This is a genomic window from Herbaspirillum sp. 1173 (assembly GCF_031455335.1).
GTDB classification, from domain to species: domain Bacteria; phylum Pseudomonadota; class Gammaproteobacteria; order Burkholderiales; family Burkholderiaceae_D; genus Herbaspirillum; species Herbaspirillum huttiense.
In genome coordinates this window covers 112,443-207,969 of the sequence record NZ_JAVDSP010000008.1, presented here as the reverse complement: position 1 = coordinate 207,969, position 95,527 = coordinate 112,443, and the positions used below count along the sequence as shown (strand labels likewise).

Below are 95,527 nucleotides of genomic sequence, written 5' to 3'. Positions count from 1 at the left end.
GGCCTTTTGTATTTTGGGGTCCACGAGCAAAGCGCCTGCGCGCTTTGCGGGAGGGACGAGAAAGTCCGGCCTTGCAAGGCCGGACGGGGTCGCGGAACGTGACCGAGGTCCTCCATGGGCAGCAAACAAAAAAGGCCGAATGATGAAAATCATTTAGCCTTTTTTGTTTTTTGGCTTCAAGAAAAATAGGGGCAAGACATCATCGCCTCCCCTCTATTTTCTTACCCCCTCAAACGGAACACGCTCACGGTCTCGCTCAGCCCTGCTGCCTGCTCCTGCATCTGCCGCGCCGCCGCGGCTGCCTGTTCCACCAGCGCCGCATTCTGCTGGGTCGCTTCGTCCATCAGGTTGATGGCCTGGTTGACCTGTTCGATCCCGTCACTCTGCTCCTGCGACGCCGAGGTGATTTCGGCCACGATGTCGGTCACGCGGCGCACGCTGGCCACCACCTCTTCCATCGTCGCACCGGCCTGCTCGACCAGCCTGCTGCCCGCCTCCACCTTGCCCACCGAGTCGCCGATGAGTTCCTTGATCTCCTTGGCCGCGCTGGCAGAGCGCTGCGCCAGCGTGCGCACTTCGGAGGCGACCACCGCAAAGCCCCGCCCTTGCTCACCCGCACGCGCGGCTTCCACGGCGGCGTTGAGCGCGAGGATATTGGTCTGGAAGGCGATGCCATCGATGACCGCAATGATGTCCACGATCTTGCGCGAGGAATCATTGATCGAGCCCATCGTGGCCACCACTTCCGAGACCACCGAACCGCCCTGTACCGCCACCTCCGATGCCGACACCGCCAACTGATTGGCCTGGCGTGCGTTGTCGGCGTTCTGCTTCACGGTCGAGGTCAGTTCTTCCATCGCCGACGCGGTCTCTTCCAGCGAGCTGGCCTGCTGCTCGGTGCGATTGGACAGGTCCAGGTTGCCATCGGCGATCTCGCTGGAAGCCGTGGCGATGGTATCCGTGCCCTGGCGTACCCGGGTGACGATGCCCACCAGGTTGTCATTCATTTCCTTGAGTGCGCGCATGAGCTGGCCGGTTTCGTCCAGGCTGCGCACCTCGATCTGGTTGTCCAGGTGGCCGTTGGCCACACGGCTGGCCACGTTGACCGCCTTGTGCAGCGGTGCCGTGATCGACCGCGTGATGGCCCATGCCAGCGCCACGCCCAGCAGCAGTGCCACTGCGCCCAGCACGATCATGAGCGTGCGCGCATTGCGGAAGAGACTGTCAATTTCCGCAGTCTGGTTCTTGATGCGGTCGGACTGCATCACGGCCAGCTTGTCAATGGCGGCCAGATAGACGCGCGTACTCGGCAGCAGCTGCTCGTCCACTGCCTTGCGAGCGCCCTCTTCGTTGCCCGCCTCCTTTTCCTTGAAGACCTGCGCATTGGCCGCCAGCACCACCTTGCGGCGTTCGTTGATCTCGGCCAGGGCAGCGCGCCCGGCGTCATCGGTGATCAACTCTTCCATGCGCTTGACCAGCTCATTGTTCTTGCTGATGGTGGCGCCGATCTCCTGCTTGTAGAACTTCTGCTGTTCGACATCCGGATTCTTGGCCGCGGCCACGATGCGGCCGACGTTGAGTTCGATGGACCGATAGAAGGTAATGACCAGCCTTTCCTTGACCAGTGCATCATTGACCATCGTGTCGTTGAGACTCCCCACCGCCTGCAGCCGCCCCACGCCAATGGCGGTAATCAACAACATCAAACCCAGAACCGCGGCAAAGCCCAGCCCCAGCCGGGCGCCGATCGTCATTTTCTTCATTGTTTCCCCATCTCCCATTGCACGAGACGCATGCGGATCGCAGCGCCCTCCCTCGTTCTCCGCATCGTATGCGGATGCGTCATTATCGGCCAGACGATAGCCCCCTTGAGATGCGACGGGTCAAATCGATGAAAATCTTTTATCATTCACACGAACGCTACCAATCAGTAGCCACCGCCGGAATGTGATCCCGCTGGCCCCGCGGGGCGAAGACCAACCCATTGAAGAAGAACACCAACGCAATGCCCCAATTCGACAAGTCCCTGGTCTGGTTCCGCCGTGACCTGCGCCACACCGATCATGCCGCCCTTTACTACGCACTCTCGCAGAGCCAGTCCGTGTGGTGCGTGTTCGTCTTCGATACCGACATTCTCGATGCGCTCAAAGCCGAGGGTGTCGAGCAGGATCGCCGCGTTGATTTCCTGCTGGCCAGCGTGGCCGAACTGGACGAGGCGCTGCGCAAGGCCGGCGGCGGGCTGATCGTGCTGCACGGAGCGGCCGCCAGGTGCATTCCGGAACTGGCTGCCGAACTGGCGGTGCAGGCGGTCTTCGTCAACACCGACTACGAGCCCGCCGCAGTGGAACGCGATGCGGCGGTCGACAAGGCCCTGAAAAAACATGGCGCGCAATTGCTGAGCTACAAGGACCAGGTGATCTTTGAAAAGGATGAGGTGCTGACCCAGTCCGCCAAGCCCTTCTCCGTTTTCACCCCTTACAAGAATGCGTGGATGGCCAAGCTGGCCGCCGCCGGTGGCGACTTCTATCTCAAACCCTATCCGGTCGAGAACTACTTCAAGGCCCTGGCCAAACCGCCGGGCAAGGCGCACCACGGATTGCCTTCGCACAAGGCACTGGGCTTCCACCCCAGCAATTTGCAGGCACTGAAGATTCCTACTGGCATGTCCGGTGCCCAGGCCCTGCTGGAGGACTTCCTGGGCCGCATCGGTGCCTACGGCACGGCGCGCGATTTTCCGGCAGTGAAGGGTCCGTCCTATCTGTCGATCCACCTGCGCTTCGGCACGGTCTCCATCCGCACGCTCGCGCGGGCTGCGATGCAGGCCATGCATGCGGGCCAAGGCGCGGCCGGTGCGGCTGTGTGGCTGTCGGAACTGACCTGGCGCGATTTCTATTTCATGATCCTGCACCACCATCCGCGCGTGACCGCCAAGGCCTTCAAGCCCGAGTACGATGCGATCAAATGGGAGCACGGCAAGCATGCCGAAGAGCTGTTCGCCGCCTGGTGCGAGGGACGCACCGGCTATCCGCTGGTGGATGCGGCCATGGCCCAGATCAACCAGACCGGCTACATGCACAACCGCCTGCGCATGGTGGTGGCCAGTTTCCTCACCAAGGACCTGGGCATCGACTGGCGCTGGGGTGAGAAATATTTCGCGATCCATCTCAACGACTTCGACCTCTCGGCCAACAATGGCGGCTGGCAGTGGGCATCGTCTTCAGGCTGTGATGCGCAGCCCTACTTCCGCATCTTCAATCCGGTCACGCAATCGGAGAAGTTTGATCCGGACGGCAAGTTCATCCGCCGCTATCTGCCGCAACTGGCCAAGCTTTCCGACAAGCGCATCCATGCGCCGTGGACGGCCACACCCGATGAGCGCATGTCGGCCGGCGTGACGCTGGGGACGAACTATCCGCGCCCTATCGTCGACCATGCCGAGGCGCGTGAACGCACGCTGGAACGCTATGCGGTGGTGAAGAAGACGGAGAAGACCGAATAAGCGCACGCTCCGCATCAAGAAAAAACGGACCCACGGGTCCGTTTTTGCATGCGGCCAGCCGCTTATTCCGACATCACCGGCTCCACCTTCTTGTCCTGGTCAAAGCGGATCGGCGGCACGCGCCTTACCATCCACAACCCCACCAGCGCGGCCACGATGGCAATGGCGATGCCCATGTGAATGGCCCCGACCAGCGCCTCGCGCGCCGCTTCCAGCAAGGCCGAACCGTCATGCCCGGCCTGCATCAGCTGGGCCAGCAGCACCGACTGGATGTCATGATTGACCAGCACTTCGGGATCGCTGAAGTCCTTGAGCCACTGCGCCGCGTGATCTCCTTCCAGGGCCTTCTGCACGCCTGCGCCATACATCTGGCTCACCAGCGTGCCGGTGATGGCCGTGCCCAGCATGCCCCCGATCATGCGCAAGGACTGCAGCAAGGCGGTAGCGATACCCAGGTGCTCGCGTGCAGCGGCCTGCTGCGCAAATACGGTGAGATTGGGCAAGACCAGTCCCAGCCCGAAACCACCGGCCAGCATCACTGTCAGCAAAAAACCATTGCCGGTGGTGCGATCACACAGCACCACGCCGAGACAGGAAGCAGCAATCAGCGCAAAGCCCAGGTTCATCATCAGGTTGGGATTGGGAATGCGCGTGATGATACGGCCATTGACGATGCTGGCCACGGTAATACAGGCCACCAGCGGCGTGATGAGCAGCCCCGCTTCACGCGGGCTCAACCCGAATCCGCCCTGGAACAGCAACGGCGCATACATCAGCAGCGAGAACATGGCAAAGCCCGCCAGCACCGACAAGACGAACAGGCTGGCCAGCGCCTTGTCGCGCATCATCTCGAAGGGCAGGATGGGCTGCGCGGCGCGCTGCTCCCACTTCCACAAGGCGTAGAAGGCCGCCACCGACACGGCCAGCAACACCAACATGCCGCCCGTGATGCCGCGCTTGGGCAGCAGTTCCACCAGCAATTGCAGGCTGCCCAGCGACAGTGAAATCAGCAGCGCGCCGGGCCAGTCCAGCCGCATCTTGCCGGCGTGTTGCATGTGGCGGATATGCGGCACGAAGCGCCAGACGAAATACAGCGACAGCACGCCGATGGGCAGGTTGCAGTAGAACACCCAGCGCCAGCCCAGCCCTTGCGTGAGGAAGCCGCCCAGCGAAGGACCGACAGCCGTGGCAATGCCGAAGGAGGCCGACAGGATGATCTGCCAGCGCAGCCGCACGCGCGGATCCGGAAACAGGTCAGCGATGGAAGCGAAACAGGTGCCCACCAGCATGCCCCCACCGATGCCCTGCAGCCCGCGCGCAAGCACCAGGAACAGCATGCTGTTGGCCATGCCGCACAAGGCGGAAGCGCCGACGAACACGACGATGGACGCAATCACGAACGGCTTCCGCCCAAAATAATCGCCGAGCCGTCCGAAGATGGGCACGGTAATGACCGAGGTCAGCAGATAGGCTGTGGCGACCCAGGCATAGAGATCGAAACCTTTCAGTTCAGCCACGATGGTCGGCAGGGCGGTGCCGACGATAGTCTGGTCCAGGGCCACCAGCATGATGACGAAGCAGATGCCCAGCGTGGCCAGCAGGGATTCGCGGAACGGCAGGACTTGGCCGCTGGAGTGGGCGGCGTCGGTGTGTAGGGCCATGTGCGGAGGATGAATATCCGAAGTTGCGCGTGTGCGCCAATCCGACATTCTAGCGCCGCATGGCATGGCTTGCCCTGCGTGCTACAGCAGCAGTTCGTAACGCTGCTCGTTGAGCTTGACGCCCCAATGCGAGCCGATGCGCTCCTCGGCCAGCACGAATCCGTGGCGCTGGTACAGGTTGTGCGCGGCGTGCAAACCTTCGAAGGTCCAGAGATAAATCGATGGAAAATCACACTCCGCGCAGAAACGGATCGCCTCGGTCAGCAGGGCATCACCCACGCCGCGACCGCGCAGTTTTTCGGAAGAGATGAACCAGCGCAGCCACGCGCCTTGCTGCTGCGCATGCTGGCCGTCGATGGTCAGCGAACCTTCGACGCGGCCGTGTACGGTGGCGGTCCAGAAGCCATCGCGGCTGTCGTCGTAGCGGCTCATGAAGGCCGCCAGTTCGGTGGCGATGCGGGCTTCGAAATACACGCCGAAGCTCCAGTTTTCGGTGTAATACGCCGCGTGCAGCTCGGCTACACGCCCGATGGCGCCTGGCAGATAGCCGCGCCGGATGTGGATGTCGTCCATGGCTTGCCTCCCCGAAATGGGCGGCGCCGGCCGTGGCACCACCCGGCTCGCCAGCGGCGGCCGGGCAGCGTGCGGCACGATCAGTCGCCAGCGATGGTCATGTTTTCCAGCAGGATGGAACCCGTTTCCTTGGTGCCGCGAATGAGCGTGTCGTTACCCACGGCCACGATCTGGCGCAGCATGTCCTTCATGTTGCCCGCGATGGTGATTTCTTCCACCGGATACTGGATCACGCCATTCTCGACCCAATAACCCGAGGCACCACGCGAATAGTCACCCGTCACGTAGTTCACGCCCTGCCCCATCAGCTCGGTCACCAGGAGGCCGGTGCCCATCTTCTTCAGCATGCCCTTGAAGGTATCGGCCTTGGTGGTCAAGTCAGAGCGCAGCGTCAGGTTGTGCGAGCCGCCGGAGTTGCCGGTGGTCTGCATGCCCAGCTTGCGGGCAGAATACGTCGACAGGAAGTAGCCCTGCACCACGCCATCCTTGATCACCTCGCGCTTTACGGTGCGCACGCCTTCTTCATCGAAGGGCGCGGAGCCCACACCGCCGACCACGTGCGGATCTTCCAGGATCTGGATGTGCTCGGGGAAAACCTGCTGACCCAGCGAATCGAGCAGGAAGGTCGACTTGCGATACAGCGCACCGCCCGACACCGCTTGTACAAAGGCCCCCAGCAGACCCGCTGCGAGCGGCGCTTCGAACAGCACCGGGCATTTGCGGGTCGTGAGCTTGCGCGCGTTCAGGCGGGCCAGCGCACGTTCGGCAGCGTAGCGGCCGATGGCTTCGGGCTTGGCGAGTTTCTTCGGATCGCGTTTGGACGAATACCAGTCATCGCGCTGCATGCCCGCGCCCTTGCCGGCGATGGGCGCGACCGAGATGGTGTGGCGCGAGAACGGATAGCCGCCCATGAAACCACGGCTGTTGGCCGCGATGAAATGCGAGTGCTGCACGTAGACGCCAGCGCCTTCGCTGTTGGTAATGCGCGGGTCGGTCTCGAGGGCTGCGGTTTCGCAGCGTTGGGCCAGCGCCACAGCTTCTTCGGCGGAAATATTCCACGGCGAAAACAGTTTCAGGTCGCGCGGGGCCATTTCCAGCATCTCGGCGTCGGGCAGGCCGGCGCAGTCATCGATGGCGGTGAAGCGTGCGATGTTGTAGGCGGCCTCGACCGTTTCCTTCAATGCCTGCTGCGAGAAATCCGAGGTGCTGGCGTTGCCGCGCCGCACCTGGCGGCCTTCTCCGAGGAACACGGTCACGCCGATGCCCTTGTCCTTGTTCTGCTCGATGGTCTCGATCTTGCCCTTGCGCACCGCTACCGACAGGCCGCTGCCCTCGCTGATATCGACGGCGGCGTCCGAGGCGCCCTTGTCCCGGGCATAACGCAGGACATCCTGCGCCAACTGCTTCAACTGGTCCTGACTGTGCGTGAATGGGGTATCGCTCATGAGCCTGTTTTCTCTGAAATGCGGGTAAAACGGTTATCATAGCAGCCGTTAAGCTTTATTTCTCGAAGTCACGATATGCCCAATGCCAATCGCGGTGCTGTCGGATTCCAATCCAGCGAATTCGAACAGGAATACGACCGCCCCTCCAAGTCCCAGCTCAAGCGCGAGATGGATGCCCTGCAAAAGCTCGGCGAATCGCTGGTCAATGAACCGCGCGACCGCGTCAAGCGCGTCCCCATGCCCGAAGACGTGCGCGACGCCATCCTCGAATGCCAGCAGATCAAGGACCACGAAGGCCGTCGCCGCCAGATGCAATACGTGGGCAAGAAGATGCGCACGCTGGAAGCCGACGAGATCGCCATCATCCAGAAGACCATCGACAGCTGGCACGGTGCCTCCAAGGCCGAAACCGCCGCCATGCACGCCCTGGAACGCCGCCGCGAAAAGCTGCTGGCCGATGACCAGGCGCTGACCGAACTGCTGAACCGCCATCCCGACGTCGACGTGCAGCACATGCGCACGCTGATCCGCAATGCCCGCAAGGAGCAGGCGGAAAACAAGCCGCCCAAGGCTTACCGCGAAATCTTCCAGATCCTCAAGCAGTTGCAGGCCCAGGCTGCGCGCGCCAAGAGCGAAGCCGCCGAGGATGAGACCGACGAGCAGGATGACGATGAGCGTTGAGGCTGTAACGCCCGTCGCCCGCGAGGTGCTGCGCGTCGGGCTGGTCTCCATCTCCGACCGCGCCTCCGGTGGCGTCTACCAGGACCAGGGCATCCCGGCCCTGCAGGAATGGCTCACCAAAGCGCTCACCAGCGCTTTTGAAGTCGAGACCCGCCTGATCCCAGATGAACGCGCACAGATCGAACAGACCCTGGTGGAACTGGTCGATGTGGCCCGCTGCGACCTGGTGCTGACCACGGGCGGCACCGGTCCGTCGCGCCGCGATGTCACGCCCGAAGCCACGCTGGCCATCGGTACCAAGGAAATGCCAGGCTTTGGCGAACAGATGCGCCAGATCAGCCTGCAGTTCGTACCGACCGCGATTCTCTCGCGCCAGGTCGCCGTCATCCGCGAGACCGACGGCCATGCCGCGCTGGTGCTGAATCTGCCCGGCCAGCCCAAGTCCATCCGCGAAACACTGGAAGGATTGAAGGATCAGGACGGCAAGGTCAAGGTGCCCGGCATCTTCGCCGCCATCCCCTACTGCATCGACCTCATCGGCGGCCCTTACATCGAAACCGACGAGAGCGTCTGCAAGGCCTTCCGTCCCAAGTCGGCAATCCGGCCCGCAAGCAAGTAACAGCATCTCAGCGGCCCGCACCACGATGCGGGCCTGCCCTCCCCTCAGTTCGGACACTTCCCCTCATCCGGCCCTCCGCACAGCGTGGCCGCATTCAGCAGATCCAAATACTGTTGCAACGCTGCCGGCGAGATCCGGTAGGGATACTGCCTGAACGCGTTTTCGGTCGGCGGACGCCAGCTGAACTGCACCACGAACAGTTGCTGCTTGCCCTGATACACCGCCAGTACAGTTCCCTCGCCATAGGGCGCAACTGGCCCGGTACGGTCGCAGAAGCCGCCGCTGACAGAGACGGGAATATTGTTGGTGCTGCCATCCTTTTGCGCCATCGCCACGAAGCGGCCCGGGCAATTGCGCTGGGCTCCCTGCATCACTTCAGTCAGGGCCACCTGTGCCACGGTCAGGTTGCGCGCCTGGATGTTGGCGACCAGTCCGGCATCGGGATAGCCACGGCGCTGCACGCCCATGTAGCCCTCGCGCCAGGAGTCGTGCGCTTCGTTGGGCGGCAGGAAATCGACCACGTAATTGCCGTCAGGATCGCCGTCCATGTAGGCCAGCCGCCAGCCCGGCGGAGGCGAGATCATCAGGTTTTCGCCGCGCGGCTGGAACAATCGGCCTTCGGCTTCAGCATGGCCGGCCAGGGGTGCCATGGCCAGCAGGAAGGCCAGCAGCGGGGCCAGCAGGCGATGCGATGGGATGCACTTCATGGGTTTTCCTTTTGCAGCGCCGCCATCGCGGCGGCGTTCATCGTATGATGTGAGCCTATTGCAGCACAGACGCTGCGCATGACCACGGGCAAGGCCGTATTGTGCTCCCGCGCCGGGACAGACACAAATGCCGCGCCCCGCCCTTTCATCCACCGACCGCAACAGGAACCGCACGCTTATGTCCGCTCCCCTCGAAACGATACAGATCGATACCGCCCCCAACCCCACTGCCTCCGTCATCTGGCTGCACGGCCTGGGTGCCGATGGTTCGGACTTCGTGCCCATCGTGCGCGAGCTGGACCTGTCTGGCTGCCCGCCCATCCGCTTCATTTTCCCGACCGCGCCGACCATGCCGGTCACCATCAACGGCGGCTACGTGATGCGCGCCTGGTACGACATCTTCGCGCCCGACCTGGTCCGCCGTGAGGACGAACCCGGCCTGCGTGCCTCGCAGGCCGCCATCGAAACACTGATCGCACAAGAGCGTGCACGCGGCATCCCCTCCGAGCGCATCGTGCTGGCGGGTTTCTCGCAAGGCTGCGCCATGACCTTGCAGACCGGCCTGCGCCACCCGGAGCGCCTGGCCGGCCTGATGTGCCTGTCCGGCTATCTGCCGCTGGCCGCCACCATCGAGGCCGAACGCCACGGTGCCAACCACGACACCCCCATCTTCATGGCCCACGGCACCATGGATCCGGTGGTGGTGCTGGAGCGCGCCGTCAAGTCGCGCGAATTGCTGACCCAGCTGGGCCACAAGGTCGAGTGGCATGACTATCCGATGCAGCATTCGGTGTGCGGCGAAGAAGTCGAGGATATCGGGGCGTGGCTGACCAAGGTCCTGGCCTGAGTCCGAGCGCTCTACACCAGCAACTGCAATCGCAATGACAACGCCCCCGCACGATGCACTCGTGCGGGGGCGTTGTCGTTTTCCCTGCGCAGTGTTACGCGCAGGGCAGCCTTGCAATTACTTGAGGCGGAACTTCAGTTCCTCGCCCGCTTGGCGCATCGCGGTCTGCACGGCAGGCACCTTGGCCAGTACGTTCAGCAGGCCGAAGTCGTGGATCATGCCGTTGTAGCGCACGCTGGTCACGGCCACGCCGGCGGCTTGCAGCTTGCGGCCATAGGCCTCGCCTTCATCACGCAGCACGTCGTTTTCGGCGGTCTGGATCAGGGTCGGCGGCAGGCCGGCCAGTTGCGCCGGGGTCGCATTCAAGGGCGAGGCGGTGATTTCCTTGCGCTTGGCGGCGTCGGTGGTGTAGCTGTCCCAGAACCACTTCATCATGTTCTTGGTGAGGAAGTAGCCATTGGCGAACTGGTTGTAGGAAGCCGTTTCGAAGTTGGCATCGGTCACCGGCCACAGCAGCACTTCCGAACGCAGGGCGGGGCCGCCCTTGTCCTTGGCCATCAGGGCCACGACCGCAGCCATGTTGCCACCGACGCTGTTGCCGGCCACGGCCAGGCGTTTGCCATCGACCTTGATTTCCTTGCCGTGCTCGGCCACCCACTTGGTGGCGGCATACGCCTGGTTGATGGCCACGCCGTAGCCGGCTTCCGGCGACGGCGTGTAGTTCACGAACACGGCCACCGCACCGGAATTGGCCACCAGGTCACGCACCAGGCGTTCGTGGGTCGGGAAGTCGCCCAGCACCCAGCCGCCGCCGTGGAAGAACATGAAGGCCGGCAAGGTCTTGGTCACGCCTGCCGGACGCACGATGGTCAGCTTGATCTGCTGGCCGTCGGCGGTGATGGTCTTTTCCGACACGTCCGCCTTGGGCAACTCCAGCTTCACGCTGGCTTGCGCACCGACCAGCACGGCGCGCGCATCCTCCGGCGAGAGCTGTTCCAGGGGCTTGCCACCGCCGGCCTCCAGCGCCTGCAAGAAGGATTGGGTGGTCGGTTCCACACCGGCATCACCGGCGGCATAGGCATTGCCAAAAACCAGGCCGATGGCGGCGACGGCGGCGAGTTGCTTGAACGAGGTCATGATCTTCTTCCTTTTCTCTAATCTCAGATGAGCGAATCGGTGGATTCACCGGGTAAGTGCTGCGAGGGAACTGCGTACTTGTTGCTGTGCTGCCTGGTACTGCGGTACTGCACCGGCCGTTGGCGGCCAGGAAAACTGTCGACACCACGATAAAACTAAAATCCTATTAAATAGCAAACTACTTAGTTGACGCTATTGGCTCTGCGTATAACGACCGCTCGGAGGGCGGGACAATGCCGCCATTCCATTCCATTCCGTCTGCCGATGCCGCTTATCTGGCATTGTTGCGAGCAATCCAGCAACTATATAAATCACTATTTGATAGTGCACTATATATTTGACTTTCAAAAAGGGACTTGGCCCGGTCGCCGCATCCCTTCAATCTGCCCTGCTCACTCGCCCGTATTCTTGTGCAAGCGCGCACGCAAGGCCATCAATTCTTCCTTCATCGCGGTCAGTTCCGCCGCCGTCGACTCGGTTGCCCGCAACACTTCACGGGGCAGTTCCACCGCCTGTTCGCGCAGCTTGTCACCTTCTGCAGTGAGCGAGATGACAACCTGCCGTTCATCGCTGGCCGCGCGTTCCCGGGTCACCAGGCCCTGCGCTTCCATGCGCTTGAGCAGCGGGGTCAGCGTGGCTGAATCCAGCACCAGGCGTTCACCGATATCGGACACCGTCAGCTGGTCCTGCTCCCACAACACCATCAGCACCAGATACTGCGAATAGGTGATGCCCATGTTGCGCAACAGCTTGCGATAGAGCTTGCTCATCGACAGCGAAGTCGAGTACAGCGCAAAACACAACTGGGCATCCAGCAGCGGGGCCGATTTGCGTTTGTCTGTTTTCGAATTCATGCAGCGCAGTTTAGCGAGGCCAAAATTAAATAGCAAGCGATTTAATCAAAATATTTACGCTTGGCCGTCGCCACTTCGCCACGCCCCTTCCGCGGGCGGACTGGGCCGCGATTGCGCACCATCGCGAAGCAGGCCTGCACTGGCACGATGAATGATGAGCGTTGCAGGCTATTTCCCTCTTTGCAGCCATCCGGCGGGAGGCCCGCCCCGCCTGCATTCCCGGCTGCTGATACCGCCTGGCCGACTGACGCGAAGCTGACGCCATGGCACGCTTCCTGCATGTCTTCTTCGTTGTATACATTGACGTATCCGTGCTTGCCTTCACCGTGTCCATCGCCTAAGCTGGCCCGATGGCCGTGGCAGGCGGGCTTGCCGTCCAGGCCGGTTGCGCTCGATCCGTGATGACTTCTGAAAGGAAAAACGAATGAACCAGCGTGTCTCCCGTTTCCTGCTGTCCGCGATGTCCTCGGCCGTGCTGGCCGCCTGTACCCTGCCCGCCTGGGCGGTGACGCTCAATATCTCGCTGGACGCCGACCCCGGCAAGCTCGACCCCACGCAGTCCTCCATGCTCAACGAGCGCATCGTCTACCAGAGCATCTTCGACAAGCTGGTGGACCTGGATGGCGAGGGCAAGATCATCCCCATGCTGGCCGAGCGCTGGACCGTGTCCGAGGATCAGAAAACCTACACGCTGTATCTGCGCAAGGGCGTCAAATTCCAGGACGGCACGCCTTTCGATGCCAAGGCGGTGGAATTCAACCTGCTGCGCGGCCAGGAGAAGACCTCCCTACGCCGCAATGAACTGAAATACGTCACCAAGATCACGGTGGTCGATGAGCACACCGTCAAGCTGGACCTGTCCACGCCTTTCGCGCCCTTCCTCTCCATCCTCACCGACCGCGCCGGCATGATGTCGTCACCGGCCGCCGTGAAGAAATACGGAGAAGACTACGTCAACCATCCGGTCGGCACCGGCCCCTTCGTCTACGAAGGCCGCCTGAAGGGTGCCACCATCACGCTCAAGAAGAACCCCGAGTACTGGCGCGCCGGCCTGCCCAAGGTGGATGAAGTGGTCTACAAGATCATGCCGGACGTCAATGTAGCCTTCAACAACCTGCGCAGCGGCCAGGTCGACATCAGCAACCGCTTCCCCTACAAGGAAATCACCAACGTCCCGGCCAACGCCAGCTACACGGTGCTCAACAAGCCGTCGCTGGGCTTCCGCGGCTTCTACATGAACACCGGCAAGCCGCCCTTCGACAAGAAGGAAGTGCGCGAAGCCGTGGACATCCTGATCGACCGCAACGCCATCGCCAAGGTGGTCTACAACAACGCGGTGGCCGCCGGCCATTCGCCCTTCTCCAAGGCGCAGTTTGCCAATGGCCCCAGCGACGTGCCGCCCAAGGTCGACGTGGCCCGCGCCAAGGCCCTGCTCAAGGCCGCCGGCAAGGAAGGCGGCTTCAGCTTCAAGCTGACCCTGCCGACCACGCCCGATGAATTGCAGGTCGGCCAGATGATCCAGGGCATGCTGCGCCCGGCCGGCATCACCGTCACGCTGGAGAAGACCGAACTGGCCACCCAGATCGAGGCCGGCAAGACCGGCAACTTCGAAGGCCTGTTCGTGGGCTGGAGCGGCCGTCCCGATCCGGACCAGAACATTTATGACTTCGTCACCACCAACGGCTCGCTGAACTATTCGCACTTCGGCGCCAAGGAAGTGGACGACCTGTTGCAGCAGGCCCGCGTGGAAGGCGACCAGGCCAAGCGCAAGGCGCTCTACGACCAGGCCATGGCGATCCTGGTCAAGGAAGTGCCCTACGTCTACACCGTGCATGACAACGTGCTGTTCGGCATCGCCAAGTCGGTCAAGGGCTTCCAGTACGTGCCCGATGGCGTGATCCGCACTGCGACTGTATCCAAGTAAGTCTCATGGCCACGACGATCAAGCTGCCCAAGCTGGCCCGGCGCCTGCTGCTGTCGGTCCCTACCTTGCTGCTGGTGAGCATGGTGGTGTTTTCCCTGCTGGCGGTGCTGCCGGGTGATCCGGTGGCCGCCATCCTCGGCATGGAAGCCACGCCGGAAGCGGCCGCCGCCCTGCGCCTGAAACTGGGGCTGGATGATCCGCTGCTGGTGCAGTACGGGCGCTGGCTGTGGGCCGTGCTGCATGGCGACCTCGGCCGCTCCTTCATCGACAACACCCCGGTCGCCGATGCCTTGTGGCAGCGCCTGCCGGTGACCATCGAACTGGCCATCGGCAGCTTCCTGGTGGCCGTCGTGATTGCGGTGCCGGCGGGCATCCTGTCGGCAGCCCGTCCGCGTGGCTGGGCCAATGCCATCGGCACCCTGATTGCGCTGTTCGGCATGTCGGTGCCGCACTTCTGGCTGGGCATGCTGTTCATCATCCTCTTTGCGGTCAAGCTGGGCTGGCTGCCGGCCTCGGGCTTCGTGCCGTTGTCGGTGGACTGGCACGCCAACCTGATCGCCATGATCATGCCCATGGTCGTGACCGGCCTGCGTGAATCGGCCATCCTCATGCGCATGGTGCGCAGCAGTTTGCTGGAAGTGCTCAACGAGGATTACATCCGCACCGCCTTCTCCAAGGGCCTGCGCGACTGGCAGGTGGTGCTGGGCCATGCGCTGCGCAATGCCATGATCCCGGTGGTTACGGCCAGCGGCCTGATGGTCTCGGGCATGCTGGGCGGACTGGTCATCACCGAAAGCATCTTCGGCATTCCCGGCATGGGCAAGATGATCGTCGACGCCATCTTCCAGCGCGACTACGTGACTGTACAGGCCGGTGTACTGGCCGCCACCGTCATGGTGGTCATCGTCAACCTGTGCGTGGACCTGCTCTACAGCGTGATCGACCCGCGCATCGCCCGCTGAAGTCTGCCCAACGCCTCCAACCATGACGTCTCCCGACATGAACTCTCCCTCCCCTGCGCAGGTCCTGCCGGCGCTGCCCCGCTGGCGTACCCTGCGCCGCTTCAGCCGCAACCGTCTGGCGGTGATCGGTGCGGTGATCATCACTGTACTGGTACTGTTGGCCATCACTGCACCGGTACTGGCCCGGTACGATCCCATCTTTGACCAGGACTACGGCAACCTGCTGTCTGGCCCCAGCGCCGAGCACTGGCTCGGTACGGATGACCTGGGCCGCGACATCTATACCCGCATGCTGTACGGTTCGCGCATCTCGCTGCAGGCCGCGCTGATCTCGGTCGGGCTGGCCTTTTCACTGGGCGTGCCCATCGGCATCGTCAGCGGCTACTATCGTGGCGCGGTCGATGCCATCGTCATGCGCGTGGTCGATGCGCTGCAGGCCTTTCCTTCGCTGATCCTGGCGCTGGCCCTGGCCGCCGCGCTGGGGGGCGGTTTCTACAATGCCATGGTGGCCGTCGGCATCGGCTTCACCTCGTCCTTCGTACGGCTGGCGCGCGGGCAGGCCATGACCATCCGCAACCTCGACTACGTGATGGCGGCACGCTCCATCGGTGCCGGGCACCTGCGCATCATGTGGCGCTATATCCTCCCCAATTCGCTGGCGCCCCTGGTGATCCAGGCCACCTTTGCCATGGGCACGGCCATCATCGCCGAAGCCGGGCTGTCCTATCTCGGCCTGGGGGCCAAGCCGGAAGATCCGAGCTGGGGTTCCATGCTGCACATCGCCCAGGGCTACCTGAACACCACGCCGATGCTGGCCATGTGGCCGGGGCTGGCGATCTTCCTGGTGGTGCTGGGTTTCAACCTGCTGGGCGATGGCATCCGTGAAGTGTTCGATCCCAAACTGAGCCGCTGAGGAACCGCCATGCTCACCATCGACAATCTCAAGATCGAATTCCTCAGCCACGGCCGCCGCGTTGCGCCCGTCGATGGCGTTTCCTTCGCACTGGGGCAAGATGAAACCGTGGGCCTGCTGGGTGAATCCGGCTGCGGCAAGAGCGTCACCGCCCTGTCCATCCTGCGCCTGTTCCCCATGGCCAGCCAGGCCAGGCTGTCGGGTGCGATCCGCTTTGGCGAGCGCGACCTGCTGCAGGCCGATGATGCCACCCTGCGCAGCATCCGCGGCAAGGAGATCGCCATGATCTTCCAGGAGCCGATGACCTCGCTGAACCCGCTGCATCGCATCGGCGAGCAATTGGGCGAGATGCTGCGCATCCACACCTCTCTGCCGCGCCAGGAGATCGACGCCAAGGTCGTCGCCATGCTGGAACGCGTGGGCCTCTCGCGCGCGGCGCAACTGGTGGACGAATATCCGCACAGCCTCTCCGGCGGCATGCGCCAGCGCGTCATGATCGCCATGGCCTTGCTGTGCCAGCCGCGCCTGCTGATCTGCGATGAACCGACGACTGCACTGGACGTGACCATCCAGGCGCAGATCCTCGACCTGATGCGCGACCTCAAGCGCGAGCAGAAGACCTCCATCCTCATGATCACCCATGACCTCGGCGTAGTGGCCGAAATGTGCCAGCGCGTAGTGGTGATGTATGCCGGCCAGGTGGTGGAGCAGAGCAGCGTGGAAGATCTTTTCGACCGCCCCGCCCATCCTTATACGCATGCACTGATGCGCGCACGACCGGCGCTGGATGCTACGCCCGGTGCGCCCCTGACCGCCATCCCTGGCAGCGTGCCGCCGCCCGGCACCGTCACGCACGGCTGCCGCTTCGCCGCTCGTTGCGCGCGCGCCCAGGACATCTGCCGCCAGGAGATGCCGGTACTGGAACATCTGGGTGATGGCCACAGCGTGCGCTGCTGGTATCCGCATTGAAGGTATAGAAGGCCCGATCATGACGACACTTCCTCCCCTGCTCGAAGTCCACGGACTGAAAAAATATTTCGCTTCCGGCAGCAGCACCGTCAAAGCCGTTGACGATGTCTCCTTCAGCCTGGCTGAAGGCCAGACCCTGGGCCTGGTCGGTGAATCCGGCTGCGGCAAGTCCACCACCGGGCGCAGCGTGCTGCGCCTGATCGAACCCAGCGAAGGCAGCGTGCGCTTCATGGGCCAGGAACTGACCCTGCTGCCCGAGGGCCAGCTGCGCACCATGCGCCGTCACATGCAGATGGTGTTCCAGGACCCGTATGCCTCGCTGAACCCGCGCATGACCATTGGCGAAGTGCTGGAAGAACCCTTGATCGTGCACAAGCTGCACGACCGCGCCACCCGCAAGCGCAAGGTGGCCGAGGCACTGGAGATGGTCGGGCTCAACCCGGCCTGCGCGGCGCGCCATCCGCATGAATTCTCCGGTGGCCAGCGCCAGCGCGTAGGCATTGCCCGCGCCATCATCACGCGGCCCAAGCTGGTGGTGGCCGATGAAGCCGTGTCGGCCCTCGATGTCTCGATCCAGGCGCAGATCCTGAATCTTCTGCGTGAGTTGCAGCAGGAGCTGGGGTTGACCTATCTTTTCGTCTCGCACGACCTGGCCGTGATCCGCCATGTCAGCGACAGCATCGGCGTGATGTATCTCGGACGCATGGTGGAATCGGGCACATGTGAAGAGGTCTACACCCGGCCGCGCCATCCCTACACGCAGGCGCTGCTGTCGGCCATTCCACGTGAACATCCGCGCCAACAGCGCGAGCGCATCATCCTGCAAGGCAGCATCCCCAACCCGGCCGCCCCGCCTTCGGGCTGTCATTTCCACCCGCGCTGCCCGTCCTGCATGGAGGTGTGCAAGACCGAAGCACCGCCTGCGGTCAAGGTCAGTGCCACCCATACCTTAGCCTGCCACCTGAGCCGGCCCGAGCTGACGCTGCGACCGACGTAATACGCAAGCCAACCGATAAAATACGCCCCTGAACCAAGAACGAGAGACCGCCATGCCCGCCTTCCCCGACTTCAGCAGCAACCACTATCCCTACTTCTCGCGCCGCAGCGCCGTCTATGCCCGGCGCGGCATGGTGGCGACCTCGCAACCGCTGGCCGCGCAGGCCGGGCTGGAAGTCCTGCAGCGCGGCGGCAATGCCATCGATGCGGCCATCGCAGCCGCTGCCGCATTGACGGTGGTGGAACCGACCGCCAACGGCATCGGTGGCGATGCCTTCGCGCTGGTCTGGCATGGCGGCAAGCTGCATGGCCTGAACGCCAGCGGCCCGGCCCCGCAATCGATCTCCGCCGACAAGCTCACCAGCGCTGGCCTGAAGGACGTACCCAAGTACGGCGCCCTGCCCGTGACCGTGCCCGGCACGCCCAGTGCCTGGGCCGCCATGGCCAAGCGCTTCGGCAAGCTGGCGCTGACTGATTCCATGGCCGGTGCCATCAGCCTGGCGCGCGAGGGCTTCCCGGTCTCCCCGATGGTGGCGCATGCCTGGCAGGTGGCGCAGCAGAACTTCAGGCGCGAGTTCAAGGAGCCGCATTTCCAATCGTGGTTCGATACCTTCTGCATCGATGGCCAGGCACCGCAAGCCGGCCAGCTGTGGCGCTCGGCGGGCCATGCTGCCACCCTGCAGGCGATTGCCGAAGACAATGCCGAGGGCTTTTATCGCGGTGCCCTCGCGGAAAAGATTGCCGCCTTCCTGCAGCAGGCCGGCGGCTACATGCAGGCCTCTGACCTGGCCGCATTCCAGCCGGAATGGGTGGACCCCATCGGCATGAATTATCGCGGATATGACGTTTGGGAAATCCCGCCCAATGGCCACGGCATGGTGGCCCTGATGGCGCTGAATCTGCTGAAGGCTTACGACTTCTCCGAACGCGACACGCTGGCGACCTACCATCGCCAGATCGAAGCCATCAAGCTGGCCTACGCCGATGGCCTGGCGCATATCGCCGATCCCGCGCACATGAAGGTGACGGTGGAGCAATTGCTCTCGGACGCCTATGCCGACGAACGCCGCAAGCTGATCGGCCCGCGCGCCACGCTGCCGGTGGCAGGCGACCCTTCGCGCGGCGGCACCGTGTACCTGTGCACGGCCGATGCCGAGGGCAACATGGTGTCCTTCATCCAGAGCAACTACATGGGCTTTGGCTCGGGCCTGGTGGTACCGGGCACCGGCATTGCGCTCCACAATCGCGGCAACAATTTCACGCTGGAAGCCGGGCATCCCAATGTGCTGGCACCGGGCAAGCGTCCGTATCACACCATCATCCCCGGCTTCATGACGCGCAATGGCCAGGCCGTCGGCCCCTTCGGTGTGATGGGCGGTTTCATGCAGCCGCAGGGCCACGTGCAGATGGTGATGAACACGGTCGACTTCGGCCTCAACCCGCAGGCCGCGCTGGATGCGCCGCGCTGGGAATGGGAGAAAGGAAACAAGGTCAGCATCGAACACAGCACGGCCGAACATCTCTTCCGTGGTCTGGGCGGGCTGGGTCATGAAGTGGCGTGGTCGGGTAACCAGCTGGGCTTCGGCCGTGGCCAGATCATCTGGCGCAATGATGAAGGCGTGCTGTGCGGCGGCACCGAACCGCGTACCGATGGCAGCGTGGCTGCCTGGTAAAGAAAGCCTATCGTGAAAAGCCTGGCTGCTCCCGCCCCCGCCGCTGACGCCGACGCGCTCGCCCCTGATCTTGAGGGCGAAGACGCGCTGGTGCGCAATGGCTCCCTGCCCGAATATGTCTATGCGCAATTGCGGCAGGACATTTTCGACATGCGCCTCTTGCCGGGCGACCAGATCACCGAAACCGAAATCGCGGCGTATTTCAAGGTCTCGCGCACGCCGGTGCGGCAGGCGCTGCAACGCCTGCAGAACGATGGCCTGATGCAGGGCTATGTACGCGGTGGCTGGGAGGTGGTGCCGATCGACTTCAAGCGTTTTTCCGATCTCTATGAAATGCGCAAGCTCATCGAGACACACGCGGTGCGCCGCCTGTGCGCGCAAGCCGGAGACCAGTCGGTGCTGGCCGGTCTGCGCGCCACCTGGTGCGTGGCTGCCGAGGCACGCGAACCGGATGGACCCAAGGCAGCCCTGCTCGATGAAGTTTTCCACCAGACGCTGGTGCGCGCGGCCGGCAACCAGGAGATGGCCGAGTCATTTGACCGTTTGACCGACCGCATCCGCATCGTGCGGCGATTGGATTTCCTGTACGGTGATTGCCTGCACTCAACCTACGAGGAACATGCCGCCATCCTCGACAGCATCGCCGCCGGCGACGCCGAGGGCGCAATGCGCCTGATGGGCGAGCACATCGATGGCAGCCATGCGGAGGTCAACCAGATCACCTTGCATCGGCTGCATAGTGCGCGGGCGACGGCGACCACCAAGCCGCCGGCTTATGTGTCGGTGCGGGTGCGGCGGTCGTTCTGACCGATGCTGACCATGCACTGAAAGCCTGGCGCTGCTGTGTTAGGCTTCCCGCCTGACTTCAATTTGCCAAGCCGGGAGACACACATGAAAGTTGCCGTGATGGGCGCAGGTGCCGTGGGATGTTATTTCGCCGGGATGCTGGCGCGGGCGGGACACGAAGTAGTACTGGTAGGCCGGCCGCAGCATGTGGAGGCATTCAATACCAAGGGCCTGCGGCTGGAAGCCAAAACCTTCGATGAGACCATCCCCGTCAAGGCCAGCACCGATCCCGCCATCGTGGCGGGTGCCGACCTGGTGCTCTTCTGCGTCAAATCCCCCGATACCGAAACGGCTGGCGCGCAACTGCTGCCGCACCTCGCCCCCGATACACTGGTGCTGACCCTGCAGAACGGCACCGACAATGCCGAGCGCCTGCGCACGGTGATCCCGCAACCGGTCTCGGCGGCGGTGGTCTACGTCGCCACCGAGATGGCCGGACCCGGCCACGTCAAGCACCACGGCCGTGGCGAGCTGGTGATCGAACCGGCCGCACGCAGCCAGCAGGCGGCCGAAGCCCTGATTGCGGCAGGCGTGCCGACCGAAATTTCCGACAACGTGCGCGGCGCGCTGTGGTTGAAACTCATCATCAACTGCGCCTACAACGCGCTTTCCGCCATCACCCAGCTGCCCTACGGCAAGCTGGTCGAAGGCGTGGGCGTGCCGGAAGTGATGGGTTACCTGGTCAGCGAATGCAAGGCCGTGGCCGCCGCCGAGGGCGTGACCCTGGCCGGGGATGTGGAGGTGGCCATCCGCAAGATCATCGAGACCATGCCCACGCAATTCTCTTCCACCGCGCAGGACGTGGCGCGCGGCAAGCCCAGCGAAATCGATCACCTCAACGGCTACATCGTGCGGCGGGGACAGGCGCATGGCATTGCCACGCCGGTCAACCTGACCGTGCATGCGCTGGTCAAGCTGATCGAGAGCAAGGCGCGCTGAAAGCAGGCAAAGGATTCAACCGAAGAGCCGGGCGTCGAAACGGAACAGCTTCTTTTCCAGCACCTTGACGCTGGCCATCTGCGCATGCAGCGGATTGAGCAAGAGATTGAAATCGGTCGGGCTCACCACCGATGGCACCTTCATCACCAGTTGCTTGCCCTGTTCGATCCAGTGCTGGCCGATGGCGGCGGTGCTGGCCGGATCGCGCGCGATGTCGGACCAGTCCGGCGGCAGGCCGGGCACATAGGCCTTGCGCACGTCGGCGTCCGGTATCTCCAGCACGATGAGGAAGTAGTTGGCGCGCGGCATCAGCCCGGCCATGTGCACGAGCGACTCCAGCAAGGCCGTCGAAGCGCTGCAGCAGGTGTACAGCACGCGCAAGCCGCGCGGATTCCAGCGGCCGCCGCTGAGTGCTGCGCCATTGCCGGACAAGTCATCGGCCGCATAGTGCCCCGGCTTGTCCTTGGCCAGCCGGTATACCTTCAAGCCGCCACCCCGAAGGCGATGCGGGCCAGGATGTCGCGCACCCGGTCATAACCCGGCTGGGTATCGAGCACTTCCAGCGGGGTCAATCCCCCCAGCGCCGCATTGCCACGGCGCATCCACTGTGCCGCCAGGTCCTCGTCCTCGAACACATCGGCGGCCTGTTCACGGATGTAGAGCACACGGGCGATGCGGTCTGACTCGGAACCGGAGAGCCGTTCCTTGCGGGAAATCTTGCGCAGGATGGTGGAACTGGGCAGCCCCAATCCGGACAGCAAGGTCTGCAAGGGAATCTGCAACAGTTCCCTGGCGACGCGCTCGGCAATGATGGCATCCATGCCGTCGCGGATAGTGCGGCCCTGGGTGATCGGATCCATGCGGGCAAACCGTTCGAAGTCGCGCGGTTTGGCACCCAATCCGGGGGAACGCTTGCTGGCGGCGGAGTCGACCGTGGCACGTGTTGCCATGTTGAACCTCTCATTTGGTCAGATGCAGACTCTCATCTTAGAAGCTTCCCAAATGAGCGTCAATCTCCCATCAAATGAGAGTTTCCTGCGATCAGCGCAACATGGCCGACATCGCCGACAAACTGTTGAGCACCCGCACCGCATATTCCGCCGTGGGCGCATCGAATTCGACGGTGACATTGTCGGTACGCTCAAGAATCGGCAACTGGCTGAAGAGATCAGTCAGCGCCACCGTCTGCGCCTGCAGGCGGCAACGCAGCGGGCCGCGCATAGGAAGCACCGGCATGGCCGCCGGGTCGGCCACCAGCGCGGTGACCGCCTGACGGGCGCGTTCTTCGAGCAGCACGCAGGACTGCTGGGGCGTGAGCGAATCGCCGCTGTTGGCACCATAGGCCTTCTTGGTCTCGGCAAAGATCGCATGCGGGAACAGCGGTTGATTCTCTTCGATGAAGGCATCATCGCCGCTGCCGAAGATCACCGGCACGCCATGTTCGGCCGCCAGTGCGCCATACAGCCCGGCCTCGCCCAGTTCCTGCCCGCCCAGCCACACGCGGGCGAAGGCAAAGCTGTTGGTGGTGTGCGCCAGGATGCCGCGCCCTTGTGCGCGCGAGTGGTAACCCACCAGCATGACCGCATCGATATCGTGATCCACGCCGCCCATCATGCCCAGCACGCGCGGCTTGCCCAGCACCATGCGCGCCTCGGGGTGCAGCAGGTCCGGCAGCAGGTTGCGGAAGCCGCCATGCGAATCGTTGACCTTGATCGCCGTTGCACCAGCCGCCAGTGCGCCACGGGTGACGGCATTGGCCTCCTCGGTCATCCAGCGCCGGGCGCGTTCATATTCGCCATTGCCGGCGCGGGTCTGCTCGGTGTGGAAAACCCCGGCCACGCCTTCGATGTCGACGGAAACCAGGATGTTGGCACGCTTGTTCATGAGGCGGTCTTTCAGGGGAAGCAATTCAGGAATTCAGGAAGCCAGGCGCTCGCGCAGGCTCACACGGACATGGCCATCACGTCCGCGCACGGTCTCGGCCGCAAAGAGCGCATGCACGATGGCTTGTTCGACGCAATCAGCGGCGGCATGGAACAGCGGGTCCAGCAGATGATCGGCCAGCAGCGCCAGGTGCAGGCAATCGGCCTCGGCCTCGATGGTCTGGGCCGTGGAGAAGGCCAGCGCAATATCGCCGCTGCCATGGCCGTAGGCGGACCCGGTGCGCGCCAGTCCGGCCCCGGCGCGGGTGGCCAGGCGTTTCAACTGCCGCGCATCCAGCGGCGCATCGGTGGCCAGGATCATGATGATGGAGCCCTTTTCGGGCGCGGTGTCGGGTGTCTCGCTGGCCGCCAATCGCGCGCCCAGCGGATCGCCCGCCAGGATCAATTCGGGCAGTCGCCCGAAGTTGGAGAGGACCAGCGCGCCGACGGTATAGGACTGCTCCGACGAATCCAAGGCAGCCACGCGCGAAGCGGTACCGATACCGCCTTTCAAACCAAAGCTGGACATGCCCCGTCCCGCCCCAACCGCGCCTTGCAGAACCTCGACCGACAAGGCTGCCATCGCTGCCTCAAAATGCTCGGGCTGCACGGCCATGGCCTGCAAGTCGTTGAGATAGCCGTCATTGCATTCCAGCACCAGCCCGTTGACCGTCGGCAGGCTGCGTCCGCATTCCGGATTGCCGCGCACCGTGTGGGCGATCTGCGCATTGAGCAGCGTCCCCACGGCAAAGGTGTTGGAAAGCGCGATGGCCGTTTCCAGCAAACCCAGTTCTTCCAGCTGCACCAGCCCCGCACTCTTGCCAAAGCCATTGATGACGGCCGCCGCCGCCGGCAGCTTGTGCGTGAAGAGATTGCCGCCATGCGGCGCAATCACGGTCACGCCGGTCTGCACCGCGCCGGCATCGAGGGTGCAGTGACCGACGCGCACACCCTCCACATCGGTGATGCTGTTGCGCGCACCGGCGGGCAAGCGGCCAATATGTGGCACCTGCGGCGGCACCTGCAGGTTCATCATCAGCGCTGGTCGATCTTGGGATCGAGCGCGTCGCGCAAGCCGTCGCCCAACAGGTTGAAGGCCAGCACGGTCAGGAAGATCGCGATGCTGGGCACCAGCGCCACGTGCGGCGAAGTGACCATGTCGGCGCGGGCTTCGTTCAGCATCAGGCCCCACTCGGGCGTGGGCGATTGCGCGCCCAGGCCGAGGAAGGACAGGCCGGCCGCCGTGATGATGGAGGTGCCGATACGCATGGTGAAATACACCACGATGGCCGAGATGGTGCCCGGGAAGATGTGCTTCCACATGATGGTGGTGTCGGACGCACCGATGCTGCGGGTGGCCTCGATGTAGGTCAGGTTTTTCAGCTGCAGCGTATTGCCGCGCACCAGGCGAGCAAAGGCCGGGATACTGAACACCGACACCGAGATGATGACGTTGATCATGCCGCCGCCCAGGATGGCGACGATACCGATGGCCAGCAGGATGCCGGGGAAGGCGAACAGCACGTCGCAGATGCGCATGACGATGCGGTCCCACCAGCCTTCATAGTAGCCGGCCAGCAAGCCGAAGACGGTACCGATCACGGCACCGATGGCCACCGAGAAGAAGCCCGAGGCCAGCGAGATGCGCGCCCCCATCAGGATGCGGCTGAAGATGTCGCGGCCCAGCGAATCGACCCCGAACCAGTGGGTCCAGGTCGGCGGCGAATTGAGGGCGTCGTAGTCGAAGAAGTTTTCGGCATCGAAGGGCACGATCCAGGGTGCCAGGATGGCGATCAGAATCAGCAGCAGGATGAACACGCCCGCATAGACGGCCAGGCGCTGCTTCTTGAACTTGCGCCAGAACTCGCGCCACGGGGTGCGGATCTTCTGGCCGGAGGCGGCGACGGCGGCCGGATCAGGCGGCGGCAGCGGCGCGCCGGTTTCGGAGGTAGTGGCCAGAGGCGAATTGGAGAGCGACATGATTCCCCTCACTTGAAACGAATGCTGGGGTTGATCACGGCATAAAGCACGTCCACCACCAGGTTGATGAAAATGAATTCCAGCGAGAACAGCAGGATCTCGGCCTGGATGATGGGGTAGTCACGCATCTCGACGGCATCGACCAGCAGGCGTCCCATGCCCGGCCAGTTGAACACCACCTCGACCAGGATGGAGCCGCCCAGCAGGAAGCCGAACTGCAGGCCCATCATCGTCACCACCGGAATGAGCGCATTGCGCAGGCAGTGCTTGATGACCACCACGGTCTCGGTCAGGCCCTTGGCACGGGCGGTCCGCACGAAGTCCTCTTGCAGGATTTCGATGAAGGAAGAACGGGTGAAGCGCGCCATCACGGCGGCCACCGCCGCGCCCAGCGTCAGCGAAGGCAGGATGTAGTGGCGCCAGGTCTCGTCGCCGACGGTGGGCAGCCAGCCCAGCTCGACCGAGAAGACCTGCATGAGCAGGATGCCCAGCGAGAACGCCGGGAAGGAAATGCCGGAGACGGCCAGCGTCATGCCCAGGCGATCCGGCCACTTGTTGCGCCACACGGCAGAGGAGATGCCGATGATGAGACCGAACAGCACCGCCCAGATCATGGCCACGATGGTCAGCCACAGCGTGGGCCAGAAGCGCGCGGCGATCTCTTCGGAGACCGGGCGCTTGCTGCGGATGGAGCGTCCAAAGTCGCCGTGGGCGGCATTGATGAAGAAGTTGACGAACTGCTCCGGCAGCGGCTTGTCCAGGCCGAGGTCGGCGCGCACCAGGGCGACCGTCTTTTCATCGGCTTCGGGACCGGCGGCCAGGCGTGCCGGGTCGCCCGGCAACAAGTGCACGAACAGGAAAACCAGCACCGCCACCAGCAACAGCGTGGGAATGAGGCCTAACAGGCGTTTGATGACATAGGAAAACATGGGACTCTCTGAATAAGGCTGCCCGTCGCTGGTGTGTCCACACCCTGCGGTGGAGTCGCTCCCTGCGCTGCCGGCTTGCATGGCAACGCATCGTGAATCTGTGGGGGAGGATGGCCAGCCACCCTCCCCGCTTCATTGCTGCTCTTTTCTGCTCGTTACGACGATGCAGAGAACCTGCCCAGTGCTGCAAAACTGCATGACGCGGTCTCACAGCACTGCATTTTTGCATCGGCCCGCAAGGGCCGAAAACACGGCGCCTGCTTACTTGGTGAACTCGATGTTCTCAAATTCGTAAGCCTGGTCCGGCATGATGTAGATGCCCTTGAGGTTCTTGGCACGGGCATACAGCAGCTTTTCGGTGACCAGGAAGGCCCACGGTGCATCCTTCCAGACTTCCTGCTGCGCGTCCTTGTACAGCGCTTCCTTTTCCTTGCGGTCGGAGACGGTCAGGGCCTTGGCGATGTCGGCATCGACCTTGTCGCTCTTGTAGTAAGCGGTGTTGAACAGACGCGGCGGGAAGGATTCCGATGCCAGCAGCGGACGCAGGCCCCAGTCGGCTTCACCGGTCGAGGACGACCAGCCCACGTAGAACAGGCGGATCGGGGCAGTGGCGGGATCCTGCCAGCTTTCCACACGCTCCACGCGCTGGCCGGCTTCCAGGGCCTGGATCTTGGCCTTGATGCCCACTTGCGCCAGCTGCTGCTGCAGGAACTGGATCACCTTCATGGCGGTGGTATGGGTGTAGGCCGACCACAGTTCGGTCTCGAAGCCGTTCGGATATCCGGCTTCGGCCAGCAGGGCCTTGGCCTTCTTCACGTCATAGGGCCACGGGCCGGTCTTGAAGGCGTAATCCACGCCCTGCGGCAGCACGCCATCCATCGGGGTGGCATAGCCATTGAACGCGACCTTGGCCAGGGCATCCTTGTTGATGGCGTAGTTGATCGCTTCGCGCACCTTCGGGTTGTCGAACGGCTTCTGCTTGACGTTCATCGACATGTAGCGCTGGATGATGGAGGGACCGGCGATCACGTCCAGGTTGCCTTTGCTCTTGAGCAGGTCAGCCTGTTCGTAGGGCAGCGGATAGGTGAACTGGGCTTCGCCGGTCTGCAGCATGGCCGAGCGCGAGTTGTTGTCCACCACCGGCTTCCACAGGATCTCGTCGACCTTGGGGTAGCCCTGCTTCCAGTAACCGTCGAACTTGGCCACCTTCACGTAGTCGGTCTGCTTCCATTCCACGAACTTGAAGGGACCGGTACCGACCGGGTGGAAGGCGATGTCCTTGTTGCCGTACTGCTTCAGCGCAGCCGGGGAGATCATCGCGGCCGACGGGTGCGCCAGCACGTTGATGAAGGCCGAGAACGGTTCCTTCAGCACGACCTTGACGGTGTAGTCGTTGAGCACTTCGGTCTTGGCGATGCGGTTGAAGAGGTTGTAGCGCTTCAACTTGTTGTCCGGGTTGGTCACGCGGTCGAAGACGGCCTTGACGGCGTCGGCCTTGAAGACGGTACCGTCATGGAACTTCACGCCTTGCTTGAGGCGAATGGTGTATTCCAAACCATCCTTGCTCACCAGGTAGCCTTCGGCCAGCACCGGGATCAGCTTCATGTCCTTGTCGAAGCCATAGAGGCCCTGGTAGAAGGACTTCATCACCGACAGCGACAGCGTATCGTTGGCGTCATACGGGTCCATCGTGGTGAAGGTCGACGCTACGGCCACGGTAGCAGTCTTGGCGGCGAAGGCATTGGCTGCGCCGAACTGCAGGGCGGCGCCCAGGGTACCCAGGGCCAGCCATTTGGCGGCGCTCATTGCTTTGTTTTTTGCGGATGCGGACATTGGTCTCTCCTGATCAGTGACGCTTGAGTGGTTACAGCTTGATTGAGATTACTGCGCTGACTGCATTTACCAAATTACAGATACGACTGGGGAACATCACGCCTGCGCTCAAAAAGCGCCGGCAATACGGTGCTGGGCCACGAAGTGCCCCGGAGCCACTTCCCGCAGCGGCTCCACCTTGGGCTCATCGCCCACCAGCCGGATCGGGCTGGGAATTTCATCGGTCATCAGTTTCTTGCCCGGCTGGCGCAGGGTCGGATCGGCCACCGGAACGGCCGCCATCAGCTTGCGCGTGTACGGGTGCTGGGGATTTTCGAAGATGGCGCGGCGCGGTCCGATCTCCACGATCTGGCCCAGGTACATCACCGCCACCCGATGGCTGATGCGCTCCACCACCGCCATGTCGTGCGAGATGAAGATGAAGGAGATGCCCAGCTCGGCCTGCAAATCCAGCATCAGGTTGACGATCTGGGCCTGGATCGACACGTCCAGCGCGGACACCGATTCATCGGCGATGACGATCTTGGGATTCAACGCCAGCGCGCGGGCGATGCAGATGCGCTGGCGCTGGCCACCGGAAAATTCATGCGGATAGCGCTGGCCATGCTCGGGCGTCAGGCCCACGCGGGTCAGCAGTGCATCCACGCGCTCCTGCGCGCCCTCCTTCAGGCCGTGCACCAGCATCGGCTCCATGATGGAGTAGCCCACGGTCATGCGCGGATCGAGCGAAGCGAAGGGATCCTGGAAGATGAACTGGATGTCGCGGCGCAGCTCGCGCAATTCCGAACGCGGCAGTTGCGCCAGGTCGCGGCCGCCGAACTCGACCTTGCCGCCGGCGATGTCGACCAGGCGCAGCAGCGAGCGGCCGGTGGTGGACTTGCCGCAGCCGGATTCGCCGACGATGGCCAGGGTCTCGCCGGAATAGAGATCGAAGCTCACCTTCTCGACCGCATGCACGCGCTGCTTGACGCGGCCGAAGATGCCGCTCTTCACGTCGAAGCGTGTCGTCAGGTCGCGCACCTTGAGGATGGGCTGGCGCTGCGCGGCAATCTCCGCCTGCGCCTGCAGTTCGCTGGCGATCAGGTCGGGACGCACCTCGGCCTGCGGCGCGATGCCGAAGCGCAGCGGCTTGTCGGTGCCGCGCATGGAGCCCAGGCGAGGCACGGCCGCCAGCAGGGATTGCGTATAAGGATGCGCGGGCGCGGCAAAGAGTTGCTTGACTTCGTTCTCTTCGACCTTCTCGCCCCGGCACATCACCACCACGCGGTCGGCCACTTCGGCCACCACGCCCATGTCGTGGGTGATGAAGATCACGCCCATCTGCATCTCCTGCTGCAGCGAGCGGATCAGTTGCAGGATCTGGGCCTGGATGGTCACATCCAGTGCCGTAGTCGGTTCGTCGGCAATGAGCAGCGAGGGCTTGCAGGACAAGGCCATGGCGATCATCACGCGCTGGCGCATGCCGCCGGAAAGCTGGTGCGGATGGCGGCCCAGTACGCGCTTCGCTTCAGGAATGCGCACCATCTCCAGCATGCGCAGCGCCTCGGCCTGGGCGGCGGCGTGGCTCATGCCCTGGTGCAGGCGGATCGATTCGGCAATCTGCTCGCCGACGGTGAAGACCGGATTGAGCGAGGTCATCGGTTCCTGGAAGATCATGGCGATCTCCGCGCCCCGGATGCTGCGCATGGTGGCGTTGTCAGCCTGCGCCAGGTCCAGCGACTGGCCGCTGCGGCGCAGGAACTGCATGCTGCCGCTGGCGATCTTGCCACCGCCGTGTTCGATCAGGCGCATGATGGCAAGCGACGACACCGACTTGCCCGAGCCCGATTCACCGACGATGGCCAGGGTCTCGCCCTGGTTGACGTGGAAGGACAGGTCGCGCACCGCATCGACCGTCCGTTCGGAGGTGGCAAAGCGGACATTGAGCTGACGGACATCCAGCACGCGTTGGGACTGTTGCATCTTGATTCTCTCCTGCTCGGCCGCTTCAGGCCGGTGCTGCGTAAATGGCGGTGACCGGGGCCAGTTCGCCACAGCCCCAGGCGCGATACATGCCTTCGGTATTGAAGGGCAAGGCCAGGTTGCCGTGGCAGTCAATGGCGATGACGCCACCGCGTCCGCCCACCTTGGGCAGGGTCTCGAAGACCACGGCGCGGCTGGCTTCTTCCAGCGACTGGCCGGCATAGGCCATGCGTGCGCCGATGTCGTAGCAGGCGGCGGTGCGCATGAAAGCTTCGCCGGTGCCGGTGGCCGACACGGCCACGGTGGCGTTGTTGGCATAGCAGCCGGCGCCGATGATGGGCGAATCGCCTACGCGGCCAGGCTGCTTGTTGGTGATGCCGCCGGTCGAGGTGGCCGCAGCGAGGTTGCCGAACTGGTCCAGTGCGACGGCACCGACGGTGCCGAACTTGTTGTCCGGATCGATGGGTTCCTTGGGCTCGGCAGCTTTTTCTGCGAAGGCGAAGGAGGAGGCATCGTGGTCCAGCATCGCGCGCGACTGGCCGCGCACGCGCTGCCATTGTTCGTGGCGGGCATCGGTATGGAAATAATCGGGCTCGACCGTGACCGCACCATGGCGCGCCGCAAAGGCTTCGGCGGCAGGACCGACCAGCAGCACGTGTTCGCTCTTTTCCATCACCGTGCGTGCGGCCAGGATAGGGTTGCGCAGCTTGGTCACGCAGGCCACCGCACCGGAGGCGAGATCGGCCCCATTCATGACACAGGCGTCCAGCTCATGCTTGCCTTCGCTGGTGTAGACGGCACCATGGCCGGCATTGAAGAGCGGGCAGTCTTCCAGCAGGCGCACGGCTTCGGTGACGGCTTCCAGTGCCGAACCGCCGGCATTGAGCACGGCCTGGGCGGCGGCGACGATGTCGGACAGCGCCTGGTGATAGCGGGCCTCGTCCTCGGCCGAAAGTGAAGCGCGCGTGATGGTGCCTGCGCCGCCGTGGATGGCAATTACCGGAGTGGTCATGCGTTGGTCTTTCCTTTGGTTGGGGCGCGCTTGGCGGCCGCCCGCGCGGGCTTGCCGACCGGCGTGGTGCCGGCGCGCTGTTGCTGCTGGGCCAGGTACAGCCACGGCAGCACGAATTCAGCCATTTGCGTGGCGGCCTGCACCGAGCGGCGTGCGCGATGCGCCACGGCATCGCACAGGGCCTGGATCAGGATCAGTGCGGCCGCATCGGAAGTGGGCGCCAGGCGGCCGTCGGTCTGGGCATACAAGGCGACATCGGCCAGCGGCACCAGCGGCGAGCCGGGCGTGTCGGTGAGTGCGATCACGCGTGCGCCCTTCTCCACCGCACGCTGGGTGAGCCAGACGGTGTCAGCCGCATAGCGCGGGAAAACCATCGCAATCACCAGGTCATCGCTGTCGAGCTTGAAAAACTGGCGCGCCGCCTGCGAGGGTCCGCCTGCCATGGCCACCGAACTGACGGTGCGCACATAGGGCTCCAGCGTATGGGCCATCAGGCCGGAGAGATAGGCCGAGGCGCCAAAGCCGGTGATGAAGATGCGCTGCGCCGAGAGGATCATGTCGACCGCCTGCTCGCAGTGTTCCGGCGTGAGCATGCGGCGCGTCGCCTCGATGTTGGCAATGTCGCTGTCAAAGGCGGCGGCCATGATCTCGGCGCTGGTGGCGGTGCGCTGCACCTGCTCGCGCAGCTTTTCCACGGGGGCCAGGGTGGTCGCGAAATCCGAGACCAGCGCAGCACGGAACGAGGCATAACCGTCGAAGCCCAGCGCATGGGCGAAGCGATTGGCGGTGGCCACCGAGATGCCGGCGGCTTCCGAGAGTTCGTCGATGGTCATGGTGGCGGCGCGGAAGGGGTTGCCCAGCACGTAGTCCGCCGTCTTGCGGTGCGACTTGGACAATTGCGGATACAGCTTGCCCACGGCCTGTGCTACCGCACCGGCTCCCTGCAAACTGATGTTCTTCGGCTGTTGTGTCACCGCCCGCTACCCCGTCGTCATTGAATTCACTGCCCTCTGCAAAAAAACGCAAAAAAAAATAAATCGTTTAAATCATTTATTTCATTTGCAGAGCGCCCTGCCACCACTGTTCTTGCAATGTTCTTGTGCTGTTGCGCCCGCTGATCCGGGCGTATTTATCATCGCGCAGGACTTGTCATTTGCATCAGTCCCGCCGAAAAAAATGTAAATATATTTTCATTTTCGCGGCGAGTAAAGAAAAAATACTTTCAAAAACCGAATATCCTTATAACGCACCAGAAGCACGCGATTGCCAACATGAAATGCACCAGATGTGCGCCAGATGAACGAAGATTCATTGCGCAGTGCACCAAAAATGACGGCCTGGATCACGACCTGAAGGCGATAAAATACGCCCCTTCACTCCGCCCTGCCCGCTCATGAATATCCGCTTCCTTGAAACCTTCGTCTGGCTGGCCCGGCTGCGCAATTTCCGGCTCACGGCCGAGCGGCTGCACACCACGCAGGCCGCCGTCTCCAGCCGCATCGCCTCACTGGAACAGGATTTCGGCGTGCGCCTGTTCGACCGCAGCGCGCGCGAGGTGGCGCTGACCGCCGATGGCAGCAAGGCGCTGGTGTATGCCGAGCGCATGGTCAAGCTCATGCGCGAGATGAAGGACGACATGTCCGACCGCGAAGTGTTTGCCGGCGTCATTCGCATTGGCGTGATCGAATCCATCGTGCACAGCTGGTTTCCGGATTTTCTCGGACGCCTTCACAAGGCCTTTCCGCGCCTGCAGATCGAGATCGTCAGCGACACCACCATCCACCTGCACGAACAGTTCAGCAAGAGCAACCTGGACCTGGTGCTGCAGGCCGAACCGGTGATCGGGCCGCAGGTCAGCAACATCGCGCTGTGCGAATTCCCCATGCGCTGGGTCGGCAGCCCCAAGCTCGACATCGGCAGCGAGACGCTGTCGCTGGCGGACCTGGCGGCCTTCCCCATCATCAGCTTCGCCCGCAATTCGGGGCCGCATGCAGTCATCGAGCGCTTGTTCTCGGGCAGCGAGCGGGGTGAGCGCACATTGCACATCAACTGTATCGCCTCGGTGGCCACCATGATCCGCCTGGCCACCGATGGATTCGGCATCACGGCCGTGCCGCCGGCCATCATCCAGCGCGAACTCAACGAAGAGAGCCTGCACCTGCTGCGCGTGGATACCGAGTTCCCGGCACTGGCACTGATCGCCTGCTTCCGCTCGGACCATGAGAATCCGCTGACCGAAACCGTGGCGCGCATCGCGCAGGAAACGGCGTCCGACTTCGCACTCAATTGGGGCCAGGAGATTGCGCGGCTGCCCGCCCCGCTCGGCTGAGATCGCCCGCCCTCCCGCCTGCACGCTGCCCGGCGCGCCGATGCGCGGGCACGCATGAACAGCACCATCCTGACGCAAACAGCGCCCTGCTTTTGCTCATAAGATTTTTCAATCAAGGCCGTTCAGATTTTCTTGTTGGACAGCGCCCGCCCTGCATCCCCATACTGAATTCAGACCGGCGCCTTCGGGCTGGCACCGGAACATGCCCGGCCCTGCAGTGCTTGCCGCCGCTCCCATCCCATCCATGCAGAACACAACACGGCGCCGTCACACGGACGCCGGTCACACTTGAGGAGGTTTTCCATGTCGTATTCCCCATCCGCTGCGGCCACCGCGGTGCCCCCGGCCAGCAGCAGTGCCAGCCTCGAGGCGACCTACGGCAAGATCGCCTGGCGCCTGATTCCCTTCCTGGTCTTCCTGTTCGTGCTGGCCTGGATTGATCGCGTCAACGTCGGCTTCGCCAAGCTGCAGATGCTGCAGGACCTGCAGTTCTCGGAGGCGGTGTATGGCCTGGGCGCGGGCATTTTCTTCATCGGCTATTTCCTCTTCGAAGTGCCGAGCAACCTGCTGCTGGAAAAGATCGGCGCCCGCAAGACGCTGGCGCGCATCACCATCCTCTGGGGCCTGGCCTCGATGGCCATGGCCTACGTCACCACGCCGACCAGTTTCTATGTGCTGCGTTTCCTGCTGGGCATCTTTGAAGCGGGCTTCTTCCCCGGTGTGGTGCTGTATCTCACCTACTGGTTCCCGGCCAAGCGCCGTGCCCGCGTCAATGGCCTCTTCATGACCTCCTTTGCCATCGCCGGTGCAGTAGGCGGCCCGATTGCCGGGCTCATCATGAGCGGCATGGAAGGCGTGGGCCATCTGGCCAACTGGCAATGGCTCTTCATCATCGAGGGCATCCCATCCATCCTGGCGGGCTTCGCGGTGCTGGCCTGGCTGCCGGAAAAACCGGCCAACGCCAAATGGCTGAGCGATACTGAAAAAACCGCCGTCACGCAAGTGCTGGCCGCCGAGAACAGCGCACCGGGCAAGCATTTCTCCTTCAAGGATGCCTGTGCCAACTACCGCGTCTGGATCTGCGCCGCCGTGTATTTCTGCGTGGTCAGCGGCAATGCCACCATCGCTTTCTGGGCACCGTCCATCATCAAGGAAATCGGCGTCAAGGGTAACCTGCAGATCGGCCTGATCTCGGCCATCCCCTTCGTGGCCGGCACGCTGGCCATGGTGTGGAACGGCTTCCACTCCGACAAGAACGGCGAGCGCCGCCTGCACAGCGCCATCGCCACGCTCATCGCCTGTATCGGCTTGATCGCCACCGGCATGACGCTGGGCAATGCGACGCTGGCCCTGTGCTCGCTGACGCTGGCGGCCATCGGCATCCTGGCGGCCTTCCCGGTGTTCTGGTCGATTCCCGGCGCCTTCCTGGCCGGCACGGCAGCCGCTGGCGGCATCGCTCTCATCAACTCCATCGGCAACCTGGCCGGCTTCGTCGCCCCTTACATGATCGGCGCATTGAAGACCAGCACCGGGTCGCTCTCCTCCGGCCTGTATTTCGTGGCTGCCCTCGAATTCCTCGCCAGCTTCCTGGTGGTGGTGTTCGTCAAGAAGCACTGATCTCTCTCCCCAGGCTGGCCGTCTCCCCGGCCAGCCTCTCCTGAATCACCCTGTAGGAACAGAAACTCATGAAGCTGACCTTTACCCTCCCCGACCAATCCCCCCTCCACGCCGACATCGACACCCTGGTCATCGCCGGCTGGGCCGGCCGCGACATGGCGGCCATCGAGCATCACATCGAAGAACTGGAAGCCCTGGGCATCTCGCGTCCCAGCGCGGTGCCGCTGTTCTACCGCGTCTCGGCCAACCAGCTCTCGCAAGCCGCGCAGGTGCAGGTGCTGGGCGAGGCGTCGTCCGGTGAAGTGGAGACCTTCGTCTTCAACAGCGGTGGCGAGCTGTATGTCTCGATTGCCTCCGACCACACCGACCGCAAGCTGGAAGCGCACAGCGTGGCCTTCTCCAAGCAGGCGTGCGTGAAGCCCGTGGGCAACAGCGCGTGGAAGCTCTCGGAAGTGGCCGAGTACTGGGATGAACTGGTGATCCGCTCCTGGATCGAGGAAGACGGCGCAACCAAGCTCTACCAGGAAGGCACGCTGGCCTCGCTGCGTACGCCCGGCGACCTGATCGCGCGCTTCACGCAAGGCGGCGCCACCCTGCCCGAGGGCTGCGGCATGACCTGCGGCACCGTGGGAGCCATCGGCGGCATCCGTCCGGCCGCCTCCTTCACGATGGAACTGTTCGACCCGCGCCGCCAACGCGCCCTGCGCCACCATTACGTGGCCGAGTCGCTGGCCGAGGTGGCCTGAATTTCCGGGGCGGCCCAAGGGGCCGCCCATGCGCCTTTGTTGGATGCGCCAGGCAATGCGATACTTGCGCATCTGCGAATTTGTCACCGATCACACCGACTCCCTCATCATGCCGAGCACACTCTCCCAACTGGCCGCCGACCTCGATGCCGGCCGCATCACTTCCCTGCAACTGACCGAACAAGCCCTGGCCCGCATCGCCGATCCGGCGGGCGAAGGCGCGCGCGTCTTCACCAGCGTCTACGCCGATCAGGCGCGCGCCGCTGCCCGCGCTTCCGATACCCTGCGCGCGGCCAAACTGTGCCGGTCGCCGCTGGAAGGTGTACCGGTCTCGGTCAAGGATCTGTTTGACGTGGCCGGCGAAACCACCCTGGCCGGTTCCGTGGTCCTGCGCGGCAAGCCCGCTGCTACCGCACATGCGGCCGTGGTACAGAACCTGATGAAGGCCGGTGCCATCGTCATCGGCAAGACCAACATGACCGAGTTCGCCTACTCGGGTCTTGGCATCAATCCGCATTACGGTACGCCGCAGAACACCTGGGAGCGCAACCTCGAGGGCGGCCGCATTCCCGGTGGTTCTTCTTCCGGCGCGGCCATCTCGGTCACCGATGGCATGGCCTTTGCGGCGGTCGGGTCCGATACCGGCGGTTCCGTGCGCATCCCCTCGGCACTGAACGGCCTGACCGGATTCAAGCCCACGGCCTCGCGGGTGTCCATGCAAGGTGTACTGCCACTGTCCGCTTACCTGGACTCGATTGGCCCGCTGGCTGTATCGGTAGAGTGCTGCGCCATCATGGACGCTGTACTGGCCGGTGAAGCCTATGTGTCCGTAGTCGCCCACCCGCTGCGCGGCCTGCGCCTGCTGGCCCCGACCAATGTGGTGCTGGACGCCATGGACGAGACCGTCGGCAAGGCCTATCGCGCCGCGCTGGACAAACTCCGCGCCTCCGGGGCCGTCATCGTCGAAGCTGAGGTGCCGGCCTTCAACGCCCTGGCCGCCATCAACGCGAAGGGCGGCTTCACCGCTGCCGAAGCCTACGCCTGGCACCGCACCCTGATCGCCGAGAACGCCGCCGGCTATGACCAGCGCGTGGTTTCGCGCATCCTGCGCGGCAAGGACATGAGCGCCGCCGACCTGCTCGACGTGCTGCACGCCCGCCCGCGCTGGATCGCCGAAGTGCAGGCGCAACTGGCCGGTTACGATGCGCTGGTGATGCCGACCGTACCCATCGTCGCGCCGCGTATTGCCGAGCTGCAAGCCAGCGACGATGCCTATTACGCCGCCAACGGCAAGATCCTGCGCAACCCGACGCTGATCAACTTCCTCGATGGCTGCGCCGTCTCCCTGCCCTGCCATGCGCCCGGCACTGCCCCGGTCGGGCTATCGCTGGCTGCAGCCGGCGGCGAGGACAAGCGCCTGTTGGCGATCGCCCTGGCGGTGGAAGGACTGCTGGCCGCCTGATCCGGAGATTTGCTCCCGTGACAAGGCTTGCGTGCGCGCAAGCCTTTTTTGTGCGCGCTTTTAGCCGCATTTACATGCTGTTACCGACAAGTCCTTCCCGGTAGGGAACATTCCGCCTTGCCAGACGCCGAATCCACGGAATTTTCATTAGAATGCGCTTTTGCAGCGCAAGATGGCCCCTTGGCGGGCCGCTGCGCTGGACGAACAGACAACAACCCTCCGGCATCAGCCACGACCACTCATCTGCATGGCAACCAAAAAAACAACCCCGTCCGATTACAGTGAATCATCGATCCGTGTCCTCAAGGGACTGGAGCCGGTCAAGCAGCGTCCGGGCATGTACACGCGCACCGAGAATCCGCTGCACATCCTCCAGGAAGTGATCGACAACGCCTCCGACGAAGCGCTGGGCGGCTACGGCAAGAGCATCATCGTCACCATCAACGCCGACGGCAGCGTCAGCGTGGAGGACGATGGCCGCGGCATCCCGGTCGGCCTGCACCCGGAAGAAAAGGTCCCCACCGTCGAGATCGTCTTCACCCGCCTGCATGCAGGCGGCAAGTTCGACAAGGGTTCCGGCGGTGCCTATGCCTTCTCAGGCGGCCTGCACGGCGTGGGCGTCTCGGTCACCAATGCGCTGGCCACGCGCCTGGAAATCACGGTCTGGCGCGAAGGCGGCGTGCACACGCTGGCCTTCTCGGGCGGCGACGTCATCGAGAAACTGCAGTCGCGCCCCGCCACCCGCGAGGACAAGAAGTCCGGCACCCGCGTGACCGTCTGGCCGGACGCCAAGTATTTCGACTCGGCCACCATTCCGCTGGGCGAGCTGCAGCGCCTGCTGCGTTCCAAGGCGGTGCTGCTGCCGGGCGTGAAGGTCACGCTGATCAACGCCAAAACCGGCGACACCCAGAACTGGCAGTACGATCAAGGCCTGCGCGGCTACCTGATGGAGCAACTGGCGCAGACCGGCAGCGGCGAAACATTGATCCCGCTGTTCGAAGGCGAACAGTTCGCCGGCAAGGATGCCGAAGGCTTCGCCGAGGGCGAAGGCGCATCCTGGGTGGTGGCCTGGACCGAAGAAGGTGCCGTGGTGCGCGAATCCTACGTCAACCTGATCCCCACCTCCAACGGCGGCACCCACGAATCGGGCCTGCGCGAAGGCCTGTTCTCGGCCGTCAAGAGTTTTGCGGAAATGCATTCGCTGCTGCCCAAGGGCGTCAAACTCCTGGCCGAGGACGTGTTTGCGCGCGTCTCCTTCGTGCTCTCGGCCAAGGTGCTGGACCCGCAATTCCAGGGCCAGATCAAGGAACGCCTGAACTCGCGCGATGCCGTGCGACTGGTCGCCGGTTACTCGCGTCCGGCACTGGAGCTGTGGCTGAACCAGCACGTGGAATACGGCAAGAAGCTGGCCGAGCTGGTCATCAAGCAGGCCCAGAGCCGCCTGCGCTCGGCGCAAAAGGTCGAAAAGAAGAAATCTTCAGGCGTGGCCGTGCTGCCGGGCAAGCTGACCGATTGCGAATCCTCGGATGTGACGCGCAATGAAATTTTCCTGGTGGAGGGCGACTCCGCCGGCGGCTCCGCCAAGATGGGCCGCGACAAGGAATTCCAGGCCATCCTGCCCTTGCGCGGCAAGGTCCTGAACGCCTGGGAAACCGAGCGCGACCGCCTCTTCGCCAACAATGAAATCCACGATATCGCGGTGGCCATCGGCGTCGATCCGCATGGCATCAACGACACGCCCGATCTCTCCGGCCTGCGCTACGGCAAGATCTGCATCCTCTCGGACGCGGACGTGGACGGCTCGCACATCCAGGTATTGCTGCTGACGCTGTTCTTCCGTCACTTCCCCAAGCTGATCGAGAACGGCCACATCTGCGTGGCGCGCCCGCCGCTCTATCGCGTGGATGCCCCGGCACGCGGCAAGAAGCCGGTGCAGAAGCTCTATGCGCTGGACGATGGCGAACTTGAAGCCATCGAAGACAAGCTGCGCAAGGATGGCCTGAAGGAAGGTGCCTGGAGCATTTCCCGCTTCAAAGGCCTGGGCGAGATGAATGCCGAGCAGCTGTGGGAAACCACCATGAACCCGGACACGCGCCGCCTGCTGCCGATCAGCTTCGGCGAGCCTGGCGTGCAGACCTCCGAAGAGCGTTTCAACATGCTCATGGGCAAGGGCGAAGCGGCGTCCCGCCGCGCCTGGATCGAAGAGCACGGCAACGAAGCCGAAGCGGACATCTGACATGCGCCGCCCCGCGTTCCTGCACACCAGCGCTCTCGCCTCCCTTTTGGGTGCGGCGGCGCTGTTCTGTGCCGGACCGGTACAGTCGCAGCAAGTGGTCCGGTACACCGATGCCGATGGTGTACAGCACATGCGGGTGGAAGCAGCGGACAGTGGCCGGGACAGTACCGGTACGGCTGCCGCCGCAAAGAAGCCCAAGACCATTGTGTACCGGTACACCGATGCCGATGGCGCGGTGCACTTCTATGCCCAGACCCTGGACGACCCGGACAAGCTCATGGCCAGCAGTGCATCGCTGCTCAACCATCCCGGCAGCAAGGAAGCGGTGACCCCGGCCGATCCGCCTTTCGTGCGGACCATGCTGTCTCATCGCGATGCGCGCAAGTACGACGACCTGCTCACCGAAGCGGCCGGCGAATTCGGTCTGGATGCGGCGTTGCTGAAGGCGGTGATGACGGCCGAATCCGGTTTCAATGCCACGGCCGTCTCCAGCAAGGGCGCGGTAGGCCTGATGCAGATCCTGCCCGACACTGCCGAGCGCTACGGCCTGCAGGGGGATCGTCGCAAGACGCTGCACCAGAAGCTGACCGATCCGAAAATCAACATCCGCCTGGCCGCGCGCTACCTGCGCGATCTGATGGCGATGTTCCCGCAGCACGTGGAACTGGCCATTGCCTCCTACAACGCCGGGGAAGGCGCGGTGCAGAAGTATGGCAACAAGATCCCGCCCTATCCCGAGACCCAGGGCTATGTGCGGCTGGTGTCGCGGTTCTATGAACTGTATCGGCCCGCCGGCGCGCTGCGCCTGGCCGCAGGCGAGCGCGGCAACGCCAATGCCAGCGGCAATGCGCGCCTGAAGGTGACGCTGCCCCCGCGCGAGCCCGCCATCAACGATTAACCCAGTCAATACGAACACAACAAGACAAGCTCCATGACCGATCAACCGACCCTGTTTGACCAAGCCCCGGCTGCGCCCGATGGCGAATCGCTGACGCTGTCCACCTTCGCCGAACGCGCCTATCTCGATTACGCGATCTCGGTGGTCAAGGGCCGCGCCCTGCCTGATGTCGCCGACGGCCAGAAGCCGGTACAGCGCCGCATCCTCTACGCGATGAACGAACTGTCGCTGAACTCGGCGGCCAAGCCGCGCAAGTCCGCCGCCGTGGTCGGCGACGTGCTGGGCAAGCTGCACCCGCACGGCGACCAGTCGGTGTATGACGCGCTGGTGCGCATGGCGCAGGATTTCTCGCTGCGCTATCCCCTCATCGACGGCCACGGCAACTTCGGTTCGCGCGATGGCGATGGCGCAGCGGCGATGCGCTATACCGAAGCCCGTCTGACCCCCATCAGCAAACTGCTGCTCGATGAAATCGACATGGGCACGGTGGACTTCCAGCCCAACTACGATGGCTCCACCGAAGAGCCCCGCCTCCTGCCGGCGCGCCTGCCCTTCCTGCTGTTGAACGGTGCCTCCGGCATTGCCGTGGGCATGGCCACTGAAATCCCCTCGCACAACCTGACCGAAGTGGCCAAGGCCGCCGTGGCGATGATCCGCAATCCCAAGATCACGCACGCCGAGCTGATGGAACTGATCCCCGGACCGGACTTCCCCGGTGGCGGCCAGATCATCACGCCCAAGTCGACCATCGCCGAGATGTACCAGAGCGGCCGTGGCAGCCTGAAGGTGCGTGCGCGCTGGAAGATCGAAGACCTGGCGCGCGGCCAGTGGCAGGCGGTCATCACCGAACTGCCGCCGGGTGTTTCCTCGCAGCGCGTGCTGGAAGAAATCGAAGAACTGACCAACCCCAAGCTGAAGCTGGGCAAGAAGTCACTGACGCCTGAACAGCAGGCGCAGAAAGCGGCCATCCTGGGCCTGCTCGATGCGGTGCGCGACGAGTCCGGCCGCGAAGCGCCGGTGCGCCTGGTGTTCGAGCCCAAGTCCAAGAACCAGGACCAGACCGAGTTCATGAACACGCTGCTGGCGCAGACCTCGCTGGAGACCAGTGCCTCGCTGAACCTGGTGATGATCGGCGGCGATGGCCGTCCGCGCCAGAAGAACCTGACCGACATCCTCACCGAGTGGATCAGCTTCCGCTTCGAGACGGTGACGCGCCGCACGCAGTTCCGCATGCAGAAGGTCAACGACCGCATCCACATCTTGGAAGGCCGGGAAGCGGTGCTGTTGAACATCGACAAGGTCATCAAGATCATCCGCGAATCGGACGAACCGAAGCCGGCCCTGATGGACGCCTTCAAGCTCTCCGACCGCCAGGCCGAAGACATCCTGGAAATCCGCCTGCGCCAGTTGGCGCGACTGGAAGCCATCAAGATCCAGCAGGAGCTGGCCGAACTGCGCAACGAGAAGACCACGCTGCAGGACCTGCTGGACAATCCGTCCTCGATGAAGCGTCTGGTCATCAAGGAAATCGAAGGCGACGCCAAGACCTACGGCGATGCCCGCCGCACCATCATCGAAGAAGCCGAGCGCGCCACCTTCGAGCAGAAGGTGATCGATGAGCCGGTGACGGTGATCATTTCGCAGAAGGGCTGGGTGCGCGCGCGCACCGGCCATGGCCACGATGCGACGCAGTTCACCTTCAAGGCCGGTGACAGCCTGTATGGCGCGTTTGAATGCCGCACCGTGGACAACCTGCTGGCCTTCGGCTCCAACGGCCGGGTCTACACGATTGCGGTGAACGCGCTGCCCAACGCGCGCGGCGATGGTGTGCCTGTGACCACGCTGATCGAACTGGCCAGCGGCAGCAGCATCCAGCATTACTTTGCCGGTCCGGCCGATACCACGCTGTTGCTGGCCTCTGATGCGGCAGCTGGTTTCATTGCCAAGGCGTCCGACATGTTTGGCCGCGTCAAGGGCGGCAAGAGCTTCTTCACGCTCGATGAAGGTGCGCTGCCGCTGGCACCGACGCCGGTGGCGGCCGATGCCAGCGCCGTCGCCTGCGTCTCAGCCAATGGCCGCCTGCTGGTGTTTGGCCTCGATGAGATGAAGACGCTGTCTTCCGGTGGCCGTGGCGTGAATCTGATGGAACTGGAAAAGAACGAGAAGCTGGTCGCCGCCCAGGCCATCAGCCAGAAGGGTGTCGTGGTCCATGGCACCGGCAACATGAGCAAGCCCAAGGAGATTGCCTTGAGCGGCGAGAAGCTGCTGGCGCACGTGGGCAAGCGCGCACGCAAGGGCCGCGTGCTGGAATCGCGCATCAAGGCGACGGGGTTGCGTTCGCAGGGTTGATACCCGGTTTCTTTTTGCGGTGAAGTCGCCCCCTGCGCAGTTTGGCAGGGGGCGATTTTTTTGATGGCTTGCACAACTGATTGCTTCGTGGGCAAGGGGTGGTCGAAGCATTTCGAATGCGGGGTGGAGTTTTGGGTGTTGGCGTGGAAGAGCCAACGCCTGCTGGGGAGAATGCGCGCTCATTGTTGAAAGTGAGGAGCGTGCAAGATGAGAAACATCCCAGTGAAAGACAGAATCCCGGACAAATCCAAGAGCCTCGTGGCTCGATTACGCTACATCTTTCCCCACCGCGTCCATACATTTGCGGCCCACCGACCTCAGATGAGTGAGGCGTAATGGCACGTCCGATGAACTATCTCCTTGCAGCGGCCATAGTGCTGTTGCTCTCCTACGGCACCCTGCGCAAATACAGCACACTGATACGCCCACACTATCCACCTATCTCCATCGCCCTTAATCCTGCAGGCACGTGTGCTCTGACTGAATACAATTTCCGGGGAGGCGAGCGCTGGTACTGGACTGACCCATATCGCTGGTTCCTTCTGGCGTCCGGGGATGCGTTTTATACGATTACCGATCTGCGTACAGGCAAGATCATCCGGGACTCCACCACTCAAATCGTCCCCGGTCTGGAAGCCAACTCGCTGGTGGCGGTGGCCATGGGAGCCGACGTCTTCTATTGGTCTGCGGATGGCACCAAAGCAAATTTCCCGGGCGGCAGGGCCGAGGATTATTTTCACGAATGGACTGATATCAAGGAGTGCGCCGGCGAGAGAGCTGAATCAGAGTATGCCAACCTGACTTGCGACGTCGACACTGCCTCGCCGCGCTGTAAGGCTTTAAGAGACGCGCTTTGAAAATGAAGAGTTGCTTTGCGCTTCCATTTCTAAGCCTCGTGGGCATTGCAGGCGGAACTGCAGCGGGAGCGCTCAATACCGCCTTCATCACGAATTGCGGAGAAAGTTGCCCGGACGACCCGCTGCTGTGGGCGCTGGGATGTTCCATCACATTTCCCCTTATCGGCCATCTTCTGCTCAAAAAGACACGGCAAACGGTCGCCAATACCATGCTGGTTGCCGTGGCACTGGCAGCCACCGTCCTGCTACCGGCCCTCGCGATGTATGCCTGCAGCCTTCATGAGAAATATTGGAGACTGCATGGCAAGCAGGTTTTCCCGGATATCGAATACAGCCTCATGGTGATTTCAGAGGACCCACTCCCCACACTGGGCATCGCCGAGGCTGAACGCTGTGTCATCAACAATGACCTGCGTTGTGGCGAAAACCCGCAAGTGATTCCAGCCCTGTGCCAAAGCGGATTCGTATCACTGCCACGGAAACATTGGTCCTCTTTCAAGCGACTCCCGAACGAAGATCTGCAAGGCCCCGCGCCTGCCAATGATGACCGGAAATATTATTTAAATGATTTATGCCAGCAACAGGCGACATCAGTGAGTCAACCATGAACAAGATCAAGGCTGCGGTCTCTCACCACGAGCGTGAAATCGCCGAACTGCGCGCGAACCCTGTACTGGCCATCGAGTACCTGAAGGCCGCTGTGGAGTCACTGGACAGTCCGGATGACCTCCCTGCCGCGTTGCTGGCACTGCGCGCCATCAGCGAAGCCTATGGTGATGCCGGCTCTTGAAAACTCGTCACCCAATCGCCACCGACACCCGATACACCAACACCCCCAGCAATCCAAACGCCCCCGCCAGCATGCAATAAGGTGCCCAGCGTTGCGCGCGTTGGCCGTAGCCGATCAGCAGCAGCGCAATGCTGATGAGCGGTATCCAGGTTGAGGGGCTGTTGAAGTCCATGATGATTGCTCCCGGTTGATTGCATCGCTAGTCATGTGGGCAGCGCATCGGCGCGCACCCTCCTCCATCACGCCATCTGGCTGATGGTCTTTCTGAACCGGCCCAGTGCAGCTACAAACAGGACCAGGCCAATTGCCAGGATGGCCAGCAGTTGCGGCCAGATCACTTCCAGGCCAGCGCCCCGGTACAGTATGGCTTGCCCCGCCGCTACAAAATGTGTCGTCGGGGCGGCCAGCATGATGTCCTGTACCGGTACAGGCATGCTCTCGCGCGGCGTGGAGCCGCCCGACAGCAATTGCAGCGGCAACAGCACCAGTACGGTGAGCATCCCGAACTGCGGCATCGAACGCGCCAGCGTGGCCATGAAGATGCCCATCGAGGTAGTGGCAAACAGATGCAGCACCGTCACCAGCATGAACAGCGCCAGCGAGCCCTCGATGGGCACCTGCAAGGCGCCCCGCACGATCAGCAGCAAAGACATCAAGGCCGCCAGTGCCACGACCGAACCCATGGCCCACACCTTGGCCAGCATGATCTCGGCCGGACTCACCGGCATCACCAGCAGGTGTTCGATGGTGCCGTGCTCGCGCTCGCGGATGAGCGCCGCCCCCGTCAGGATGATGGAGAGCATGGTGACGTTGTTGATGATCTCCATGAGCGATCCGAACCAGGATTGCTCCAGGTTGGGATTGAAGCGCATGCGCAAGGCCAGTCCCACCGGCGCATCGCCAGCGGCCTCGCTACGCCGCACGAATTGCGTGATCTCGTTGCTGACCATCTGCTGGATGTAGCTGTTGCCGGTGAAGGCCTGGCTCATGCGCGTGGCATCCACGTTCAGCTGGACCGCTGGCGCGCGTCCGGACAGCACGTCACGCTGGAAATCTGCCGGGATGTCCAAGACGAAGGTGTAGTCTCCTGCATCGAGCCCGGCATCGGCCTCGCGCCCTGTCACCAGTCGGGCCACCTTGAAATGCGGGGGATAGAACAAGGACGCAATGCGTGCCGACAGCGGCGAGCCATCGTTGTCGACGATGGCGATGGCCGCATTGTGCAAACTTTCCGGCATGGCCGTGGCGGCGACATAGATGGAGAGCGTGAAGGTGTAGGCGATCAGCACCAGCATGGCCGGATCGCGCAGCAGGCTCCACAGCTCCTTGACGCCAAGACGAAAAATGTTGGACAGGCTGGCAGGCGCGCGGCGCATCTCATTGCTCCTGCTTCTTCAGCAGCCACACCGACAACCCCAGGATCACGGGGGCCGCCAGCACCAGCGGCCAGAACGAGGCCCCCAGGTCACCCACCGCCAGCGCCTTGCTGAACACGCCACGGCTGATGGTGAGGAAGTGCGTGGCCGGATAGACCTGTCCGATCAGCGCACCCATGCCTTCGAGCGAAGAGACCGGATTCAACAGTCCGGCGAACTGCACGCACGGAATGATGGTGCCGATCATGGTCACGAAGAGGGCCGCAATCTGGCTGCGCGTAAAGGTCGAGGCAAGCAGCCCGAAGCCGGTCGAGCAGATGATGAACACCAGCGCTGCCAGTGTCAGCGTGAAGAGGCTACCCTTGACCGGCACCCCGAACACGGTCACGGCCAGCAGGGTCAACATGGCGAAATTGAGCATGCCCAGCACCAGATACGGCAGCTGCTTGCCCAGCAGGAATTCAGTGCGCGTAACCGGCGTGACGTAGAGGTTGAGGATGGAGCCCAGCTCCTTCTCGCGCACCACCGACAGTGCCGTCAGCATGGCCGGGATCATCATCAGCAGCAGCGGGATGATGGCCGGCACCATGGCCGGGAGGCTCTTGACGTCAGGGTTGTAGCGATAGCGCGTCTCGATGGTGGCCGGCTGCGCCAGGCGCTGGCCCAGCCGGTGCGTAGCCATGTCGGCCAGCCACAGCTGATGCATGCCCTGCACATAGCCGCGCACGGTCTCGGCGCGCGTGGGCATGGCACCATCGACCCAGGCCCCTACTTCCACCGGCTTGCCGCGTGCGATGTCACGGGCGAAGCCGGGCGGGATTTCAATGGCCAGGGAGATCTCGCCGCTGCGCATGCGGCGGTCCAGGTCCTGGTAATCGCGGATGGGCGGCTGCTCGATGAAGTAGCGCGAACCCGACAGGTTCAGCGCATAGTTCTGGCTCAGGCCGGTCTGGTCGCGGTCGAGCACGGCGTAGCTGAGGTTTTCCACGTCGAGGTTGATGCCATAGCCGATGATGAACATCAGGATCACCGTGCCCAGCAAGGCGAGGGTGGCGCGCACCGGGTCGCGCCGCAGTTCCAGGCTTTCGCGCTGGCTGTAGCTGAGGGCGCGGCCCAGGCTGGTGCGCAGGCGGCCATCGCCAGCTGGCGCGGGGTTCCGGGCCGATGTGACTTTTACTTCAGGCGCAGACGGCATTGCGCCCTTCCCGGCCGCTTCTTCCAGGTACCCAATGAAGGCTTGTTCCAAAGTCGCCGACCCGCGCTGGCGGATCAGTTCCTCCGGCGTGGCGCTGACCAGCACGCGCCCGGCGTGCATGAGCGAAATGCGGTCGCAGCGCTGGGCCTCGTTCATGAAATGGGTGGAGATGAATATCGTCACCTGGTCGCGCCGCGCGAGATCGATCATCAATTGCCAGAACAGGTCGCGCGCGATCGGGTCCACGCCCGAAGTCGGTTCATCCAGGATCAGCAGCTCCGGCTTGTGCACCATCGCCACGGCCAGCGAGAGCCGCTGGCGGATGCCCAGCGGCAGGCTCTCGGGCAGGCTGTCCATCACCTCCTGCAGGCCGAAGCGCTGCGCCATCTCGTCGGTGCGCGCCGCGATCTGCTCCTGCGGCACGCGATACAGCCGCGCATGCAGCACCAGATTCTGGCGCACGCTCAATTCGCCATACAGCGAAAAGGCCTGCGACATGTAGCCCACACGCGCCCGCGTAGCCATATCGCGCGGATCGACGGCCTGGCCGAACAGCCAGGCCTGGCCTTCACTGGCAGGCAGGAGGCCGGTCAGCATCTTCATGGTGGTGGATTTGCCGCAGCCGTTGGAGCCCAGGAATCCGAAGATCTCGCCGCGCCGGATGCGGAAGTCCACATGGTCCACCGCCACAAAATCGCCGAAGCGCATGGTCAGTCCGCGCGCTTCGATGGCGATCTCGGCTTGCCGCGCCGGATCCAGCGGTGTCACCTGCACGGGCTGGTGGCCGCGCCGTTTATCGGGTGGCAGCAAGGCGATGAAGGCCTCTTCCAGTGCCGCCGTGCCGGTACGCGCATGCAGCTCGGCAGGCGTGCCGGTGGCCAGGATCTGGCCGTCATCCATGGCCACCAAAAAATCGAAGCGGTCGGCTTCTTCCATGTAGGCCGTGGCCACGATGACGCTCATGCCGGGCCGCTGCTGGCGTATGTGCGCGATGAGGTCCCAGAACTGCGCACGCGAGAGCGGATCGACGCCGGTGGTGGGTTCGTCCAGGATCAGCAGGTCAGGGTCGTGGATCAGCGAACAGCACAACCCCAGCTTCTGCTTCATGCCGCCGGAGAGCTTGCCCGCCGGCCGCGCCAGGAAAGGCGACAGGCCGGTGCCGGCGGTGAGCGTATCGATGCGCTGGCGACGCTCCTGCGCGGACTGGCCGAACAGGCGGCCAAAGAATTGCAGGTTCTCCTCCACCGACAGCGTCGGATACAGATTCTTGCCCAGACCCTGCGGCATGTAGGCAATGCGCGGGCAGACCGCTTCACGATGTGCGGCGCGGCGCATGTCGCCACCGAGGACCTCCACGTCCCCTTCCTGCAGGGCGCGTGCACCGGCCACCAGCGAGAGCAGGCTGGATTTGCCCACGCCATCGGGCCCGATCAGGCCGACCATGCAGCCGGCCGGAATCTCCAGCGAGATCGCCTGCAAGGCCGGCTTCTGGCCATAGCGCAGCGACACGCCCGACAGGCGCGCCACCATGCTCTGGCCAAGGCTCTCTGTCATTGCGGGACCTTCACCGCCAGCGTGGCGGGCCAGTCACGCGCATGGTCGGTCCGCACCCAGGCCACGCCGGGCAAGCCGGTCTTGACCAGGGTCAGGTGCTGGCGCAGCAGCGCCGGATCGATCTGCGCCTTGACGCGAAACATCAGCTTCTGCCGCTCGCTGGCGGTCTCTACCGTCTTGGGCGTGAACTGCGCAGTGCTGGCCACGAATGAAATACGCGCCGGGATCACGTATTGCGGGGCGGCGTCCAGCACGATGCGTGCCTCGCCGCCCAGCGCCAGCTTGCCGGCGACGGTCTCGGGAACGAAGAAGGTCATGTAGACATCGCTCAAGTCCACCAGGTTGAGCAGCTTGCCGCCCCCGCCCAGTACTTCGCCCGGCTGGGCGATGCGGTATTGCACGCGCCCGGCGCGCGGGGCCACGAGCGTGCTGTCGTCGATGTCGACCTTGATGCGCTGGACCGTGGCCACGGCAGCGGTGACCGTGGCGCGCGCGCCGCTGACCTGGGTGCGGGCGGCAGCGACGGCGGCCTGGGCGGCGGTCACTTGTGCCTTGGCCGCGGTGACGGCCGCTTCCATGCTCAGCACGCGGGCACGGTCGTCGTCCACTTCCTGCAGCGAGGAGGCGCCTTCCTTGACCAGCACCTCCGAGCGCGCCAGGCGGCGCCCTGCCGCATCCAGCTCGCTGGCGCGCTGCGCGGCCTGGGCCAGCGCGGCCTGATGATCGCTCTCGCGCACGGCCACCTGGGCCTCGGCACTGGCCACGGCCGAGACCGATTGCTGCTGGCGCGCCTGGGCCTCGTCGCGCTGGGCTTCCAGCGACAGTACCTGCATGCGGGCCAGCGGCTGGCCGGCGCTGACGAAGTCGCCTTCATTGACGAGGATGGCATCGACCCGGCCACCCAGCTTGGTGGCCACATCCACTTCGGTGGCTTCGATGCGGCCGTTGCCGCTGGCGAATCCCTCGCCGGGGCCGCTGTGGTGCAGGCGCAGCCAGGCATAGGCCGCACCGCCGGCGAGGAGCACGGCCAGCGCGGCGGCCAGCAGGGGTTTCTTGGCGTGAGGGAGCGTCATGGTCGGGGTCCGGAAGAAAGGGGGAAAGCCGCAGGCGCATTGCTGTCGCCACCCAGCGCCGCATACAGCGCCACCGATGACGACAGCAGCGCGCGCCGGATCTGCACCCGCTGCTGGCGTGCGCTGAGCAGGTCGCGCTGGGCATCGAGCACGTCGAGGAAAGGCGCAGCGCCGTTGTCATAGCGCAGCGTGGACAGGCGCGCCCGCTCGGTCTGCACTTGCACAGCCGTCTCGGCAATGGCCAGCTGGCGGGTCAGCCACTGGCGCGCGGCCAGCGCATCGGCGACGTCGCGGAAGGCGGACTGGATGGTTTTTTCGTAATTGGCCACGGCCAGGTCGCGCCGCACTTCGGCCAGGTTCAGGTTGTTGCGCAGGCGGCCTGCCGTGAAGATCGGCAGCGACAGGCTGGGCGAGAAACTCCAGGCATGGCTGCCATCGCGGAACAATCCGCTCAGTTCAGCGCTGGCCGTGCCGAGGTTGCCCGTGAGCGAAATGCCGGGAAAGAAGGCCGCGCGTGCCGCACCAATGTTGGCATTGGCCGCTTGCAGGCGATGTTCGGCAGCGGCCACGTCGGGGCGGCGGGTCAGCAGCAGCGAGGGCGTGCCGGGCGGCAGCTCCGGGAACGCAGACTCCAGTGCCGGCCGCGCCTGGCCGACTGGCAGCTCCAGCGGCGAACCGACCAGCAGCGTGAGTGCATTCAGACGTTGTGCGCGTTGCTGCTCCAGCTGTGCGCCCAAGGCCTGGGCTTGCGTGAGCAGGGTTTCGATCTGGGTCAGGTTCAGACGCGAGGTGGCCCCGACCTCGACCCGGCGCGCAAAGATGCGATAGCTCTCCTGCCGGCTGGCGATGGTGTCGCGGGCGATGGCCAGGCGTTCGTCGATCTCGGCCAGTTCCAGCCAGGCATCAGCCACCTGGGCCACCAGGCTCAGGGCCGCGGCACGGCGGGTGGCTTCGCTGGCCAGCGCGGTTTGCAGCGCGGCGTCATCCAGGCTGCGCAGGCGGCCCCACAGGTCCAGCTCCCAGGTGCTCAGGCCCACGCCGGCCTGATAGGCGCTGCCGACCAGCGGGCGTCCGGTCAGGTTGAGGTCGGCCGGAGTGCGCGAGCGATCCAGGCCTGCCTGTGCGCCAACGGTGGGAAACAGGTCGGCGCGCTGGATGCCGTAGAGCGCCCTCGCCTCCTCGACCCGCAAGGCCGCTGCCCGCAGGTCGCGGTTGTTGGCCAGAGCCTGGGTAATGAGGGCTTGCAGTTGCGGATCGCGGAACCAGGCTTGCCAGCCGAGTGCCGGTGCGGCTTCACCCGCGCCATCGGCCTGCTGCGGATAGTGCGCCGCCACCGGTGCAGCGGGCCGCTGGTAATCCGGCGCCATCGACTGGCAGGCCACCAGCAGGAGCGGCAAGGCAGCCAGCAAGGGACGGATTCGCAGAGAGGGTTCGCACATCGTGATTCTCGGCATCGGCAGGAAATGGAGCGACGGAAAGCTTCGTCAAAAGCTTCATCTGGAGTGACCACATTATGAAGAGCCCTGCTGGAAACCCGATTGATGTACGTCAGGTTACTGACTGATGAGTCGGTAATTTATGAAGGATGTGACGAGGGGAGGCCTGAGGGAAGGCGTCTGCGGGGGGAAGTGCAAAAAGTGCGAAAAATGCGGAAAGACGCGCCGGGCAGCGTGCTTTATTGCGCCACGCCGACCTGGTCGACGTAATGGCGCACTTCGGCGGCAACGGCGGTGAACAAGCTCTGCAATTCGGGCAGCTGCGGCTGGGCGCTTTGGGGCGGTTCGGCGCGGGACTGGGTTTCCACGCTCTTGAGCAGTTCGGTCAGCACGCCGGCCCCGACCAGGGCGGTCATACTTTTGAGGCTGTGTGCCTCGCGTTTGACCTGGGCTGCGTCATCGGCGCGGATGGCTTGCGCCAGCCGGTCGAAGGTGGCGGGGGCGCTCTGGGCGAAGGTGCCGAACATGTGGCGGCAGGCAGCGGCATCGCCACCCATGGCATCGAGCAAGGGTTCGGGGTTGATGTGCTGGTATCGGTGGTCGTTCACGCGTTTCTCCCTGTGGCCGACGCAATATACGCAAGATATTGCTCCTGTGCCAATTTGTTTTGAGCAGCTGGTCCGACGTACGGGCGTGCCGGGTCGTGAGCGGTGACTGAAGTACGGTGAAGTGTGTAACGTAACCAAGCAGGTAACTGTCGTCAATCACAACCGTGGTGACGCACGCAAAAAACCGCCCGGTGAGACGGGCGGTTGATGGAAGTGCGGCCCTGCAGACGAAGGCCGCACCCTGCTGCAGTGAAGCGATCAGGCAGCGCGTTCCAGGCGCTGGACGTTGCTGTCCTCGGCGGCACCGATTTCGATCTTGCGCGGCTTCAGCGCTTCGGGGATTTCACGGACCAGCTCGATGTTGAGCAGGCCGTTTTCCAGATTGGCACCGACCACCTTGATGTGGTTGGCCAGCTGGAAGCGCTGTTCGAAGTCACGGGCGGCGATGCCACGGTGCAGGAAGTTGACCTGCTTGTCTTCCTTCTGCTTGCGGCCGGTGATCTTGAGGGTTTCGTTTTCGGTCTCGATGTCGATTTCGCTGCGGGCGAAACCGGCCACGGCCATGGTGATCCGGTATTTGTCCTCGGCCACCAGTTCAATGTTGTACGGCGGATAGCTGGGCTGATCAGCGCGCTGGGCGTTGTCGAACATCTGGGCCAGGCGATCGAAGCCGATAGCGGTACGGTACAGGGGGGAGAGATCAAAAGTACGCATAAAAATATCCTTTCAGTTAAGCGATGTTTTCGTCGCAGACCTCAACGTCGAGCATCTGCTGGTACCGATCTAGGGATGGGGATTTTGGTTTTCAAGGGATTTTTTAGAAAAAATTTGAAGGTCCTACTCCCCCATGCCGTGCGCTTTTTCCTTAATGCAACCCTTCCCCGCTTTGTGTTAATCACGCTCACTCGCATGTTTGTTACCGGTCAGGATGATCAGGCCCTAGTGGTTAGTCCTGACGGAAAAGCTGAAGAGGGTCATGCACCTTGTGAAATGTAAATAATTTATCGATATGCGCTCTCCTCTTTTTCTATAAAAAAATAGGCATCGAGTTGAGGCATCTGTAATGGATCGGACTTTTCTTCAATCCACCCCAAATTCAGAGATGCGATCTTATCCGCCAACGAACGAGCATCCAGACACATAGGTACCACGTAGGGATAAGGAGACCTTCCGCGGTCCCACCAATCAAATCCGAAATAGCTGGCTTTGGGCACAACAGTAATTCCCGTTCCGAAATACCAGTCGACGGTGGCATTGCTAAAAACCTTGTACCACCTGCTGTCAGCATTAAGTGACGCAGGATATAGTTTTTCTGAATTCTGAATCGTCATATCAAAAATCTTTTCGATTTTTTCTTTCGACAGATCGTCAGCGGGTGTCCGCAACACTTGTATCAGTTTTTCTTGAATATCATCGGGGGTGAACGGAAATGGCGGCTTCCACGCCCCTTGTGCCCATATTTCTTCAGCACTAACTTCTGGCTGTTTTATCGGGAGTGGTGGCATCACTGCCAGCGCAGTTTGATTGCAGGTGATTAGGGCCGCAACAAAAGCTAACAATAAAAAATCAGCCCTCAATTTGCTGTTCATTTTTTCTCCCAGAAGGATGCGGCATCGTCCTGTCGCACATCTTCTCGCATTAGCCTGACGTTTTGCTGAACCTGTCTAAAAGGTCCGGCAAGATCAGGAAGCGCACCTCCTATTCAAAACAACCGACATAAAAAGGGGAACTTGATTGTCATCTATCAAGGCAATTCCAGAGATGCCATTCACTGCCGCCGTCACTTGGCTTTATCATCGGCATTTACTATGCGGTGCGACCGGTTGAGTGAGCTTCGTCGGTATTCAAATTCGTCGTGCCAATTCTTGAAGAAAACTTAAGGGCGCTTCCTTCAGCACACCGAGCGGATCGGATAGCCGCTGGGTCCAATAATGATACTTAAAAAAATGATGAACTTGGTCTCGATCATCTGCTTGCTAACTATCCCCGCACTGGCACAAGCGCAAATCAACATCGGCTTCTACAAGCAAGAAAAGAGCGGCCTGAGCATCTACACGACCGCCCCTCTGACGGCAATTCACAGGATTGCACTTTGTACCGATCCGTCTGATAACCCGTCAGCTTGCCATTGGCTCAAACCAAATGAGTTCAAGCAAGCTGAAGCAGTGGATGATGTCATGGCAGAGCAGACAGTGATGCACTACCGCATGAGCAGGCACATCAGTACTGGCATCAAGACAGCACTGGGCATCGCGATCATCAACGCTGAGCAGGTCAGGCGTTCGGCCAACAGCGGCTTCATCGCAATTGCTCAGCGCAAGCACTACAAGATTCTGATTTGTACGGGTGTTGAAGGAATCAACCTTGAGCTCCTCGATGGCCCGCGCAAGCTTCATAACCTGTATTTCTACCTCGGTTACGATACCCTTCCCACTTGTGAAAATACCGGGCCGGTCGACATCAAGGGCCAGTGAAGCGGAATATCAAATCACTACCAGACATTCAAGACGTGCTGAAAGCCTTCCTCGCCACAATCGCAACAACAGAAGATGCCTCATGGATTTTTTATGTTGTCGCTCTTATTCAGGTCTCTGTTGCAGTCCTTCATCTTGGCCAGCCCCTTGAAAACTGACGATCCAGCTCCACAACAACACTCTCTCGCTCGTTGCGCACCGCCTGCGCGCCCGCTGCCAGGCCCTCCATGACCGTAAAACGCAAGTCATGCAGCCCGATGGTCGCCAGCGCCACCTTCAGATAGGGCGTGAGGAAATCCGGCTGCCGTGCTGACACGCCGGTGAAGCGCCCGCCGGAGACCACCGCCACATGCACCGGCCGGTCACGCAGCAGGCCCGCTTTGCCATCCGGGGTGATGGCAAAGGTCCGGCGCACCCGCACCACGTGATCGATCCAGGCCTTCAGGACCGAGGGCGCGGTGTAGTTGTGCATGGGCGTGCCGATCACCACCTGGTCAGCCTGCTCCAGTTCTTCAATGAGACGGTCCGACAGGGCCAGCGTGCCCTGCCCCGCATCACTGCCGTCCAAGGCAAAGGGGGAGCCCAGCGCATCGGCATAGACAGCATCGACATGCCCGATGCCGCTGGCGTACAGGTCACGCAGGACGACCTCGGCCTGTGGATGCTGTGCGCCAAGGCGCTCGACGATCTGACGGGACAGCCACCAGGCATTCGAAGCCTCCTGCCGCGGCGAAGCAAGCAGATGCAGAATCTTCATGCGACAGCTCCGATAGCCTTGCCGAAGCGCAGTGAGCCCGTCAGCATGCCCTGGCGGAAATAGAAGCGCTGTGCCAGCGCATTGGCCATGCCGGTATCGAGCACCAGGCGGACACAGCCGGCCTGGGCAGCGACCTCCTCCATCGCAGCCAGCAGCCGTTCACCCCAGCGCTTGCCGCGCTCACTACCGGCCGCCACCAGATCATCGACGTAGAGGAAAGGACCATAGACCAGGTTCTCTTGAAAGCGGTAACCGGCGAGCGCAACGACCTTTCCCTGATCCCAGGCGGCCAGGATGCGGTAGCCCTGCGGGATGGCGCGGCCGATGCGCTGAAGGAACTCGTCACTGTCGCGCAGATGCGGCCGCAGTTCGTGCATCACGGGAAAGCAGGCCAGCTGGTCGGAGGCGGTATCGGCGTGGCGTAGCGCGTCGTCGGTGAGGCGCCAGTCGGGCGCAGGAGTGATTTCGGAAACTGGATCCATGGTAAAAGGGTCGATGCGATCAGAGTGGAAAGAGCTTCATCCTAATGAGCCGATGGCATAATCGGCAGATCCAAGAAATGACATTTCGACTGGTCCATGATTTCCCTGCCTCCCTCATCCTTGATCCGCCTCGACAGCAGCACCGGCGAAGCGTACTACCGCCAGATCTACGCACGCCTGCGCAGCGCCGTGGCTGACGGACTGCTGCGGCCGGGTGATCGCATTCCCTCGGCACGGGCACTGGCTGCGGAATTGGGATTGGCGCGCGGCACGGTGGAGGCCGCCTATTCGCTGCTGGCCGCCGAGGGCTACGTGGAAGCGCGCGGACAAGCCGGGACGGTCATTGCCGCCGGGGTCCGCCGGGTAGTGCAGGCAACGGCGGGGCCTGCGCGGACATCGCCCGTGGCGGCGCGCCATCCTCTCCTGCCGGAAGAGGGACAGGCCGAACCCAAAGGCCCGCGTCCCTTCCAGATGGGCATCCCGGCGCTGGACGCCTTTCCGCGCAAGATCTGGGCACGCCTGGCCGCACGCGCAGCGCGGGCCACGCAAGCCGCCGACATGCTCTATCCCTCCCCGGCCGGACTGATGGCGCTGCGAGCGGAAATTGCGCGCTACCTGCAGTTGTCACGCGGTATCGATTGCCGGGCCGAACAGGTCTTCGTCACCTCCGGCTATCGCGACAGCCTGAACCTGATCACCCGCACCCTCCTCCAGCCGGACGACAAGATCTGGGTGGAAGACCCCGGCTACGCCCCGACCGCCGCCCTGCTGCGCGAGGCCGGCATGCAGCTGGCCGGCATACCGGTAGACGGCGACGGCATGCAGGTCGAGTACGGACTGCGCCATGCAGCCCGCGCACGCGCCGCCGTGGTCACGCCAGCGCATCAGAGCCCGACTTGCGTGGCCCTGTCGCTGCCGCGCCGCCTGGCCTTGCTGGAATGGGCGGCGCGTGAACAGGCATGGATTGTGGAAGATGACTACGACGGCGAATACCGCTACGTCAGCCGGCCCTTGCCCGCACTCAAGAGCCTGGACCGCGAGGACCGCGTCCTCTATGCCGGCACCTTCAGCAAGGTGCTGTTCCCGGCCATTCGCCTGGCCTACCTGGTGGTGCCGCGTTCGCAGGTGGAGCGCTTCAGGCACAGTGCGCAGCTCTTCTCCGGTGCCGCTCCGGCGCTAACGCAGCATATCGTCGCCGACTTCATGGCCGAGGGGCATTTTGCCCGCCATATCCAGCGCATGCGGCGCCTATATGCCCAGCGCCGCACCATGGCCATCGCCGGTCTGGAAGGCGTGTTGCATTCCCATGTCCGGATCGATTCGCCGCCCGGCGGCATGCATCTGTTGTTGCGTCTGCAGGGCCGCCGCTCGGACCGGCTGCTGGCGGAAAAGATGCGCCAGCACGGCATGTTCAGCCGCGCCCTGTCGGAATGCCTGCTGGCACCGCGCCCCGGAGTGGCACCGATGATCATGCTCAGCTTCACCAACATCGACAGCCGCCGCCGTGCCGCCGAGCTGGCACGGCGCATCCTGCCCATGCTGGCACCGGCCTGACATGGACTAGTGCAAATCACCATTCTTGGCACTTATCGACTGGTCCATGCAGGTGCATGATGGCGACTCGTTTCCATCACATCCAGGAGCCAGTCCCCATGTCCGCCCGCATCGATCTCTACAAGAATGCCACCGCCGCCTACGACGGCCTGCTGGCCGTGAACCGTCATCTCAAGCAATGCAGCCTGCCCGCCGACCTGGTGGAGCTGGTGTTTTTGCGGGTGTCGCTGATCAACGGATGCGCCTACTGCATCGACAAGCATTCGCGTGACCTGCTCAGCAGCGGCATGCCGGTCGACAAGCTGGTGCTGGTCCCGGTCTGGCAGGAAGCCGGCGCGCTCTTTACCCCGCGCGAGCAGGCCGCGCTGGCCTGGGCCGAAGTGGTCACGCGCATCGACCAGACGGCCGCGCCGGATGCGGATTACCAGGCCGTGATCCAGCACTTCACCGCACAGGAGTACAGCGAACTGACCATCGCCATCGCGCTGATGAATGCCATGAACCGGCTGGCCATTCCCGGCCGCATGCAGCCACAGGCAGCGCGCACCTGAGACACCATGGACACCATGGCGGGCCTCAGACCGACTTCAAGGCCGCCACCAGCGTGCGCAGCGCACTCTGCAAGCGCGGCTCCTTGAGCCGGGCATGCAGCCTTACCTGGGCCAGCGGCAGCTTGGGCAAGCCCAGGCGCTCGCCCACGTCCACCGCGCCGGGCGGAGCGCTGCGGTGGAGCAGCGCCGACACCGCCAGACCCGCACTGACCGCCGCCCCCACCGCCAGAATGCCGCCACCGACGAAGACCTCCACCCACGGGATCCCCGCCGCATCGAGCCGCCGCAAGGACAGCTCGCGGATGCGGCAGGCCGAGGAAAACGTCGCCACCCGCAAGGCCGGACCGGCCCAGCATTGCGCATCGGGATGGGCGAACCAGCCGATGCGCTCTTCCATGACCAGCTTGCCGCCCTTGTCCTGCGGTTCGCGGCGCACGATGACGGCATCGAGCTCGCCGCGCTCATAGGCTGGCATCAGGTCATGCGAGGAACCCACGCGTACCTCCACCACCACGCCGGGATCGACCGCGTGGACCTGCGCCAGCGCACGCGGCAAGGTGGCGCCGGCCACGTGGTCGCTGATGCCGACCGAGAAGCGGACCGGCCCCTGGTCCAGTTGTTCCAGCGCGCGCTCATGCGCGGCCAGCAGGCTGCGTGCGGCCGGCAGGAACTGCTGCCCTTCGGCCGACAGGCGCACCTGGCGCGGCGTGCGTTCCAGCAGGCGACGGCCCAGCCGCTGCTCCAGCTTCTTGAGCTTGAAGCTGATGGCCGATTGCGTGCTGTCCAGCGCTTCGGCCGCACGGGTGAAGCTTTGCAGGTCGGCGGCCAGCACGAAAGCCTGGACGGCGTCCAGATCCAGCGGTTTATCCATGGTGAAGGGTCCTCACGGTCCGAAATCCATGATGATGAATTTAAATCATTGAAATCATCAATCAGTGGTTTTTCAAATGATTGCGCCAGCATAGCATGCAAGGCATGGAGTGAACGCGCTCCGCCATTTCCATCACCCGCAAGGAGAACATCATGCCCCTGGTCCGCATTTCCGTATTGCGCGGCAAGTCCCGCAACTATCGCCGCGCCATTGCCGACAACATCTACGAAGCCCTGCGCGAGAGTTTCAACGTCCCCGAGGAGGACCGCTTCATGGTCATCACCGAGCATGATCCGGAAGACCTGGTCTTCAGCCGCAGCTACATGGGCATGGCGCGTACGGATGACTTTGTGCTGATCCAGCTGACGGTCAGCAATACCCGCACCCAGGCGCAGAAGAATGCGCTCTACGCCGCCATCGTGGCGCGCCTGCAGCTGAACCCCGGCATCGGGCAGGATGACGTGATGATCAGCCTGGTCGAGGGCGACAAGGGCAACTGGTCATTCGGGCGCGGGCTGGCGCAGTACGTGATGTAGCATCGCCGGCCGCAGCGCCTGCAGGCCGCGCTGCGGCCTGCTAGGATGTCGCTCATCGTCATCACTGCGCGGCTACCGCGCCTCTTCCATGCCCCCTGCGACATCCTGCCTGCGGCAGCCTCTGCGACACCTCACCCGTGGCCTGGCGGTCGTGCTGCTGGCGGCCGGCCTGACTGCCTGCTCTTCCTCCAGCAAGTACTACGATCCCAACAAGAGCAATCGCACCGAGACGGGGTTTCGCAACAACTACCCGCAGCCCGAACGCGGTTCCCTCTTGAAATGGCAGTGGGAGCGCCTGACCCAGGGCCTGCCCAAGCCGCCCGAAAACAATTACCAGTTTCCCGTCGTCAAGCCCGACCTCGCCTGGCTCAAGAGCAACCACGGCAGTCCCAGCGTGACCTGGATCGGCCATGCCACTGCGCTGGTACAACTGGGCGGCAAGAACGTGCTGACCGATCCGATGTTCTCGCAGCGGGCCTCGCCCTTCTCCTTCATCGGACCGTCGCGCAAGGTGCCGCTGCCGGTACAGATCAGCGAGCTGCCGCATATCGACGTGGTGGTGATCTCGCACAACCACTACGACCATCTGGACCAGGCGAGCGTGGAGCAACTGAATCTTCAGGCGGGCGGGCCGCCGCTGTTCCTGGTGCCGCTGGGGGTGCGTGACTGGTTCCTGTCGCTGGGCATCACCAATGTGAAGGAAATGGACTGGTGGGACAAGACCGTGATGGACAACCTGGACATCTACTTCGTCCCGGCCACGCACTGGTCGGCGCGCGGCGTGTTCGACCGTTCAGAGACCTTGTGGGGTGGCTGGGTCATCCAGGCGGCGGCGCAGCAAGCGGGTGCCGAGCCCTTCTCGGTCTATTTTGCGGGGGATACCGGCTATTCGAAGGACTTCCGCGACATCGGCGAACGCTTCGGCCGATTCGATTTGGCGCTCATCCCCATCGGGGCCTATGCGCCGCGCTGGTTCATGCAGAACCAGCACGTGGACCCGGCCCAGGCCGTATTGATCCATGAGGACGTGCGGGCCAAGCGTTCAGTGGCCATTCATTGGGGGACCTTCGAGTTGGCCGACGATCCGCTCGACGAGCCGCCCAAGGAACTGGCCAAGGCCCTGCGTGAGGCGGGGCTGCCGCAGGAGCAGTTTGTTGCGCTCAAGCATGGGGAAACGCTCAAGCTGGATCAGTAAATCGGGAATGCATCAACAACAAGGCCCGCATCGTTTCCGATGCGGGCCTTGGGAAGCATGCGATAGCGAAAACGCGCTACGGCTGCAGTGCGAACCGGGCTGAACTGATTACAGCTTGGAAGCGATCAGCTTGCCCAAGCGCTCCACACCGGCGCGGATCTGCTCCGGCGGCACGGTCACGAAGGACAGGCGCAGCGTATTCTTCTGCGCCACGTTGGCGTAGAACGGTGCGCCGGGGACGAAGGCGACCTTCTCCTGTTCCACTGCTTCGTTCAGCAGCGCGCCGGCATCGAGGTGCTCGGGCAGCGTCACCCAGATGAACATGCCGCCTTCCGGCTTGCTCCAGCTGCAGCTGGCCGGGAAGTACTGTTGCAGCGCGTCCAGCATGGCCTGGCACTGGTCGCCATAGAGCTTGCGGATGGTCGGCACGTGCTGGTCCAGGAAACCATCCTTGATGGCTTCGTACACCACCATCTGGGTCAGCTGCGCAGTGTGCAGGTCGGTCGCTTGCTTGGCCTGCTCCATCTTCAGGATCAGCGGACGCGGCGCCACCACGTAGCCCAGGCGGATGCCGGGGGTCAGCACCTTGGAGAAGGAACCCATGTAGATCACGCCCGACGGATTCATCGACAGCATCTTGGGCAGCGGAGCATTCTGATAGCTCAGGGCACCGTAGGGATCATCCTCGATCAGCGGCAGGCCCAGGCGGGCACAGGTTTCCACCAGCTTGAAGCGGCGCTCGGTGGGCAGGGTGCGGCCGGTCGGGTTCTGGAAATTGGGCAGCGAATACAGCATGCGCGCGCCACCGGCGATGGCTTCGATGGTCTCGGGTTGCAGGCCGAATTCGTCGCTGGGCACCGACTCGAACTTGGCACCATACAGCGAGAAGGCCTGCAGTGCGCCCAGGTAGCTCGGGGTCTCGACCAGCACCTTGCTGCCTTCGTCGATCATGACCTTGCCCAGCAGGTCCAGGCCTTGCTGCGATCCGGAGACCATCAGCACCTGTTCGGCGGTGATCTGGGCGCCATTGGTGGACAGCGATGCCGCGATCCATTCACGCAGCGGCAGGTAGCCATCGGTGGGGCCATATTGCAGGGCCATCTTGCCTTGCTGGCTCAGCACGCGGTCGAAGGCGGTCTTCATGTGCTCGACCGGGAAGGTCAGCGGCGAGGGCAAGCCACCGGCGAAGGAGGTGATGTCGGGACGCATCGTCACCTTCAGGATTTCGCGGATGGCCGAGCTCTTCATGGCTTCGGCGCGCTGGGAGAACTGCCACTGCAGCGGTGCGGGATTTTCGAGTTTCATACGGGTCGTTCAGTCTGTGTTCGGTGTGTGAGGTCGTAGGGCCGGGCGGCTACTGTGGCCGCCACTGCCCTGTCATGCAAGGCGATCAGGCGATCTCGGCGATCATTTCGATTTCGACGCAAGCGCCCATGGGCAGCTGCGCCACGCCGAAGGCGGAACGGGCGTGCTTGCCGGCGTCGCCGAAGATTTCGCCGATCAGCTCGGAAGCGCCATTGGTCACCAGGTGGTGTTCGGTGAATTCGCCGGTCGAGTTGACCAGGCTCATCAGCTTGACGATGCGCTTGACGCGGGTCAGGTCGCCGCCACAGGCTGCCTGCAGGGTGGCAATCAGGTCCACCGCCACGGCGCGCGCGGCCAGCTTGGCGTCGTCGGTGCCGATGTCGCGTCCCAGCTGGCCGACCCATACCTTGCCATCCTTCTTGGCCAGGTGGCCGGAGAGGAAGACGGTATTGCCGGTTTGTGCATACATCACATAGGCTGCTGCCGGGGTGGCCACGGCGGGCAGTTCGATGTTCAGTGCTTTCAGCTTTTCATAGACGGACATGCGGTACTCCCTGTTGGACAGCGCCCGCTTGCGGCCAAAAGGCAAATGGCTCGCGCGTTGCGCGTTGACAAAATGTGAAAAAACAAGTGCTCGATTATCTCAAAAAACAGCCGCTTTAGCCCGACCCAGCTGAACTATTTCGGCTCGCAAACCCGGTCAGAGCTGCGTCAGCGGCTTGCCGCCCCCTGCCTGCGCGGCCTTCAGCGACGCACCGCCATGCGGCGGCCGATGGCCACCACCACGATCACGGCCAGGGCAAAGAGCATGTTGCTCGCATCCAGCGCCTCATGGGCAATCACCGCCGCGCCCAGCAGGCTCATGAAAGGTTGCAACAATTGCACCTGCCCCACCCGGGCGATGCCGCCCAGGGCCAGGCCCTTGTACCAGAAGAAAAAGCCGATGAACATCGAGAACAGCGATACGTAGGCAAAGGCCAGCCAGGCTGGCGACGAAGCGCTCACGCCGTACTGCCAGCCCAGCCACACCGACACCGGCAGCATCACCGGCAAGGCCACCACCAAGGCCCAGGCGATCACGTTCTGGCCGCCCATGGTCTGCGCCAGGCGTCCTCCTTCGGCATAGCCCATGGCCGCAGTGACCACGGCGGCAAAGAGCGCGAAATCAGCCAGATGGAAACTGCCGCCGCCTTCGCGCAGGGCAAAGGCGATCACGATGCCGGAGCCCGCCAGCGCGGCCAGCCAGAAACCCTTCGAAGGCCGCTCACCGAAGCGCAGCGCGCCGAACAGGGCCGTGGCCAGCGGCAGGAGGCCGACCACCACGGCACCATGGGCGGCCGGGACATAACGCATCGCAATCGAAGAAAACAGCGGGAAACCCACCACCACGCCCAGGGCAGTGATGATGAGGCCGCGCAATTGCTGCCGGGTCGGGCGCGGGGCCTTGATCCAGGCCAGCAGCGCCAGTGCGCAGACCCCTGCCACGACCGCGCGGCCGAACGCCACGAAGGCCGGGTTGAGCTCGGCCACCGCAATGCGCGTGAAGGGCAGCGTGAGGCTGAAGATGGCCACGCCGATCAGGCCCAGCCACATGCCGCGGCTTTCGTGACGGGCCGTGCCGGCGCCGGGCGCTGCTGCGGGGTGGCTGGTCTTGCTGCTGGCTTGCATGAAGGTCCCCTGAGGTCAAAACGCGTTATTGATATAAATGATTTCCATGTCCTGCCGCTGTTACAGCCAGATCGCCAGCGCCGAATAGAGTGTCAGCAGGATCATGACCGCCGCAAAGATCGCGCGCCACCGGGGCTGTTCGAGATAGCGCCGCAAGAGCGCACCGGCACCGGCCCACACCGACACGCAAGGCAGGTTGATGGCACAGAACACCGCACAGTAAATCAGGATGGCCAGCCATCCAGACTGCTTATGCAACAACGGCATGAAGGCCGAGGCGCCGGTGATGGCCATCACCCAGGCCTTGGGATTGGCGAACTGGAACATGGCGGCCGCCCAGAACGACATCGGCCGCACCGCCCGCTCACCCGCCCCGGAGACGGCCATGCGGCGCAACTGCCAGGCCAGGTAGAGCAGATAAGCGCAGCCCAGTGCCTTCAACAGCAGCACCACTTGCGGCACCGCCACCACCAGCTCGCCTATACCGAATGCGCATACGGCCAGCAGCACGCCGAAGCCGAAGGTGATGCCCAGCATGTGCGGCAGCGAGCGACGAAAGCCGAACCAGATGCCCGAGGAGGTCAGCATGATGTTGTTCGGCCCCGGCGTGATGGAGGAGACGAAGGCAAACGACATCAGCGGCAGCAAGGCTTCGATCATGCGTTTCTCCTTTGCGCAGCCTGCGCCAGCGACACCACCTGGGCCGGTGCCAGCAGTGCATCGGCAGCCGCAGCGGGGCGCGCCAGGATACCGGCAAAGACGTCATGGTCGACATTGCCGCCGGAGAGCGTGACGCCGATCTTCCTGCCGCGCAGCCGCGTGCGCAGCTGCAGGGCGGCCGCCAGCGCACAGGCCCCCGCGCCTTCAGCCACGTTGTGGGTGGCGATGAAGGCCAGCTTCATGGCATCCATCACTTCGTCATCGGTCACCGCGATGACCTCGTCGACCTCGGAAAGCATCACGTCCAGCGACGCCTGGTCCGGTACGCGACAGGCGACGCCATCGGCGATGCAGGTCGAGACCGGTGCCTCGATCTTGCGGCCCGCTTCGAACGAGAGCTTGTAGGCCAGCGCATGCGCCGAGACCACGCCGATGATGCGCGTCTTGAGCCCCAGTGCATTGCGGGCCGCGACCGCGCCACACATGCCCGAGCCCTGGCCGATGGGCACCAGCACCACGTCCAGCTCGGGCTGGGCGGCGAACAATTCCATCCAGTAGGTCGACACGCCCGCCACCAGGTCGCGATGGAAGGAAGGAATCATGTGCAGCTGCTGCTCGCGGGCCAAGCGCTGGGCGTGCTCGCGGCTATCCTGGAATTCACGGCCATGTTCGATCAGGTCCACGCCGAGTGCGCGCATGGCGGCGTTCTTCTCGCGGCTGTTGCCCTCGGGCACGACGATGGTGGCGGGAATGCCGAAGCGGCGCGCCGACAAACCGACCGACTGGCCGTGATTGCCGCGTGTGGCGGAAATGACGCCGGACAGTTGCGGCTGCTGCCGGGCCAGGTGATGCAGATAGACCATGCCGCCTCGCACCTTGAAGGCGCCGGTCGGTGCGTGATTCTCATGCTTGACCCACACCTCGGCACCCAGTGCCTGGTTCAGCAGCGGCCAGCACAGTTGCGGGGTCGGGGCCATGCCGGCATAGACGATGCCGGCCGCCTGCTCGATCTCGCCCAGGCCGGGCAACAGTTCGCTGGCAGTACGCGGGGCTTGGCTGGCTTGGATGGACAGGCTGGTCATGACAATGGTCTCCTCGAAAAGATGCGAAACAAGAGCACTGATCAACGTGTCACCCGGCACTTTGCCGCCAGGCCACTTACTCTTGCATTGGCTGACATCCTAGCCGACAATACCAGTACAGTACCTATACACTTTTCCAAATAGTTTCAAACATTGTCACGGTAAAATGACCAATACAGTCAAGCATCTGCGCAGCATCCCGGCCAAGACAGTTGCCGCCGACGCCGCCCTCCCCGGCTGGCCCATGCTGGTGCGCGAGAGCGGAGAATCGCTGGTGGACCAGATCGTGCGCGGCGTGCGCGCTCGCATCGACGACAAGCTCCTGCGCGGCGGGGCACGCATGCCCTCGATCCGGCAGTTTGCGGATGCCCACGAGATCTCGCGCTTTACCGTGGTGGAAGCCTTCGACCGGCTGGTGGCCCAGGGTTATCTGGAGTCACGCCGGGGCTCGGGCTTCTTCGTCAAGGAACGGGTGGCCGTCGCCAACGGTTACGGCAACCTGGCGGCCCAGGCCGAAGCGGTGGCCGAGGCCGAACGCGGGCTGGATGTGGTCTGGCTGGTGCGCAACATGTTCCGCCAGATGCCGCCGCACAAGATGCCCGGTGGCGGCCTGCTGCCGCCGGATTGGCTCGATGGCGAGCTGATCGCCAACGCCCTGCGCGCCATCAGCCGCGACAATCCTTCGCTGCTGCTGGGTTATGGCACGCCGCTGGGCTTCCTGCCGCTGCGCCAGCAATTGCAGCTGAAACTGGCCGAGCTGGAAATCGCCGCCGCGCCCGACCAGTTCGTGCTGACCACGGGCGTGACGCAAGCCATCGATACCGTGGCACGCCACTTCCTGCGGCCGGGCGACGTGATCTTCGTGGATGATCCGGCCTGGTTCCTGATGTTCGGCTCCTTTGCTGCACTGGGGGCCAAGATCGTCGGCATTCCGCGTCTGGCCGATGGCCCGGACATCGCCCAGCTGCGCGAACTGGCCGAGATCCACAAGCCCAAGCTGTACGTGATCAACTCGGTGCTGCACAACCCGACCTCGACCTCGCTGTCGGCCGCCAAGGCTTTCCAGGTGTTGCGCATCGCCGAGGAACATGACTTCATCATCGTCGAGGACGACATCTATTGCGACATGCATCCGGGTTCCGCGGTGCAGGCGGCCACCCGCATTGCGGCGCTGGACCAGCTGCAGCGGGTGATCTATCTGGGGGGATTTTCCAAGACGCTGTCGGCCAACCTGCGCGTGGGCTTCATCGCCACCTCGGCCGAACTGGCGCGCTGCCTGGCTGACCGCAAGCTGCTCTCGACGCTCACTACCGGAGAAATCGGTGAACGGGTGGCCTACCGGGTGCTCTCCGAAGGACATTACCGCAAGCATGCGGAACGCCTGCGCGCGCGCTTGAACGGTGCGCGCGACAAGGTCATGCGCCAGCTGGAACGCATGGGCATGGAAGTCGGTGATCCGCCGCCCTGCGGCATGTTCCTGTGGGTCGATACCGGGCGCGATACCAACGTCATGACCGAAGAAGCGATGGAACAGGGATTCCTGCTGGCACCGGGCAGCCTGTTCTCGCCTGCGCAACTGCCTTCCACCCGCATGCGCATCAACGTCGCCGGGATGTCGGACCCCGGCATCTGGCGCTTCCTGGAAAAGGCGATGGACCGCTGACCATCGCCCTGTTCCCGCACGCAGACCCGCTTCAGATCATCGTCACATCACATCAGGCAGTGACCAGGTGGATGCGGGCAATTTCCTGGTTGCTGGCGTTGTAGAAGGCATAGTCGGTCGTGCCGGGGAAGTAGACGTAATGGTCCGAGCCGTTGGCCATGATCTGCAAGCTCTCGGAGGTACTCATCTTGACCGTGAGGATCTTCGAGATGCCGCTGCCGGCCATGCCCATCTGACGCACATCGTCGGCCGTGATGATCACGTTGGTACCGCTGCCGGCACTGACGTCCAGCGTGGTGATGCCGGTGACCTTGCTGGAGAAGTTGCTCAGGTTCAGTGACGTCCCCAGGTCCGCAAAGTGCAGCGTCGTGACCCCTGCGCCACCGCTGATGCTGTTGATGTTGGAGGTGCCTGTGGTCTGGTTGACCATGTCGCTCTGGGCCCCCGCCGAACTGTGCGAACCGGCGCTGACGTTGATGAGGTTGTTGCCGCTGCCGACCGTCACCGAATTGTGGCCGCCATCGACCACGTTGAACACATCAGTGCCCGAACTCGCGCCACCGCCGCTCAGTACGTTGGTGGTCGCCGTGCCGCGTGCCGACAGCACGTTGGCCGCGCTGTTGCCGGTCAGCGTGCTGTCCACGTTGGCACTGCCTTCCAGATTGGCAATGCCGACATAGCTGTCGCCGCTGGCATCGCCGCCGCTGCCCCCCGCACCCGACACCAGGCTGGCCGTGATCGCGCTGCCGGTCGAATACAGGTAGCTGACCGTATCGCTGCCCCCTGCCCCGCCGTTGAAGACGTTGGCCGCGCTGCTGGCGTAGAAGGTATCGCTGCCGGCGCTGCCGGTCGCGTTCTGGATGTTGACGTAGGTATCCCCCGCCGCATAGCCGCCGCTGCCGGTGCCGTGATACAGGTCCACCACAACCGCCGTGCTGCCCGAGCGCGCGTAATTGACCGTGTTGTTGCCGGCCCCGCCATCAAAGGCGTTGGCCACGCTGCTGGCATAGAAGGTATCGTTGCCCGAGCCGCCGGTGAGGTTGGCGATGTTGGTGAAGGTATCGCCCACCGCATAGGTACCGGTCGCCGCCAGCGTATTGGTGAGGTCCACCGTCACGCCGCCGGTATCGTACTCGTAGCTGACCGTATCGACCCCGCCGCTGCCGCCATCGAACTTGTTGGCCTGGGTGCTGGCCTTGAACAGATCGCTGGAGGCGCTGCCGATGACGTTGTCGATGTTGACCAGGATATCGCCCTGGGCGTCGCCGCCGGTGCCGGTGCCGTTCTTGAGGTCGATGGTCACCGCCGCTCCCGAACCGGCATAGGAGGCATAAGTGAAGGCGCGATTGGCCAGCACCGCGGTAATGGTGTCGGCCCCGCCGCCGCCTTCCAGCACGGACTGCGTCCCCACCGTGGCAAAGCCGGTCAGCGTGTCGTTTTGGGCACTGCCGACCACGTTCTGGATGGCGGTGTAAGTGTCGCCCTGCGCATAGTTGCCGCTGCCCACGCCGGTGGACAGGTTCACCGTCACGCCAGTGCTGTCGCTGCTGGTGGAGAGCGAATAGTTGACCGTATCGGAACCACCCGCGCCGCCGTTGAACTTGTTGGCATTGGCGCTGGCGAAGAAGGTGTCGTTGAGACTGCTGCCGATGACGTTGTCGATGTTGAACAGCGTATCGCCCTGGGCATCGCCACCGGTGCCGGTACCGGCCTGCAGGTTGATGCTCACACCCGCTGACGAACCGGCATACGAGGCGTAGGTGTCGGCACGGTTGGCCACCACCGCAGTGAGGCTGTCGGCCCCCTGGCCGCCGGTCAGCACCGAAGTGACGCCGGCCGTCGCGTAACCGGTCAGGGTATCGGCCCAGGCGCTGCCGATCACGTTCTGGATGTTGGCATAGGTATCGCCCTGGGCGTAGTTGCCGCTGCCGATACCGGTCGAAAGATTCACCGTCACGCCGGTGGAGCCGTTGCTGCTCGGCGTACCCGCATAGCTGACCGTATTGGAACCAGCGCCGCCGTCCAGGAAGTTCACCGCCTGGCTGGCCACGATGGTGTCGTTACCGCTGCCGCCGGTGGCATCCTGGATGTTGGCGTAAGTATCGCCGTTGGCCAGGCTGCCCGTGCCGCCGCTGCCGGTACCGGTGAGCAGGTTGATGGTTTCATCGGCGGTCGAGTTGACGTAGCTCACGCGGTTGTGCAGCGAACCGGTGCCGCCATCGAGCGCGTTGGCCGCCGCACTGGCGATGAAGACGTCATCGGCGGTACCGCCGGTGGCATCCTGGATGTTGGTGTAGGTATCGCCGTCGGCCAGACTGTTCGCGCCACCGCTGCCGGTGCCGTTGAACAGGTTGATGGTTTCCGAGACGGTCGAGGTGCTGTAGTTGACGCGGTTGTGGGTGCCGCCACCGCCATCGAATTTGTTGGCCGCGCTGTTGCCGTAGAAGGTGTCGTTGCCGCCACCACCGGTGACATCCTGGATGTTGATGTAGGTATCGCCATTGGCCAGGCTGCCCGTGCCGCCACTGCCGGTGCCGGTGACCAGGTTCACGGTTTCGTCGGCGCTGGAATTGGCATAGCTGACCAGGTTGTGCGAGGTCGACGTACTGGTACCGCCGTCGAAGAAGTTGGCCGCGCTGTTGGCGATGAAGACGTCATCGGCCGAGCCGCCCGTGACATCCTGGATGTTGGCATAGGTATCGCCATTGGCCAGGCTGTTCGCGCCGCCGCTGCCGGTGCCGTTGAACAGGTTGACCGTTTCAGCCACGGTGGAGCTGCTGTAGTTGACGCGGTTGTGGCTGCCGCCCCCGCCATCGAAGAAGTTGGCGGCCGTCGTACCGTAGAAGGTGTCATTGCCGCTGCCACCGGTCACGTCCTGAATGTTGGTGTAGGTATCGCCATTGGCCAGGCTGTTGGTGCCGCCGCTGCCGGTGCCTGCGATCAGGTTGACGGTTTCGTCGGCCGTGGAGTTGGAATAATTGACCCGGTTGTGCGTGCCGCCACCGCCATCAAAATTGTTGGACGCACTGTTGCCGTAGAAGGTGTCGTTGCCACTGCCACCGGTCGCATCCTGGATGTTGGTGTAGGTGTCGCCGGCGGCAAGCGTGCCGCTGCCCAGTCCCGTGAAGAGGTTGATGGTTTCGTCAGCTGCGGAGTTGACATAGCTGACGCGGTTGTGCGAACTGGCCGTGCTGGTGCCGCCATCGAAATAGTTGGCCGCCGCGCTGGCCACGAAGAGATCGTCAGCCGAACCGCCGGTGGCGTCCTGGATGTTGGTGTAGGTATCGCCATTGGCCAGGCTGCCGGTGCTGCCCGTGCCATTGCCGGTGAACAGGTTGATCGTCTCCGCGACGGTGGAGGTGCTGTAGCTGACCCGGTTGTGGCTGCCGCCGCCGCCATCGAAATTGTTGGCGGCAGTGTTGCCGTAGAAGGTGTCGTTGCCACCGCCGCCGGTGACGTCCTGAATGTTGACGTAGGTGTCGCCATTGGCCAGGCTGCCGGTGCCGCCACTGCCCAGTCCGGTCACCAGGTTGACGGTTTCGTCAACGGTGGAATTGGTATAGCTCACCCGGTTGTGCAACGAGCCGGTGCCGCCATCGAAATTGTTGGCCGCCGCGCTGGCCGTGAAGACGTCATCGGCGGTACCGCCGGTCACGTCCTGGATGTTGGTGTAGGTATCGCCATTGGCCAGGCTGCCGGTGCTGCCCGTGCCGGTCCCGGTGAACAGGTTCACCGATTCGGACACGGTGGAACCGCTGTAGTCGACCCGGTTGTGGCTGCCGCCACCGCCATCGAAACGGTTGGCCACGGCATTGCCGTAGAACGTGTCGTTGCCGCTGCCGCCGGTAGCGTCCTGGATGTTGGTGTAGGTATCGCCTGCGGCCAGGCTGCCGGTACCGCCACTCCCCTGGCCGGTGATCAGGTTGACCGTTTCATCGACACTGGAATTGGCATAGCTGACGCGGTTGTGCGTGCCGCCGCTGCCATCGAAATTGTTGGCCGCGGCATTGGCGATGAAGGTGTCATCGGCGCTGCCGCCGGTCACGTCCTGGATATTGACGTAGGTATCGCCATTGGCCAGGCTGCCCGTACCGCCCGTGCCCACGCCATTGAACAGGTCCACGGTCTCGGCCACGGTCGAGTTGACGTAGCTCACGCGATTGTGCGAACTGGCCGTGCTGCTGCCGCCATCAATGAAGTTGGCAGCCACGTTGGCGATGATGAGGTCATCGCCCGAACCGCCGGTCACATCCTGGATGTTGGTGTAGGTATCGCCGGCCGCATAGGTGCCGCTGCCGCTGCTGGTGAAGAGGTTGATGGTCTCGCTGGCAGTCGAGTGGGCATAGCTGACGCGGTTGTGCAGCGAGCCCGTGCCGCCGTCGAAATTGTTGGCCGCAAGACTGGCGACGAAGGTGTCGTCGTAGATGCTGCCGGTGAGGTCCTGCACGTTGACCAGCTTGTCGCCGGCCGCATAGCCACCGAAGGTGCCGCTACCGTTGCTGAAGCTCAGGTCCACCGTGACCGCGGCATCCGAGCTGGCATAGCTGACGCGGTTGTGCGAGCTGGCCGTACTGGTGCCGCCATCGATGCTGTTGGCTTCGCTGCTGGCGATGATCACATCGTCCAGCGAGGAGCCGATCACGTTCTGGATGCCGGTGTAGGTATCGCCTGCGGCAAAGCCGCCACTGCCACTGCCGGTCACCAGGTTGACGGTGACGGCTGCCGTCGAGAAGGCGTAGCTGACCGTATTGGAACCGAGCCCGCCAGCGAAGACGTTGGTGTTGTTGTCGGCGATGAAGGTGTCATCGTAGGCCGAGCCGATCACGTTCTGGATGCCGCTGTAGGTATCACCGCCCGCAAAGCCGTTGCTGCCGGTGCCATGGAACAGGTCCACGGTGACGCCGTTGCCGTCGCTGGCCTTGGCGTAGCTGACCGTATTGGTGCCGCCCCCGCCGACGAAGTCGTTGGCCGCCAGGCTGGCGATGAAGGTGTCGTTGCCGGTGCTGCCGGTGACGTTCTGGATGTTGACGTAGGTATCGTTGTCGGCATAGCCGCCGCTGCCGCTGCCCAATACCAGGTCCACCGTGACCCCGGCGTTCGATGCGGCATAGCTGACCCGGTTCGAGCCGGCCCCGCCGTCGAAGTTGTTGGCCGCTGCACTGGCCACGAAGGTGTCATTGCCGACACCGCCGGTGAGATCCTGGATGTTGGAGAGCTTGTCACCCTGCGCATAGCCACCGGACGTGCCGGTGCCATCGGTGAAGTTCAGGTCCACCGTCACTGCGGTGGTAGAGGCGGCATAGCTGACGCGGTTGTGGTTGGAGCCCGCGCCATCAAAGGTATTGGCGTCGGCGCTCGCCACGAAGGTGTCGTCATAGGCGCTGCCGATCAGGTTCTGAATGTTGCTGAAGGAGTCGCCCGCCGCGTAGTAACCGCCGGTACCGGTGCCGATGGCATTGGTCAGATCGACCGTCACGCCACCGGTCGAGAAGATGTAGCTGACCGTGTTGGAGCCACCGCCGCCGTTGAAATTGTTGACGTCGGCGCTGGCAATGAAGGTGTCGTTGAAGGCGCTGCCGATCAGATTCTGGATATGCGCCAGCACGTCGCCCTGGGCATAGCCGCCGGAGGTGCCGGTGCCGTCGGTGTGGGTCAGGTCGACCGTCACTGCGGCATTGGAGTTGGCATAGCTGACCGTATCCGAGCCGCCCAGTCCGCCGTTGAAATTGTTGGCGGCGGCACTGGCGATGAAGGTATCGGAGTAGGAGCTGCCGACGATGTTCTGGATGTTGGTGTAGGTATTGTTCTGCGCGTAGCCGCCGCTGCCGCTCATGGTGATCATGTTCACCGTGACCGCGCCGGTGGAGGCACCGTAGTTCACGGTATCGGAGCCACCGCTGCCGCCATCGAAGTGCACGCTGTCCACGCCGGCGATGAAGACGTCATCGAAGGCCGAGCCGACCGCATTCTGGATGTGGTTGTAAGTGTCGCCTTCAGCATAGCCGCCGGTGCCGCGTCCGGACACGAAGTTGATCGACACGCCGGCCGTCGAGCCGGCATAGCTGACGGTATCGCTGCCGCCGCTGCCGCCGTCGAAGCTGTTGGCGTCGGCGCTGCCGACGAAGGTATCGTTGAAGGCGGTACCGATCACGTTCTGGATGCGGACGTAGGTATCCCCCGCCGCCGCTCCGCCACTGCCCACGCCGCTTTGCAGGTTGACGTTCACGCCGGCATTGGAGCTGGCGTAGGACACCGCATTGGAGCCCGATCCGCCATCAAAACGATTGGCCTCGCCACTGGCGATGAAGATGTCGTTGTAGTCGCTGCCGATGACGTTCTGGATATGTGTATAGGTATCGCCCTGCGCGTATCCGCCCGTACCGGTGCCGGTGACCAGGTTGACTGTCACGGCACTGTTCGAGGAAGCGTACGACACTGTATCGGACCCGCCGCTGCCACCGTCCAGTCGATTGACCGCCGCGTTGGCGACGAAGGTATCGCTGAAGGCACTGCCGCGCAGGTTCTGGATGTTGCTCAGCTGGTCGCCCTGGGCATCGCCGCCGGTGCCGGTGCCGGTCACCAGGTTGACCGTCACGCCAGCCGATGACCCGGCATAGCTGGCCGTGTTGACATTGGTGCCGGTGCTGTTGACGCCGCCCACGATCTGGTCGGCACCCGCGCCGCCCTCGAAGAAGGTATTGCCGGTGCCGCCGATGAGGACGTCGTTGCCGGTGCCGCCATAGATCACGTCATTGGCGTTGCTGCCATAGACGGTCACGCCGCCATTGCCGGCATGGATCTCGTGCGGCAGGCCCTGGGCCGGCAGGACCAGTACCGGGTCGCCGGTGGCCGGATCGAGATAGCTCAGGTCGCCATAGCCGGTGGCATCCTTGATGGCCACGTGGCGCGTGTCGTTGAGGGTGAGCTGGCCATTGGAGGTGGCCACCACGGTACTGAAGCTCAGATCGAAGGCCTGGTGTACCGGTGAGGCTGAATTGGCTTCCACCGTACTGTACTGGAACTGTAACGGGAAGTCGGTCTGGCCGGCCGCCACCGTCATCTGGAAACGTCCGCCACCGAGGTCAGTACCGTTGACGATGGACATCCCCGCCGGCACGCCCGAGACCGTCACCGACAGCACCGTGCCATTGCCGGTGATGGTGACGTCGAACACCTTGATGAAGGTACCGGCGTTGTTGCCCGCCGCGTAGATGGTATGCACGCTGTCGGGCGCATTGATGACCTGGGTGCTGAACTGCAGCGGCAGGCCGGCGTCGGTGGCCGAGACCGGAATGCCGCCGCTGCCCAAGAGCGTGTCGCCGGTCTGGGTGGTGGTGGCCAGGTTGACCAGCTTGATCGCCATCGACGGTTGTGAGGGATCGACCACGATGGTGGACGGCTTGCTGCCCGGACGTTCCGGCGGCAGTTGCGGCTCCACCGGCTTGACCGGCGCTTCGTTGGCGTTGGGATTGGCGGTCTGGGCAATCACCGATTGCGGCTGGACCGGTTGCGTGGTCGGCTGCGATTGCGAGGCCGCTGCGGCGGCCGCCGTGCTGGTCACGGTCGAATGGCTGGTGTCGCCGGCCGTCAGCGGGCCGGTGGAATTGGCGGTCTTGCCGGTGCCGCTGCTGCTGGTCAGCGAGGCGGCGTTGTCACTGATGATCTGGGCGAACTGGGTCGCGCCTTCACTGCCGACGCTGGCCGAGTTGCGGTCCACCGTGACCTGCTGGGCCGGGGCCACGTTGGGTGCAGAGGCGACCGGATCGGAATTGAGCACGCGCGACTGGTCGTTCGGCTTGAGCGAGATCTTGCCCACGGTATCGAGCAGCTTGCCGGTATCGGCGCTGGTGTCGGCGAACCTGACCTTGGACTTGTCGTCCATGGCTTCCATGGCCCCGCCGGCCAGCACCACCTTGGTGCCGTCGGCCATGTGCAGCACCATGTCCACGTCGACCACCTGCACGTGCTGCACGGCCGCGCGGTTGGCGCTGACCTGGAAGCTGCCGGCCTGGTCGGGCATGACCACGCGCACGGGTCCTGCTACCTTGTCCGCGGAGTTCGCTTGTGATGAGCTTGCGGTTGCCATGTTTCCTCGCTATCGAAGATCGTTCGGATGTCGAATCTGAATCTGAATCTGAAACTGAATCTGGTTCGGGGTGACCCTGCCGGGCAGCGTCACTGCAAAATCTGGTCGCGCGGTCCGTCTGCCACGATGCGCCCGCCGTCGATGACGATGATGCGGTCCACGTGGCGCAACAGCGCCGGGCTATGGGTGGCCACCACCAGCGTGCGCGGGCCGGCATACGCCGCCAGCCGCTCGATGATGCGGGCCTCGGTCTGCTGGTCCACGCCGGTAGTCGGTTCGTCCAGCAGCAGGATGCGCGGGGTGCAGGCGATCACGCGCGCCAGTGCCACCATCTGGCGCTGGCCGCCGGAGAGATTGCCGGGGGCCTTGATGGCCTGGTCCAGGCGCAGCTCGCCGCGCGCGATCAGGTCATCCAGCGAGGACACCGCCAGCGCCGCTTCATAGACCTGCCCCGGCACGCGGTCGCCCACGAAGATGTTGGCCGCTACCGTGCCATCGAACAGGAAAGGTTCCTGCGGCTTGAAGCCGATGCAGCGCATCCGTACCTCGGGGGCATAGGCCGTCACGGCCACGCCATCGATGAGCACATGCCCTTCGTCGGGCTTGTGCAGGCCCGCCAGGGCACGCAGCAGCGTGGATTTGCCGGAGCCCGAGCGGCCCACCAGGCCGACCTTCTCGCCAGGCTGGATGGTCAGCGAGATGTTCTTCAGGGTGGTGTTTTCTTTGTGGTCCAGGTGCAGCAGCAGATTGCCGACCTGAATCAGGCCGCGCATTTCCTGGCGCAGCACATCAGCGGCCGGCGTCTCTTTCTGCTCTTCGAACAGCTGGTCAAATTCGGCACGGGCGCGGCGGAACATCTCGATGCGGCCCAGGAGTGCCGCCAGCGACGACAGCACCGTGGTGGCGCGGCTGATCAGCAGCGAGCAGGCGATCAGCGCGCCAACGGTGAGCAGGTTGTCTTCCACCAGATAGACGCCCACCACCAGCGTGGCCACCGCAATGAAGGTGTAGCCCACGGTGGAGATGGCATAGCTGGTATTCATCCAGAAGCGGCTCTTGGCCTGGGCTACGGCATTGGCACCGGCATCGGCCAGGAAGGCGCGCATGAGGCGGTCCTGCAGCGGCGTGGTCTTGAGCGTTTCCATGCCGTAGACGATGCTGGCCAGCTTGTCCACCTTGCCGGTACCGGCCTTCATGGCCGCATGCGCATAGTCATTGGCCGGAACTTTGAGCAGCAGCTGCATGCCGACCAGCAGCGCCCCGCCCACCAGCAGCACCCACACCATGTGGCCGCCGATGAGGCCAAGCACCACCAGGTACAGCGCGAGGAACGGCAGGTCCACCAGCAGCAGCATGTAGTTGGACGAGAGCAGGTCGCGTGCGGCCGAGAGATCACGGTAACGCGCCAGCACCACGCCCACCGGTGCTTGTACCTTGGCCGTCAGCAGGCGGCGTGCCGAGACTTCATCGAATTCGCCATCCAGGCGGCCGGCCAGTTGCTCGGTGTAATACACGCGGATGATGCGCAATACCAGCTCCAGGCCGATGAAGAGCAGCATGCCCAGCGTCAGCGCCCAGAGCGTTTCCGGGATGTGGTTGCCCAGTACCTTGTCGTAGATCAGCCGCGAATACAGCGGCATCAGCAGGCCCAGCAGGTTGACCAGGATGCCGGCCACGATGATCTCGACGAAGCGGCTGCCATAGGCGCGCAGCAGCGTCAGGTAAGTGGGATCGGCGCGCAGGTCCGTGCGGACTTGCGGCTGATCGATGTGGACCTGTTCGCTGGCGTTCATGGTGCGTGGCGTTCGTGGTCAGACCGCGATCAGGCCTGGCCGCCGCGGTTGGTGGCGGTGATTTCGCGGATCGCTTCGCGCAGTTCCAGGCGCAGGTCCTTGACCATTGTCTGGCGGCCGGTACGCATCTCGTCGATGACGGTCTGCCAGTTGATGTTCTGGCGCATCAGGGCTTCGGTGATGGAGGTCAGCGATTGCGGGATGGCGCCCAGGTTCTTGACGCGGTCGTTCTGCATCGCCATGTGCTTGGCCAGGTCGATCTGCAGCTGGCGTGCGGAGAGCGCATCGCGCGCCATGTTGCTGGAGTTCTCGCCGATGGTGTTGCCCAGTTCGTTCAGGCGCGCGGCCACGGTGGCCTGCAGTTCGCCCTGGTACTGGATTGCTCCCATCTCGTCGGCCAGGCGTACCGAGATCTGGTTCAGCAGTGCCGGCAGCTGCGCGATGTTCTGCGCATTCTTTTCGTTCATGTTGGAGATCTCGCCCTGCTGCGCCTGCAGCGAACTGAGCGCGGTGGACAGCGCCAGCTGGCCGGCCTGGATGGTGGAAACGATCTGCGGCATCACTTCGAAGGTGCGGTTGGCGATGTCGCCATTGACCGAGAGGCGTTCTTCCAGCGAGGACAGGCTGTCGGAGAGATCGCGGGCGGAGGTGATCTTGGTGTTGATCAACTGGCCGACGTTGCGGATTTCTTCCAGCGTCTGCTGTGCGGTCTCGTGCATGCGCGGGCCGAAGGCCACCAGCTGGCGCAGGCTGCGCGATTCTTCCATGCTGTCGTTGAAGAGCTGGACGATGTTGTTGAGGCGGTCGTTCAGGCCTTCGAGCTTGATGCCGGCCTGCAGCGAGGCTTCCGAACTGTTGCGCGCGGCCATGATGGATTCGCGCTGCAGCACCATCAGATCCTGCAGGAATTCGGCGAGGAAGGTTTCGGAGACGCCCTGGCGCTGCGTGGCCGCCGGGCCGCTCATGTCATGCACCACGTGCTGCACCATGTCGCTGATGCATTCGCGGGCGCGCGTGACCAGCTTCTTGCTGGCCGCGCGCAGCGGCGTCAGGGTCAGGCCCAGCGCGAGCGAGCCGATCAGGCCGAACATCGAGGCCGAGAAGGCGGTGCCCATCGAGGCCAGCGGCTTTTGCAGGTCGGCCACCAGGTGCATGAAGGAGGCATCCATGTCGCCGGCCGTGCTGGCCTTGCCGAAGCCGTCGATCAGGGCGGCGGTGCTGACCAGGGTTTCCAGCAGGCCGATGAAGGTACCGAGCAGACCCAGCGCGATCATGAAGCCGGTCAGGAATTGCGGGAATTCGGTCTTGGCTTCGAGGTGCGCGCGCAGGTCGTGCAGCGAGCCTTCGATGGTTTCCTGTTCGATACGGGAAGTCAGCCGGCCCTTGGTGCTGGCCACGGACACCAGCACCTGGCCGATCTCGGTGCCTTCGAATTCAGGCGCCTTCACCAGGCTTTCCATCGATTCGCCGGCCTTGGTACGGTCGTAGAACTGGATCAGCTTGTCGTATTCCCAGTTGACGCGGTACAGGTTGTAGAAGATCAGCGCAATGCCGAACACCGCCACCGCGATGATGAACAGGTTCAGGAAGGGATTGATCTGGATCGCATGCCCCACGAATCCCCGGAACAGGAAAGCGCCCAACAGCAGCAGGAGCGTCGGGATGGCGGCAAGTGCGTAGAACTGGCGAAGGTTTTTCATACGTGCGAGGTTCCGGAGAAAAGAACGCAGGGAAAGTGGATGGTGCAGAAAACGTCAACCGCCGCAAAGCCTTGGTGGATGTGGCTTTGCAGCGAGCAATAAAGCACTTCAGGCAGTGCGGCGCAGTTCATCGCGGCTCCCGCAGGGCACCTTGGCCGAAGCGCGACAGCGGCGACATCAGGTACTGCCACACCGTGCGGCGGCCGACGATGATGTCGGCGCTGGCGGTCATGCCGGGCATCAGGGCCAGCTTGCGCTGCAGATCGTTGTCGCCGCGCTGGACGGCGATCTTGATGCGGTAGCTGCGCTCGCCGCGCGGATTGTTTTCATCGGGGACGGTGTCGGCGCTGATCTCGGTGACCACGCCTTCCATGGCGCCATACACGCCGTAGTCATAGGCCGAGACCTTCACGCGCGCCTTGGCCCCGGTGGCCAGTTCGGCGCGGTCAGTTGGGGAGATGCGGGCTTCAATGACCAGCTTGTCGTCGCTGGGGGTCATCTCGATGATGGGGTCGCCGGGCCGCACCACGCCACCCACGGTATTGATCATCACGCGGTTGACCACGCCATCCATGGGCGCTTTCACTTCCGAACGCGAGACGCGGTCGTTGCGCGATTTGATTTCTTCCTGCAGGCGTGCCAGTTCGGTTTCCGCCGCAGTGAGTTCGGCGCGGGCATCCGAACGGAAGCGCGATGAGGCTTCGCCCATCTTGGCCTGCGATTCGGCGATGGCCGCTTTCAGGCGCGGGATCATGGCATCGTTGGCCGAGAGCTTGCTCTGCGCATCCTGCACGCGGGCGGCGGCCTGGATGTCTTCCAGCTGCGAGGCGGCATTGCGCTCGAGCATGTTGTGGATCAGCTTGTACTGGCGCTGTGCCAGGTCCAGTTCGCTGGCCTGGCTCTTCTGGCGGCTGACCGCTTCGCCCAGCTCGGCCTGGCGTTGCGCGGCCTGCTCGCGCAGCACCGACATTTCCTGCATGAGCTTGGCCGAGCGCGCGGCGAAGGCGGCCTGCTCGCTTTGGACAGCGGGATCATCGCGGTCGAGGTCAGCCGGCATCTGCAGGCTCGCAGCCCCTGCCGCTTCGGCCGAGAGGCGGGCGATCTTGGCACGCAGGCCGAGGATCTTGACGCGGCCTTCACCGAGATCGGCATTGGCACGCACGTCGGCAATCGAGATCAGGGTCTGGCCCTTCCTGACCACCGCGCCCTCGCGCACCAGGATGGCGGAGACGATGCCGCCTTCCAGATGCTGGATGACCTGGTTGTGTTCGGAGGCGACGATGCGGCCACTGCCGCGCACCACCATATCGATGGGCGCCAGCATCGACCAGATCACCAGCAAGGCCAGCAGCAGCGTGCAGGCCAGCACTGCCAGGCGCGGACGCGGCATGGCCTGCAGCTCGCCCAAGCGGCGGTCCAGGCGCGGTGCCACGCGGCGCATGAAGCCCTTGCCACGGGAACTGATCCCGTGGCCGGTGCCGGGCTTGAGCGAGAGCGTCATTTTGCCGAGGCCTGGTATTGCACGATCACGCGCGCATCATTGCCGCTGCCGTTTTCATCGGTGGCTACGCGGCTGGTGACGCGTTCCTTGTCCACCCCGGCATCGATCAGGTAATTGCGGACCGCAACGGTGCGATAGTAGGCACGCCGCCGGCTCTCGCTGTAGGCACCGCTGCCGATCACGCCGGTGACGACGATCTTGCCCTGGCTGGACTTGGCGCGGCGCACCCAGTCGCCGATGCTCTTGTCCAGCGCTTTGCTGCCCTCGTCATTCAACTGGGTAGAATCGGCATCGAAGTTCAGGGTCACCGCTTTTTCGTTGGCATCGATGCGCAGGCCGGGCGCGACTTCCTTGTCGTTGGGTTCGGTCTTGACCTGGATCGCATTGGGGCTGGAGGGTGCGGCAGCGCTGCGCAGGCTGCCGTTGTCGGACTGCAGGGGCGGCGCGGCCAGCTTGGCTTTGAGGCTGGCCACCTCGCGCTTGAGCTGTTCGATTTCCTGCGCCTTCTCGCGCTCGCCGGGCGTTTCGGCACTGTTGATGCTGGTGCTGTCGGCGGTGGCAATGGTGTCGGTCTTCCTGGCTTTGGATTCACCCACGACCTGCGTCTGGCCCTGCGAGATCAGCTTGCTGACCTTCATCTGCGCCAGCTTCTGCGAGTAGTAGAACAGCGTCACCACGAACACCACCACCACGAAGATCATCACCAGCACCACGTTGGACAGCGCGTCCACGAAGCCTGGCCAGAAATTCTGTTCCTTGCCGCCCTCCATCATTCCCCCGTCTTGTTGGCCGCCCGCGTGGGCAGGGTTTCCAGTGCCGATGCGCGACCGGTGTTGCGCAGGATCTGATAGCTGATATCGGCCTGCTGGAACAACAGGTTGGCAAAGTCCATGCGCGCCTGGTAGGCCTGCTGGTAGGCGTCCAGCACATCCAGCAATTGCTTGCTGCCGGTGGAGAGCTGTTCCAGGAAGACATCGGCCACGTTGGCATTGGTGAGATAGGCCTGGCGCGAAATCTCCATGCGCTTTCTCACCGCGCCCAGGGTGCGGTAATTGATCTCGATCTGCTCACGCAATTTGCGTTCCAGGTCGAGCGCGGTGTTGCTCTTTTCCACGTACTTGGCACCGGCCTGCTTGCTGTAATACATGTCCGAGCCGCCATTGAGCAGGTTCATGCTCACCACCATCATCAGGCGGCGGTCGGTGGTCAGCTGCAAGGTGTTGTCGGTGGTATCGATGGCACCGCCTGCACCACGGGTCTTGGTCTGGGTCCATTCCAGGGCCAGCGTGGGCGAGAACTTGGCGCGCGCCGATTTCAGTTCCTGGTTGGCCGCATCCACGTCGCGCCGCGCGGCACGCACGCCGGGGTTGGTCTCGTAGACATCCTGCAGGGCCAGCTTGGAGGTATCCGGCACGGTCGGCATCATGTGGTCCGGCACTTCGATCTGCTCGATCTTGCGGCCGGTGATCTGGTTCAGCGACACCATGGCGCTCTCCAGCGCGCCTTCGGCCTCGGCCACGGCGGACTGGGCCGTGAGCGAGCGGCCGCGCACGCGTTCGAAGTCGATGCGGCTGGCACCGCCGCCTTCGAGGCGCTTGCTCATGTAATCCAGCAAGGCGCCCATGCGCTGGGCGTAGCTGCGCGAGAACGACAGCGTGGCGTAGGCGCGCATGACGTCGTAATACGCCTTGATGGCGTTGTAATACAGGGTCTCGCGGGCATCGTCGCGGCGCAGGTCGGCGGCGTCGGCCAGCGAGCTGCTCTTGCGGTAGTCGTAATACGAACCGGGCGCGAAAATGGGCTGGCGGCCGATCAGCGTCACGTCCCAGCGCTTGTGGTACGAGGCGCGCTGGATCAGGCCGGTATTGGGATCGATCACCGAAGACGGCGACGAATATTCATTGCCCTTCTGCGCCCGCAGGTCCAGCGTCGGGCCGAGCTGGCCGGCCGTGGCCTTGGAGGCATAGCGCGCCTGGTCCGCTTGCGCGGAAGTGGCGGCGTAGCTGTAACTGTTGTTGAGCGCCAGGTCGAGCACGCTGCGCAGGCTCAGGTCCGGGACGGTCTCGCCCTCGGTGACGATGCTGATTTGCGGCAGCACGATCTGATTGCCCGAGAAGCTCGGATCGGACTGGCGCAGCAACAGCAGGATTTCATCCTGGGTCGAGGGCGGCGGGGTGTCGGCCGGCAAACCCGGCAGGCGGTAGTCCGTCGCCGATGGGCCGGCAGGATCGGCACCCAGCCGGATTTGCGGCGGAGCATCCAGTTTGTTGTCGAAGGTGGCCGGCGCGGCCGGTGTGGTTTGCATTATGACGGCGTCGGCTGGCGGCTTGTCAGCCGCCTGGGGCGCGGAATGCGCGGCCAAGCCCAATGAAACGCCCAGTATGAAACGCTTGCTTTTGAGAACTCTCATCAACACGATCAGCCGGTATCCCACCGGCCTCCCCTACCCAACCCGCATCCCAGGAAAGAATCGGCAGCCCTCGCTGCGATTCCCGTCATCAAGCCGGGGAGACTCCTGTTCTTTTTATGAGGGAGCGCCGGCTTGCACATCCGTTCGATCAGTCCGATCGAATTTGTTACCATTTTGTTAAAACAATTTTATCACCGGCGGATTGCAACTCAATTACAAATAGCCCGGAAAAATCGTTTAATTTCAATTGACTTGATAAAAGTTAACTTCGGCAATTATGGTCAGCTTGTTGCAGACATGCCATCAGGAAATACGCGAATGCTCACAAAGTGAACAAAAACACCAAAAATTGCGGTTGAAAAACCACAAGTCTCTCCCTATATCCTGCCCACAGACGATTACCTCTGCCTATTTCACTCATCCATTTCTTCAATTAAGGACAACCACATGGCAACCGAAAAACAGACCATGGGCTTCCAGGCCGAAGTCAAGCAACTGCTGCAATTGATGATCCACTCGCTGTATTCGAACAAGGAAATCTTCCTGCGCGAGCTGGTCTCCAACGCCTCCGATGCGGCCGACAAGCTGCGCTTCGAGGCCATCAACAATGGCAGCCTGTTCGAGGACGATCCGGAACTGAAGATCAAGATCAGCTTCGACAAGGCGGCGCGCACCATCACCATCTCCGACAACGGCATCGGCATGAACCGGGATGAGGCCATCTCGCACCTGGGCACCATCGCCAAGTCGGGTACCAAGGAATTCTTCTCGCGCCTGTCGGGCGACCAGCAGAAGGATGCCGCCCTGATCGGCCAGTTCGGCGTGGGCTTCTATTCGGGCTTCATCATCGCCGACCGCATCACGGTCGAGACGCGCCGTGCCGGCACCCCCGCCTCCGAAGGCGTGCGCTGGGAATCCGAAGGCGCGGGCGACTTCTCCATCGAGCAGATCACCAAGCCGGGCCGTGGCACCGACATCATTCTTCACCTGCGTGAAGGCGAAGATGAATTCCTCTCCGCTTGGCAACTGAAGTCCATCATCCGCAAGTATTCCGACCACATCTCCCTGCCGATCCTGATGAACAAGGAAGAATGGGATGAGGAAAAGAAGGAAACCGTGCAGAAGGACGAGCTGGAGACGGTCAACCAGGCCAGCGCTCTGTGGACGCGCAGCAAGTCGGAGGTCACGCCCGAGCAATATGAAGAGTTCTACAAGCACGTCTCGCACGACTTCGGGGCTCCCCTCGCGTACACCCACAACCGCGTGGAAGGCCGCAGCGAATACACGCAGCTGCTCTACATCCCGGCGCGCGCCCCGTTTGACCTGTGGGACCGCAACAAGCGCGGCGGCATCAAGCTGTACGTCAAGCGCGTGTTCATCATGGACGATGCCGAGCAGCTGATGCCGGTGTACCTGCGCTTCGTCAAGGGCGTGATCGATTCGGCCGACCTGCCGCTGAACGTCTCGCGCGAGATCCTGCAGGAGTCGCGCGACGTGCGCGCCATCCGCGACGGTTCGGCCAAGCGCGTGCTGAGCCTGCTGGAAGAGCTGGCCAACAGCGAAGACCAGGCGCAGAAGGACAAGTACACCACCTTCTGGACCGAGTTCGGCCAGGTGTTGAAGGAAGGCATCGGCGAGGATGCGGCCAACAAGGAGCGCATCGCCAAGCTGCTGCGCTTTGCGTCCACCCACAATGACAGCGATGTGCAGAATGTTTCGCTGGCCGATTATGTGGCCCGCATGAAGGAAGGCCAGGACAAGATCTACTACGTCACTGCCGAGACGTACCAGGCCGCCAAGAACAGCCCGCACCTGGAAATCTTCCGCAAGAAGGGTGTGGAAGTACTGCTGCTGACCGACCGCGTGGACGAGTGGATGCTGTCCTTCCTGACCGAGTTCGAAGGCAAGGAACTGGCCTCGGTGGCCAAGGGTGGCCTGGACCTGGGCCAGCTGGAGAACGAAGCCGAGAAGAAGCAGCACGAAGAGACGCAAGCCGAGTACAAGGAGCTGGTCGAGAAGATGAAGACCGCCCTGGGCGACAAGGCCAAGGAAGTGCGCGTGACCTTCCGCCTGACCGATTCCCCGGCTTGCCTGGTGGCCGACGAGAACGAGCTGTCGGGCAACCTGGTGCGCATGTTGAAGGCAGCCGGCCAGGCGGCACCGGAATCCAAGCCCACGCTGGAAATCAACCCGGACCACCCGCTGGTGCAGCGCCTGAAATACGAAGAAGCGCGCTTCGACGACTGGTCGCACATCCTGTATGACCAGGCCCTGCTGGCTGAAGGCGGTGCACTGGCTGATCCGGCCAGCTTCGTGAAGCGCTTGAACGACATGCTGCTGGCCATGGCCGCCAAGTAAGTTCGTTCATCTGCCGGACCGTGCCGTCAGGCCGTCATGGCTTGATGGCAGCAGCGCCGCCTGCGGGGAAACTCGCAGGCGGCGTTTTCATTCATATCGGCTTGCAGCCACGATGCTGGCTGGTTAACATCGGCCTATGGAATTGCACTTCATCAATCCCCGCAAGAACGCCCTCGCCTATCTGGTCAAGATCCTCTCCGGCTGCCTTATCTTGTGGTACGGGCTGCGCGCGCTGGGCATCGAGGAGCCCTACTGGGCCATGATTTCGCTCATCATCGTGACCGAGCCGGACATGACGGTAGCCAAGGCCAATTTCCGGGCGCGGCTGATCAACACGATTTCGGGCTGCATCGTTTCCTGCATCGCGCTGGTAGTGTTCGGGCCGACCTTCCTGGCCATGCTGGTGGCGCTGACCGCAGCGGTGGTGGTAGCCATGCTGCTGCAGAACTATCCGAGCAACTGGCGGCTGGGGCCGGCGACCGTGGTGATCCTGCTGTCGGCGGCCTTCAGCGGCAATGGCTTGAGCCAGGAACTGCACCTGGCCTTGATGCGGGTGGGGGAAGTGATCATCGGCAGTACGGTGGCGCTGCTGCAGACGGTGATCTACATGTGGTTGCTCAAGGTGCGCAAGCCTGAGCCGAAAGATGAGGCAGCTGGCTCCTGATGCCCGCTCAGAAATTGCAGGTCCGCTGCCAAAGAGGTGAAGCAACAGGCAAAAAGGCCGAAAAAAAAGCAGGGCCGCAGCCCTGCTTCTTCATACGCTTCGCAAAAATCAGTGCGTCACGCGGGTGGTACGGCCGTTGGACAGCAGACGCACGCGTTCACCGATGCGGAAAGGTTCATCTGCATCCTGGGTGATGGCACGCAGCTCGCCGTTATCCAGGCGCACGGTGATTTCCAGGCCAGGACGGTTGTTCAGGTGGGCTTCGGCCTGGTTGCCCAGAACGCCACCTGCCAGCGCGCCCACGATACCGGCCGCCAGGGCACCATTGCCGCCGCCGATGTTGGAACCGGCCGCAATGCCGCCCAATGCTGCGCCGCCGAGGGTACCGACACCGCTCGAACCCTTGTCGATGGTGACGTTGCGGATCGACTCGACCACGCCCATGCGCACGGTCTGCTCACCCTGCGCCTGGCGGGTGTTGTATACGCTGGCCGAGTTGGGGGTTACTGCGCAGCCGGCTACCAGGGAGCCCAGGGCTGCGATCACAATCAATTTCTTCATACTAAAAACTCCGACTGAGAACTGTTTGGCCCGTCTCCGGGCAGCGGGGGGATTCGAGCGTCCGCGCGAACGCAACATGATCGCGCATCCGGCGCGGAAGCACACATTCCTTTACATCTTAATACAAAGAGGCCGCGCGTCGACAATCGTTACCGCAAGGACGTCTTCAGTAGGCGATGTGCCAACGCCGGTACAGGAAAGCCAGCACAAACAAGGGCCCGACCAGCAGAAAACGCAGGTCCTCGAAGAAGGATGGCTTTTTGCCTTCAATGCGGTGGCCGATGAACTGGCCGATCCAGGCCAGTACGAAAACCGTGGCCGAGACCGGCAGGACCGCTCCCAAGGGCAGCCGCGCCAGCACCACCAGCATTACCGCCGACATGGCCAGCATGCCCACCGCAAAGGGCGGCGACAGGCGCAGATACCAGGCCAGCGTAGCGGCAGCCACCAGCAGGGCCACGGCTGGCGACACGATCCAGCACAGCCCCAGCAGCGAAAACACGATGGCCGGCACGCAGATGCAGTGGATCAGTTCATTCATCGGATGGCGATGGCTCTCGGCATAGCGGGCCAGCAGTACATCGATGCGGCGCGGTGAAACGGTGCTGTCCATGGTGAGCTCCCTGATCAATGGCCGGCCAGACGTTCAGCGGCCACCGGAAACGTCGATGAAAGTCCCCGTGGCGTAGGAAGATTCATCCGACAGCAGCCACAGGATGGCGTGAGCCACTTCCTCGGCAGTGCCGCCACGCTTCATGGGGACGGCATCCTTGAGCCGGTCGACACGGCCCGCCTCGCCGCCGCTGGCGTGGATATCGGTGTAGATCAGGCCGGGACGCACGGCGTTGACGCGGATGCCCTCGGCCGCCACTTCCTTGGCCAGGCCGATGGTGAAGGCATCGATGGCACCCTTTGAGGCGGCGTAGTCCACGTATTCACCCGGGCCACCCAGCTTGGCAGCCATCGACGACAGGTTGACGATGGCCCCGCCCTGCCCGCCGTGGCGGGTGGACATGCGCTTGACCGCCTCGCGCGCGCACAGCAGGCTGCCGGTGACGTTGGCGACCAGCACCCGGGTGATGCGTTCGGCGCTCATGGCGTCCAGGCGCGACTGGTGATCCAGGATGCCGGCATTGTTGACCAGGGCGGTGACTCGGCCCAGCTCCTGGTCGGTGGTGGTGAAGAGGCGCAGCACGTCCTCCTCTTTGGAGACATCGCCGGCGACGGTAATGGCGCGGCCGCCCGCGGCACGGATCTGCCCGGCCACCGACTCGGCGGCCTCGCGGTTGGACACGTAGTTGACGCACACTGCGTAGCCGCGCTGGCCCGCCAGCAACGCGGTGGCCGCGCCGATGCCACGGCTGCCGCCGGTGACGATGATGACCTTGTCTGTCATGTTCTGTATCCCTTGTGTGAATGGCCCGGCGCGTGACGCCTGGGCAGCTTACGCTAAGATGTGAATTCTTGTGCATTTTGCCGCAAGCCTGACGCTTCTGCAGCCGCGCCATTGTGCCCGGATGGCGAGGCCGATGGAGCTTGCTGAAATTCTTTTCATCCCGGCCATTTACATGCCTGCTCGCCGCTCCTTTGCCGCCTCCCCTTCGTCTGCCCATGATGCCACCCGCGCTGCCGATACGGGCACTACTGATCCCTTGCTGGCCAGCTTTGCGCCGGTAGTGGCGCAGGATACGCGCATCCTGATCCTGGGCAGCCTGCCGGGAACGGCTTCGCTGGCGATCCGGCAGTATTACGGCCATCCGCGCAATGCCTTCTGGCGACTGGTGGGCGAAGTGATCGGGGTTGACCTTTACGCGATGGACTATGCCGCCAGGCTTGCCACCTTGCTGCAGCATCGCATCGGCCTGTGGGACGTGATCGCCCAGGCCAGGCGCATCGGCAGTCTCGACAGCGAAATCCGGGATCACAGCGGCAATGATTTGCTGGCGCTGATCGCCAGGCTTCCGGCATTGGAGACCATCGCTTTCAATGGCGGCACCGCCGGCAAGATCGGGATCAAGGCACTGGGCGCCAAGGCGGAAAACTATCGGGTGGTGGTGTTGCCGTCGAGCAGTCCGGCGCATGCGGCGTTGGCGTATGAGGACAAGCTGGCCCGCTGGAAGAGCTTGGCAACGCGCGATCACTCATTCAACAAGGGCTGATGGACAATGCCGGGCCGATTTCACTTCCGGAAGAACAGATAGTCATAAAACTCCCCCGAAAACCCGCCATTGAAGATCAAATACTGCAACGCCTTCGCGAAAAACACGATGGCGCAGAAGACGATGGCCAGCTTCAGGCAGAGGATGAGGTTCTTGAACATGGCGCAAGTGTAATGGAGCACCGGCCGCCAGCGCACCACCCCGACGGGAAACGCACAAAAAAAACCGCCCGGCCACACGGCGGGCGGTGCACAGAGCTACGCTTGGGGCGGAATTCAGAACGCCGGCACCAGCGATCCCTTGAACTCGGTCTCGATGAACTTGCGCACTTCTTCCGACTGGTAGGCCTGCACCAGCTTCCTGGCCCAGGGCTTGTCCTTGTCCTCGACGCGGGTGGCGATGATGTTGGCGTAACGGCCGCGCGGATCTTCCACGGCGATGGTGTCCTTCTGCAGGGACAGACCGGCCTTGTAGGCGTAGTCATTGTTGATCGAGGCAGCCGCCAGGTCGTCCAGCGAACGTGGCAGCTGCGCCGCATCCAGTTCGATCAGCTTGAGCTTGCGCGGGTTGTCGATGATGTCCAGCGGAGTGGCATTGACGCCGTTTTCGCCCACGCCCGGCTTGAGCTTGATGAGGCCGGCTTTCTGCAGCAGCAGGAGCGCACGGTTGCCGTTGGAGGGATCATTCTGGATGCCAACCTGCGCACCGTTGGGCAGTTGGTCCACCGACTTGAACTTGCGCGAGTAAATGCCCAGCGGGGCCGTGATGGTCAGGCCGACCGGCACGATCTTGTAGCCACGTGCTGCAATCTGGCTTTCCAGGTAGGGACGATGCTGGAAGGCATTGGCATCGAGGTCGCCGGAGGCCAGTGCCGCATTGGGCTGGAGGTAGTCACTGAAGACCACGGTCTGGATCTCCAGGCCGTCACGTGCGGCGACTTTCTTGACGACGTCGAAGATGGCTTCGGCACTGCCGACCGAGATGCCGACCTTGATCTTGTGCTTGTCCTGTGCGCTGGCGCCGTGCGGTGCCAGGACCAGCGTCAGCGCAGCAGCGCCGGCGATGCGCTTGATGATTGCAGCCAATGGCATGGTAACTCCGGAAATGATGAGGTCCGCATCCTCACATACGCGCGCGCCCGGCAGAAGGAATGAATTCGCATGTCGATATGCGCAAAGCGTGCAGCGGCCACTGGCAGGCTCCCAAGGCAAGGTATCATTCGGCATCCGCAGGCCGCCTCCCCGGCTGCCGCGCCGTTTCATTCATATCATGCTCATCCGAAGAAAATCCATCGAAGCCCAGGCCAATACCAAGGCCGGCCCCAATCGTCGCCGTCACCAGCTGGAAGCCGACGCCAGCAAACCGCGCAAACCGAAATATGCCCCGGTCACGCTCTCCGAGCTGGAAGGCGTACGTTATCTGCATTTCGGCACCGAATGGGTACAGGGCGCGATGCGCATTCGCAAGCCCGACTGGATCGAGCTGGAGTACGCCCAGCAGATGATGGCCTGGATGCTCTTCAACCGCACGCCGCGCCATATCGTGCAACTCGGGCTAGGAACCGGCGCGCTGACCAAGTTCAGCTACCGGCAATTCCCGCAGGCACAAGTGACGGCGGTGGAGCTGAATCCGGCCGTCATCGCCATCTGCCACAGCATGTTCAAGCTGCCCGAGCCGGACGAACGGCTGATGCTCATCGAAAGCGATGCCATGGATTTCATCGTCCATGCTGCCACGCACGGCATCATCGATGCCCTGCAGGTCGATCTCTACGACGCCACCGCACGCGGGCCGGTGCTGGACACTCCCGAGTTTTACCAGGCCTGCTATGACAGTCTGGCACCGGGCGGCGTGATGACGGTCAATCTCTTTGGCGATCATCCGAGCTATGGCAAGAACCTGCGGGCCATGGAATATGCCTTCGATACCGTGGTGTCGCTGCCGGAAGTCCATGACGGCAACGTGGTGGCACTGGCCTTCAAGGGCGCGGTGACGTTCGATTTCCCCGAGTTGTATGCGCGTGCGGCACTCATCGAGAGCCAGACCAGGCTGCCGGCCAAGTCCTGGGTCAATGGCATCAAATCGGGGTTATAAGGCAAGCGATGTAAAAACGAGGCCAGGCGTGGCGTGGACGCCGAAGAGATAAAATATTTTCATCTTTTCTCAAAAAAAGCTTGCACCACCCCGACCTCCCTCCTATAATGCGCTCTCTCTTGCAGCACTGAGGCAACAACGAAGTGCAGCAACGGGGCGTTAGCTCAGCTGGTAGAGCAGCGGACTCTTAATCCGTAGGTCCACAGTTCGAATCTGTGACGCCCCACCAAAATTTCAAAAGGCCTCTCAACCCGAGGCCTTTTTCACTTCCCGGTTGGCCTGATCGTTTCAGGAACACCACGGGGCGTTAGCTCAGCTGGTAGAGCAGCGGACTCTTAATCCGTAGGTCCACAGTTCGAATCTGTGACGCCCCACCAAACTCAAAAGGCCTCGCTTCGCGAGGCCTTTTTCTTTTTCCAGCCGAACTGAATGCAGCGCCTCGGTTCACGCTATTCAGCTGCAGTCATCTCCCCGTCGGCACCCTCCCCATCTTTTTCGCCCAGGAAGGGCCAACCTGCTGAAATCTGGCAGCCATACGTAGCGTCGTATGGCTGCAGCATTCGATTCGATCAGCTTGACTGTGGCACGTAAAGCCGATCAACCATTGGGCAAAACAACCAGTGACGAAATCGTGTAAGACACCCATGCGGCAAAGATGAGATAGCAGCAGAACAACGACCCGCACAGGATCAAGCTACGTCTGTTCTCCCACCGGTGTCCGATCAGTGCCCAGGCTGCCAGCGGAAGCAAGATCGCAACCATGGGCAATGAGAACCTGTTTTCAACGGCGGAAATCGAGGTGACCGCACACCAGCCCAATACTGCCGCAAGAAGCAACGCCATGAACACAACGCTTGCCCTGGGCTTCGTACCACCGCGTTGCTCCCAGACACGGATATCTCTTGCCGCAGCAAAAAAACCGACAACGCCCCAGAACAAGACGGTTTGGGAATACAAGAAAAGCACTGGACGGTATTTCGGACGCAGGTCGTAGATGTAGCAAAACAGATAGTCGAAATCGAGCGCGCTGAAGAGATGCAAGAACATCGTGCGCACACCCAGCCACGGATGGAGGAAGTACCAGGACAGGTCGGGTACCGCGTTATTGAACCAGATATTCGGGTACACCATGGCTGGCGGCCCGTTCCCGGTCATGTTCGTTCCATATTTGATCATCAATATTCCTGACCTGATCTGAAACGAACCAAGCTTGAAGACCGGAAGGAACGTAAGCTCATCGAAAAAGTGATAGTTGATGATGATCTGCGGCAGCACTGCAAGGAAGAAACCCAGCAGCAAAGCTGCGCCGAAACGCAGGAGATGCCACCCGCGACCTTGACGTTCACTCCATGCGAACAAGCCAAGCAAGACCACGGGCATGGCCAGCCAATAAAGATTGGCCGGGCGCACCATGATGCCCAATCCGAGCAGCACGCCCATCAGGAATACCCGGGCTGCACTCAACCCTGACGATTGCATGTGGACGATCAACGCGGCGATAAAGATCAGAAGGCTTACGGACATGCCGTCGGACAGAGAAATGGCGAGATACGGATAAAGAAATACATTTGCTGTCAGAGCAAAGAAAACCAGATTTCCTACCCGCAGCGAAACCAGTTTTGTCAGGTTTCCCGATAACAGAATCACCGCCGAAAAATAGACTGCCAACTGCACCGCGAACAGCGCGATTCCCTGGTCAACTGCAAGCCAGCTGGCCGCGATATCAACAGCGGCAATGAACAAGGGATAAGCGTAAAGACGTAGCTTGCTCCATTCGTGCAGCGCAAAGCCGTGCTCGGCATAGAGCTGACCTATTTTTGTATAGGCGTAGGCATCGGCGCAATTGCAAGGATCGAAAATGGCGCGGTATTGCTGAGTGAAAGCAAAATAGGCAAACCCGATCGCCATGAGGAGCGCCGCAGACTTCAGCAACAGGATTTTGCTGGCAGAATTGTTTAACATCGATTTTGTATTTTTCCCAAAAGGTTCTGACGTTCCGTAAGCGCCGTTTTCAGTTCAGCGATACATGTCCGGGGATGCATATTGCCTTGTACCCATGGTCGAAGAGGTAATCGCGACTTGGGACGCCAACATCACCAGCAGCACCGACCAGACAAACCATTTCCGCAAGCGCATTGTCTTCCACGCATCCGGCAGAATGACATTGAATGCAATACTGCAATAGAAAAGCAATTGGAGCGGCAAAAAGAAGCGGGTCTCGACCGCGCCCGGAATGATCGCCATTACCGGCAATAAAATGATTCCAATCCAGATCCAAGGTGATTTCTCTTGAGTGATATGGGGCAGCATCCCATCTTCGGCACTCGCGTCCGGCGCAGCACGGCAATGAAGACGGTGGCTAAAAAAACCGTACAGCGCTGCCAATACCACCAAAAAATTCAAGAGGGAAATGATATTCCCTTCGCTCTTCGCATCTCTTACATAGACTTCGCCATCGCGAAGATCGAGGCCGTTGATAAAGTGGCGAACGTAGATCCCTGCAAACTCGACAGGATACTTTCGGACAATCGCGAAGTAGTTGCTCAACGCAATCTTGTCCTTGGCAATCATTTCCAGCTCGGCAATGCGCCGCCCTGCCGGGTCAACATAAAAACGCGATGGTGTAACAGAAGGATCGATTACCGTTTCATAGCGCTGCAAGGTGATCCCCCACATCAGCTGCAGCGCAAACAATGACTTGCCGCCGTTATCGGTCAACACCATCGGTGTGAAGGTTTTCTTGGAATGCAGATTGACCAGCGCCTGCGGCAAGCTCACCAGACTCACGCCGATAAAAAATGCAGAGAGCATCCAGGCCTTGGTTTTCATGCCCTCGTGGCGGAAGAACGCAAAGGGAATGGCCACAACGACACACAACATGGAAAACAGATAGATGGTACGCGTGTTGTAAGCCGCACCAATCATCATGCCGGCCATCACCAGGCTAAACAACTTGCGTTTGCCGAATTGATTTTTCGATGTTGCAAACACCAGCCAGCTGAGCCCGCCGAAGAGCAAGAGAATGGCGGGCAAATCCGCCAGCGGATAAACGATCACACCGGGAAACAAGAGTGCGACCAGAACAGGCACGACCATTCGCCTGTAGAAATTCACCCGGCCACCGACGATACGGATGTAGAACGCTGGGAGAATGATTGTCAGCGCAAAGCCATACACCAACGAAGTCAGGATGCGAAACGCCAGGAGGGCAGCCTCCGCGCCAATATGTTGAAACCATCTTGCCGGCAGCAAAAGCAGAGGCCAGAAGTATCCACGCGTTGTCGCAGGAAAATCAAAGAAAGTGGACGGATTCGCAAGCGCCCAATATTCTCCTGCATCGTAGGGGAAAACCCTGACATTCATGCTCCAATGAAGGAACAGGAACAAGATGGCCGCGAGCGCAAATGCCCACCACTCTTGATGGCGATCCAGTGCTTCATGGATCGCCGCGCATCGACGGCAATGCAGCGACGCAAAACGCCTACCCTCGTGAAATCGGCTCATTATTCCCCCGCAGACGTTGCTGCTCTTTTTTCATGTGGAATCAGCCCAACGGCATATCACGACGAAGCTGCCATCAGACAGTTCAACAGTAATGCCGCATCAGCTCTCAACGCTTCAGGATGCTTCGGCTAAGCAGAAAGCTGACTGGCAATGTGAGAATGATCACCAGCAAGGGAGAAACGCTTGGCGACAAACCCAGCGTTTCGACAAAGAACGCCAAAAGCACCGCACCCAAGCCGTATTGGACAACGTAGACCAATGGAAACCTGACGAACGTCCGCAATGAGACCGGTTTCTCAAAAACAAATAACGTGCTCAGGAAGTAAGCGAAAACGATCCCGCATACGTAAGAAACAAAATAGGCCACTTGATAAGCAATGACCAACTTCAACGCGAGATACAAGACATAAGTCGCAAGCGTGTTGAGCCCGCCAGTGAAGAGGAAACGGAGAAACCGGTTCTGCCTGAGTGCGGAAAAACGCATCATCCGTTGCTGAGCAAAGCGAGGAATTCGTCGTAGTCACGTATGTAATCCGACGCATCGTAATAATCGGAAGCGAACACGAGCAGGATGGCATCTTCAGAGTACTTGTACTGTATGCCCCAGGTCATGGGCGGCAGATAGACCCCGGTAGCAGGCGAATCCAGCATCACCTCCTGGCGGGAGGTACCGTCATCGGCCACGACGGCACATCGTCCACGCACACAAATCAGAAATTGATGACATGACTTGTGCGCATGTTCGCCACGCGTCTTTTCGCTGGGAACATCAAATACCAGAAAATAACGTTTGGGAACAAATGGGATTTCCCGCTCAAACTCCCCGACCGACAAGTCGCCACGCAGATCCTTGACATGATTGAATCGGTGCAGAGTGACGCCTTTCACGTTGGTTGGCGTCACCGGGCCTTTGCTGACGACGCCGCCGCTGTCGCTTGACGTAACCTCCTCGACCGAATTGGCGTAACCAGTAATACGGGCAGGGTTGCCTACCACGATCGCGTAGGGGGGAACGGACTGTGTAACGACTGCACCTGCGCCAATCATTGCCGATCGTCCAATGACCAGCCCGGGCAAGATGGTCGCATTGGCCCCGATGGAGGCACCTTCGCAGACCAGCGTCTTCTCGAAAGACGCAGGATACTGCTTGCTTCGGGGCCTGAGATCATTGGTAAATGTCACATTCGGACCGACGAAGACATCGTTCTCCAGATGGACGCCATCCCATAACTGTACGCCGCATTTGATGGTGACCCTGTCGCCCACCACCACATCGTTTTCAACGAATACACCGTCGCAGATATTGCAGTCGCTACCAATGACAGCCTGCGGAAGGATGTGTGCAAATGCCCAGATCCTGGTGTTTTCGCCGATTTGAGCAGACTCGCACAACGCATTCGGGTGCACATAAAATGACATCAGTAATTCCTTTTATTTTTGGAGCGGACCGGCAGGGAATTTCAGATCACGCAAAACGATGGCCAGTGGACGCCGCTTGGTATTTTCGTAAGCGCGCCAGGCGTATGAGCCGACCAGCCCAAGGCCCAGTGTATTGGCTCCGCCAAAGAAGAGCACGATCAGCACCGTGGTTGCGTAGCCCGGGACATGCAGAAAACCCGATATCCGTGCAAACAGGACCACCAACCCCAGTGGAATCGATACCGCAAGTCCGGCGACGCCCAGTGCCAGCAACAGCTTGATGGGCAAATCGGTAAACGCGAAGATGCTGTCCATCAGATAGTTGATTTTTTTGGACAACGTCCATGCCGATACACCGTGCGACCGTTCGCGCCGGCTGTAAGAAATCTCCTTGCGCCTGAAGCCCAGCCAGAACAGCAATGCGATCAGTGATGTGTTCGATTCTTCGCATGAGAGCAAACAATCCCTGAATGCGCGGTTGCATCCAAACACATCCACTCCCCCGGCCGGCATTTGCGAAACCACGAACTTGCGATAAATCGACCAGAAAAGGTTGGCAGACAGCCGATTGCGCAGTGGATCAGCCCGCCCCTCCCTGGTGCCGACAACCACATCAAACTCGTCGCCACGCATGATCTCGAAGAACTGCAACACCAGCTCGGGCGGCTCCTGCAGGTCGGCTGCCATGACGGCAAAATATTCCCCAGAGGCTTTTTGCAAGCCCACCCGGATCGCCGAAAAGGAGCCGAAATTGCGCGAAAGCAGAATCAGCTGGGATGCAAAATTTTGCGAAGGCAAAAGGGATTGCAGCAGTTCAGCAGAGCGATCAGGACTGCCGTCGACGACAAATACCACTTCCATCTTGCCATCCAGTTGTCGGTTCAATGAATCGACAACTTTCACCAGTTCTGGAATCGATTTTTCGTTTTTATATACCGGAATAATGAGTGAAAACATCACGCTTCCCACTGATTGACGTGCTGCGATACCCATTCCACTTCTTCGTCGGTCATTTCAGGGAAGCACGGCAAGGTCAACACTTCATTGCACGCGGACTCGGTAACGGGAAGA

82 protein-coding genes and 2 tRNA genes (1 of these 84 running past the window's edge) are annotated in these 95,527 nt (G+C 62.7%); 34 read left to right on the top strand and 50 right to left on the bottom strand.

Annotated features, from left to right (window positions below; translation table 11 throughout):
* Positions 1–221 precede the first annotated feature (221 nt).
* Positions 222–1,763, bottom strand: coding sequence for a methyl-accepting chemotaxis protein (locus J2X56_RS22220; protein WP_409025224.1), 1,542 nt, complete (start codon positions 1,761–1,763; stop codon positions 222–224).
* A gap of 242 nt (positions 1,764–2,005) precedes the next feature.
* Here J2X56_RS22220 and J2X56_RS22215 point away from each other — a divergent pair, with 242 nt between their 5' ends.
* The gene (locus tag J2X56_RS22215) at positions 2,006–3,499 is read left to right on the top strand and encodes a deoxyribodipyrimidine photo-lyase (protein ID WP_310162732.1); all 1,494 of its coding nucleotides are present in this window, start codon (positions 2,006–2,008) and stop codon (positions 3,497–3,499) included.
* Between the two features lie 62 nt (positions 3,500–3,561).
* Here the strand turns inward: J2X56_RS22215 and J2X56_RS22210 are convergent, their stop codons facing one another.
* From J2X56_RS22210 to pmbA, 3 genes are all read right to left on the bottom strand, one after another.
* Positions 3,562–5,160, bottom strand: a complete 1,599-nt coding sequence (locus tag J2X56_RS22210; protein WP_121039382.1) for an MDR family MFS transporter — start codon at positions 5,158–5,160, stop codon at positions 3,562–3,564.
* 81 nt (positions 5,161–5,241) lie between these two features.
* Positions 5,242–5,733, bottom strand: a complete 492-nt coding sequence (locus J2X56_RS22205; protein WP_051057585.1) for a GNAT family N-acetyltransferase — start codon at positions 5,731–5,733, stop codon at positions 5,242–5,244.
* Positions 5,734–5,813: 80 nt separating this feature from the next.
* Positions 5,814–7,178 carry a metalloprotease PmbA gene (pmbA, locus tag J2X56_RS22200; protein WP_034335393.1) on the bottom strand — a complete coding sequence of 455 codons (1,365 nt, stop codon included), beginning with the start codon at positions 7,176–7,178 and terminating at the stop codon, positions 5,814–5,816.
* Positions 7,179–7,253: 75 nt separating this feature from the next.
* Between pmbA and yjgA the strand changes: the two genes are divergently transcribed.
* Positions 7,254–7,859, top strand: a complete 606-nt coding sequence (gene yjgA / locus J2X56_RS22195) for a ribosome biogenesis factor YjgA (RefSeq protein ID WP_310162723.1) — start codon at positions 7,254–7,256, stop codon at positions 7,857–7,859.
* The gene (gene mog / locus J2X56_RS22190) at positions 7,849–8,478 is read left to right on the top strand and encodes a molybdopterin adenylyltransferase (protein WP_310162721.1); all 630 of its coding nucleotides are present in this window, start codon (positions 7,849–7,851) and stop codon (positions 8,476–8,478) included. The genes yjgA and mog overlap by 11 nt, the downstream gene beginning before the upstream one ends.
* Before the next feature lie 44 nt (positions 8,479–8,522).
* Here the strand turns inward: mog and J2X56_RS22185 are convergent, their stop codons facing one another.
* On the bottom strand, positions 8,523–9,185 hold the full coding sequence (locus J2X56_RS22185; RefSeq protein ID WP_134135146.1) for a hypothetical protein: 663 nt from the start codon (positions 9,183–9,185) through the stop codon (positions 8,523–8,525).
* Positions 9,186–9,363: 178 nt separating this feature from the next.
* Here J2X56_RS22185 and J2X56_RS22180 point away from each other — a divergent pair, with 178 nt between their 5' ends.
* A complete protein-coding gene (locus J2X56_RS22180; protein WP_209568336.1) occupies positions 9,364–10,032 on the top strand; it encodes an alpha/beta hydrolase in 669 nt (222 codons plus the stop codon).
* Between the two features lie 117 nt (positions 10,033–10,149).
* Here the strand turns inward: J2X56_RS22180 and J2X56_RS22175 are convergent, their stop codons facing one another.
* Entirely contained in the window at positions 10,150–11,169 is a 1,020-nt protein-coding gene (locus J2X56_RS22175; RefSeq protein WP_209568338.1) for an alpha/beta hydrolase, read from the bottom strand.
* 392 nt (positions 11,170–11,561) lie between these two features.
* Positions 11,562–12,023, bottom strand: a complete 462-nt coding sequence (locus J2X56_RS22170) for a MarR family winged helix-turn-helix transcriptional regulator (protein WP_039786512.1) — start codon at positions 12,021–12,023, stop codon at positions 11,562–11,564.
* Positions 12,024–12,447: 424 nt separating this feature from the next.
* On the opposite strand from J2X56_RS22170, the gene J2X56_RS22165 reads away from it, so the two are divergent.
* The 8 genes from J2X56_RS22165 (at position 12,448) to J2X56_RS22130 (ending at position 21,245) form a co-directional block, all read left to right on the top strand.
* Positions 12,448–13,947, top strand: coding sequence for an ABC transporter substrate-binding protein (locus tag J2X56_RS22165; RefSeq protein ID WP_209568340.1), 1,500 nt, complete (start codon positions 12,448–12,450; stop codon positions 13,945–13,947).
* A 5-nt stretch (positions 13,948–13,952) separates the two neighbouring features.
* Positions 13,953–14,909 carry an ABC transporter permease gene (locus J2X56_RS22160; protein WP_034337542.1) on the top strand — a complete coding sequence of 319 codons (957 nt, stop codon included), beginning with the start codon at positions 13,953–13,955 and terminating at the stop codon, positions 14,907–14,909.
* A 37-nt stretch (positions 14,910–14,946) separates the two neighbouring features.
* Positions 14,947–15,822: an ABC transporter permease gene (locus tag J2X56_RS22155; RefSeq protein WP_245202165.1), complete on the top strand. Its 876-nt coding sequence runs from the start codon at positions 14,947–14,949 to the stop codon at positions 15,820–15,822.
* A 9-nt stretch (positions 15,823–15,831) separates the two neighbouring features.
* Entirely contained in the window at positions 15,832–16,791 is a 960-nt protein-coding gene (locus J2X56_RS22150; protein ID WP_310162703.1) for an ABC transporter ATP-binding protein, read from the top strand.
* 19 nt (positions 16,792–16,810) lie between these two features.
* Positions 16,811–17,788, top strand: a complete 978-nt coding sequence (locus J2X56_RS22145) for an oligopeptide/dipeptide ABC transporter ATP-binding protein (RefSeq protein ID WP_310162701.1) — start codon at positions 16,811–16,813, stop codon at positions 17,786–17,788.
* Positions 17,789–17,840: 52 nt separating this feature from the next.
* Positions 17,841–19,460, top strand: coding sequence for a gamma-glutamyltransferase family protein (locus tag J2X56_RS22140; RefSeq protein WP_310162699.1), 1,620 nt, complete (start codon positions 17,841–17,843; stop codon positions 19,458–19,460).
* Between the two features lie 12 nt (positions 19,461–19,472).
* Positions 19,473–20,267, top strand: a complete 795-nt coding sequence (locus J2X56_RS22135) for a GntR family transcriptional regulator (protein WP_039786525.1) — start codon at positions 19,473–19,475, stop codon at positions 20,265–20,267.
* Positions 20,268–20,351: 84 nt separating this feature from the next.
* Positions 20,352–21,245, top strand: a complete 894-nt coding sequence (locus J2X56_RS22130) for a 2-dehydropantoate 2-reductase (RefSeq protein WP_310162695.1) — start codon at positions 20,352–20,354, stop codon at positions 21,243–21,245.
* 15 nt (positions 21,246–21,260) lie between these two features.
* Here the strand turns inward: J2X56_RS22130 and J2X56_RS22125 are convergent, their stop codons facing one another.
* The 10 genes from J2X56_RS22125 to J2X56_RS22080 form a co-directional block, all read right to left on the bottom strand.
* On the bottom strand, positions 21,261–21,731 hold the full coding sequence (locus J2X56_RS22125) for an RES family NAD+ phosphorylase (RefSeq protein ID WP_034337523.1): 471 nt from the start codon (positions 21,729–21,731) through the stop codon (positions 21,261–21,263).
* Positions 21,728–22,195, bottom strand: coding sequence for an antitoxin Xre/MbcA/ParS toxin-binding domain-containing protein (locus J2X56_RS22120; RefSeq protein ID WP_121039353.1), 468 nt, complete (start codon positions 22,193–22,195; stop codon positions 21,728–21,730). The genes J2X56_RS22125 and J2X56_RS22120 overlap by 4 nt, the downstream gene beginning before the upstream one ends.
* A 91-nt stretch (positions 22,196–22,286) precedes the next feature.
* Positions 22,287–23,129, bottom strand: a complete 843-nt coding sequence (locus tag J2X56_RS22115; protein ID WP_310162685.1) for a M55 family metallopeptidase — start codon at positions 23,127–23,129, stop codon at positions 22,287–22,289.
* Positions 23,130–23,162: 33 nt separating this feature from the next.
* Positions 23,163–24,203: a P1 family peptidase gene (locus tag J2X56_RS22110; protein WP_310162682.1), complete on the bottom strand. Its 1,041-nt coding sequence runs from the start codon at positions 24,201–24,203 to the stop codon at positions 23,163–23,165.
* Positions 24,203–25,147 carry a glutathione ABC transporter permease GsiD gene (gene gsiD / locus J2X56_RS22105; protein WP_034337513.1) on the bottom strand — a complete coding sequence of 315 codons (945 nt, stop codon included), beginning with the start codon at positions 25,145–25,147 and terminating at the stop codon, positions 24,203–24,205. The genes J2X56_RS22110 and gsiD overlap by 1 nt, the downstream gene beginning before the upstream one ends.
* 8 nt (positions 25,148–25,155) lie before the next feature.
* Positions 25,156–26,076, bottom strand: a complete 921-nt coding sequence (gsiC, locus tag J2X56_RS22100) for a glutathione ABC transporter permease GsiC (RefSeq protein ID WP_039786532.1) — start codon at positions 26,074–26,076, stop codon at positions 25,156–25,158.
* A 261-nt stretch (positions 26,077–26,337) separates the two neighbouring features.
* Positions 26,338–27,882, bottom strand: coding sequence for a glutathione ABC transporter substrate-binding protein GsiB (gene gsiB, locus J2X56_RS22095; protein WP_371925456.1), 1,545 nt, complete (start codon positions 27,880–27,882; stop codon positions 26,338–26,340).
* Positions 27,883–28,017: 135 nt separating this feature from the next.
* Positions 28,018–29,871 carry a dipeptide ABC transporter ATP-binding protein gene (locus tag J2X56_RS22090; RefSeq protein WP_310162664.1) on the bottom strand — a complete coding sequence of 618 codons (1,854 nt, stop codon included), beginning with the start codon at positions 29,869–29,871 and terminating at the stop codon, positions 28,018–28,020.
* 25 nt (positions 29,872–29,896) lie between these two features.
* Positions 29,897–30,883, bottom strand: a complete 987-nt coding sequence (locus tag J2X56_RS22085) for an isoaspartyl peptidase/L-asparaginase family protein (protein ID WP_204725321.1) — start codon at positions 30,881–30,883, stop codon at positions 29,897–29,899.
* Positions 30,880–31,857, bottom strand: coding sequence for a MurR/RpiR family transcriptional regulator (locus J2X56_RS22080; protein WP_121039338.1), 978 nt, complete (start codon positions 31,855–31,857; stop codon positions 30,880–30,882). The genes J2X56_RS22085 and J2X56_RS22080 overlap by 4 nt, the downstream gene beginning before the upstream one ends.
* A gap of 419 nt (positions 31,858–32,276) precedes the next feature.
* Here J2X56_RS22080 and J2X56_RS22075 point away from each other — a divergent pair, with 419 nt between their 5' ends.
* The 10 genes from J2X56_RS22075 (at position 32,277) to J2X56_RS22030 (ending at position 44,167) form a co-directional block, all read left to right on the top strand.
* The gene (locus J2X56_RS22075; protein ID WP_039786540.1) at positions 32,277–33,212 is read left to right on the top strand and encodes a LysR family transcriptional regulator; all 936 of its coding nucleotides are present in this window, start codon (positions 32,277–32,279) and stop codon (positions 33,210–33,212) included.
* A gap of 303 nt (positions 33,213–33,515) precedes the next feature.
* Positions 33,516–34,829: an MFS transporter gene (locus tag J2X56_RS22070; protein ID WP_310162653.1), complete on the top strand. Its 1,314-nt coding sequence runs from the start codon at positions 33,516–33,518 to the stop codon at positions 34,827–34,829.
* A 68-nt stretch (positions 34,830–34,897) separates the two neighbouring features.
* Entirely contained in the window at positions 34,898–35,575 is a 678-nt protein-coding gene (locus J2X56_RS22065) for a DUF2848 domain-containing protein (protein WP_310162650.1), read from the top strand.
* A gap of 109 nt (positions 35,576–35,684) precedes the next feature.
* Positions 35,685–37,037, top strand: coding sequence for an amidase (locus J2X56_RS22060; protein ID WP_121040345.1), 1,353 nt, complete (start codon positions 35,685–35,687; stop codon positions 37,035–37,037).
* 247 nt (positions 37,038–37,284) lie between these two features.
* On the top strand, positions 37,285–39,273 hold the full coding sequence (locus tag J2X56_RS22055; RefSeq protein ID WP_121039329.1) for a DNA topoisomerase IV subunit B: 1,989 nt from the start codon (positions 37,285–37,287) through the stop codon (positions 39,271–39,273).
* A gap of 1 nt (position 39,274) precedes the next feature.
* On the top strand, positions 39,275–40,171 hold the full coding sequence (locus J2X56_RS22050; RefSeq protein ID WP_310162645.1) for a lytic transglycosylase domain-containing protein: 897 nt from the start codon (positions 39,275–39,277) through the stop codon (positions 40,169–40,171).
* A 33-nt stretch (positions 40,172–40,204) separates the two neighbouring features.
* Positions 40,205–42,520, top strand: coding sequence for a DNA topoisomerase IV subunit A (parC, locus tag J2X56_RS22045; RefSeq protein ID WP_209568355.1), 2,316 nt, complete (start codon positions 40,205–40,207; stop codon positions 42,518–42,520).
* Between the two features lie 347 nt (positions 42,521–42,867).
* On the top strand, positions 42,868–43,377 hold the full coding sequence (locus J2X56_RS22040; protein ID WP_134040164.1) for a hypothetical protein: 510 nt from the start codon (positions 42,868–42,870) through the stop codon (positions 43,375–43,377).
* A complete protein-coding gene (locus tag J2X56_RS22035) occupies positions 43,374–43,985 on the top strand; it encodes a hypothetical protein (protein WP_310162640.1) in 612 nt (203 codons plus the stop codon). Before J2X56_RS22040 ends, J2X56_RS22035 begins: the two co-directional genes overlap by 4 nt.
* Positions 43,982–44,167: a hypothetical protein gene (locus J2X56_RS22030; RefSeq protein ID WP_252696282.1), complete on the top strand. Its 186-nt coding sequence runs from the start codon at positions 43,982–43,984 to the stop codon at positions 44,165–44,167. The genes J2X56_RS22035 and J2X56_RS22030 overlap by 4 nt, the downstream gene beginning before the upstream one ends.
* 7 nt (positions 44,168–44,174) lie before the next feature.
* Here the strand turns inward: J2X56_RS22030 and J2X56_RS22025 are convergent, their stop codons facing one another.
* From J2X56_RS22025 to J2X56_RS21990, 8 genes are all read right to left on the bottom strand, one after another.
* Positions 44,175–44,339 (bottom strand): hypothetical protein, encoded by a 165-nt coding sequence (locus J2X56_RS22025; RefSeq protein ID WP_157845743.1) that lies wholly within the window; start codon positions 44,337–44,339, stop codon positions 44,175–44,177.
* 67 nt (positions 44,340–44,406) lie between these two features.
* Positions 44,407–45,543 carry an ABC transporter permease gene (locus tag J2X56_RS22020; RefSeq protein ID WP_134135123.1) on the bottom strand — a complete coding sequence of 379 codons (1,137 nt, stop codon included), beginning with the start codon at positions 45,541–45,543 and terminating at the stop codon, positions 44,407–44,409.
* A 1-nt stretch (position 45,544) separates the two neighbouring features.
* Positions 45,545–48,292, bottom strand: a complete 2,748-nt coding sequence (rbbA, locus tag J2X56_RS22015) for a ribosome-associated ATPase/putative transporter RbbA (protein WP_310162632.1) — start codon at positions 48,290–48,292, stop codon at positions 45,545–45,547.
* On the bottom strand, positions 48,289–49,365 hold the full coding sequence (locus tag J2X56_RS22010) for an efflux RND transporter periplasmic adaptor subunit (RefSeq protein WP_310162630.1): 1,077 nt from the start codon (positions 49,363–49,365) through the stop codon (positions 48,289–48,291). Before J2X56_RS22010 ends, rbbA begins: the two co-directional genes overlap by 4 nt.
* A complete protein-coding gene (locus tag J2X56_RS22005; RefSeq protein ID WP_199725012.1) occupies positions 49,362–50,804 on the bottom strand; it encodes an efflux transporter outer membrane subunit in 1,443 nt (480 codons plus the stop codon). The genes J2X56_RS22010 and J2X56_RS22005 overlap by 4 nt, the downstream gene beginning before the upstream one ends.
* Before the next feature lie 236 nt (positions 50,805–51,040).
* Positions 51,041–51,409, bottom strand: a complete 369-nt coding sequence (locus J2X56_RS22000; RefSeq protein ID WP_134222026.1) for an Hpt domain-containing protein — start codon at positions 51,407–51,409, stop codon at positions 51,041–51,043.
* A 258-nt stretch (positions 51,410–51,667) separates the two neighbouring features.
* The gene (locus J2X56_RS21995) at positions 51,668–52,123 is read right to left on the bottom strand and encodes an Hsp20 family protein (RefSeq protein WP_034336500.1); all 456 of its coding nucleotides are present in this window, start codon (positions 52,121–52,123) and stop codon (positions 51,668–51,670) included.
* A gap of 287 nt (positions 52,124–52,410) precedes the next feature.
* A complete protein-coding gene (locus tag J2X56_RS21990; protein WP_209568358.1) occupies positions 52,411–52,998 on the bottom strand; it encodes a hypothetical protein in 588 nt (195 codons plus the stop codon).
* Positions 52,999–53,355: 357 nt separating this feature from the next.
* On the opposite strand from J2X56_RS21990, the gene J2X56_RS21985 reads away from it, so the two are divergent.
* The gene (locus tag J2X56_RS21985) at positions 53,356–53,883 is read left to right on the top strand and encodes a hypothetical protein (RefSeq protein ID WP_209568360.1); all 528 of its coding nucleotides are present in this window, start codon (positions 53,356–53,358) and stop codon (positions 53,881–53,883) included.
* A gap of 130 nt (positions 53,884–54,013) precedes the next feature.
* On the opposite strand, the gene J2X56_RS21980 is transcribed toward J2X56_RS21985, so the two are convergent.
* Positions 54,014–54,640 carry an NAD(P)H-dependent oxidoreductase gene (locus tag J2X56_RS21980; protein ID WP_310162624.1) on the bottom strand — a complete coding sequence of 209 codons (627 nt, stop codon included), beginning with the start codon at positions 54,638–54,640 and terminating at the stop codon, positions 54,014–54,016.
* A complete protein-coding gene (locus J2X56_RS21975; protein ID WP_209568365.1) occupies positions 54,637–55,122 on the bottom strand; it encodes a GNAT family N-acetyltransferase in 486 nt (161 codons plus the stop codon). Before J2X56_RS21975 ends, J2X56_RS21980 begins: the two co-directional genes overlap by 4 nt.
* Positions 55,123–55,218: 96 nt before the next feature.
* Between J2X56_RS21975 and J2X56_RS21970 the strand changes: the two genes are divergently transcribed.
* The gene (locus tag J2X56_RS21970; protein ID WP_209568367.1) at positions 55,219–56,676 is read left to right on the top strand and encodes a PLP-dependent aminotransferase family protein; all 1,458 of its coding nucleotides are present in this window, start codon (positions 55,219–55,221) and stop codon (positions 56,674–56,676) included.
* A 98-nt stretch (positions 56,677–56,774) separates the two neighbouring features.
* Positions 56,775–57,227: a carboxymuconolactone decarboxylase family protein gene (locus tag J2X56_RS21965; RefSeq protein ID WP_134135111.1), complete on the top strand. Its 453-nt coding sequence runs from the start codon at positions 56,775–56,777 to the stop codon at positions 57,225–57,227.
* Positions 57,228–57,252: 25 nt separating this feature from the next.
* On the opposite strand, the gene J2X56_RS21960 is transcribed toward J2X56_RS21965, so the two are convergent.
* Entirely contained in the window at positions 57,253–58,098 is an 846-nt protein-coding gene (locus J2X56_RS21960) for a LysR family transcriptional regulator (protein ID WP_121039292.1), read from the bottom strand.
* A 152-nt stretch (positions 58,099–58,250) separates the two neighbouring features.
* On the opposite strand from J2X56_RS21960, the gene J2X56_RS21955 reads away from it, so the two are divergent.
* Positions 58,251–58,634, top strand: coding sequence for a tautomerase family protein (locus tag J2X56_RS21955; protein ID WP_310162617.1), 384 nt, complete (start codon positions 58,251–58,253; stop codon positions 58,632–58,634).
* Positions 58,635–58,722: 88 nt separating this feature from the next.
* Positions 58,723–59,829 (top strand): MBL fold metallo-hydrolase, encoded by a 1,107-nt coding sequence (locus tag J2X56_RS21950; protein ID WP_134135107.1) that lies wholly within the window; start codon positions 58,723–58,725, stop codon positions 59,827–59,829.
* A 108-nt stretch (positions 59,830–59,937) separates the two neighbouring features.
* Here the strand turns inward: J2X56_RS21950 and J2X56_RS21945 are convergent, their stop codons facing one another.
* The 5 genes from J2X56_RS21945 to J2X56_RS21925 all read right to left on the bottom strand — a co-directional run bounded on the left by J2X56_RS21945 (position 59,938) and on the right by J2X56_RS21925 (position 64,544).
* The gene (locus J2X56_RS21945; protein WP_204725311.1) at positions 59,938–61,134 is read right to left on the bottom strand and encodes a PLP-dependent aminotransferase family protein; all 1,197 of its coding nucleotides are present in this window, start codon (positions 61,132–61,134) and stop codon (positions 59,938–59,940) included.
* 85 nt (positions 61,135–61,219) lie between these two features.
* Positions 61,220–61,678, bottom strand: a complete 459-nt coding sequence (locus tag J2X56_RS21940) for a RidA family protein (RefSeq protein WP_121039284.1) — start codon at positions 61,676–61,678, stop codon at positions 61,220–61,222.
* A gap of 200 nt (positions 61,679–61,878) precedes the next feature.
* Positions 61,879–62,802, bottom strand: a complete 924-nt coding sequence (locus J2X56_RS21935; protein ID WP_121039282.1) for a DMT family transporter — start codon at positions 62,800–62,802, stop codon at positions 61,879–61,881.
* 60 nt (positions 62,803–62,862) lie between these two features.
* The gene (locus J2X56_RS21930; RefSeq protein WP_121039278.1) at positions 62,863–63,462 is read right to left on the bottom strand and encodes a LysE family translocator; all 600 of its coding nucleotides are present in this window, start codon (positions 63,460–63,462) and stop codon (positions 62,863–62,865) included.
* Entirely contained in the window at positions 63,459–64,544 is a 1,086-nt protein-coding gene (locus J2X56_RS21925) for a threonine dehydratase (RefSeq protein WP_310162608.1), read from the bottom strand. The genes J2X56_RS21930 and J2X56_RS21925 overlap by 4 nt, the downstream gene beginning before the upstream one ends.
* A gap of 166 nt (positions 64,545–64,710) precedes the next feature.
* On the opposite strand from J2X56_RS21925, the gene J2X56_RS21920 reads away from it, so the two are divergent.
* Positions 64,711–66,207 (top strand): PLP-dependent aminotransferase family protein, encoded by a 1,497-nt coding sequence (locus J2X56_RS21920; RefSeq protein WP_310162605.1) that lies wholly within the window; start codon positions 64,711–64,713, stop codon positions 66,205–66,207.
* Positions 66,208–66,259: 52 nt separating this feature from the next.
* Here the strand turns inward: J2X56_RS21920 and J2X56_RS21915 are convergent, their stop codons facing one another.
* The 6 genes from J2X56_RS21915 to J2X56_RS21890 all read right to left on the bottom strand — a co-directional run bounded on the left by J2X56_RS21915 (position 66,260) and on the right by J2X56_RS21890 (position 81,706).
* Positions 66,260–74,293 carry a calcium-binding protein gene (locus J2X56_RS21915; RefSeq protein ID WP_310162603.1) on the bottom strand — a complete coding sequence of 2,678 codons (8,034 nt, stop codon included), beginning with the start codon at positions 74,291–74,293 and terminating at the stop codon, positions 66,260–66,262.
* Positions 74,294–74,382: 89 nt separating this feature from the next.
* On the bottom strand, positions 74,383–76,086 hold the full coding sequence (locus J2X56_RS21910) for a peptidase domain-containing ABC transporter (RefSeq protein WP_134135101.1): 1,704 nt from the start codon (positions 76,084–76,086) through the stop codon (positions 74,383–74,385).
* Between the two features lie 29 nt (positions 76,087–76,115).
* Complete coding sequence (locus tag J2X56_RS21905) at positions 76,116–77,786, bottom strand: biopolymer transporter ExbB (protein ID WP_134135100.1); 1,671 nt, start codon at positions 77,784–77,786, stop codon at positions 76,116–76,118.
* Between the two features lie 127 nt (positions 77,787–77,913).
* A complete protein-coding gene (locus J2X56_RS21900) occupies positions 77,914–79,287 on the bottom strand; it encodes an HlyD family type I secretion periplasmic adaptor subunit (RefSeq protein ID WP_121039263.1) in 1,374 nt (457 codons plus the stop codon).
* On the bottom strand, positions 79,284–80,057 hold the full coding sequence (locus J2X56_RS21895) for a cell envelope biogenesis protein OmpA (protein WP_198516499.1): 774 nt from the start codon (positions 80,055–80,057) through the stop codon (positions 79,284–79,286). The genes J2X56_RS21900 and J2X56_RS21895 overlap by 4 nt, the downstream gene beginning before the upstream one ends.
* Positions 80,057–81,706: a TolC family protein gene (locus J2X56_RS21890; RefSeq protein WP_134135350.1), complete on the bottom strand. Its 1,650-nt coding sequence runs from the start codon at positions 81,704–81,706 to the stop codon at positions 80,057–80,059. The genes J2X56_RS21895 and J2X56_RS21890 overlap by 1 nt, the downstream gene beginning before the upstream one ends.
* Positions 81,707–82,144: 438 nt before the next feature.
* Between J2X56_RS21890 and htpG the strand changes: the two genes are divergently transcribed.
* Positions 82,145–84,055 carry a molecular chaperone HtpG gene (htpG, locus tag J2X56_RS21885; RefSeq protein WP_121039260.1) on the top strand — a complete coding sequence of 637 codons (1,911 nt, stop codon included), beginning with the start codon at positions 82,145–82,147 and terminating at the stop codon, positions 84,053–84,055.
* Between the two features lie 136 nt (positions 84,056–84,191).
* Positions 84,192–84,719, top strand: coding sequence for an FUSC family protein (locus tag J2X56_RS21880; RefSeq protein WP_121039257.1), 528 nt, complete (start codon positions 84,192–84,194; stop codon positions 84,717–84,719).
* Between the two features lie 108 nt (positions 84,720–84,827).
* Here the strand turns inward: J2X56_RS21880 and J2X56_RS21875 are convergent, their stop codons facing one another.
* The 3 genes from J2X56_RS21875 to J2X56_RS21865 all read right to left on the bottom strand — a co-directional run bounded on the left by J2X56_RS21875 (position 84,828) and on the right by J2X56_RS21865 (position 86,676).
* Positions 84,828–85,280 carry a glycine zipper 2TM domain-containing protein gene (locus J2X56_RS21875; protein ID WP_034336617.1) on the bottom strand — a complete coding sequence of 151 codons (453 nt, stop codon included), beginning with the start codon at positions 85,278–85,280 and terminating at the stop codon, positions 84,828–84,830.
* 166 nt (positions 85,281–85,446) lie between these two features.
* Positions 85,447–85,893: a DUF962 domain-containing protein gene (locus tag J2X56_RS21870; protein ID WP_121039254.1), complete on the bottom strand. Its 447-nt coding sequence runs from the start codon at positions 85,891–85,893 to the stop codon at positions 85,447–85,449.
* 33 nt (positions 85,894–85,926) lie between these two features.
* Positions 85,927–86,676, bottom strand: coding sequence for an SDR family oxidoreductase (locus J2X56_RS21865; RefSeq protein ID WP_034336623.1), 750 nt, complete (start codon positions 86,674–86,676; stop codon positions 85,927–85,929).
* A 172-nt stretch (positions 86,677–86,848) separates the two neighbouring features.
* Between J2X56_RS21865 and J2X56_RS21860 the strand changes: the two genes are divergently transcribed.
* On the top strand, positions 86,849–87,439 hold the full coding sequence (locus J2X56_RS21860) for a DNA-deoxyinosine glycosylase (protein ID WP_310162583.1): 591 nt from the start codon (positions 86,849–86,851) through the stop codon (positions 87,437–87,439).
* Positions 87,440–87,459: 20 nt separating this feature from the next.
* Here the strand turns inward: J2X56_RS21860 and J2X56_RS21855 are convergent, their stop codons facing one another.
* Together J2X56_RS21855 and J2X56_RS21850 are read right to left on the bottom strand one after the other, a co-directional pair.
* On the bottom strand, positions 87,460–87,600 hold the full coding sequence (locus tag J2X56_RS21855; protein WP_166675052.1) for a hypothetical protein: 141 nt from the start codon (positions 87,598–87,600) through the stop codon (positions 87,460–87,462).
* Positions 87,601–87,714: 114 nt separating this feature from the next.
* Positions 87,715–88,530, bottom strand: coding sequence for a MetQ/NlpA family ABC transporter substrate-binding protein (locus J2X56_RS21850; protein ID WP_310162579.1), 816 nt, complete (start codon positions 88,528–88,530; stop codon positions 87,715–87,717).
* A gap of 178 nt (positions 88,531–88,708) precedes the next feature.
* Here J2X56_RS21850 and J2X56_RS21845 point away from each other — a divergent pair, with 178 nt between their 5' ends.
* From J2X56_RS21845 to J2X56_RS21835, 3 genes are all read left to right on the top strand, one after another.
* The gene (locus J2X56_RS21845) at positions 88,709–89,533 is read left to right on the top strand and encodes a spermidine synthase (protein WP_310162576.1); all 825 of its coding nucleotides are present in this window, start codon (positions 88,709–88,711) and stop codon (positions 89,531–89,533) included.
* Between the two features lie 153 nt (positions 89,534–89,686).
* Positions 89,687–89,762: transfer RNA gene (locus tag J2X56_RS21840), tRNA-Lys, on the top strand.
* 72 nt (positions 89,763–89,834) lie between these two features.
* Positions 89,835–89,910: transfer RNA gene (locus J2X56_RS21835), tRNA-Lys, on the top strand.
* Between the two features lie 220 nt (positions 89,911–90,130).
* On the opposite strand, the gene J2X56_RS21830 is transcribed toward J2X56_RS21835, so the two are convergent.
* The 6 genes from J2X56_RS21830 to J2X56_RS21805 form a co-directional block, all read right to left on the bottom strand.
* Positions 90,131–91,495 carry a hypothetical protein gene (locus tag J2X56_RS21830; RefSeq protein ID WP_121039244.1) on the bottom strand — a complete coding sequence of 455 codons (1,365 nt, stop codon included), beginning with the start codon at positions 91,493–91,495 and terminating at the stop codon, positions 90,131–90,133.
* A gap of 54 nt (positions 91,496–91,549) precedes the next feature.
* A complete protein-coding gene (locus tag J2X56_RS21825) occupies positions 91,550–93,037 on the bottom strand; it encodes a hypothetical protein (protein ID WP_310162571.1) in 1,488 nt (495 codons plus the stop codon).
* 106 nt (positions 93,038–93,143) lie between these two features.
* On the bottom strand, positions 93,144–93,521 hold the full coding sequence (locus J2X56_RS21820; protein ID WP_039787343.1) for a GtrA family protein: 378 nt from the start codon (positions 93,519–93,521) through the stop codon (positions 93,144–93,146).
* The gene (locus J2X56_RS21815) at positions 93,521–94,456 is read right to left on the bottom strand and encodes a WxcM-like domain-containing protein (protein WP_121039238.1); all 936 of its coding nucleotides are present in this window, start codon (positions 94,454–94,456) and stop codon (positions 93,521–93,523) included. Before J2X56_RS21815 ends, J2X56_RS21820 begins: the two co-directional genes overlap by 1 nt.
* A gap of 12 nt (positions 94,457–94,468) precedes the next feature.
* A complete protein-coding gene (locus J2X56_RS21810; protein WP_121039235.1) occupies positions 94,469–95,413 on the bottom strand; it encodes a glycosyltransferase family 2 protein in 945 nt (314 codons plus the stop codon).
* Positions 95,413–95,527, bottom strand: the end of a protein-coding gene (locus J2X56_RS21805) for a DegT/DnrJ/EryC1/StrS family aminotransferase (RefSeq protein WP_310162561.1). The gene runs 1,052 nt beyond the window's last position; the window shows 115 of its 1,167 coding nt (coding positions 1,053–1,167); its start codon lies beyond the right edge, outside the window; its stop codon occupies positions 95,413–95,415. The genes J2X56_RS21810 and J2X56_RS21805 overlap by 1 nt, the downstream gene beginning before the upstream one ends.

Excerpts from the sequence above, each read along its gene's own strand:
- yjgA (WP_310162723.1), top strand. The coding sequence starts at position 7,254 with ATGCCCAATGCCAATCGCGGTGCTGTCGGATTCCAATCCAGCGAATTC.
- J2X56_RS22175 (WP_209568338.1), bottom strand. The coding sequence starts at position 11,169 with ATGACCTCGTTCAAGCAACTCGCCGCCGTCGCCGCCATCGGCCTGGTT.
- J2X56_RS22070 (WP_310162653.1), top strand. The coding sequence starts at position 33,516 with ATGTCGTATTCCCCATCCGCTGCGGCCACCGCGGTGCCCCCGGCCAGC.
- J2X56_RS21950 (WP_134135107.1), top strand. The coding sequence starts at position 58,723 with ATGCCCCCTGCGACATCCTGCCTGCGGCAGCCTCTGCGACACCTCACC.
- J2X56_RS22205 (WP_051057585.1), bottom strand. The coding sequence starts at position 5,733 with ATGGACGACATCCACATCCGGCGCGGCTATCTGCCAGGCGCCATCGGG.
- J2X56_RS21990 (WP_209568358.1), bottom strand. The coding sequence starts at position 52,998 with ATGAACAGCAAATTGAGGGCTGATTTTTTATTGTTAGCTTTTGTTGCG.
- J2X56_RS21915 (WP_310162603.1), bottom strand. The coding sequence starts at position 74,293 with ATGGCAACCGCAAGCTCATCACAAGCGAACTCCGCGGACAAGGTAGCA.
- J2X56_RS22180 (WP_209568336.1), top strand. The coding sequence starts at position 9,364 with ATGTCCGCTCCCCTCGAAACGATACAGATCGATACCGCCCCCAACCCC.
- J2X56_RS22140 (WP_310162699.1), top strand. The coding sequence starts at position 17,841 with ATGCCCGCCTTCCCCGACTTCAGCAGCAACCACTATCCCTACTTCTCG.
- J2X56_RS22055 (WP_121039329.1), top strand. The coding sequence starts at position 37,285 with ATGGCAACCAAAAAAACAACCCCGTCCGATTACAGTGAATCATCGATC.
- J2X56_RS22110 (WP_310162682.1), bottom strand. The coding sequence starts at position 24,203 with ATGATGAACCTGCAGGTGCCGCCGCAGGTGCCACATATTGGCCGCTTG.
- J2X56_RS21945 (WP_204725311.1), bottom strand. The coding sequence starts at position 61,134 with ATGAAACTCGAAAATCCCGCACCGCTGCAGTGGCAGTTCTCCCAGCGC.
- J2X56_RS21980 (WP_310162624.1), bottom strand. The coding sequence starts at position 54,640 with ATGAAGATTCTGCATCTGCTTGCTTCGCCGCGGCAGGAGGCTTCGAAT.
- J2X56_RS21900 (WP_121039263.1), bottom strand. The coding sequence starts at position 79,287 with ATGACGCTCTCGCTCAAGCCCGGCACCGGCCACGGGATCAGTTCCCGT.
- J2X56_RS21870 (WP_121039254.1), bottom strand. The coding sequence starts at position 85,893 with ATGGACAGCACCGTTTCACCGCGCCGCATCGATGTACTGCTGGCCCGC.
- J2X56_RS21875 (WP_034336617.1), bottom strand. The coding sequence starts at position 85,280 with ATGAAGAAATTGATTGTGATCGCAGCCCTGGGCTCCCTGGTAGCCGGC.
- J2X56_RS22120 (WP_121039353.1), bottom strand. The coding sequence starts at position 22,195 with ATGGCAACACGTGCCACGGTCGACTCCGCCGCCAGCAAGCGTTCCCCC.
- J2X56_RS22040 (WP_134040164.1), top strand. The coding sequence starts at position 42,868 with ATGAACTATCTCCTTGCAGCGGCCATAGTGCTGTTGCTCTCCTACGGC.
- J2X56_RS22185 (WP_134135146.1), bottom strand. The coding sequence starts at position 9,185 with ATGAAGTGCATCCCATCGCATCGCCTGCTGGCCCCGCTGCTGGCCTTC.
- J2X56_RS22145 (WP_310162701.1), top strand. The coding sequence starts at position 16,811 with ATGACGACACTTCCTCCCCTGCTCGAAGTCCACGGACTGAAAAAATAT.
- J2X56_RS21845 (WP_310162576.1), top strand. The coding sequence starts at position 88,709 with ATGCTCATCCGAAGAAAATCCATCGAAGCCCAGGCCAATACCAAGGCC.
- J2X56_RS21825 (WP_310162571.1), bottom strand. The coding sequence starts at position 93,037 with ATGAGCCGATTTCACGAGGGTAGGCGTTTTGCGTCGCTGCATTGCCGT.
- J2X56_RS22085 (WP_204725321.1), bottom strand. The coding sequence starts at position 30,883 with ATGACCACTCCGGTAATTGCCATCCACGGCGGCGCAGGCACCATCACG.
- J2X56_RS21850 (WP_310162579.1), bottom strand. The coding sequence starts at position 88,530 with ATGCCATTGGCTGCAATCATCAAGCGCATCGCCGGCGCTGCTGCGCTG.
- J2X56_RS21855 (WP_166675052.1), bottom strand. The coding sequence starts at position 87,600 with ATGTTCAAGAACCTCATCCTCTGCCTGAAGCTGGCCATCGTCTTCTGC.
- J2X56_RS21860 (WP_310162583.1), top strand. The coding sequence starts at position 86,849 with ATGCCTGCTCGCCGCTCCTTTGCCGCCTCCCCTTCGTCTGCCCATGAT.
- gsiC (WP_039786532.1), bottom strand. The coding sequence starts at position 26,076 with ATGTTTTCCTATGTCATCAAACGCCTGTTAGGCCTCATTCCCACGCTG.
- J2X56_RS22010 (WP_310162630.1), bottom strand. The coding sequence starts at position 49,365 with ATGACGCTCCCTCACGCCAAGAAACCCCTGCTGGCCGCCGCGCTGGCC.
- J2X56_RS22130 (WP_310162695.1), top strand. The coding sequence starts at position 20,352 with ATGAAAGTTGCCGTGATGGGCGCAGGTGCCGTGGGATGTTATTTCGCC.
- gsiD (WP_034337513.1), bottom strand. The coding sequence starts at position 25,147 with ATGTCGCTCTCCAATTCGCCTCTGGCCACTACCTCCGAAACCGGCGCG.
- J2X56_RS22030 (WP_252696282.1), top strand. The coding sequence starts at position 43,982 with ATGAACAAGATCAAGGCTGCGGTCTCTCACCACGAGCGTGAAATCGCC.
- J2X56_RS21920 (WP_310162605.1), top strand. The coding sequence starts at position 64,711 with ATGACCAATACAGTCAAGCATCTGCGCAGCATCCCGGCCAAGACAGTT.
- J2X56_RS21970 (WP_209568367.1), top strand. The coding sequence starts at position 55,219 with ATGATTTCCCTGCCTCCCTCATCCTTGATCCGCCTCGACAGCAGCACC.
- J2X56_RS22215 (WP_310162732.1), top strand. The coding sequence starts at position 2,006 with ATGCCCCAATTCGACAAGTCCCTGGTCTGGTTCCGCCGTGACCTGCGC.
- htpG (WP_121039260.1), top strand. The coding sequence starts at position 82,145 with ATGGCAACCGAAAAACAGACCATGGGCTTCCAGGCCGAAGTCAAGCAA.
- J2X56_RS21830 (WP_121039244.1), bottom strand. The coding sequence starts at position 91,495 with ATGTTAAACAATTCTGCCAGCAAAATCCTGTTGCTGAAGTCTGCGGCG.
- J2X56_RS22005 (WP_199725012.1), bottom strand. The coding sequence starts at position 50,804 with ATGTGCGAACCCTCTCTGCGAATCCGTCCCTTGCTGGCTGCCTTGCCG.
- J2X56_RS22210 (WP_121039382.1), bottom strand. The coding sequence starts at position 5,160 with ATGGCCCTACACACCGACGCCGCCCACTCCAGCGGCCAAGTCCTGCCG.
- J2X56_RS21820 (WP_039787343.1), bottom strand. The coding sequence starts at position 93,521 with ATGCGTTTTTCCGCACTCAGGCAGAACCGGTTTCTCCGTTTCCTCTTC.
- J2X56_RS21810 (WP_121039235.1), bottom strand. The coding sequence starts at position 95,413 with ATGTTTTCACTCATTATTCCGGTATATAAAAACGAAAAATCGATTCCA.
- J2X56_RS21955 (WP_310162617.1), top strand. The coding sequence starts at position 58,251 with ATGCCCCTGGTCCGCATTTCCGTATTGCGCGGCAAGTCCCGCAACTAT.
- J2X56_RS21935 (WP_121039282.1), bottom strand. The coding sequence starts at position 62,802 with ATGCAAGCCAGCAGCAAGACCAGCCACCCCGCAGCAGCGCCCGGCGCC.
- J2X56_RS22075 (WP_039786540.1), top strand. The coding sequence starts at position 32,277 with ATGAATATCCGCTTCCTTGAAACCTTCGTCTGGCTGGCCCGGCTGCGC.
- J2X56_RS21995 (WP_034336500.1), bottom strand. The coding sequence starts at position 52,123 with ATGCGTACTTTTGATCTCTCCCCCCTGTACCGTACCGCTATCGGCTTC.
- J2X56_RS21985 (WP_209568360.1), top strand. The coding sequence starts at position 53,356 with ATGATGAACTTGGTCTCGATCATCTGCTTGCTAACTATCCCCGCACTG.
- J2X56_RS21880 (WP_121039257.1), top strand. The coding sequence starts at position 84,192 with ATGGAATTGCACTTCATCAATCCCCGCAAGAACGCCCTCGCCTATCTG.
- J2X56_RS22025 (WP_157845743.1), bottom strand. The coding sequence starts at position 44,339 with ATGGACTTCAACAGCCCCTCAACCTGGATACCGCTCATCAGCATTGCG.
- J2X56_RS22155 (WP_245202165.1), top strand. The coding sequence starts at position 14,947 with ATGAACTCTCCCTCCCCTGCGCAGGTCCTGCCGGCGCTGCCCCGCTGG.
- mog (WP_310162721.1), top strand. The coding sequence starts at position 7,849 with ATGAGCGTTGAGGCTGTAACGCCCGTCGCCCGCGAGGTGCTGCGCGTC.
- J2X56_RS22160 (WP_034337542.1), top strand. The coding sequence starts at position 13,953 with ATGGCCACGACGATCAAGCTGCCCAAGCTGGCCCGGCGCCTGCTGCTG.
- J2X56_RS21815 (WP_121039238.1), bottom strand. The coding sequence starts at position 94,456 with ATGTCATTTTATGTGCACCCGAATGCGTTGTGCGAGTCTGCTCAAATC.
- J2X56_RS21975 (WP_209568365.1), bottom strand. The coding sequence starts at position 55,122 with ATGGATCCAGTTTCCGAAATCACTCCTGCGCCCGACTGGCGCCTCACC.
- J2X56_RS21865 (WP_034336623.1), bottom strand. The coding sequence starts at position 86,676 with ATGACAGACAAGGTCATCATCGTCACCGGCGGCAGCCGTGGCATCGGC.
- rbbA (WP_310162632.1), bottom strand. The coding sequence starts at position 48,292 with ATGACAGAGAGCCTTGGCCAGAGCATGGTGGCGCGCCTGTCGGGCGTG.
- J2X56_RS22150 (WP_310162703.1), top strand. The coding sequence starts at position 15,832 with ATGCTCACCATCGACAATCTCAAGATCGAATTCCTCAGCCACGGCCGC.
- pmbA (WP_034335393.1), bottom strand. The coding sequence starts at position 7,178 with ATGAGCGATACCCCATTCACGCACAGTCAGGACCAGTTGAAGCAGTTG.
- J2X56_RS22115 (WP_310162685.1), bottom strand. The coding sequence starts at position 23,129 with ATGAACAAGCGTGCCAACATCCTGGTTTCCGTCGACATCGAAGGCGTG.
- J2X56_RS21960 (WP_121039292.1), bottom strand. The coding sequence starts at position 58,098 with ATGGATAAACCGCTGGATCTGGACGCCGTCCAGGCTTTCGTGCTGGCC.
- J2X56_RS21895 (WP_198516499.1), bottom strand. The coding sequence starts at position 80,057 with ATGGAGGGCGGCAAGGAACAGAATTTCTGGCCAGGCTTCGTGGACGCG.
- J2X56_RS21925 (WP_310162608.1), bottom strand. The coding sequence starts at position 64,544 with ATGACCAGCCTGTCCATCCAAGCCAGCCAAGCCCCGCGTACTGCCAGC.
- J2X56_RS21965 (WP_134135111.1), top strand. The coding sequence starts at position 56,775 with ATGTCCGCCCGCATCGATCTCTACAAGAATGCCACCGCCGCCTACGAC.
- J2X56_RS21905 (WP_134135100.1), bottom strand. The coding sequence starts at position 77,786 with ATGAAAAACCTTCGCCAGTTCTACGCACTTGCCGCCATCCCGACGCTC.
- gsiB (WP_371925456.1), bottom strand. The coding sequence starts at position 27,882 with ATGAGCGCCGCCAAATGGCTGGCCCTGGGTACCCTGGGCGCCGCCCTG.
- J2X56_RS22220 (WP_409025224.1), bottom strand. The coding sequence starts at position 1,763 with ATGAAGAAAATGACGATCGGCGCCCGGCTGGGGCTGGGCTTTGCCGCG.
- J2X56_RS22050 (WP_310162645.1), top strand. The coding sequence starts at position 39,275 with ATGCGCCGCCCCGCGTTCCTGCACACCAGCGCTCTCGCCTCCCTTTTG.
- J2X56_RS21940 (WP_121039284.1), bottom strand. The coding sequence starts at position 61,678 with ATGTCCGTCTATGAAAAGCTGAAAGCACTGAACATCGAACTGCCCGCC.
- J2X56_RS22090 (WP_310162664.1), bottom strand. The coding sequence starts at position 29,871 with ATGCAACAGTCCCAACGCGTGCTGGATGTCCGTCAGCTCAATGTCCGC.
- J2X56_RS22060 (WP_121040345.1), top strand. The coding sequence starts at position 35,685 with ATGCCGAGCACACTCTCCCAACTGGCCGCCGACCTCGATGCCGGCCGC.
- J2X56_RS22170 (WP_039786512.1), bottom strand. The coding sequence starts at position 12,023 with ATGAATTCGAAAACAGACAAACGCAAATCGGCCCCGCTGCTGGATGCC.
- J2X56_RS22065 (WP_310162650.1), top strand. The coding sequence starts at position 34,898 with ATGAAGCTGACCTTTACCCTCCCCGACCAATCCCCCCTCCACGCCGAC.
- J2X56_RS22020 (WP_134135123.1), bottom strand. The coding sequence starts at position 45,543 with ATGCGCCGCGCGCCTGCCAGCCTGTCCAACATTTTTCGTCTTGGCGTC.
- J2X56_RS21930 (WP_121039278.1), bottom strand. The coding sequence starts at position 63,462 with ATGATCGAAGCCTTGCTGCCGCTGATGTCGTTTGCCTTCGTCTCCTCC.
- parC (WP_209568355.1), top strand. The coding sequence starts at position 40,205 with ATGACCGATCAACCGACCCTGTTTGACCAAGCCCCGGCTGCGCCCGAT.
- J2X56_RS21910 (WP_134135101.1), bottom strand. The coding sequence starts at position 76,086 with ATGAACGCCAGCGAACAGGTCCACATCGATCAGCCGCAAGTCCGCACG.
- J2X56_RS22165 (WP_209568340.1), top strand. The coding sequence starts at position 12,448 with ATGAACCAGCGTGTCTCCCGTTTCCTGCTGTCCGCGATGTCCTCGGCC.